Annotated in this window: 64 protein-coding genes, 2 pseudogenes and 1 riboswitch; of the genes and pseudogenes, 30 read left to right on the forward strand and 36 right to left on the reverse strand. The window is 65.3% G+C overall.

Annotation, left to right across the window (positions count from 1 at the left end; all coding sequences use genetic code 11):
* The 4 genes and pseudogenes from HV675_RS20675 to HV675_RS20690 form a co-directional block, all read left to right on the forward strand.
* Positions 1-1,274: pseudogene (locus tag HV675_RS20675) on the forward strand (hypothetical protein); the annotation flags it as partial.
* A complete protein-coding gene (locus tag HV675_RS20680; RefSeq protein WP_175112961.1) occupies positions 1,264-2,697 on the forward strand; it encodes a hypothetical protein in 1,434 nt (477 codons plus the stop codon). The pseudogene HV675_RS20675 and the gene HV675_RS20680, both read left to right, overlap by 11 nt.
* Positions 2,698-2,700: 3 nt before the next feature.
* Positions 2,701-3,018, forward strand: coding sequence for a PAAR domain-containing protein (locus HV675_RS20685; protein WP_175112962.1), 318 nt, complete (start codon positions 2,701-2,703; stop codon positions 3,016-3,018).
* Between the two features lie 287 nt (positions 3,019-3,305).
* Complete coding sequence (locus HV675_RS20690; RefSeq protein WP_175112963.1) at positions 3,306-3,635, forward strand: hypothetical protein; 330 nt, start codon at positions 3,306-3,308, stop codon at positions 3,633-3,635.
* Positions 3,636-3,881: 246 nt separating this feature from the next.
* On the opposite strand, the gene HV675_RS20695 is transcribed toward HV675_RS20690, so the two are convergent.
* From HV675_RS20695 to HV675_RS20705, 3 genes are all read right to left on the reverse strand, one after another.
* Positions 3,882-5,156, reverse strand: a complete 1,275-nt coding sequence (locus HV675_RS20695) for an ABC transporter substrate-binding protein (RefSeq protein ID WP_175112964.1) — start codon at positions 5,154-5,156, stop codon at positions 3,882-3,884.
* 165 nt (positions 5,157-5,321) lie between these two features.
* A complete protein-coding gene (locus HV675_RS20700) occupies positions 5,322-7,292 on the reverse strand; it encodes a beta-galactosidase (RefSeq protein WP_175112965.1) in 1,971 nt (656 codons plus the stop codon).
* Positions 7,293-7,303: 11 nt separating this feature from the next.
* Complete coding sequence (locus HV675_RS20705) at positions 7,304-8,467, reverse strand: ABC transporter ATP-binding protein (RefSeq protein ID WP_175112966.1); 1,164 nt, start codon at positions 8,465-8,467, stop codon at positions 7,304-7,306.
* Between the two features lie 213 nt (positions 8,468-8,680).
* On the opposite strand from HV675_RS20705, the gene HV675_RS20710 reads away from it, so the two are divergent.
* A complete protein-coding gene (locus HV675_RS20710; RefSeq protein WP_175112967.1) occupies positions 8,681-9,745 on the forward strand; it encodes a LacI family DNA-binding transcriptional regulator in 1,065 nt (354 codons plus the stop codon).
* A 211-nt stretch (positions 9,746-9,956) separates the two neighbouring features.
* The gene (locus tag HV675_RS20715) at positions 9,957-10,955 is read left to right on the forward strand and encodes an aldo/keto reductase (protein ID WP_175112968.1); all 999 of its coding nucleotides are present in this window, start codon (positions 9,957-9,959) and stop codon (positions 10,953-10,955) included.
* 183 nt (positions 10,956-11,138) lie between these two features.
* Here the strand turns inward: HV675_RS20715 and HV675_RS20720 are convergent, their stop codons facing one another.
* Positions 11,139-12,203 (reverse strand): hypothetical protein, encoded by a 1,065-nt coding sequence (locus HV675_RS20720; protein WP_175112969.1) that lies wholly within the window; start codon positions 12,201-12,203, stop codon positions 11,139-11,141.
* A gap of 199 nt (positions 12,204-12,402) precedes the next feature.
* Between HV675_RS20720 and HV675_RS20725 the strand changes: the two genes are divergently transcribed.
* Together HV675_RS20725 and HV675_RS20730 are read left to right on the forward strand one after the other, a co-directional pair.
* Positions 12,403-13,866 (forward strand): alpha/beta fold hydrolase, encoded by a 1,464-nt coding sequence (locus HV675_RS20725; RefSeq protein WP_175112970.1) that lies wholly within the window; start codon positions 12,403-12,405, stop codon positions 13,864-13,866.
* Between the two features lie 126 nt (positions 13,867-13,992).
* Positions 13,993-14,586, forward strand: coding sequence for a TetR/AcrR family transcriptional regulator (locus HV675_RS20730; protein WP_281364091.1), 594 nt, complete (start codon positions 13,993-13,995; stop codon positions 14,584-14,586).
* 176 nt (positions 14,587-14,762) lie between these two features.
* Here the strand turns inward: HV675_RS20730 and HV675_RS20735 are convergent, their stop codons facing one another.
* Positions 14,763-15,548 (reverse strand): ROK family protein, encoded by a 786-nt coding sequence (locus HV675_RS20735; protein WP_246270430.1) that lies wholly within the window; start codon positions 15,546-15,548, stop codon positions 14,763-14,765.
* A gap of 61 nt (positions 15,549-15,609) precedes the next feature.
* Here HV675_RS20735 and HV675_RS32550 point away from each other — a divergent pair, with 61 nt between their 5' ends.
* Positions 15,610-15,870 (forward strand): hypothetical protein, encoded by a 261-nt coding sequence (locus tag HV675_RS32550; RefSeq protein WP_246270424.1) that lies wholly within the window; start codon positions 15,610-15,612, stop codon positions 15,868-15,870.
* Here the strand turns inward: HV675_RS32550 and zwf are convergent.
* From zwf to HV675_RS20775, 7 genes are all read right to left on the reverse strand, one after another.
* Positions 15,867-17,495, reverse strand: a complete 1,629-nt coding sequence (zwf, locus tag HV675_RS20740) for a glucose-6-phosphate dehydrogenase (RefSeq protein WP_175112973.1) — start codon at positions 17,493-17,495, stop codon at positions 15,867-15,869. The genes HV675_RS32550 and zwf overlap by 4 nt on opposite strands.
* A 347-nt stretch (positions 17,496-17,842) precedes the next feature.
* A complete protein-coding gene (locus HV675_RS20745) occupies positions 17,843-20,578 on the reverse strand; it encodes an MGH1-like glycoside hydrolase domain-containing protein (RefSeq protein WP_175112974.1) in 2,736 nt (911 codons plus the stop codon).
* Positions 20,579-20,660: 82 nt separating this feature from the next.
* Positions 20,661-22,889, reverse strand: a complete 2,229-nt coding sequence (locus tag HV675_RS20750) for an amylo-alpha-1,6-glucosidase (RefSeq protein WP_246270426.1) — start codon at positions 22,887-22,889, stop codon at positions 20,661-20,663.
* A gap of 30 nt (positions 22,890-22,919) precedes the next feature.
* Complete coding sequence (locus tag HV675_RS20760) at positions 22,920-24,230, reverse strand: ATP-binding protein (RefSeq protein WP_246270432.1); 1,311 nt, start codon at positions 24,228-24,230, stop codon at positions 22,920-22,922.
* A gap of 131 nt (positions 24,231-24,361) precedes the next feature.
* Positions 24,362-25,075: a response regulator gene (locus tag HV675_RS20765; protein ID WP_175112975.1), complete on the reverse strand. Its 714-nt coding sequence runs from the start codon at positions 25,073-25,075 to the stop codon at positions 24,362-24,364.
* A 25-nt stretch (positions 25,076-25,100) separates the two neighbouring features.
* Positions 25,101-25,460 carry an EF-hand domain-containing protein gene (locus HV675_RS20770; protein WP_175112976.1) on the reverse strand — a complete coding sequence of 120 codons (360 nt, stop codon included), beginning with the start codon at positions 25,458-25,460 and terminating at the stop codon, positions 25,101-25,103.
* A 318-nt stretch (positions 25,461-25,778) separates the two neighbouring features.
* Entirely contained in the window at positions 25,779-26,549 is a 771-nt protein-coding gene (locus tag HV675_RS20775) for a DUF3313 family protein (protein WP_175112977.1), read from the reverse strand.
* 290 nt (positions 26,550-26,839) lie between these two features.
* Between HV675_RS20775 and HV675_RS20780 the strand changes: the two genes are divergently transcribed.
* The 3 genes from HV675_RS20780 (at position 26,840) to HV675_RS20790 (ending at position 32,754) form a co-directional block, all read left to right on the forward strand.
* Positions 26,840-28,363 (forward strand): efflux transporter outer membrane subunit, encoded by a 1,524-nt coding sequence (locus HV675_RS20780; RefSeq protein WP_175112978.1) that lies wholly within the window; start codon positions 26,840-26,842, stop codon positions 28,361-28,363.
* Between the two features lie 192 nt (positions 28,364-28,555).
* A complete protein-coding gene (locus tag HV675_RS20785) occupies positions 28,556-29,689 on the forward strand; it encodes an efflux RND transporter periplasmic adaptor subunit (protein ID WP_246270436.1) in 1,134 nt (377 codons plus the stop codon).
* 11 nt (positions 29,690-29,700) lie between these two features.
* On the forward strand, positions 29,701-32,754 hold the full coding sequence (locus HV675_RS20790) for an efflux RND transporter permease subunit (RefSeq protein WP_175112979.1): 3,054 nt from the start codon (positions 29,701-29,703) through the stop codon (positions 32,752-32,754).
* 89 nt (positions 32,755-32,843) lie between these two features.
* Here the strand turns inward: HV675_RS20790 and HV675_RS20795 are convergent, their stop codons facing one another.
* The 3 genes from HV675_RS20795 to rarD form a co-directional block, all read right to left on the reverse strand.
* On the reverse strand, positions 32,844-33,515 hold the full coding sequence (locus HV675_RS20795) for a class I SAM-dependent methyltransferase (protein ID WP_175112980.1): 672 nt from the start codon (positions 33,513-33,515) through the stop codon (positions 32,844-32,846).
* A 494-nt stretch (positions 33,516-34,009) separates the two neighbouring features.
* Positions 34,010-35,599, reverse strand: a complete 1,590-nt coding sequence (locus HV675_RS20800; RefSeq protein WP_175112981.1) for a tetratricopeptide repeat protein — start codon at positions 35,597-35,599, stop codon at positions 34,010-34,012.
* Between the two features lie 74 nt (positions 35,600-35,673).
* The gene (gene rarD / locus HV675_RS20805) at positions 35,674-36,549 is read right to left on the reverse strand and encodes an EamA family transporter RarD (protein WP_175112982.1); all 876 of its coding nucleotides are present in this window, start codon (positions 36,547-36,549) and stop codon (positions 35,674-35,676) included.
* Positions 36,550-36,801: 252 nt separating this feature from the next.
* On the opposite strand from rarD, the gene HV675_RS20810 reads away from it, so the two are divergent.
* Positions 36,802-37,590 carry a sulfite exporter TauE/SafE family protein gene (locus HV675_RS20810; protein ID WP_175112983.1) on the forward strand — a complete coding sequence of 263 codons (789 nt, stop codon included), beginning with the start codon at positions 36,802-36,804 and terminating at the stop codon, positions 37,588-37,590.
* 408 nt (positions 37,591-37,998) lie between these two features.
* Here the strand turns inward: HV675_RS20810 and HV675_RS20815 are convergent, their stop codons facing one another.
* Together HV675_RS20815 and HV675_RS20820 are read right to left on the reverse strand one after the other, a co-directional pair.
* Positions 37,999-38,250 carry a hypothetical protein gene (locus HV675_RS20815; RefSeq protein ID WP_175112984.1) on the reverse strand — a complete coding sequence of 84 codons (252 nt, stop codon included), beginning with the start codon at positions 38,248-38,250 and terminating at the stop codon, positions 37,999-38,001.
* Positions 38,251-38,563: 313 nt separating this feature from the next.
* Entirely contained in the window at positions 38,564-40,606 is a 2,043-nt protein-coding gene (locus HV675_RS20820; protein ID WP_246270438.1) for a D-(-)-3-hydroxybutyrate oligomer hydrolase, read from the reverse strand.
* Between HV675_RS20820 and HV675_RS32555 the strand changes: the two genes are divergently transcribed.
* Positions 40,524-41,042: a hypothetical protein gene (locus HV675_RS32555; RefSeq protein WP_246270445.1), complete on the forward strand. Its 519-nt coding sequence runs from the start codon at positions 40,524-40,526 to the stop codon at positions 41,040-41,042. The genes HV675_RS20820 and HV675_RS32555 overlap by 83 nt on opposite strands.
* Before the next feature lie 90 nt (positions 41,043-41,132).
* Here the strand turns inward: HV675_RS32555 and HV675_RS20825 are convergent, their stop codons facing one another.
* Positions 41,133-41,480 (reverse strand): BON domain-containing protein, encoded by a 348-nt coding sequence (locus tag HV675_RS20825; RefSeq protein ID WP_175112986.1) that lies wholly within the window; start codon positions 41,478-41,480, stop codon positions 41,133-41,135.
* 624 nt (positions 41,481-42,104) lie between these two features.
* Between HV675_RS20825 and HV675_RS20830 the strand changes: the two genes are divergently transcribed.
* The 3 genes from HV675_RS20830 to HV675_RS20840 all read left to right on the forward strand — a co-directional run bounded on the left by HV675_RS20830 (position 42,105) and on the right by HV675_RS20840 (position 46,140).
* Positions 42,105-43,961 carry a TAXI family TRAP transporter solute-binding subunit gene (locus HV675_RS20830; RefSeq protein WP_246270428.1) on the forward strand — a complete coding sequence of 619 codons (1,857 nt, stop codon included), beginning with the start codon at positions 42,105-42,107 and terminating at the stop codon, positions 43,959-43,961.
* A 246-nt stretch (positions 43,962-44,207) separates the two neighbouring features.
* Positions 44,208-44,861: a 2-hydroxychromene-2-carboxylate isomerase gene (locus HV675_RS20835; protein WP_175112987.1), complete on the forward strand. Its 654-nt coding sequence runs from the start codon at positions 44,208-44,210 to the stop codon at positions 44,859-44,861.
* Between the two features lie 274 nt (positions 44,862-45,135).
* Entirely contained in the window at positions 45,136-46,140 is a 1,005-nt protein-coding gene (locus tag HV675_RS20840; RefSeq protein WP_175112988.1) for a LysR substrate-binding domain-containing protein, read from the forward strand.
* A 179-nt stretch (positions 46,141-46,319) separates the two neighbouring features.
* Here HV675_RS20840 and xdhC read toward each other — a convergent pair whose 3' ends face one another.
* From xdhC to xdhA, 3 genes are all read right to left on the reverse strand, one after another.
* Positions 46,320-46,898: a xanthine dehydrogenase accessory protein XdhC gene (gene xdhC / locus HV675_RS20845; protein ID WP_377700566.1), complete on the reverse strand. Its 579-nt coding sequence runs from the start codon at positions 46,896-46,898 to the stop codon at positions 46,320-46,322.
* Positions 46,899-46,915: 17 nt separating this feature from the next.
* The gene (xdhB, locus tag HV675_RS20850; protein WP_175112989.1) at positions 46,916-49,312 is read right to left on the reverse strand and encodes a xanthine dehydrogenase molybdopterin binding subunit; all 2,397 of its coding nucleotides are present in this window, start codon (positions 49,310-49,312) and stop codon (positions 46,916-46,918) included.
* A 181-nt stretch (positions 49,313-49,493) separates the two neighbouring features.
* A complete protein-coding gene (gene xdhA, locus HV675_RS20855; protein ID WP_175112990.1) occupies positions 49,494-51,023 on the reverse strand; it encodes a xanthine dehydrogenase small subunit in 1,530 nt (509 codons plus the stop codon).
* A gap of 372 nt (positions 51,024-51,395) precedes the next feature.
* Here xdhA and HV675_RS20860 point away from each other — a divergent pair, with 372 nt between their 5' ends.
* The gene (locus HV675_RS20860; RefSeq protein ID WP_175112991.1) at positions 51,396-52,637 is read left to right on the forward strand and encodes an MFS transporter; all 1,242 of its coding nucleotides are present in this window, start codon (positions 51,396-51,398) and stop codon (positions 52,635-52,637) included.
* A 218-nt stretch (positions 52,638-52,855) separates the two neighbouring features.
* Here HV675_RS20860 and HV675_RS20865 read toward each other — a convergent pair whose 3' ends face one another.
* The 4 genes from HV675_RS20865 to aspT (HV675_RS20880) all read right to left on the reverse strand — a co-directional run bounded on the left by HV675_RS20865 (position 52,856) and on the right by aspT (HV675_RS20880) (position 59,870).
* Positions 52,856-54,085, reverse strand: coding sequence for a pyridoxal-phosphate-dependent aminotransferase family protein (locus tag HV675_RS20865; RefSeq protein ID WP_175112992.1), 1,230 nt, complete (start codon positions 54,083-54,085; stop codon positions 52,856-52,858).
* A gap of 283 nt (positions 54,086-54,368) precedes the next feature.
* Positions 54,369-56,045 carry a bifunctional aspartate transaminase/aspartate 4-decarboxylase gene (locus HV675_RS20870; protein WP_175112993.1) on the reverse strand — a complete coding sequence of 559 codons (1,677 nt, stop codon included), beginning with the start codon at positions 56,043-56,045 and terminating at the stop codon, positions 54,369-54,371.
* Between the two features lie 315 nt (positions 56,046-56,360).
* Complete coding sequence (gene aspT, locus HV675_RS20875) at positions 56,361-58,046, reverse strand: aspartate-alanine antiporter (RefSeq protein WP_175112994.1); 1,686 nt, start codon at positions 58,044-58,046, stop codon at positions 56,361-56,363.
* A 141-nt stretch (positions 58,047-58,187) separates the two neighbouring features.
* Positions 58,188-59,870 (reverse strand): aspartate-alanine antiporter, encoded by a 1,683-nt coding sequence (gene aspT, locus HV675_RS20880; RefSeq protein ID WP_175112995.1) that lies wholly within the window; start codon positions 59,868-59,870, stop codon positions 58,188-58,190.
* Positions 59,871-60,495: 625 nt separating this feature from the next.
* Here aspT (HV675_RS20880) and HV675_RS20885 point away from each other — a divergent pair.
* A complete protein-coding gene (locus tag HV675_RS20885; protein ID WP_175112996.1) occupies positions 60,496-61,464 on the forward strand; it encodes a LysR family transcriptional regulator in 969 nt (322 codons plus the stop codon).
* Positions 61,465-61,559: 95 nt separating this feature from the next.
* Positions 61,560-62,567 carry a 2-hydroxyacid dehydrogenase gene (locus HV675_RS20890; protein ID WP_175112997.1) on the forward strand — a complete coding sequence of 336 codons (1,008 nt, stop codon included), beginning with the start codon at positions 61,560-61,562 and terminating at the stop codon, positions 62,565-62,567.
* A 129-nt stretch (positions 62,568-62,696) separates the two neighbouring features.
* On the opposite strand, the pseudogene HV675_RS20895 reads toward HV675_RS20890, so the two are convergent.
* Positions 62,697-63,206 (reverse strand): annotated as a pseudogene (locus tag HV675_RS20895) (plasmid fertility inhibition factor family protein); the annotation flags it as partial.
* Between the two features lie 212 nt (positions 63,207-63,418).
* On the opposite strand from HV675_RS20895, the gene HV675_RS20900 reads away from it, so the two are divergent.
* From HV675_RS20900 to HV675_RS20910, 3 genes are all read left to right on the forward strand, one after another.
* Positions 63,419-64,228, forward strand: a complete 810-nt coding sequence (locus HV675_RS20900) for a crotonase/enoyl-CoA hydratase family protein (protein ID WP_377700562.1) — start codon at positions 63,419-63,421, stop codon at positions 64,226-64,228.
* Between the two features lie 195 nt (positions 64,229-64,423).
* Positions 64,424-65,590 (forward strand): MFS transporter, encoded by a 1,167-nt coding sequence (locus HV675_RS20905; protein WP_175112999.1) that lies wholly within the window; start codon positions 64,424-64,426, stop codon positions 65,588-65,590.
* Positions 65,591-65,663: 73 nt separating this feature from the next.
* On the forward strand, positions 65,664-66,821 hold the full coding sequence (locus HV675_RS20910; protein WP_175113000.1) for an MFS transporter: 1,158 nt from the start codon (positions 65,664-65,666) through the stop codon (positions 66,819-66,821).
* Between the two features lie 135 nt (positions 66,822-66,956).
* On the opposite strand, the gene hmgA is transcribed toward HV675_RS20910, so the two are convergent.
* Complete coding sequence (gene hmgA / locus HV675_RS20915) at positions 66,957-68,333, reverse strand: homogentisate 1,2-dioxygenase (RefSeq protein WP_175113001.1); 1,377 nt, start codon at positions 68,331-68,333, stop codon at positions 66,957-66,959.
* 203 nt (positions 68,334-68,536) lie between these two features.
* Between hmgA and HV675_RS20920 the strand changes: the two genes are divergently transcribed.
* Complete coding sequence (locus HV675_RS20920; protein ID WP_175113002.1) at positions 68,537-69,367, forward strand: EAL domain-containing protein; 831 nt, start codon at positions 68,537-68,539, stop codon at positions 69,365-69,367.
* A 255-nt stretch (positions 69,368-69,622) separates the two neighbouring features.
* On the opposite strand, the gene HV675_RS20925 is transcribed toward HV675_RS20920, so the two are convergent.
* The gene (locus tag HV675_RS20925) at positions 69,623-70,480 is read right to left on the reverse strand and encodes an IclR family transcriptional regulator (protein WP_175113018.1); all 858 of its coding nucleotides are present in this window, start codon (positions 70,478-70,480) and stop codon (positions 69,623-69,625) included.
* Between the two features lie 192 nt (positions 70,481-70,672).
* Here HV675_RS20925 and HV675_RS20930 point away from each other — a divergent pair, with 192 nt between their 5' ends.
* Positions 70,673-71,863 (forward strand): acyl-CoA dehydrogenase, encoded by a 1,191-nt coding sequence (locus HV675_RS20930; protein ID WP_175113003.1) that lies wholly within the window; start codon positions 70,673-70,675, stop codon positions 71,861-71,863.
* A 164-nt stretch (positions 71,864-72,027) separates the two neighbouring features.
* Positions 72,028-73,275: an autotransporter strand-loop-strand O-heptosyltransferase gene (locus HV675_RS20935; RefSeq protein WP_175113004.1), complete on the forward strand. Its 1,248-nt coding sequence runs from the start codon at positions 72,028-72,030 to the stop codon at positions 73,273-73,275.
* Positions 73,276-73,494: 219 nt separating this feature from the next.
* Here HV675_RS20935 and HV675_RS20940 read toward each other — a convergent pair whose 3' ends face one another.
* A complete protein-coding gene (locus tag HV675_RS20940; protein WP_175113019.1) occupies positions 73,495-74,136 on the reverse strand; it encodes a peroxiredoxin in 642 nt (213 codons plus the stop codon).
* A 430-nt stretch (positions 74,137-74,566) separates the two neighbouring features.
* Here HV675_RS20940 and HV675_RS20945 point away from each other — a divergent pair, with 430 nt between their 5' ends.
* The 3 genes from HV675_RS20945 (at position 74,567) to HV675_RS20955 (ending at position 76,213) form a co-directional block, all read left to right on the forward strand.
* On the forward strand, positions 74,567-74,869 hold the full coding sequence (locus tag HV675_RS20945) for an ElaB/YgaM/YqjD family protein (RefSeq protein ID WP_175113005.1): 303 nt from the start codon (positions 74,567-74,569) through the stop codon (positions 74,867-74,869).
* A 222-nt stretch (positions 74,870-75,091) separates the two neighbouring features.
* Entirely contained in the window at positions 75,092-75,484 is a 393-nt protein-coding gene (locus HV675_RS20950; protein ID WP_175113006.1) for a phage holin family protein, read from the forward strand.
* Between the two features lie 225 nt (positions 75,485-75,709).
* The gene (locus HV675_RS20955; protein WP_175113007.1) at positions 75,710-76,213 is read left to right on the forward strand and encodes a DUF3318 domain-containing protein; all 504 of its coding nucleotides are present in this window, start codon (positions 75,710-75,712) and stop codon (positions 76,211-76,213) included.
* Between the two features lie 5 nt (positions 76,214-76,218).
* Here the strand turns inward: HV675_RS20955 and HV675_RS20960 are convergent, their stop codons facing one another.
* The 7 genes from HV675_RS20960 to glyA all read right to left on the reverse strand — a co-directional run bounded on the left by HV675_RS20960 (position 76,219) and on the right by glyA (position 81,256).
* Positions 76,219-76,695 (reverse strand): type IV pilin protein, encoded by a 477-nt coding sequence (locus HV675_RS20960; protein WP_175113008.1) that lies wholly within the window; start codon positions 76,693-76,695, stop codon positions 76,219-76,221.
* A 104-nt stretch (positions 76,696-76,799) separates the two neighbouring features.
* Positions 76,800-77,237, reverse strand: coding sequence for a pilus assembly PilX family protein (locus HV675_RS20965; RefSeq protein ID WP_343056824.1), 438 nt, complete (start codon positions 77,235-77,237; stop codon positions 76,800-76,802).
* A gap of 191 nt (positions 77,238-77,428) precedes the next feature.
* Positions 77,429-78,250, reverse strand: a complete 822-nt coding sequence (locus HV675_RS20970; RefSeq protein ID WP_175113009.1) for a PilW family protein — start codon at positions 78,248-78,250, stop codon at positions 77,429-77,431.
* Positions 78,247-78,681, reverse strand: coding sequence for a PilV family protein (locus HV675_RS20975; protein ID WP_175113010.1), 435 nt, complete (start codon positions 78,679-78,681; stop codon positions 78,247-78,249). Before HV675_RS20975 ends, HV675_RS20970 begins: the two co-directional genes overlap by 4 nt.
* The gene (locus tag HV675_RS20980; RefSeq protein ID WP_175113011.1) at positions 78,678-79,238 is read right to left on the reverse strand and encodes a GspH/FimT family pseudopilin; all 561 of its coding nucleotides are present in this window, start codon (positions 79,236-79,238) and stop codon (positions 78,678-78,680) included. Before HV675_RS20980 ends, HV675_RS20975 begins: the two co-directional genes overlap by 4 nt.
* A 272-nt stretch (positions 79,239-79,510) precedes the next feature.
* Positions 79,511-80,002, reverse strand: a complete 492-nt coding sequence (gene nrdR / locus HV675_RS20985) for a transcriptional regulator NrdR (RefSeq protein WP_175113012.1) — start codon at positions 80,000-80,002, stop codon at positions 79,511-79,513.
* 6 nt (positions 80,003-80,008) lie between these two features.
* A complete protein-coding gene (glyA, locus tag HV675_RS20990) occupies positions 80,009-81,256 on the reverse strand; it encodes a serine hydroxymethyltransferase (RefSeq protein ID WP_175113013.1) in 1,248 nt (415 codons plus the stop codon).
* A 211-nt stretch (positions 81,257-81,467) separates the two neighbouring features.
* Positions 81,468-81,567, reverse strand: a riboswitch (ZMP/ZTP riboswitch).
* Between the two features lie 211 nt (positions 81,568-81,778).
* On the opposite strand from glyA, the gene HV675_RS32225 reads away from it, so the two are divergent.
* On the forward strand, positions 81,779-81,996 hold a 218-nt coding region (locus HV675_RS32225), incomplete at its 3' end, for a hypothetical protein (protein ID WP_425496141.1).

The raw sequence follows: 81,996 nt of genomic DNA on the forward strand, positions 1-81,996 counted from the left end.
CGCCCGCCTTCGCGCCGCAGATGTTTCCGTTTCATGTGGCGTGTGACGCGTGGCGGGGCAATAACAGTTTTGCGTGGGCGACGTCGCCAAAGGCGGAGGCCGCGCAAGGGAGGGCGCCGGCTGCGCCGGTGTCGCGCGCGTCGTTACCGGAGAAGACCCAGGGCAAGGGCGTGCCGGTTATCCCGGCGGATTCGCCCGATGCGCCCGATGCGGACCATCACCCGGAGCAGGAGCCGACGCTGCCGGCTTCGCATGACCTCAGTGTGCCCATCAGGCTTGAGAAGGGCGTGTATTGCAACTGGCGTATGCCGGGGTTTGTCAGCGAGTGTAGTGATGTGACGGAGACGGGTAGCTATATCGCGCTAGACGAACGCAAGCAGCCATGGCGTGATCGAGATGGAACGCAAATTCGAGGAGGCGGAACATTTCCAACCGCTTTTGAGCTGTCGTATGACGAACGCAGGCAGTGCCTGTACGCGACCGTCAGGGTGAAGATCGTACCCGTGGACCTGTTCAAAGCGAATACAACGGGGAATGCACTATCCGGACTGGACAGCGAGAAGCAGTCCATACCATACCATCACGACATTCATTGGCAATGTGTCTCCAACGGGGTTGGCCGGCCTTTTAGGGGTTATGTCGTCGAGTATCGCGACGGAACTGGACCGCGCTTCGACGCTGAAGAGAAGAGACGCCACGTCGAAGCCGTGTTGAACAGCCACGGCAGCAAGCTGATTCTCGACGGCTGCTCAAAGGCCGCATCGTGCGGGTGTCGCGTAGCGGTGTACTTCAGGGTTGAATTTCTGGTCAGCCTAAGGGGTGCGGAGGTCGGCGCGGGCAAGAAAATACATAAGACTCTTCATCTGTTCCCGCGGGTGCAGCGCGCTGATGCCGGATCGTGGGGCGAGATCAGCATGTTGCAGATCAAGGACGAAGTCTGGGTTGATGACATGCGGGACACCAATGTCACCGCTCATGAATGCGGCCATCTGTTCAACTTTCCGGACGAATACTGGGAGTACGGTGGCTGGGTGCACAAGACGTACCTCAGCGGTGAAGAGTTGAATTTCAGCGTTGGAGAAGCGAACAGGGGCAACGAAATCTGGCAGATACGTGCCCCGCGGAATGTCATGGGGGCTGCGTGCAATAACCCGATTCCAAAAGCTCGCGATGCTGCACCCAGCGCCTCGGTGCGCCCTTACTACCTCGAATACATCAGGCGGCATTTTTCAAAGCTGACACACAAGAACTGGAAGGTTGGGTATGGCGATTAGAAAACCCAACTTCGGCTTTGGAACATTGACTGGTCAACTCTACGCACTATTGCTTTTTTGTTTTGGAGTGTTTGTCATGCAGGAAGCGTCTGCCGAAGAAAACGGCTTTCCGGTAGGTGAGGGCTTTGCGACCAGCTCGTTACTTGTTCTCCCGTACGGCGGCAACGGCATAGGCGTGTGGTTGTCGGGAAGAATCTACGTCGGACTATCGGATACCGCCGATTCAGATTTCAGCGGTGTCGGTCTTATTGACGCACGACTGTCGCCGGAAGACCTTAAGCAGGCAAACGACATTCATCGTCAGCTTTGCAAGGCTGTCGTTGAGAAACCCGCGAGCGACCTTGGCGATGCGGGGTCTCAGTTCTCGTACTCGGTGACATGTATGCGCAACGGCAAACTCGAATCGCACCGAGGGCGTCTCAACGAACTGCCGCGTAACCTGGCATTTCTGCTTGATGATTACCGGCGCAAGAGCCTGAAAGACTATGCCAATCGTGGTCCTGCCATCGTCAAACTGGATGTGGCCGCTTTGGATGTGCAACGTGAAGCGGACAAGCTTGCCGTCTCTGTCAAGTTCATCAACAGCGGGCGTTATCCAATCATGATGGGCAGTCCAGATAGCTGGTCGAGCCAGTGGCAGGACAGGCTCAGGGTTGAAGGAAAAAATACGGACGATGCAACGCGTTGGAGCGTCGAACTCGCCGGGTTGCCTCTTGCCAACAAGGATGAGTTTCCGGATGAAAACATCGTCGTTGCGGCAGGGACCAGCGTTACTTTCCGATTCCTCGCGGTACCGGATATGAAAATCAAACGAGGAACCTATCGCATGAATGCCCTTGCAGTTACTGGGATAAGCGGTGACGGTGTGGTATCAACCATGGGACGAGTCAACTTCCATTCGGACCACTCCAAGCCGGCGACCGTAACGTTTGACCACGACTACCCCTCCACACCAGAAGAACGTGAAAACTTCGAAGCCCAAAAGCGCGAAGCAATGTCATCGCAGCCCTTCTACCCCGGTTCAACTTTCATCGAAGAAGGCTACTACCGCGCCGTATCCGACAGCGGACAGCGCAGCCGCTTCGTGAACAGGTTCTACAGGAACGACCCTGTGCCGGAAGTGAAGAACATGGTGGACGGCCACGGCCAGCCACTCCACGGCAAGCACCTGGGATGGACCTGGGAAGCCGAACCGCCGGCCGATGTTTACGCATTCGAGACGCAATGCAAGCCGGGCAAGGTATGCCCGCGCACCGGCCACTGGTTTGCGCGCATCGAGTGGGACATGACGACGTATCCGCCCGAGTATGACGACAGCCTGGGCGAGATCATCCACTGCAGGCAAGGCCAGCCCATGCCCGCGTCCAGAAAAGCTTCCGGACAGGTCCGTGACGACGTGCGCTGGGAATGGATAGGAGTTTGAACCATGCCGCGACGCGCATACATCATGCAGTTCGACAAAACGACGAGCGGCGGCCTCGTGCTCGATGGCGATCCCGACATGCAGGCGCTAGGCCGCAGCTTCAGCTACCTCTACGCACGCGTGTCGTGTCCGGCGTGCAATACGGAGGGTTTCATCGCTCCGGACGGCGAGCGTCCCGACGACCGCATGCTGGACAAACAGCCTGCCCTCGACGGCGACATCTGCTGCTGCAAGTGCGAGCCGAAACCGCGCGTGCTGGCCTCGCAGGACGACATGGTCGTCTGGACGTCAACATACGCCTCTCCCCTCGCATTCCTCTGACCATGTCCCGGTCATTCGACCGATACCCGCCGCCCCACCCGCCTGCGATGCTTACGCCCATGCGCGCATCCATAGCCCTATGCGAAGCCGCGCGCACACTACTACCGCATGTGGCCCCGCATTAAACACTTCGCATCGGCAATCGCCCAACAAAGCTCAAAACTGCGATTTGCGCATTGCACTCCTCGTTCCGATCGCCAATAGTAGAACGACATGCGCGCCAGCCATCCTGCCGGGCGCGCGATGTCTTTCCTGCCTTCTGACCTTCCTACGAAGAGGAGCCGATCGTGCACAAGTCCACCGCTACGCTGCAACTCGCCGCCGCACTTGCTCTCGCGAGCGCCGCCGGCTTCGCAAACGCGCAAGGGTTGTCCGTCTATGACGACGTCCACGCGCCGCAAAACAGCACGAAGCTGATGCCGAACGCGCCGCGCGGCAGCGAGTACCCGACGCACGGCAACCGCCAGGCGGGCGAACTCGATCTGAATCCGACCGACCCGCGCGCGCAACTGGTGAACGGCCTGCCGAACAACGCGGAAGCCGGCGGCTACGGCGCGCCGCTCGCCGGCTGGCACGGCGCCGGCACGCCGCCTCCTGCCGGACAGAAAATGGAATGAGCGTCGGCGCCGTGCGCATTGAAAACGCGCGCGAGCACGCGGCAGGCAAGCGTTGCCGAACACGCGGCTGATCGATGCATGCCATCGGACGAAATCCGGACGAAATCCGGACGAAAAAAAGCCCGCTTGCGCGGGCAACCTTCGCGGCGGAGAAACCGACAAAGCCTGACTAAAAACGGCGAAAGGACCGACCCATTGCCGGCGCGGCGCAGCGCGCAGCCGCGCGCGCCGCCGCATGTCATCGCGTCACTTCTTGTAGATCCGTTTGCGCGTCTCTTCGAGCTGCGCAAGAATCGAATCGAGCCTGGTCGGATCGGAAATGAACTGCTGCATTCCCTTCATCCCTTCGTCGGCCATTTCCTTCGTCATATCGCGATCGTAGAACTGCGCAATGCCGCCCTTCGTGTTCGCGAGAATCTGGAAGCCGATCTTCGAAATCGGATCTTCCGGTTCCGGCGATTTGCTGTTCGCCGACAGCGAACCGAGCCCCTTCGCGAGTTGCGCGCCGACCTCCGGCGTCTCGACAAACGCGAGGAACGCGTGCGCATCGGCCTTGTTCTTCGCGCGCGACGGAATATGCAGCGATTCGACCGGACCGTCTTCGGCGGTCGGCACGTTCGCATCGATAATCGGGAACTGGAAGTAGCCCATCTGCGGCTTCACGTTCGCCGGGAAACCGCCGGTAATGAACGTGCCCATCAGCATCATCGCGGCCTTGCCCTGGAACAGGAACGGCTGCGCGGCGTCGAGATCGTACGACAGCGAGTTGTCGATAAAGTCGTGATCGTCGATCAGCTGCTTCCACGTCGTGTAGACCTTTTTCACGCGCGGGTCGGTGTACGGAATCTCGCCGGCCATCAGCTTCTGGTGGAACGCATTGCCGTTCAGGCGCAAGTCGAGATAGTCGAACCAGCCGGCAAGCGTCCACGCGTCGCGGCCGCCGACCGCAAACGGCGTGATGCCCGCGGCCTTCAGCTTGCGGCAGGCGTCCATCAACTGGTCCCAGGTCTTCGGCTCGCCGGCAATGCCGGCCTTCTGGAACAGGTCTTTGCGATAGAACAGCCCCCACGAGTAATAGACGGTCGGCGCCGCGTACTGCTTGCCATCCACCGTCGACGCTTCCTTCGTGGATGCGTACGTGCTGTCCCAGTTGTTCTTCTTCCAGTCGCCGCTCAGGTCTTCGAACAATCCGCGCCGCGCGTAGTACGCCATCCGCTCGCCGTTGTGCCAGTTCACGATATCCGGTGCGACCGTCGTCAGCCAACCCGGCAACTGGACCTTGTACGCTTCCTCGTCGACGAACGACGCCTTCACGTCGACATTCGGATGCGCCTTCCTGAATTCGTCGAGCACCTGCTGCCAGACCGCGCGCTGGCTTGCGCCCTTGAACGCGATATTGATCGTCATCGTGTCCGCATGCGCGGCCGCCGGAAACGACAACGCGCCGGACGCCGCCGCAGCGGCAAACGCGAATGCCGCGGCGATGCGTGTGCCGCGTGTCTTGAGTGCTTTGAGGGTCATGCCTGTGTCTCCTTTGTCGGCCGGAGTTAGCGCTTTAGCGCTTGGTCCGGACCCATGCTATTGCGCGTTCTAGGTTCTTGGGCACTGCTATCGGTTTAAGCCATCTTCAACGCCGCCGCGAATGTGTTCATCACGCTCGCGTCCGTTATCGCGGCTTCGTGCCGGTTAGCGCGTCCGGTACGCGGCCACGCCTTGCGGTTCGATCTCGCGCGTACCGATCACGAAATCAGCCGCATCGACGCCGTCGATTCCATGTGCACGCTCGCCGTAGTTGAACATGTAAGTAAGCGCGCCGCGCCGGCTCACGCGCACGCTGTCGCCGAGCACGCGCGGCGTGAGCCCGGCCTCGGCCGCGATACGCGCGAACAGCTGTTCGGTGAGCCGCTCGTCGAACACGCTCGCAAAGTAATGCGCCGAGCCGCGACGCACGTAAGCCGGATGACCATCGGCAAAGCGCGCGCTGACCTCGAGCGACGGATCCTCGCCGACCTCGATCAGATCGCGCCAATGACGTCCGCGGCCTTCGGTCTGCGCATCGACGCGCACCGTTTCCGTCACATTCGGCCGCAGCGACTCGACGCGCCACACGCGCATCGGCAGCAACGCCGCGAGCGGCCCCGGCGGCAACTGCGCGGGTATCCGCAAGTCGCGCGTCTTCGAACCGCTGCGCGGACCGAACACGACATGCGCACCGCTCGCTTCGACGCGTGCGGCGAAGTCATCCGGCACCACCGGCAGCGGCGGCACGACAATCAGTGCATAGCCATCGAGCGGTGCGTTCGCCGGAATCACATCGACATCGAAGCCGAGCGCGCGCAGCGCCGAGTAATACTCGAACGCGAAGCGCGGGTAATGAAAGTCCGCGCCTTGCGGATGAATCTCGAACAGCCACTTCGCCTCGTAGTCGTAGACGAGCGCGACCTTGGTGCGCACCGCGGCGTCGGCATCGGCATTCGCCGCGGCGACCGCGCGAATCTCTTGCGCGACGCGCGCCGCTTCATGCGCGCCGATATCGAAGCGGTTATCGGGCGTGTTGAGCCCCGCATGCATCTGCTCCTGCGCGAACGGCGCCTGCCGCCATCTGAAGTACGACACGCAGCCGGCGCCATGCGCGAACGCTTCCCAGCTCCACAGCCGCACCATGCCGGGCAGCGGCGCCGGATTCCAGTCCGCCCAGTTCACCGGCCCCGGCTGCTGCTCCATCACCCAGAACGGCAGCTTCGACATGCCGCGATACACATCGTGATTGAACGACGCGAAATCCGGATGCCCCATGCGCAGCCATTTCGCCTTCAGGTCCGGCGCGAACCATTGCTGGTCGAGTGCGCCGAGCGGATAGCTGTCCCACGTGGCGACGTCGAGATCGGCGGCGACCTTGTAGTGATCGAATTCGTTGAAGAGCTGCATGAAGTTGTGCGCAACCGGCCGCCCCGGCGAACGCGCGCGGATAATCTCGACCTGCATCCGGTTGTAGCGCGCCACTTCATCCGACGCGAAGCGCCGGTAATCGAGCCGATGCGACGGATGCGCTTCGGTGACCGTCTCGACCGGCGCATCGATCTCGTCGAAGCTGCGATATTCCATGCTCCAGAACACGGTGCCCCAGGCGCGGTTCAGCGCATCGATCGTCTGGTAGCGCGCTTTCAGCCATTCGCGAAAACGCGCGAGCGCCGCCGGCGAATAGCTGACCACCGTGTTGTGACAGCCGTACTCGTTATCGGTCTGCCAGAACGCAACGGCCGGATGCTTGCCATAACGCTCAGCCACCGCCGTGCAAATCGTGCGCGACGCTTCGAAATACGATGGCGACGAAAAGTCGTAGTGACGGCGCGAGCCGAACGCACGCGGCCGCCCGTTGGCGCCGACCGGCAAAATGTCAGGATGACGATCGATCAGCCATTTCGGCGGCGTCGCAGTCGGCGTGCACATCACCACCTTCAGGCCCGCATTGCCAAGCACATCGATCGCCTGGTCGAGCCACGCCCAGTCATATTCGCCAGGCGCCGGTTCAATGCGGCTCCACGCGAATTCGCCGATCCGCACCTGCTCGATGCCGAGCGTTTTCATGCGGCGCGCGTCGTCTTCCCACATCGACTGCGGCCAGTGTTCCGGGTAGTAGCAAACGCCGAGGCGCATCGAAGAGTCCTTTATGCGTTGAGTGCGACGGGCGCGGCGCCGCGTGCGGGCACCGCAAAACCGTCTTCCGTGAACAGATGACAGGCGGCGGGATGGGCGCGAAATGTCACGCGCTCGCCGAGCGCGACCTGTGCGCCGCCCGGTACTTTCGCGATCAGCGTGTCGCCGCCCGGTTGATCGAGGTGCACATAGCTGTGCTCGCCGAGATGCTCGACGAGCGATACGCCGCGGGTGAGCGTCGAATCAGATGCGGCGCCGCTTGTCGCGGCATCGACCAGTTCGAGATGCTCGGGCCGCACGCCGAACGTAACCGGCTGCGCGCGCTGCAAGCCGCCGCCGTTCGCATCGACACGCATGCGCTCGCCGCTATGCGCAAGCGCGACCGTCACGCCTTGCGCATCGACGGACGCGACCGTCGCGGGCAGGAAGTTCATGCGCGGCGAGCCGATAAAGCCGGCGACAAAACGGCTCGCGGGCCGGTGATACAACTCGAGCGGTGCGCCGATTTGCGCGATGCTGCCGTGGCGTTCCGTGTCTTTGCCTGCGTGCAGCAGCACGATGCGATCGGCGAGCGTCATGGCCTCGGTCTGATCGTGCGTCACATAGACGACGCTCGCCTTCGCGAACTGCCGGTGCAGCTTCGCGATTTCAATGCGAGTCTGGCCGCGCAACGTCGCATCGAGATTCGACAGCGGCTCGTCGAACAGAAACACGCCCGGTTCGCGCACGATCGCGCGGCCGATCGCGACGCGCTGCCGCTGGCCGCCGGACAGCGCGCGCGGCCGGCGCTCGAGCAGCGCTTCGAGTTGCAGAATGCGCGCCGCTTCGCGCACCTTGCGGTCGATCTCGCTCTTCGCGACTTTCGCGAGCTTCAGACCGAACGCCATGTTCTCGTAGACGCTCATATGCGGAAAGAGCGCGTAGCTCTGAAACACCATCGCGACGCCGCGCTCGGCCGACGGCACGTCGTTGACGATGCGCCCGCCGATCGACAGGTCGCCGTCGGTCACGTCTTCGAGGCCCGCGATCATCCGCAGCAGCGTCGACTTGCCGCAACCGGACGGCCCGAGAAACACGCAGAACTCGTTTTCGCCGATCTCGAGATCGACGTTGCGAATCACCGGCGCGCCGTCGCCGTACGCTTTCTGTACGCCGCGCAACGAAATGCTCGCCATACGTCTCCACTCCATGTTTAAATCGCCGGAGCCGGAGATTAAGCGCTTAATCAGCAGGACCAAAAAACGATCGCCGTTGCGATCCGTTTTGCCCTTCTGACTATACGAAGCGTTGTCTCCGATCTCATTCTGTTTGTGCGGGAATGGTGCCGCGCGCCGCGTCGCAACGCAAATCCTGAGAAAACATCCCACATACTGACCACACCAGACACGATGTCCACTCTGAGCGAAGTCGCCGCACGCGCCGGCGTCACGTCGGCCACGGTCTCGAACGTGCTGCGCAACCGCGGACGGGTCGGCGATGAGACACGCCAGCGCGTGCTCGACGCGGTCGCCGCGCTCGGCTACCGGCCGCATCTGGCCGCGCGTGCGCTCGCCGAAGGGCGCGCGCCGACCATCGCGCTGATGGTGTCGAGCATCGCGAATCCGTTCTATCCGGAGTTTGCGCTCGCGGTCGAACGCGCGGCGCGCATCAGCGGCCGCTTCGTGATCATCTGCAATACGAACCAGGACCCGCTCGCGGGTCGCGCATATCTCGAACAGATTGCCGGCACGTTATCCGAAGGCGTGCTCGTGATGAACGCGAACCTCGATTTCGACGACTTGCATCAAACCGAAGCGCGCGGCACGCCGGTCGTGCTATGCATGTGGGAGCGGCCGCTCGATCCGCCGGGGCTGCCGTGCGTCGCGGTCGATTTCCGGCGCGCGGGCGAGCTCGCCGCGCGACATCTGCTCGAACTCGGGCACCGGCAGATTGTTGCGATTGTCGGCAGCAAGCGCGCGGGAATTCATGCGGCGCGTTATGAAGGCTTCGTCGACGCATTGCGCGCCGCCGGCGTGAAGCTGCCGCGCACCTGCGTGCGGCATGCGCCCGATACGATCGAAGGCGGCTATGCGGCCGCGCGTGAACTGCTCGAGTTGCATCCCGCGACCACCGCGATCTTCGCGAGCAACGACCTGCCCGCGCTCGGCTCGATTCACGCGGCATTCGATCTGAGGCGCGACGTGCCGGCAGATCTGTCGGTGATCGGCATTACCGATATTCAACTCGCGCGGCAGTCGCGCCCACCGCTCACCACGGTCCAGGTGCCGACGGTCGAGGCGGCGGAAATGGCGGTGTCGCTGTTGCGCGAGCTGATCGAGCGGCCGCCGCACACGCATCAGGCGGCGCGGCGCGGCGGCCGGGCCGCACATGAGCCACCGCGTGTGCGTGTGGCCTCGGAGCCGACGCTGATCGTGCGCGGCTCGACCTCCGCGCCGCGCCGGGTGCGCGGCTGAACGGCGCATACCCGCACGCCGCTTTGGCCCATACGCAGTCAACCTTTCAAGTGCTGCTGCCGACGCGAAGTCGTGTAACCGGCTATGCTTCGTATTTCCGCATTCCGGCCGCCGCGCCGGACACGCGGCGCCCCGCTGCATCCCGCATCACCCATTTCGTACGCATTCGTACGCTTTCCGTTCCTTACGTCTTCATTGCGGAGAACCGTCCATGCAATATTGCAAATTCGGCGGCACAGGCCTGAGTGTTTCGCGCCTGTGTCTCGGCACGATGACTTTCGGTATTCAAACCGACGAAACCGTGTCGCGCGCCATTCTCGACAAAGCCACCGACGCCGGCGTCACCTTTATCGACACCGCCGATGCGTATCCGCTCGGCGCGACGGTCGAGCAGACCGGCATCACCGAGGAAATCATCGGCCGCTGGCTCAAGGGCAAACGCAGCCGCTTTATCGTCGCGACCAAGGCGTTCAACAAGGTCGGGCCGTCGGAGTGGGACCAGGGTTCGTCGCGCAAGCACCTGCTCAATGCAATCGACAATTCGCTGCGACGCCTGAACACCGACTACGTCGATCTGTACCAGTTGCATCAGGACGATCACAGCACCCCGCTCGACGAAACGCTCGAGGCGCTCGATACGATCGTGCGCTCGGGCAAGGCGCGCTATGTCGGCGTGTCGAACTTTCTCGCGTACCGGCTGGCCCGCGCGCTCGGCCGCTCGGATGTGCTGCGCGTCGCGCGCTTCGTATCGATGCAGCCGCGCTACAACCTGCTGTTCCGTCAGATCGAGCGTGAACTGCTGCCGCTCGCCGCCGAGGAAAAGCTTGCGGTGATGCCGTACAACCCGCTTGCGGCCGGCTTGCTGACCGGCAAGCATCGTCACGATGCGAAGCCGACCGAAGGACGCTTCACATCCGCGACGGTCGGCCAGGCCGGCGCGATGTATCAGGAGCGCTACTGGCATGAGCGCGAGTTTCAGACAGTCGACAAGCTGCGCGGCATCGTCGAGCCGACCGGCGAATCGCTTTTGAAGACGTCGCTTGCATGGGTGCTCTCGAATCCGGTCGTGACATCCGTGATCATCGGCGCAAGCCGGCCGGAACAGCTCGACGAAACGCTCGCGGCGGTCGATCTCAAGCTCGACCCGGAGCTGAAGGCGCAACTCGACGATGCGACCGTCGAGTATCGCTGGGGCGACGCGGCGCGGTAATGATGCGCGGTGCGGCCGCGCGCACATCACGCGCCTGCGGAGGATCCGCACGATGCCTTGTGCCGCGGCGGCGGCCGGGGAAGAAGTCTCGGCCGATGCCGCGGCGGTAACGCGCGCGGCCCGAATAAAGCGCGAGTGGCAATCGGGACATCTCACGCTTGCGTTGCGCAGCGCAACGTCCCTTCAGGCCTCGATATTGGTCGGCTTGAACGAGATGGCGCCGGTGCCGCCGTCGGGCCGTTTGAATAGCGCCGCGCCATGGCCCCGCTCGTCGCGCCTCGCGATAGACAACGGCTGCGTAAAACCTAGCGTGACCGCAGCGGACTGAGGTCGCCCGCCTTGCGTGGCCCGCGCGGCGCGATTCGCCGCCTCGCTTTCCGTTTGCGCGGCGCTGGCGATGCGGCCTAGCAAGTCCAGCGCTTGCCGGGTGCCGTGCAACGTCGGATGGGCCAGTCCGGCGATCAGTCCGTTCAATGCGCCGCTCGCGTCATCAGGTGTCGCGCTCCCCGCCGTCGTCGCCTTCCCCGCCGTCCTGTCCACCGGGCCGACAAACACGTGACTGTCTATTGTGCCGCTGCCAGCCGCGTCGCTGTCGCTACCGTCGTGCGACGACACCGTCACGACGGAGGCCGGCGGCAACGAAAACGACATCAGCGCGCCCGACGCATCGCCCTGCATAACCGACTGAGTGGCGGACACCCGCTGATCCTCGAGAGAAACGGACAATGCGCCGGTAGTCGGATCGAATTCGATCGAAACTGAGCCCGAGCGCTCGTTGACCGACACCCCCGACGCGGACATCGCCTGGGAACCGTAACCGGCGGATACGGAGAACGCATCGGTGCTGGTTCCGGCGTAACTCGCGGTGAAGCTGATCGGCCCGCCCCCGGCCAGTTGCTGCTCGAAACCTGCGCTGGCTGCATCGGCTTGCTGCTGCGTAAAGCCGCTTTGCACCAGAAACTGATTGAGCGCCGCGCTCAACTGCTTGTCAGCGTTCGCCGACATCTCGCGTTGCCCGCTCGATGGGTCGATCGCCGTCGCGCTTTGCAGAGCCTGCCCGAACGCCACCTCGAGCTGGTTGACATGCATCGATGCCACCATCGCGTCGAGCCGCGGCAAGAGCGTCGCCGTGGCCTCGATCGCGTTGGATGAACTGGCGCCTGTTTGGCCCGTGCTAACCGACGCGGGCTGAGGAATCGGTGCGCCAGGCAACCCGGCGCTGTTACTGCTGCTGATCGAAATTGACATGGCAGTTCATCAGAAGGATAGCTGGTGGACACGGCGAGTCTCCAACGTGGCGGACCCGATACCTGTCCAGTGATATCGGCAAATCGCCGCGCGACTTGATACCGTTTAGAGCTTATATATACTCTATAATGCGATCGCCTACCGATGCCTTATATAGGCGATGCCGAACGCCCGCCCGACCTGATAGAGGACCCGACGCGTGATATTCATTCGATTTGCACGGCGTGCAGCGCTGATGCTGATGGCGATGTCGCTGCTATCCGGCAGTGCCGCCGCAGCCGATACATACGAGGTGTCGTACAAATATGCGACCGTCGACGGCATCAAGATTTTTTACCGCGAAGCCGGTGACCGCTCGAAGCCGACCTTACTGCTGCTGCACGGTTTTCCGTCTTCGTCGCACGAATTCAGGGACCTGATTCCGCTGGTTGCGGAAGACTTCCACGTCATCGCGCCGGACTATCCCGGCATGGGCTATAGCGAAGCACCGCCAGCCAGTCAATTCACGCCGACATTCGATCACGTCGCGGACGTGGTCGAGCAACTGCTCGCCAACCTCGGCGAGCGGCGTGTGATTGTCTATATGACTGACTTTGGCGGCCCGGTCGGCATGCGAATCGCGCTGCGCCGCCCGGAGTGGATCGCCGGGCTGGTGTTCCAGAACGCCGTCATTTCGCTATCGGGCATCGATCCCGCGCGAATCGCCCGCGACGAGAAGCTTGCCGGCGCGCCCAGCGCTGAAAAACGCGCGCTCGCGGAAAGCCATGTGTCGCTCGAAACCGCGCTGCTGCTCTATCGGCACGGCGCGCGCAATCCGGCGGCGTTGAATCCGGATGCGTGGACCGTCGATGCCGCGACCCTCGCGAACCCCGACAGCCGCCGCATCATGACCGATCTGCAACTCGACATTCCGTCGAATCTCGCGTCTTTTCCGGCCTGGCAGCGCTATTTGCGGACCGAGCAGCCGCCCACGCTCGTCGTGTGGGGCAAGAACGACCCGCTCTTCGTCGTCGCGGCGGCCGACGCCATCCGCAACGAGGTTCCTGGCGCCGTCGTGCGCTATTACGATACGGGCCATTTCGCCCTGGAAGAAGACCATGCGGACATCGCCGCGCGGATCAGACAGATGTTCGCTCCCGTTCACGTGCGCGGCGCCGTCGATGCGCTCGACGGCGACATATTGACGGTCCGCACACGCGACGGCCGGCGGCAAACCACCACGCTCAACGCGGACACGCGATATGCCGCGGTCAAACCGTTCGAATGGTCGCAGCTCAAGCCGGGGGCTTATGTGGGCGCTGCCGGCCTACCCGCGGACGGCGGTGTGCGGGCATTCGAAGTAATGGTGTACCGCGAGGAGCGACGCGGCACCGCGCAGGGCAGTCACAATTGGGACCTCGCGCCGGGCAGCAGCATCACGAACGCCACGGTCGCGTCAGTTGCCGCCGGACCCGCGGGCCACGACCTGCAGCTGACTTATGGCGAGCAGACGGTCGCGGTGACGGTGCCCGCGACTGCGCCGATCGTGACGTACGCGCCGGCGGAGCGCGCCGACCTGAAGCCAGGCGCGGCCGTATTTCTGGTGGCGATACCCGCAGCCCACGGAAGAACCGGCGCGCTGAGCATAGTGGTGGAGAAGAACGGCGTCAAACCGCCCCTGTAGGCACGCGTGATATGGCGAACAGCGACGCGTGGCGCAAATTGAAGCGTATTAACGTAAATTACAGTTAATCTATGCTCTAATTTCCTCAACACGATCCGACGCCGCATTCCTTTAACCACGATACCCATGCCACGAGTTTCCAGAGACCAGGCCGAAGCCAACCGCTTGCGGGTGACCAGGACGGCGGCGAAGTTGTATCGCGCAAGCGGCCTCGAACGAACCAGCGTCGCCGACATCATGGAAAGTGCCGATATGACAATCGGCGCGTTCCATCGGCAATTCGGCAGCAAGGAAGCGCTTGCGACCGAAGCCTGCCGCCATGCGTTTGCCGAAATCTGCCTGCACTGGCAGCAGCGTATCCATCGGGATGGCGCGACCCAGGCGTTTGCGCGCTTAACGGCGGATTACCTGTCAACGAGGCACCGGGACGGCAGCGGTGAAGGCTGCGCCGCAGCCGCGCTCGCCGGCGATATCGCCCACCAACCTGCGCATAGCCCGCTGCGAAAGGCTTTTATCGCCGGCGTTCAGCACTTTGCCGCCATAATGGGAGAGATACTGCCAGCCGCGTTGTCGCCAAAGAAGCGTCGCCGGCGCGCGTTGGCGGTGTATGCAACGCTGGTCGGCGCGGTGACTATCGCGCGCGCGACAAAGGGCGATGCGATTTCGGAAGAAGTCCTCGAGGCGGCCACGGATGCGGTGAAATTATTGCGCGACAACTGAGCAGACAAAGGGCGGCGGGCCGACAACGCGTCTGTGCTCGCGACCTCTCGTTGCGCACATCAACCGGTAGAGTGGCCCGCAAGCATATGGCGTGGCGAATGCGCTCGCCGGCTGCGGGCCGAATCCGGCATGGTGATGGCGCGTTCCGCGGCGAACCGTTTTCCCGCGCACTCGCCTCAACCGAACTTGCCGGTACGCTGGTTCGCCTCCGGCAACTGACGGGTTTCGCGCAGCGAGCGCGGATGCCACAGCTTCGCGCCGCCTTCGATGCCCGCGGCGTTCGATACGACCGCCACATTCCCGGGCAGCGCGAACGTCAGGTTCACCGCATTGCCGCCGCCGATCCACAGCCGGTCGTAATTCACGAGCCGCTGGAGAATGCCGATGATCTTCTCGACGCGCTTGTTCCAGCGTTTGTCGCCCACCGCCTCGCGGGCGTGCGCGCCGACGTACTCGTCATAGGTGCCGTGCTTGCTGACCGGATGATGGGCGAGCTCGAGATGCGGCATCAGTTCGCCATCGCGAAAGAGCGCGGTGCCCGCGCCCGTGCCGAGCGTCAGTACGAACTCGAGGCCGTGCCCCTGAATGGCCGCAAAGCCCTGCATCTCCGCATCGTTGATCATGCGCACCGGCACGTTGCCGACGCGTTTCGCGAGCATGTCGGCGAGCGGCACGCCATGCCAGCCTTCATCGCCGATATTCGGTGCGGTCAGCACGCAGTTGTCGCGCACCACGCCAGGAAAGCCGATCGACATCCGCGTCGGATGTTGTTGCGCGAGCAACGGTTTGACGAGCGTCGCAAGCGTATCGACCATCTGTTGCGGCGTGCACGGGTGCGGGGTCGCGACGCGCACGCGATCGCCGATCATCTTGCCGTGACCGTCGATAATCGCAGCCTTCAGGCCCGTGCCGCCGACGTCGATGGCGAGAATCCGTTCGCTCGACTCGCGGCCGGCCGCGATATGCGACGTAACCGCCGATGATTGGCGCGAGGCCTGCTTCGCCGTGACGGTCCGCTTTGCCGTGACCTTTTTTGCCGTCACTTTTTTTGCCGCGACCTTTTTCGCTGCGACCTTTTTCGCTCCGGCTTTTTTCGCCACGGTTTTTTTCGTCACAGCCGTCTTCACCGCAGTCTTCCGTGCGGCAACCTTTTTAGCCGCCGATTTCACCGCACCGCGCGCAGCGGCCTTTTTCGCAGCCGTCTTGCTGCTTGCCACCTTTGTTTTTCGTGTCGGCATAGTCTTCATCCCTTTTTGCAGTTGTTCTCGTTACCGAACGCGCTAGCTGCGCTTCGGCTCGTCGTCGAGCGGCCGCCATGCGTGCCCCGTGCGCGCAAGCAGCGCGTCGGCTTCGGCCGGCCCGCTGCCGCCGGCCGCATAGTCGTGCACCGGCAGCGCCCCGTCTTTCGGATGCAGCACCCCGTCCACCGCCGCCCAGCTCGCCTCGATGCTATCGGCGCGCTGAAACAGCGTCTCGTCGCCGCGCATGCAGTCGTACAGCAAAGTCTCGTACCCGACGTTCGCCTCTTCCTTGAAAAAATCCTTGTAGTCGAACGTCGAGCGCACGCGGCCCATTTTCATCGTCGGCCCCGGCACTTTCACGTTGAAATCGAAACGCGTGCCGTGCGCGGGATCGATGCGCAGCGTCAGCACGTTCGGCGTCAGCGAATCGACGGGGGTGTCGCGAAACATCAGGAACGGCACGCGCTTTAACTGCACCGCGATTTCGGTGCGGCGCGTCGCGAGCCGCTTGCCGGTGCGCAGATAGAACGGCACGCCCGCCCAGCGCCAGTTGTCCAGATGCACGCACGCCGCCGCATAGGTTTCCGTGGTGCTGTCGGGCGCGACATTCGGCTCGGTGCGATACGCGACACCCGCGGGCCCTTGCGCGTACTGCCCGAGGACGACGTCTTCCGCACGCAGCGGCTGGATCGCCGCGGACACCTCCGCCTTCTTGTCGCGCACGGTTTCCGCGTCGAACGAAGTCGGCGGCTCCATCGCGACCATCGCGAGCAGCTGGAACAGGTGATTGGGCAACATATCGCGAAACGCGCCGGTGTTGTCGTAGAACGCGCCGCGCCCTTCCACGCCGAGCGTTTCGGACGCGGTGATCTGCACGCTGTCGATATATTCGCGCCGCCACACCGGCTCGAACAGCGCATTCGCGAACCGCACCGCGAGAATGCTCTGCACGGTTTCCTTGCCGAGGAAGTGGTCGATCCGGTAAATCTGCTGTTCGTTCGCGTAGGTCAGGATATGCGCGTTCAGATCGCGCGCGGAGGCGAGATCGTTGCCGAACGGCTTCTCGATCACGACGCGCCGGAAGCCGCCCGCAGCGTTCTCGTCGAGCAGACCCGCCTTGCCGAGCTGTTCGACGACCGGCTTGAAGAATCGCTCGCCGACCGCGAGGTAGAAAATCGCGTTGCCGCATCCGGCCTTGTTGCTCGCGATCTGCTGCTTCACGCGCTCGAACGTGTCCGCACTCGCGAAGTCGCCGCCAATATAGTGCATCCGCTGCGCGAGCCAGTTCCACGACTTTTCGTCGGCCTTGCCCGCGCTCGAGCGCTCGGCCGCGAACTGCTGCAGCGATGTGTGCAGATCGTCGCGCCACGAGTCGGTGCCGCGCTCGCCGCGATTCACGCCGATCACCTGCAAGCCGTTATCGAGCAGGCCGTCGACGACGAGGTTGTACAGCGCGGGCACCAGCAACCGTTTGGTCAGATCGCCGCCCGCGCCAAAGATCACCAGTGAGCACGGCGGTGCGGCGCAGTCGCCCGCGGGTCCGCAAGGACCGTCGCCGCGCGCGGTCGCAGCCGGCGGCGCGACCAGCACTTTCGCGCCGGAGGCGGCCGATGAGGACGATGCGGCGGACGGATTCGCTTCGATGGTGGCATTCGTATCGGACGGCATGGCATTCCCTCGCAGATGAAGGCCAATCAACAACTGGCGTGACAGGATGACTCGCCGCGCGACCGGACAGTTCCATCGGATCGCATCGCGTGGCGTATTCATACAGCGTGCAGCGCTTCACATTACGGCTGCGCTTTCATCAGCGCACAGCGCTTTCGCAAGACTTCTGTAAAGCCCGCCGCGCAACGCATGGCAACGGATACCGCAGGAACTGCTTCCTTTCGCACGCGGCATGCCCGGCCTGGGCACACTCAGCCCGGCATTGCGCGGCGCCCGATGCAAGCGCGGCTTGCGCATGCATCGGACGCCACGGTGACAACAACCGCGCGCGGCGACGGCGCGCGTGACTATTTGGCCGCGACCGCCGGCTCCGCTTCGCTCGGCGCCGGCACGAGCCCGGCCGGCGCGGCTTCGCGCGGCTGCAGCAGCAGCGCAACGAGTCCGCTCCAGCCGGTCTGATGCGATGCGCCGACACCCCGGCCGGTATCGCCATGAAAGTACTCGTGAAACAGCACGAGGTCCTGCGAGCGCGGGTCCGCCTGCAACTGCGGATACGCGGCCATCACCGGCCGTTTGCCGTTGCCGTCCTTCAGGAACAGCTTCGTCAGGCGGCGCGCGAGTTCGTCGCCGATCTCGCGCAGCGACAGCCGGTTGCCCGAGCCGGTCGGATACTCGATGCGAAATTCGTCGCCGTAGTAGCGGTGAAATTCGTATAGCGATTCGATCAGCAAAAAGTTGACCGGCATCCAGATCGGTCCGCGCCAGTTCGAATTGCCGCCGAACACGCGCGAATCGGATTCAGCCGGCAGGTACTTCACGGAAAACTCCTTGCCGTCGTGCCGGTAGACGAACGGCGCGTCGCGATGCACCCGCGACAGCGCGCGCACGCCGTAATCAGACAGAAACTCCGCTTCGTCGAGCGCACGGCGCAACAGCGCTTTCATCCGGTGTCCGCGCAACAGCGACAGCAGCAGGCTGTTGCCCTTGCCCGGCTCGTTCCAGCGCGAGACGAGCCGCGCGAGATCGGGCCGATGCCGGAAGAACCACATCAGCCGCTCGTGCAGACCCGGCAGCGTGTCATGCAACCGCTCTTCGAGCACGTGCACCGCGAAGAGCGGGATCAGCCCGACAATCGAACGCACGCGCATCGGAATGTTGCTGCCGTCGGGCAGCCGCAGCTTGTCGTAGAAGAAACTGTCCTGTCCGTCCCACAAGCCCGTTTCGCAGCCGTCTTCGCAGCTCACCGCTTCGGCGATATACAGGAAGTGCTCGAAGAACTTCACGCCGATATCGACGAACACATGGTTCGCATACGCGAGCTCGAGCGCGATGCGCATCAGGTCGAGCGCATACGCGGCCATCCATGCGGTGCCGTCCGCCTGGTCGATATGGCCGCCGGTCGGCAGCGGCGACGAGCGGTCGAAGATGCCGACGTTGTCGAGCCCGAGAAAGCCGCCCTGAAAGATGTTGCGGCCGTCGGCGTCCTTGCGGTTGACCCACCACGAGAAATTCAGCAGCAGTTTGTGAAACACGAGTTCGAGGAAATCGCGGTCGCCCTTGCCGGTCATCGAGCGATCGATCTCGTACACGCGCCACGCGGCCCATGCATGCACCGGCGGATTCGCATCGCTGAAAGCCCATTCATACGCGGGCAACTGGCCGTTCGGATGCTGATAGCGGTCTTTCACGAGCAGCAGCAACTGGCGCTTCGCAAACGCGGGGTCGATCAGCGCGAACGCGGCCGCGTGAAACGCGAGATCCCACGACGCGTACCACGGGTACTCCCATTTGTCCGGCATCGACACGATGTCCGCATTGCACAGATGCCGCCAGTCCGCATTGCGCCCGCGCCGGCGGCCCGGCGGCGGCGCGGGCTGCGCCGGGTCGCCGTCCATCCAGCGCTGCACGTCGAACTGGTAGTACTGCTTCGACCACAGCATGCCGGCCAGCGCCTGGCGCTGCACGCGGCGCTCGTCCGCGTCGTCGATCTCGCGCTGCAGCACGCCGTAGAATTCGTCCGCTTCCGCGATGCGGCGCGCAAACAGCGCATCGACATCGAGCGGCACTTCATCGGGCGCCGACGCGACGCGCCAGCGCAGATAGACGACCGCCTCGCCATGCGGCTCCAGTTCGAGCGCGACATGCGCGCCCGCCTTCGAGCCCGAGTCGCGGCGCACCGCATCGCGCTGGCCCTGCACGAGGTAATCGTTGAAGCCGTCCTTGAACGGGCCGATCGCGTCGTTCGTGCCGTACAGGCGGCGCGGGTTGGTCTCGTTTTCGCAGAACAGCCACTCGACGCCGGTGCCGTACTCCATGCCCTTGCGCCACGCGGAAACGATGATTGACGGAAAACCCGGATGACGGCCGAACAGATACGTGCGGTCGCGCGTCCTTTCGAACATCAGCGAAGGCCGCTCGTCGAGGCCCTTCCACGACCATTTGTTGCGCGCCCAGATCTGCGGCAGCACATCGAGCGACGCGGCCTCGTCGCCGCGATTCTCGACGGTGACGCGCATCACGATATCGTCGGCGGTGTGCTTCGCGTATTCGACGGTGACATCGAAGTAGCGGGAATTATCGAAGACGCCGGTGTCGAGCACTTCGTACTCGGGCATGTCCGCGCCGCGGCGCGCGTTTTCTTCGACGAGGTCCGAATACGGATACGCGGCGTGCGGATATTTGTAGAGCATCCGCATGTACGAATGGGTCGGCGTGCCGTCCTGGTAGAAGTACAGCTCTTTCACGTCCTCGCCATGGTTGCCCTGCGAGTTCGTGAGGCCGAACAGGCGCTCCTTGATGATCGGGTCGCGCCGGTTCCACAGCGCAAGCGAGACACACCAGTTCAGCGTGTCGTCGCCGAACCCGGCGATGCCGTCTTCGCCCCAGCGATACGCGCGGCTGCGCGCGTGATCGTGCGGGAAGTAGTCCCATGCGGTGCCGCTCGAGCTGTAATCTTCGCGCACCGTGCCCCACTGACGTTCGCTCAGGTAGGGACCCCAGCGTTGCCAGTGCGCGCAGTCGGTGGAATGCAGGCGGCTACCCTCGACGGTCTCGGGCAGATTGCAGGCACGAAGGCAGGGCATGACAGCGTCCTCCTTTTGACAAGGCAGCAGGAGTCACATCGTAGCGCGCTTTGCGCGGCACTGCGCTATAAACGGGACTTCGCTAGTCGCGCGCGGCTAACAGCGCGTCGATGCGCAGCCGCTCGCCGAGCGACCACGCCTGAAACGGCGCGCCCGCCGGCGCGTGCGGCGCATCGCCGTCGGCGATTTCGCTGATGTGGTCGAGGCCCGCGCGCGCGAGATGCGCATCGAGCGGCGCGACGAAGCGTGCGACAGCCGCGGCGCGCGCCGCCGCATCGGGCCGCTCGACGCGCAGCCATGCTTCGACGAACGGGCCGAGCAGCCACGGCCACACCGTTCCCTGATGATAGGCGCCGTCGCGCTCGCGCGGGCCGCCCGCATAGCGGCCGCGATACGCGGGGTCCGACGGCGCGAGCGTGCGCAGGCCAAGCGGCGTCAACAGATGAATGCGAACCTGGTCGACCACTGCGCGCGCGGTCGCGCCGTCGATCACCGCAAACGGCAGACCGCCGGCCGCGAATATCTGGTTCGGCCGGATCGAGCGGTCGAAGGTGCCGCGCACGTGATCGACATCGACGACATCGAACAGCGCGCCGCTCGCCGGATCGACGAATCGTTCGACGAAAGTGCGCGCCGCAAACTGGGCCGGCTCGCGCCAGCGCGGGTTCCAGTTTGATGCGATGCGCAATGCGTTGATCCACAGTGCCTCTACTTCAACCGGCTTGCCGATGCGCGGCGTGACGACCCAGTCGCCGACCTTCGCGTCCATCCACGTCAGTTGCACGCCGGGCACTCCTGCGCGCAGCAGGCCGTCGGTGTCGGCGCCGATCGCAAAGCGCGTGCCGCGCGTATAGCCGTCGAGAATCTCGTCGACCGCCTGCTGCAGCCGCAGGCGCGTCGCGGCGCTCGCATGCTGCACGGCGAGATAGTCGTGCACCGCGATCACGAACCACAGCGACGCGTCGACCGAGTTGTACTCGGGGGTGTCGCCGTAATCGGGAAAGCGGTTCGGCAGCATGCCTTCGGAGAGCGTGGCCGACCATTCGAGCAGGATTGCCTGCGCGTCGTCGTAGCGGCCGCACGTGAGCAGCAGCCCGCGCATCGAGATAAAGGTGTCGCGGCCCCAGTCGGTGAACCACGGGAAACCGGCGACGATCGTGCGGCCCCGCTCGCGTGCAACCACATACGCATCGGCCGCGCGCTCGAGCGGCGACGCAAACGCCGCGCGGCGCGCGCGCTCCGCGTGCTCGAGTTGCTGCGCGCGCGCGAAGGCGTCGAAGGTCGCGTGGTCCCGCGCGCGCGGCACGCCATCGGCGCTGAATATCAACACCGCATCGCCGGCTGCGAGATCGAAAGAAAAGATGCCGGGCGCCGCGAGGTCTTCGGTGAATTCGAGCCCGCGTTCGCGCTCACGCGGATAGGCGAAATTGCGGTACCAGTCGGGCGCATGCTCGTACGCGCCATTCGATGCGGCGCGGATCGCCGGCAGGTCGCCGTAGGGACGCCAGCTCACGCACGCGCCGTCGACGTCCGCGGCGAAATTGAATGCGCCGTTTTCATGGTGCAGTGCGTGATAGTCGCGGCCCGACAGCAGCGGCCGCACGTGCAGCGTGAAGCGGCCGTTTGTCGTTGCGGTCGTGGCATTCGGGGCGCTTGTGGCGTTGGCAGCGCCGAAGGTGTTTGCCGTGTTTGCCGTGTTTGCCGTGTTTGCCGTGTTTGCCGTGTTTGCTGTGTTTGCTGTGTTTGCTGTGTTTGCTGTGTTTGCTGTGTTTGCTGTGTTTGCTGTGTTTGCTGTGTTTGCTGTGTTTGCTGTGTTTGCTGTGTTTGCTGTGTTGGAAGCGTTGGAAGCGTCGGCTGTGCCTGCCGCGCTGGCCACACCGGCCGCCCCGAACATGCCAGCCGCATCCGCCGCGCGTTGCAAACGCCAGCGCAGCACCGTCTCGCCCGTTTCCTTCGCAACGAACACTGCCGCGCTGATCTCGACGTTGCCGGCCACCTCGATGCGCCACGTGGGCCACGGCTCAGTCGTGAATTCGAGCAGGCGCGCGCCGATGTCCGGCGTGATCAGGTCGGGCGCATAGCGCTGCATCGTCAACGGATAGCGCTCGCCGTTCGCATCGAGCCACGCTTCGATGCCGTTGACGAGCACGACGCGCCCCGCGGGCGGCCGGGTCGCCGCGAGCAGCAGCGCGTGATAGCGGCGCGTGCGCGGCAAGCCGACCGTGCCCGACGCGAAACCGCCCAGGCCGTCCGCCTCGAGCCATTCGTCTTCGAGACGCGCGGCGTCGATCGGCCGTGCAATGCGTGTCATCGATATGCCCTCTCACCTCTCACTGCGCTCTCACTGCGGCAACACGACCCACACCTCGAGTCCGCCGCCGTCGCGCGGATGAAACTGCAGCGTGCCGCCATGCAGCCGCGCGATCCGTTCGACGATCGCAAGGCCGAGACCCGTGCCGCTCGTGCCGCCATGCGCATTCCTGCCGCGCTGAAACGGCGCCTTCAGCGCTTCGAGCTCGGCGGCCGACAGGCCGCTGCCGCGATCGCCGACCGCCACCACCACCGCGTGCGCGTCGCGCCACGTGCGTACCGCGAAGCCGCTGCCGCCATACTTCACCGCATTCTGCATCAGGTTCATCAGCAGGCGCATCATGCTGATCGGACGAAACGCGACCAGCGGCAAGTCGCCAAGCGACAGGTCGAAATCATGCCCGAGCCCCGCGAAATCCGCAGCGAGCTGGCTGACCAGCCCATTCAGATCGCCCGGTCGCGCGGCCTCGCGCTCGCCGCTGCCCGCGTAATCCATAAACTGCTGCAGGATCGTGTCGATCTGATCAAGATACGACTCGGCCGCATGCGTGAACGGCTCGTCGCGCGGCGCGCCGGCCATCGCCATCGCGAGGCGCAGCTTGGTGAGCGGCGTGCGGATGTCGTGCGAAATGCCGGCGAGCATCACCGCGCGCGTCGCTTCCGCCTGCTGCAACGCCTGCGTCATCTGATTGAACGCGGCGCTGACCTGCGCGATCTCGGTCGGACCGTCGAGCGGCAGCGGCGCCGGCGCCTCGCCCGCGGACAACCGGCGCGCCGCCTCGGCCAGATGCTGCAGCGGCCGGTTCAGGTGGCGCTGGATCAGAAAGCCGGTGAGCGCCGCCAGCACACCGAGGCTCAGCGCGAATAGCAGCGCGCCGATCAGCCGGCCGCCCTGCGCTTCTTCCGGCAGCACGAGCGCGATCCAGTACGGCGCATCGGCGATATGCACGCGCAGCCACATGCGCTGCGGCGCGCCGCGCGCGCGTTCCGCTTCCCAGCGCACGTCGCTGCCGGCAGGCAGATAGCGGCGCAGCGTCTCGAGAAAAATGCCGAGCTCGTGTGTGCGGTAGAACTGCAGCGGATCGGTCGGCGGCTGAGCGAGCGCATCGGGCGGTACGTCGGCGCGCGCGTCGAGCTGCGCGACGAGCGCCTCGCGCGATGCGCGCGGCGTCGTCGCGAGCACGCTGTCGAGCTTCGTGATGTATTCGCCGAACACCGCCGCCGCGCGTTCGACGCGCGGCCGCTGCACATAGTGCAGCAGCACCGAGAGCGAGCACACTTCGCTGACGGCGACCAGCGCGATCAGCAGCACGATATTGCGGGCGAGCAGCGAGCGCGGCATCAGACGCGCGAAGCCGCGCGGGCAGGCGCCCGATATCGCATCTTGCGTCGCATCTCGCGTCGCGTCTGGCGTTGCATGCGGCATGGCATGCGGCGCGGCATCGGCGGGCACCTCTCCCGGCACGTGCGCGGTCATGATTCGACGTCCGCGATCAGCATATAACCGACGCCCCACACCGTCTTGATGAAGCGCGGCCTGGACGGATCGTTTTCGATCACCTGGCGCAGCCGCAGCACCTGCACGTCGATGCTGCGATCGAGCGCATCGTGCTCGCGACCGCGGGCGCGCGCGATCAGGTTGTCGCGGCTCACCGCGCGGTTCGGCGACGAGCCGAGCGCGGTCAGCAGCAGCATCTGCGCGGAATGCAGTTCGACCGGCTCGCCGCCGCGCAACAGCAGCCCCTTGCCGACGTCGAACTGAAAGTCGCCGAAGCGCAGCGTTTGGGTGGTCACGGTCGGGTCGCCTGCCGCGATCTTCTGGCGGCGCAACAGCGCGTTGATGCGCGCGGTCAGCTCCTGCGGCAGGAACGGTTTGGCGAGATAGTCGTCCGCGCCGGTCTCGAGACCGGCCACGCGATCGAGCGGATCGCCCTTCGCGGTCAGCATCAGGATCGGCAGCGTTTCGCCCTCGGCGCGCAAACGCGCGCAGATATCGAGGCCGTTTTCGTCGCCGATCATCAGGTCGAGCACGAGCAGATCGTACGGCTCGCGCTCCAGATAACGCTTGAGCTTCGCGCTGTTCTCGACCACCCGCACCGAAAACCCTTGCGACGTCAAAAAACGCTGCAGCATATTGCGCAGCTCAGCTTCGTCGTCGAGCACGATGATGCGGGCTGACCGGTCCATACAAGGCTCCTTTTCCGGACAAGCGCTATTGTCTGCGCTGTGTCGCGACGAACTGCTCGATCTGCGGCAGCGTCACATAGCCGACTTTCTGCACGTCGATCTCGTCGAAATGCTGCGCGACGCGCGGCATGCCGGCCGCCGCCTGCTCCTTCGTCAGTTTGCCGTCGTGTGTCGTATTCGCGGCGGCAAAGCGTTCCTGCAGTTGCTGCAACGCGTGCTGCATGCGCGCGGAACCGCCCATGCCCGCTCCCTGCATCGATTGCATGTTTTGCATCGGCGTCGGCGCAGGTGCGTTTTGCGCCGGTGCGTTTTGCGTTGGCGCGCTCTGCGCGATCGCGCCCGTCGATGCGATACACAGCGCCAGCATGGCAAGCCACTTCTTCATTCCTTCCTCCGTTGAGTCGGGCACCGGCGTCGCTGGCGTGAGGCCGCGAACCGCTCGGTGACAGCGCGAATTCTTGTCGTTCGCCGCTGTGAAGGCAATGCGAAAACCATGTCATTTGATGTCGCCGGCGCACGCCACGCAACGGCAGCGCAAAGCCGAACGCACCCCAACCCCGCCCGCACGCGACGACAAGCAGAGACAAGCGGAGACAAGCAGCGACAAGCCACGACACCGGATGAAACATTTTCTCGCTGCCGTTACGTTGTGCGCGCATCGTCATTCCGCGGCGACCCACCGCCACGCACGCGCCACGGCCTGTTACTGCGCGCCGCGAATCGCTTCGAATGCCGCCTTCAGGTTCTGCGCTTTCACCGCCAGCGCCTTCGGGATTTCATCGAGCCGCACCGCGTTCTGCGTGTCTCCCGGCCGCGGCGGATTGTCGATCGCGAACAGCAGCGTCTCGTTGTCGCCGGACGCGCCGATCGCCTGCACGGTCATCGTCGTGAACGAAATCTTGCTGACGCCGGCGACCCGCTTCACGCCGTTGATCGCAATGCCGACCGGCGTCAGGTTGCGCAGCCGGAAGCCCTGCTTGTCGAGCCGCACATCGGTCAACGCGATCTGCAGGATCAGCGAATCGGCGCGCGGCGTATCGACCACCGTCATATCCTTCATCACCTCCTGCGTCAGGATCTGCGCGAACGTGTGGGTGACCTGCGCCATCTCATCCGGATCGATGCCTTTGTACGGCGAATCCGGTGCGAGAAATACCTCGATCGGCACGAGATACACGCTATGCAGCCGCGCGCGCTGCGCCGCGTAGTCCGGCGCCATGTAACCCCGGGTGCCGGGAAATTGCGCCACCGGCGTGAGTTGCACGCTGTCCGGTATCAGATACTCCGCGCGTGCCGCGCCGCACTGGAACGCAAGCGGCAGCAGCAGACCGCCGCAGATGAAAAGCCTCGCCGCGCGCCTTTTCAAACGCGCCGCCAGGATGGGCACGCGCCACATCATCTGTGCCGCACGACGCACGATCGGCACCATCGTCACCATCGTTACGTTGAACCGCATATTCGTCGGCATTGTCATGATTCGTTCCTGGGCGCGGCGGTTGAATCATCATAGGCGGTTTAGCGATGCCTTCTGCCCTGGTGAATTCCCCGTTGCCATGAGCACCATGCCCTCGCTTTCCACGCGGCGTCGCGCACAAAGCCCTGCGCCGCTTGTGCCGATCGCCGGCACATAGTCGAGCCATGCTAGGCTATGCGCCAATTCGGCATGCCGCCGGGCGTTTTGCATCCCGAAAAAAGTAGATTAGTCGCATTGAATATCGGCATCCGTGCGCTAACCGCACATAGCGCGCGAAATATGGTGGATGAATGACAAAGGACAAAAACCCGCTCTGCCTGGTATCACGTCGTCTATGCGTCGCGCCTCGAAGCGTCGCGGCACTCGCGTTGGCCGCGCTGCTCGCGGGCTGCATGGTCGGTCCCGATTACCATACGCCGGCGCCGCCGCCGACCGACACCTACACCACCGCTCCGCTGCCCGATCAGACCGCGTCGGCGCCCGGCGCGTCCGGCGTGCCGCAACGCTTTGCCCCCGGCGAGGACATCCCGGCCGCATGGTGGTCGCTGTTTCATTGCGAGCCGCTCGACGCGCTAATCCGCAAGGCGCTTGCGAACAGCCCGAATATCGCATCGGCGCGCGCCGCCTTGCGCGAGTCGCGCGAAAACCTGCGCGCGCAATTCGGCGGCTCGCTGCTGCCGCGCGTCGACGCGCAGCTGAACGCGACGCGCGAGAAATTCAACGGCATCACCTTCGGCGAGCCGCAATTCACCGAAGACCTGAACCTGTACAACTCGTCGGTCAGCGTGTCGTACGCGCTCGACCTGTGGGGCGGCGCGCGCCGCGGCGTCGAAGCCGCGCAATCGCAGGTCGACTATCAGCGCTACCAGTTGCAGGGCGCGTGGCTCGCGCTCACCGCCAACATCGTCACCGCGGCGGTCAAGGAAGCGTCGCTGCGCGCGCAGATCGAAGCGACCGAAGCCATCGCATCGGAAGAAGACGCTCAGCTCACGTTGCTGAAAAAGCAGTTCGAACTGGGCGGCGTCGGCAAAACCGATGTACTGACCCAGCAGACGCTGCTCGCGCAGACGCGCGCATCGCTGCCGCCGCTGCAGCAGCAACTGGATGCCGTGCGTCACCAGCTCGCGGTGCTGTCGGGCAGTCCGCCGAGCGACCCGACGCTGCCTGAATTCCGGCTCGCGATGTTTTCGCTGCCGCAGACGCTGCCGGTCAGCGTGCCGTCCGCGCTGGTGCGGCAGCGGCCCGATATTCTCGCGGCCGATGCGACGCTGCATCAGGCGAGCGCGCAGATCGGCGTCGCCACCGCGAACCTGTTTCCGCAGATCACGCTGTCGGCGAGCTTCGGCACGCAGTCGCTGACGCCCGCCGACCTGTTCCGCTCGGAAAGCGCCGTGTGGAGCATCGGCGCGGGCCTGCTGCAGCCGGTTTTTCACGGCGGCCAGTTGCTGTCGCAAAAGCGCGCGGCCGTCGCCGCGTATGAACAGGCCGATGCGCAATACCGGCAGACGGTGCTGCTCGGGTTCCAGAACGTCGCCGATTCTTTACGCGCGCTCGATCACGACGCGAGCGGGCTGCTCGCGCGAACCGACGCATGGCAATCGGCGAGCGATGCGCTGGAGATGGCGCGCGGCCAGTACAAGCTCGGCGGCGTCAGCTATCTGTCGCTGCTCATCACGCAGCGCCAGTACCAGCAGACCGTCGTCGATCTTGCGCAGGCGCAGGCGGCGCGCTACGCGGATACCGCGGCGCTCTTCCAGGCGCTCGGCGGCGGCTGGTGGAACGACCCGCTGCCCGAAACCGCCGCGGTGCAATGACGCACACGCGCCGCGTCGAAGCCGCTACCGCTTCCCGCTTTCATTACCGGATGACCCTGCAGCGCCGCCGCGCGACCCCAGCGGCCGGCGCTTCACGATGAGACGTGCAAGGACAAAACGATGAACACAAAAGGACCGATCGCGAATCAGCCTGCCGACGCAGGTGCAACGCCCGCGCGCCATAAGCGGCGCATGACGAGGCGCATGATCATCATGCTGATCTGCGTTGGGCTGCTGCTGGGCGGGATTGTCGGCTTCAACCTGTTCAAGGCGCATATGATCGCGAAGTTCATGGCGGGCAACGCGTTGCCGCCCGCCACGGTGACCGCGACCGCCGCGCACTATCAGACATGGCAGCCGCAGCTCGCGGCGGTCGGCAGCCTGCGCGCGGTACGCGGCGTCGACGTGACGACCGAGGTGCCCGGCCTCGTGCGCGAAATCGCATTCGCGTCCGGGCAGGACGTGAAGGCCGGCCAGGTGCTCGTGCGTCTGAACGACGATTCCGACGTCGCGCTGCTGCATTCGTTGCAGGCCGCGGCCGATCTCGCGCAAACGGTCTACAAGCGCGACAAGGCGCAATTCGATATCCAGGCCATCGCGAAGGCGCAGCTCGATGCGGACGCAGCCGACCTCAAGAGCAAGACCGCGCAGGTCGCGCAGCAGGCGGCGCTGGTCGAAAAGAAAACGATTCGCGCGCCGTTCGCCGGCCGCGTCGGCATCACGACGGTGAACCCCGGGCAGTATCTGAATCCGGGCGATGCAATCGTCACGCTGCAGGCGATCGACCCGATCTATGCGGACTTCTATCTGCCGCAACAGCAACTGGGCCAGCTCGCGGTCGGCCAGCAGATCGCGCTCGACACGAACGCATTCGGCGGCCGCACGTTCAACGGCAAGATCCGCTCGATCAACCCGCGTGTGGACAGCACAACGCGCAATGTGCAGATCGAAGCGACCGTCGATAACCGCGAACGCAAGCTGCTGCCCGGCATGTACGCGAATGTGAAGATCGATGCGGGCGGCGAACAGCGTTATCTGACGCTGCCGCAAACGGCGATTACGTATAACCCGTACGGCGCGACGGTGTTCGTCGTGAAGCCGGGTGACAAGCCGGACGCGCACGGCAAGACAATGCCCGTCGCGCAGCAGGTGTTCATCACGCCGGGACCGACGCGCGGCGACCAGGTGGCCATCCTGAAGGGCGTCGATGAAGGCATGCAGATCGTGACGAGCGGACAGCTGAAGCTGAAGAACGGCACGCCGATCGTGATCGACAACCGCGTGCAGCCGGCCGACAACCCGAACCCGCAGCCTCAGGAACAATAAGGGGCCGCCCGATGAACTTTACCGATATCTTTATCAAGCGGCCGGTGCTCGCGGCCGTCGTGAGCCTGCTGATTCTCGTGCTCGGCGCGCGCGCGCTGATCGCGCTGAAGGTGCGCGAGTATCCAAAGACCGAAAACGCGGTCGTGACCGTGATGACCGCGTACTACGGCGCGAGCGCCGATACGATCGCGGGCTTCATCACGCAGCCGCTCGAAGCGGCGATCGCGCAGGCGCAGGGCATCGACTATATGTCGTCGACCAGCACGACCGGCGTGTCGACCATCACCGTCACGCTGCGCCTGAACTACGACTCGAACCGCGCGCTGACCGAGATCAACACGCAGATCGCGTCGGTGCGCAACCAGCTGCCGCCGCAGGCGCAACAGCCGGTGCTGACCGTGCAGACCGGCGAGACGACCGACGCGATGTACATGGGCTTCTACAGCAATGTACTGCCGAGCAACAACGTGACGGACTACCTGTTGCGCGTGGTCAAGCCGAAGCTCGATTCGATCGAAGGCGTGCAGACCGCCGAAGTGCTCGGCGGGCGGCAGTTCGCGTTGCGCGCGTGGCTCGATTCGGCGCGCCTCGCCGCGCATAACGTGACCGCGCAGGATGTCTTCACCGCGCTCGGCAGCAACAACTATCTGGCCACACTCGGCACGACCAAAGGCCAGATGGTCAGCGTCGACCTGAACGCGGGCACCGACCTGCATACCGTCGACGACTTCAAGAAGCTCGTCGTCAAGCAGAAAGGCACCGCGATCGTGCGGCTCGAAGATGTCGCGAATGTCGTGCTCGGCGCGGACAGCTACGACTTCAACGTCGCGTTTTCCGGCAAACGCTCGGTGTTTATCGGCATCAAGGTGGCGCCGGACGCGAATATTCTCGACGTCGCGAAGCGTGTGCGCACCGCGTTTCCCGGCCTGCAATCGCAGTTCCCGACCGGCATGACCGGCGACATCGTCTACGACGCGACCGACTTCGTGAACACGTCGATCGAGGAAGTGATCAAGACACTCGTCGAAGCGCTGCTGATTGTGACCGTCGTGATCTTCCTGTTTATCGGCAGCCTGCGCGCGGTGATCATTCCGGTGGTCGCGATGCCGCTGTCGCTGATCGGCACGTTCTTCGTGATGCAGGCGCTCGGCTACTCGATCAACCTGTTGACGCTGCTCGCGCTGGTGCTCGCCATCGGCCTCGTGGTGGACGACGCGATTATCGTCGTCGAAAACGTCGACCGCCATATGAAGGAAGAAGGCCGGCCGCCGTTCGAAGCCGCGCTGATCGCCGCGCGCGAACTCGGCGGGCCGATTCTCGCGATGACCGTCGTGCTGATCGCCGTGTATGCGCCGATCGGCTTCCAGGGCGGCCTGACCGGCGCGCTCTTCACCGAGTTCGCGTTCACGCTGGCGGGCGCGGTGACGGTGTCCGGCATCATCGCGCTGAGCCTGTCGCCGATGATGTGCTCGCGCTTCTTCACCGCCGAACAGGAGTCGAACCGCTTCGTGCGTTTCGTCGACCGCCAGTTCGACCGCGTGCACCGCGGCTACGCGCGCATCCTGCATTCGACGCTCGACACATGGCCGGTGTTTATCGTGATGGGCGCGCTGCTGCTCGCCGGCACCGTGTATCTGTTTATGACGTCGCAATCGGAACTCGCGCCGCAGGAAGACCAGGGCATCGTGCTGTCGCAGATCCAGGGGCCGCCGAACGCAACGATCCAGCAGATGCAGACGTATGCGGACCAGGTGTTCGACATCTCGAAGCAGTTGCCCGAGTACTCGCAGATGTTCCAGCTGACCGGCGCGCCGACCTTGAATCAGGGCATCGGCGGCGTGCTCTTCAAGACCTGGGACAAGCGCAAGAAAGGCGCGACGCAATTGCAGCAGGAACTGCAGCAGAAGTGGAACGGCATCGCCGGCGCGCGCGTCGCCGCGTTCCAGTTTCCGCCGTTGCCGGGCGCGCAGGGGCTGCCGGTGCAGTTCGTGATCACCACCACCGAGCCGTTCGAAAACCTGAACGAAGTCGCGCAGACGGTGCTCGCGAAGGCCTACCAGAGCGGCATGTTCTTCTATGTCGACAGCGACCTGAAGCTCGACAAGCCCGAAGGCGTGCTGCTCGTCGACCGCGACAAGGTCGCCTCGCTCGGCATGACGCAAGCCGACGTCGGCGCGGCGCTCGGTGCGGCGCTGGGCGGCAATTACGTGAACTACTTCTCGATCGCGGGCCGCTCGTACAAGGTGATTCCGCAAGTGCTGCAAACGGACCGGCTCAATCCGTCGCAGGTGCTCGACTACTATCTGCGCACACCGGACGGCAGCGTGATTCCGGCCTCGACCGTCACGCATCTGAAGCAGCAGGTCGTGCCGGAGTCGATCAACCACTTCCAGCAGCTGAACTCGGCGACCATCTCCGGCGTGGTCGTGCCGGGCGTGTCGCAAGGCGAGGTGCTCGACTTCCTGCGCAAGGCGACCGCGCAAGCCGCGCCATCCGGCTATTCGGCCGACTACTCGGGACTGTCGCGGCAGTTCGTGCAGGAGTCCGGCGGCTTCGTCGTCACGCTGCTGTTCGCGACCATCATCGTGTTTCTCGCGCTCGCCGCGCAGTTCGAAAGCTTCCGCGATCCGATCGTCATTCTCGTGTCGGTGCCGATGGCGCTGTTCGGCGCGCTGATCTTTATCAACCTCGGGCTGTCGACGCTCAACATCTACACGCAGGTCGGGCTCGTCACGCTGATGGGGCTGGTCAGCAAGCACGGCATTCTGATCGTGCAGTTCGCGAACCAGTTGCAGCGCGCGGGGAAATCGAAACGCGAGGCGCTCGAGGAAGCGGCCGCGGTGCGCCTGCGGCCGATTTTGATGACCACTGCCGCGATGGTGTTCGGCGTGCTGCCGCTCGTGATCGCATCCGGTGCGGGCGCGGCCGGCCGCAACGCGATGGGCCTCGTGATCTGTACCGGGCTGTCGATCGGCACGCTGTTTACGCTGTTCGTGGTGCCGGCGATGTATATGTTCATCGGCGCGGATCACCATCGGGACCGTCAGGCACCCGGGGTGGCGTGATCGTTGTGTGATCGTTGTATGAGGGCCGCGTGCGGGTGTGCCTGCGAATCGCACGGGCGGGCTAACGGCGTGCCCGCCCTCACGCGGAATCAGTACGCCGCGGACGAATACGCGAGCCGCGGCGGCGGATACTCGACGCCCGTCTGCGGCGCATTGCGGAAATGCAGCAGATGCCAATAGCGGAACGCGTTGACGCGCTCCAGGCGGATCAGCTGGAAGTCGGCGAAGTTCAGCACGCGCTCGAGCGGAAAATCCGACTTGAAGCCGATCACCGATTCGAGTCCCGCGAGCAGCCGCTCGAACGCGCCGACCAGCCGGTTTTGCGAAGCAAAGTGATTGACGACGATCACCTCGCCGCGCACCTTGCATACGCGCGAGATTTCTCTTAAGAACGCGGCCGGATCGGGCACGACCGACGCGACATACATCGCGACGACAAAATCGAAGCGGTTGTCTTCGAACTGAAGCTTCGTCGCATCCATGTTCATGATGCGAATGTCGGTCTTGAGATCGTCCGACGCCACGCGGCGCCGCGCGCGCTCGAGCATCTTTTCCGAAATGTCGATGCCGGTGATGTGCAGATCCTGCCGGTAAAGCGGCAGCGAAAGCCCGGTGCCGAGTCCGACTTCGAGCACCTGCGCGCCGTGTTCGGCCCGGTCGTTGATGCGCCCGGCACTCTTCTCCCGGCCATGCTGGAAGGCACGGCCGAACAGGTGATCGTAGAAACCCGCGGCGAAATCGTAGATCTGTTCAACTTTCATCACGTCCTCGTTGGATTGAACCTGCTTGCGTTTCACGAGACTTCCCAGCCGCGGCATCCCTCCCGGATCGTTTCTGTCGTGTTGTGGTCCCGGCCGGGTGACAGGCGGTCCGTTCGGGCGCGAGGATTCGAATCCGGATTTTGCGACCGATCAAGACGACCCTGATACAACGGCCGGGCCTGTGAACTATTCCAGAATGGGGGCACCAGTAAGTGACACGACAAGATTGCGGTGCGGCTGAACACGACGTCGCTTCGCTTGCGATCCGAACGCCGGTGCGCCCGAACAGCGGGTCAGCCGTCGCGACGTAAGCGAAAGCGAATCAGACGCAACGTGTAAGGACGCGCGGTTCACCGGGCGGCCCGCGGCATCACGCACGGCGAGCGCGCCGCGATGTGCGACGCGCTCCGGTTGGAGCCTTGCGAAGAAAAGAAGAATCGAGGACGCTGCGCAGCCTGCGCGCAAGGCGCAGGCTCAACACGCCGACGCGCGGTTCAGGCGCCCGGCAATACGCCGAGCGTGTCGATCTGCGCACGCAGCGCGGCGACGACAGGCGACCAGTCGCCCCGTGTGGTTTGCCGGAACAGCCGCGCGTTCGGATACCACGGGCTGTCGCTGCGATCGAGCTGCCATCTCCAGTCCGCCATATACGGCAAGGCAATCCAGACGGGCTTGCCGAGCGCGCCCGCCAGATGCGCGACAGCGGTATCGACGCTGATCACGAGGTCGACGCGTGCGAGCAGTGCCGCGGTATCGGCAAATGTCGCGAGGCGCGCGGACACATCGCGAAGTTGTCCGCGCTGTTCAAGCTGGGCGAGGTACGCGCGATCGCTGTCGCGCAGGTCCTTCTGCAGCGAAAAGAAGTCGGCGCGCGCATCGAACAGCGGCGCCAGTTGCTCGAGCGATATCGACCGGTTCGGGCCGTTCGGCACCATCATGCTGCCCGACCACGCGATGCCGATACGCGGCCGATCGCTCGCACGGGCAAACAGATCGTCCCATTGAGCCGCCCGCGCGTCGGGCGCGTGCACATAAGCACCGGACGGTGCGAGGTCGGACTCGCGAAACAGCTTCAGCGCAAGCGGCAGGCTCAGCGCGGGAATGTGATAGTCGAACGGCGGCACGGGCGCCGACTCGCCGATCACGTCGAGGGTATCGGCCGCGCCGCGCGCATGCGCGAAGAGCGGCAGCAACGCATCCTGGACGCGCAGCACCACGCGCGCGCCCGCTGCGCTCAACCGGTCGACGAAGCGCACGAACTGCAGCGTGTCGCCGAAGCCCTGCTCATGATGCACAAACACCGTCTTGCCTTCGATCGGCTGCGCGCCGGTCCATAACGTATCGGCCGGAAAGCCGTGACTCATCGTGCCGTCGCGCCAGCGCCATTCGTATTCGCGCCAGCCATGTTCGAATTCGCCGAGCAGCAGATTCGTCTGCGCCCGATTGGTGCGTGCGCCCGCATCGTTCGGGTCGATCGACAGCGCCTTTTTGAACTGCTGCAACGCGTCGTCGAAACGCCGCACATCGCGCAACGCGACGCCGAGATTCACATACGCGCGCACGAAGCGCGGCTTGAGCGCGATCGCCTGCCGGTACGCGGCGAGTTCGTCGTCGTAGCGATCCATCTTGCCGAGCAGCGTGCCGCGGTTGTAATGCGCTTCGGCCGATTGCGGCTGCGCCCGGCACAGCCGCTCGAGCATCTCGAGCGCGCGCTGCGGTTCGCCCAGCTGGATCAGCGACATCGCGGCGCCGTTCAGCGACGCCGCGTGGTTCGGCTGCTGCGCGAGGCAACGCTCGAACAGCGCGACCGCGTCTTCGTGACGTTGCGCAAGCTGACACACCTGCGCGGCGAATTCCAGTTCGTTCACCGGCAGCGGCATGTGCGCGGCGGCGTGAATCAGGTGCTCGGCCGCGCGTGCATGATCGCCCTGTTTCGCCGCGATATAGCCGAGGCCCGCATGCGCTTCACCATGGTCCGGCGTGCTCGCCAGCACGCCGTGCAGAAGCCGTGCGGCCTCGTCGAGTTGCCCGGCGGCAAAGTGCTTTTGCGCCTCGGTGAGCGCGTATTCGATATCTTGACTCATGCAGAACCATCGTATGGCGGCCGAACGGCCGTGGCGGGACCGCCAGTTTAATCATGAAATGCACCGGCTTTGTGCTATTGACGCACGAGCCGCACGCGCGCGAGGCCTTCGAGCGAATACACGGCAAGCGCGGCCCAGATCGCGCCATAGCCGACCAGCTGCACGCCGCTGAACGGCTCCCGGTAAATCAGCACGCCGATCAGCAATTGCAATGAAGGCGTCACATATTGCAGCAGGCCGAGCATCGACAGCGGAATGCGGCGCGCGCCGGCTGCGAACAGCAGCAACGGAACCGCGGTAATCGGCCCGGCCAGCGCGAGCAGCACCCGGGTTGCGGGCGGCGCGGCGCTAAAACCGCTGTCGCCGTGCCACGACAGCGCGGCCAGATACAGCGCGGCGAGCGGCAGCAGCAGGATCGTTTCGAGCGTGAGTCCTTCGAGTGCACCGAGCGTCGCGGTCTTGCGCAGCAGTCCGTAGCCGCCGAAGGTCAGCGCCAGCGCGATGCTGACCCACGGCGGCCGGCCGTTTTGCCAGGTGAGCCACAGCACGCCGGCCGCGGCGATCGCCACCGCGAGCCATTGCACCGGGCGCAGCCGCTCGCCGAGGAATGCGAGGCCGAACAGCACGCTGATCAGCGGCGTGACGAAGTAGCCGAGGCTCGCTTCGACAATATGGCCCGCGTTGACCGCCCAGATATAAATTCCCCAATTCGCGGACAATAGCGCCGCGCTCGCCGCAAAGCGCGCGAGCAGACGCCGGTCGCGCAGCACCGGCCCGAGCCAGCGCCACTGCAGGCGCGCGGTGAGCACGATAAACAGGAACAGCATCGACCAGATCATGCGGTGCGCGAGAATCTCGAGCGGCGCGATCTGATGCAGCGATTTGAAGTAAACCGGGAAGAGCCCCCAGATCGTGAAGGCCAGAAACGCGTAGACGACGCCGTAGTTCATTATGGTGAGCGGGACCGGAAACTTCGCGTGGCCATGCGGCAGGCAGCGGCAGGTCGCGTAAGCATGCAACAAGATGAGGGGAAATATATTGTAAGCTTCAGGTCACACAATCCATAACGCAAGATCGCCGCTTTTGCGGCAAGCAGGGCTTTTCGGTGCACCCACCCGTCAATTTCCACAAAAAAATGGCTGATCCGGTGCAATCAGCCAATCTTAAGGGCGGTCCGCCGTCCGACCCAACGTCCTTCCCCGATGTCTTTTCCTCATATTGAACCGCTGTATTCCTTCTCAGGTCTGTTCGTCGGTTTCCTGGTCGGTTTGACCGGCGTCGGCGGCGGCTCGCTGATGACGCCGATTCTCGTGCTGCTGTTCGGCATTCACCCGGCCACCGCGGTCGGCACCGATCTGCTGTATGCGTCGGTGACGAAAGCGACCGGCACGCTGGTGCATGGCGTGAAGGGTTCGGTCGACTGGCTCGTCACGCTGCGTCTGGCGGCGGGCAGCGTGCCGGCCGCGACGATCACGCTGATCCTGCTGCATCGCTACGGCATGGATTCGCCGCGCGGCAGTGCGCTGATTCAGTTCGTGCTCGGCGCGGCACTGCTGATCACCGCGATTGCGCTGGTATTCCGGCCGCAACTGGCGGCGTTCGCCGCGCGCAACCGGCCGGCGCCCGCGCACGGCAACACGCTCGCGCTCACGATCCTGACCGGCGCCGTGCTCGGCGCGCTCGTCACGCTGACCTCGGTCGGTGCGGGTGCGATCGGTGTGACGGTGCTGCTGCTGTTGTACCCGGCGCTGCCGGTTTCGCGCATCGTCGGTTCCGATATCGCGCATGCGGTGCCGCTCACGTTGCTCGCGGGCGCGGGCCACTGGCTGCTCGGGTCGATCGACTGGTCGCTGCTGCTGTCGCTGCTGGTGGGATCGCTGCCCGGCATCGTCGCGGGCAGTCTGCTGTCGGCGAAAGCACCGGAGAAGGTGTTGCGCCATGTGCTCGCCGCGACGCTGACCGTCGTCGGCGTGAGACTGGTGATGGCCTGAACGGGACGTGAGGGTGTGGTTGTGGCGCGCGGCGTGCGGGATGAGCGGCGCGACGCCATCCACCGGGCGACAAAGGCCGTGAAATCGCCGCGCGCTGCGGGATGAACGTCGGGATGTTGCCTGCCGGCCGTCAAGCGTCGTCAATTCGCCGGGCTATGCGGCATGAAGCCGCAACCGTTGTACGCCAGACGACGAACGAACGCCATAAGCCTGGACGCCGCGAACGCATGACAATGCGCGACGCGAACCGTGTGGTGCGATACGGTATGAACGCCGCGATCACTGCACGCAACGCGACGAAGGCCGTCAGCTGTTGTTAGCCGTTAGCCACGACGACACTGCGGCATGCCCACGCGCGAAACACGCCGCACAGTGTGCCGCAGCCCGCCATCGAACGAACGCTGACTTCTACTTGAAGAAGCGGCAGTTCAGATCCGTTTCGAATTCGCGAACCCACCGGCCGGCGCTGTCCTCGTGATACGACTGCGCCCAGCCGCCGCGGCGTACTGTCACGAGCCTCGCCTGCGCGTTGTCGTGCGAATCGATCGTTGCGGTCACATCGAAATGCGCGGGCGCGAAGCCATGCCGCGCGCACACCAGTTCGAAAGCTGCCCGTTCGCCGATCGGCAAGTCGGTGTATCTCAAGAGTATCGTGTCCATCGTGCTCGACTCCGATTCCGATACCTCACACTACGACACCACGTAGGTAAATTATGTGTCATGGCGCACGAGCCACCTATATATCCGAAGCGGCCCTGCCGTGCGCAATGCGCGGCAGCGCACGAAGCATCGCGTGCGAGCGCGTGAATCGATGCGCAATGAATCGACGCCTGGGATCGATGCCTGGGATCGACGCCTGGGATCGACGCCTGAAATCGGCGCCTGCAGTCAACGCTTCGAATCTGCGCTTCGGATCAATGCTTCGAATCAACGCCCGGAATCAACGCTTCGGATCGACGTCCGCGATCGGCATCTAGCGCGGCACGCTGACGATGCCCGCGCCCACCTTGATCGCATTCGACGCCGGACTGCCTGCGATCGGCGGCAGGTTCGACGTGCTCAGCGCCGGCCCGGCGCCCGGCGTACCGCCGCGCGGCAGCGTGCGGATCACCTGTGACGGCGGCAGCGCCGCGCCGCTTTTCAGATGACTCCACATCAGGTTCAGCGCCTGCAGGTTGTAGTAATGCAGCGGCACGAAGCGGTTATCGAAGCCCGCGGTGCTGAGGAACGCATCGAAATGCTGCGCGTTCGTCACTTCGTAGAAAGACAGCTGGCTCTTCGGCCCTTCGGCGAGGCTGTTCATCGCGAGGTACGCGCGCGACGCGTGATTGACCGGCACCAGCGCATCGCTGCGGCCCTGCACGATGATCGCCGGCTTGCCGTGCAGATTTGCGTTCACGCGGATCGCATTGACGTTCGTCTGCATCCGCACGTCGCCGTTCGCCCACAGCGCGCGCAGGCAGAGCGCGCCGGTGAAGCTCGCATCGGCGGTCGCGAGCCGGTGATCGACGCCCGACGGCGTGATGTTGAACACGAGGTTGATGCCGTTGGTCGGCGGCACGCCGTTGCCGAGACCGAAGACGGTCGGCATCGGCGAGAGCGCCGGCGTCACGCCCGCGGCGCCTTGCGCGTTCGTCGTGCCGAAGCTGAAACCGCACAGGTTGTCGGCGACATTCGACTTCGTGTACGCGTTCGCGTAGGTGACGGCCACCGCCGGCACCGCCTGCGAGTCCCACATCGGCGCCTGCAGCAGATCGGAATCCGTTTCGTAACCGGCCGCGTGCAGACGGTTCAACGCATCGGTCGATTGCGTCGCGAGATCGCCGCCGCTCACGAGGTTGTTACCGGCGAGCGCGGCGCAGCGCGCCACGCGAATTGACTGGGTGGTGGTGGACGGCAGCGAGGACAGATACGGCGCGCCGGCCGCCGCGGACGCTGCCGCCGCACACGGTTGCAGCAGGTTCGCGTAGGTCATGTAGTCGGCAAGCGGCGCGCCCGCGGACGCAATGCGCACACCGCCTTCGAGCACCTGCGCATTCGGCGCCATGTTCAGGTTGATCTGCGGCTCGCCGACCACCACCGCGGTGATCCAGCCTTGCGTGTCCTGTTCCGCGGCCGCAAGCGATGCACCGCCGCCGTTGCTGACCGACGCCGCGATCGTCGTGATGCCGCCCGGCTGATACCGCACGCCGTGACGCGAGCTGTCGACGAGCGGGGCGAACTGCTGGTTGAGCGCCCAGTACGCGAACTGGATCGCTTCGAGCGTGTCCTTGCCCCAGTCCTGTTCCGGGTTCTGCTGCGAGTGCGCGTGCTTGTACGCATAGCGGTTCTGAAACGCCTGATTGAAGCTCGCGAGCGTCGACGGCGCCAGGTTCGCGCTGAAGAGGCTCTTCACGCCGGCGGCGCCTGCATTCGCGAGCCGGCCGTCGATCAGCGTGACCAGGTTGGTGATCAGTTCATGCGCGCCGTTGCCGCCGCCCTTGTCGGTATAGGCGACCGCGCAGCCGCGCTTCAAACCCCATTCGCCGGCTGCGGAAATCGCGCCATACACGCCGCGCGAACCCGACGAGGTCGCGGTGACGATACATGGATTCGCCGGATCGAAACTCGCTGGCACCTGCACGAGCAGCGTCACGTTCTGGCGGCCGCTGCCGTCGTCCGCGTACGCGAGGTATTCGGTGCCGGGAATCTTGCCTTCGCCGAGCGTGTCGTTGCCGTTCAGGTCGATATTCGGCCCCCAGAAGCGGCCGTACCCGCCGTTCGCGGTGATGTCGACGAGGGCGCGGTAGTTCGACCAGATCGCGAGGCGCCGCAGCTCGGCAGCGCTCGGCGCGGCCGGGTTCGCGAAGCCCGGCGCATTGCCGGCGAGGCCGGTCTTGCCGAGGCCGGCGGTGAGCAGATCGTCGGTATTGCCGTCATAGGCGACGGTGGTCATGCTGTTCGACACGATGAAATTCGGCATCGTGTTGACCGGCGGGCTGCTGTCGCCGCCGTGCCCGCAGCCGGATGCGAGCATGCTCGCGCAGCATGCGGCGAGGGTAAAACGCAAGGACGGGATGGACGGCATGGTTGTCTCCCTCGCGAGCTGGCGCTTTGGCGCTTTGGCACTTTGGCACTTTGGCACTTTGGCACTTTGGCACTTCGGCACTTCGGCACTTCGGCACTTCGGCGCTTTGGCACTTCGGCGCTTTGGCACTTCGGCGCTTTGGCACTTCGGCGCTTCGGCGCTTCGGCGCTTCGGCACTTCGGCGCACGCGCCCCGCGCCGCGCAACTCCGGCCTGGCGCTCGAGCCCCTATCGGGCGTCGTACGGCGAACCGACGGGCGTTCGCGCTTCAGCACCTGACCGGGTCCCACGCCGAACACTGCATCGCACACCGCATCATCGCCAGCCAACCGCCGCGCATAAAACAGAACGGGCTTCGGAGGCAATCCGAAGCCCGTTCATCATAGCGGCTTAATCGAACCCCGCGTGGCCATCCGGCGGCCCCGCCTGGTCCCGCGCAACATGCCCATCACATGTTGCGCGTCATCGCGCGGCAGTTACTGCTGCTGCACGTTCAGCTTGTTCGACACCGACGCCACGCCGGCCACGCCCTTCGCCGTCGTGCCGGCGAGGTCGATCTGGCCCTGGTCGGGCACCGAGCCGGTCAGCGTCACAGCGCCGCCCTTCGCGCGCACATTGATGCTCGACACGTCGAGACCCTTCGCCTTCGCGAGTGCAGCACGCACTTTGTGACCCAACTGGCGGTTCGCCTTCTTGTCAGCCTTCGCGCTGGCTGCCGGAGCCGTTTGGGCGTCCGCAGCCGCATCGCTTGCCTGCGCGTACACATTGCACGCGACCATCACTGCCACCACGCCACCCAGCGCCTTCAAAACTGCCGATTTCATGTTTTCTCCTTTTTCACTTCGGATTGGACCCGGTCGGGCCTGACCGCATCGCGGCTTCGTTACGACTTCGTTCAAACGAGCCGACGCGTGTGTGCGGCAGCGCGCAACCGCCCAGCCAGCAAGGACGGGAAGACGCGCGCCGGCACGGCGTCGGCCGATTGACGGGCGCACGCTGCAAGGCGAGAGACGAGAGGCGGGAAAACGGGAACGGCCGCGATTGATCCGATTGCTTGCACCGCGCATGAAACGCGACTGCATGACAGTAGCCGGCCGGCCCGGCGCCGCGCGGCTGCGCAGACGCCCGGTTCTTGTGACCGGATCGTGCTTGCGCGTGCGCTGTTGCGCGGCAGCGCCGCCAATTTAATTCAGGCTGACAAAATTCGCAAAGCTTTTAACGCCGGTACGCGGATGTTCCGCTCAAATGTTGCGCGGCCGACGAAAAACCGCTTGCATGCGCACGCACTTCGTACTCACGATTTGTTACGGGTTTATGGCCCGCGCGCCGGCTGCCGCACGCGCATTCTCATGTACCATCGGCGCGAGTACGGGCACCCTGCCGCCGCCATACCACCGCCATCAGTACTCCGTTTCGACAGCACGCCGACCCAGCCGTCACGCACTCCAATGACAGACTCCACCGGCCCCGACAGCGATCCGAAGCCTGCAGCCAAGGGCAACCCCGACGCCCATCCCGAGGCCGGGCGCGGCGCCGCCCTGCACGCCGATGCCCAGGCCGACGCGCGGGCCGACAGCAAGGCCGGCACCAAGGCCGATTCCAGGGCCGATGCCCAGGCCGACCTCCAGCCCGGCGCGAAGCGCCCTCGCCTCGTTGCGCGCTTCGTCGCGATCTCGTGGCGGGATCTCGCGGTCACGTTCGGCCCGATCCTGCTGATCAGCGCGGTCGCGATCTGGGCCGCGGTGCGGCTGATCCAGCCCGCGCCGCCCGCCACGCTGACGCTCAGCGCGGGCCCGCACGGCAGCACGTTCTGGAATGCCGCGCAGCGCTACAAGGAAATCCTCGCGCGCAACCGCGTAACGCTCAATGTGCTGGAATCGGAAGGTTCGGCCGACAATCTGCGGCGCCTCACGGACCCGAAATTCAACGTCGATGTCGCATTCGTGCAGGACGGCATCGCGCAAGGCAAGACCGACGGCCTGATGTCGCTCGGCAGCGTCGCGTATGTGCCGGTTGCGATTTTCTACCACGGCATGACGGTCGATTATCTGTCGCAATTCAAGGGTCAGCGCATCGCGATCGGCGCCGAAGGCAGCGGCACGCGCGAACTCGCGCTGGCGCTGCTCGCGGCAAACGGCATCACGCCGGGCGGCCCGACGAAGCTGTTGCCGCTGTCCGGCGACGAGGCGGCGAAAGCGCTCGTCGACGGCAAGATCGATGCGGCGTTTCTGACCGGCGATTCCGCGCAGCCGCCGGTGATGGTGAAGCTGTTCCGCACGCCGAATATCCAGTTCTACGACTTCACGCAGGCACAGGCGTACGAGGGGCGCTTTCCGTACCTGACGCGCATCGCGTTGCCGATGGGCGCGCTCGATCTCGGCAAGAACATACCGGCGCAGACGTTGCAGATGGTCGCGCCGACCGCCGAACTGGTCGCGCGCACGTCGCTGCACCCGGCGCTCTCCGACCTGCTGATCGAGGCCGCGCGCGAAGTGCACGGCAAGGCGAGCGTGCTGCAGCGCGCGGGCGACTTCCCGGCGCCGCTCGCGCACGACTTCCCGATCAGCGACGACGCAGCGCGCTATTACAAGTCGGGCAAGAGCTTCCTGTACCGCGCGCTGCCGTTCTGGATCGCGAGCCTCGCGGACCGGCTGCTGGTCGTGCTGGTGCCGATCATCGTCGTGCTGATTCCAGGCTTGCGGCTCGTGCCGTCGCTGTACGCGTGGCGCGTGCGCTCGCGCATCTACCGCTGGTACGGCGCGCTGATCTCGATCGAGCGCGGCGCGCTGTCCGAAACGTCGCAGGCCGAGCGCGAGGCGCTGATCGAGCGGCTCGATGCGATCGAGGAAGCGGTCAACGGGCTCAAGATGCCGCTCGCCTATGCGGACCAGTTTTATGTGCTGCGCGAGCATATCGGTTTCGTGCGCGAGCGGCTGATGCATCCGCGGGACGCGCATGGCGACCCACACGGCGACGCGCAGGCGGATGGGCGCGGTGGGCCGGCGGCTGCGCCTGCCGGTGGCGCAGGTGACGGGGAGGTGGCGGGCGGCGCGCAGGCCGCTCGATCGGAGAACACCGCCAGCGCGGGCGAAGCGGGCGAAGCGGGCGAAGCGGCCGAAGCGGTCGATTCGGGCGAAACCGCGCAGCCGGCCGCCACCAGCACCGGTGCGACGGCCGCCGGAGGGGAGAAAATCGCCGGCGCGGCTGAAACTGCTGATCCGGCTGAAACCCCGCGGCCGGCTACCGCCAGCCCCGCGACCGCCGAAGCGTCGACCGCCGGCACCGGGCGCAACGACCCCGCGTAGCGACAGCACGCTGCGCCGTCCCGAGCAGCGCCTTTGGCATCACGGCGGCGGCGCCGCAAAGGTCCGCGCAGCTTCAGCACATTTGCCACGCATTGAACCGCCGATGTCCCGCTGCGGCACGTCCGGTGCTGCGCACCGGTCCGGCTTTGCGTAAGATCGAGGGCAACCGGCACGGCGCCCGTCAGAAACGCCCGACTGCACGTTCGGCAGCGGCGCCTTGCCACACTGGAAATCCCGGGAGACATCATGACCGATGGCATCGACGCCACGCAGCCACTGTGGTTTTACGACTTTGTCTCGCCGTTTTCGTACCTGCTGCTCGAACAGCATGACAAATGGCCGGGCCTGCCGTTCGTGATGACGCCCGTCCTGCTGAACGAGCTGTACGGCCACTGGCGGCAGCGCCTCGCATACGACGTTCCGGCCAAGCGCATTTTCACCTATCGCTATGCGCTCTTTCGCGCGGAGCAACTCGGCATTCCGTTCAAGATGCCGCCGCTGCATCCGTTCGATTCGATCAAGCCGATGCGCCTCGCGGCGGCGCTCCACGCGGACGTCAATACGGTGCGCGAAATCTTCCGCTTTATCTGGCGCGAAGGCCGCGACCCGTCGACACCCGAGAACTTCGCGCTGCTGTGCGAGCGCCTCGGCATCGCGGACGGACCGGAACTCGTCGAACGTGAAGAAGCGAAAGCGCAACTGCAGCGCAACACCGCCGACGCGATCGCGCTCGGCGTATTCGGTGTGCCGACGTTCTGGCTGAACAAACAGCTGTTCTGGGGCGAAGACGCATTGCCGATGGTGCTGTATTGCGCGCGCACGCCGAACTGGCTGGAGTCGAAAGAGGTGAAGCGGATCACGTCGCTGCCGTCGGCGTTCCCGAAGTCGAAGACGGTGTGACCGCACGCGGGCGCCGCAACAGGCCGCTTCCGCGCGGTGCGCATATCGCCCCGCAGGCGTGCCCGCAGCGCGCGAGCGGCATCCGGCTCCCGCCCGGGCGGCATGTAATGCCCGCCATACCGGGCCCGCTATGCCCGGCGCGCCCGGTATGGCCTAAGGTTAGGCAAGCGCACCGACATGCCGCACCCTGCTTCGCCGCGCACCGCGCCGTGCGGTTTTCGCCGCTTCGCCCAACCTGACCGACGACACCGACGACACCGACGACACACCCATCGTGGACGATCCCGCCGCTTCCCTCGATATCTGGCTCGTGCGCGTGCTGCGCACGCTGCTCGTCGAGCGCAGCGTCACGCAGACGGCGCTGCGTCTGAACCAGACGCAGCCTGCGATCAGCACCGCGCTGCGCAAGCTGCGCGAAACGCTGAACGATCCGATTCTCGTGCGCGGCAAGTCGGGGATGGTGCCGACCGAGTATGGCGAGTCGCTGCTCGCCACCGTGCAGCAGGTGTTGCGCGACGTCGATTTCGTCGCGACGCCGCATGGCGACTTCGATCCGGCGCGCTCGCGCCGGATCTTCCGCATCGCGGCGCCCGACTATCTGAACGATTTCTTTATGCCGACCGTGATCGCGCAATTCCGCGACGCGGCGCCGCACGCGCGGCTCGAGATCGAGTCGCTCGGCCCGCTGCTCGATCATGCGACGGCGCTCGATACCGGCGAGCTCGATCTGGTGATCGGCAACTGGCCGAAGCCGGACGAACGCTTCGAGCGCAGCGACCTTTTTTCGGACACGGTCGTCTGCATGATGCGCGCGGACCATCCGCTCGCGCAGACGCCGCTCACACGCGACGCGTATCTGGCGGCGCCGCACCTTGCGCCGACGCCGTACAGCGGTGGGCGCGGCGGCGCAATCGATGCGGGCTTCGCGCGTGCGGGCGCGCAGCGCCGGGTCGTCGCGATGCTGCCGTACTTCGGGCTGGTGCCGCATGTGCTGCTGCACTCGGACCTGATCTTCACGACGACGCGGCGTTTCGCGATGCATTACGCGGCACTCCTGCCGCTCGCGGTCGTCGAGGTGCCGATTCCGTTTCCGCGTATCCGCTGCTATCAGATGTGGCATCCGCGGACCGACCGTCCAAGCGACCTCGGCTGGCTGCGCGGCGTGATGGCGCAGGTATCGGCGGGGCTGATTGCGCCGAGGCCGCGGCGCGCGCGGCAGGACGCCGGGGCGGCCGCGCCGGCCGATGCGGATGAAGCGCGGGCGCGGGCGAGAATTTGAGCGCGGGGTAGAACATTGCCTGGCTTGCGAGGCGACCGCGTTACACGGCCGCGATGTGTAGCCGCTTCATGCAGGCGCTTTATGCGGGTGCTATATGCGAGTGCTATATGCAGGCGCATCGCACAGCCGTTATACAGCCGTGTCAAACAGCCGCGTTACGCAGTCGTTACACAGCCGCGTTACACAACCGCATGATCAACCAACCGCGACGCGCCATAGCACGCAGCATGCTGCGCGCCACGCACTTGCAGCAGCTCCGCGCATACCGCCAGCGCAATCGCATGCGGCGCCTTGTCGACGATGCCGTCGATACCGATCGGGCAGGTCATCGCGGCGAGCCGCGCCGGGTCGACGCCGCGCTCGATCAGCCGGCGCTCGAATTTCACGCGCTTTGTCTTCGAGCCGATCATCCCGAAGTAGGTGAAATCGCGCCGCCGCATGATGCGCGTCGTCAGTGCGAAGTCGAGCGCGTGGTTGTGCGTCATCACGAGAAAGTACGCACCCGCCGGCGCGCTGTCGACGAGCGCATCCGGTGTGTCGGTCGCTTCGATCTGCACGTTCGCCGGCACCTCGTCCGGGAACAGCTCGTCGCGCTCGTCCACCCAGTGCACGACGCACGGCAGGCTGCCGAGCAACGCGATGAGCGCGTGTCCGACGTGGCCCGCGCCGAACAGCACGATATGCATCGGCATCGTCCGCACATTCGTGCGATGGCCGCGCAAGCCACTGCTGTTCCGACCGGTCTGCGACGCCGGCATCGAGAAACACGAGTTCATCATGAGCGGCTCCGTGGCGCGTCTGCCGCGCGTTGAGTGCGCATCGCGCGCACCGCGCCGACCGCGCTGAGAATCGCTTCGCTGGTCGCCGGCGCGTTCAGCGGCGGATTCACTGTGTAGTCCGCGACGCTCGCCACCGCATCGCGGATCGCGAAAAACACCGAGAGCGGCAACAACAGCGGCGGCTCGCCAACCGCCTTCGAGCGGTGAATGCTGTCCTCCGCATTGCGGTTTTTGAACAGGTTCACGCGGAAGTCCGGCGGCATATCGTTGACGGTCGGAATCTTGTAGGTGGACGGCGCATGCGTCATCAGCTTGCCCGTCTGGTTCCACCACAGCTCTTCGGTGGTGAGCCAGCCCATGCCCTGGATAAACGCGCCTTCGACCTGGCCGATGTCGAGCGCCGGATTCAGCGATGCGCCGACATCGTGCAACGCATCCGCGCGCAATACGCGCATCTCTCCGGTCAGCGTGTCGATCACCACCTCGGAGACGGCTGCGCCATACGAGTAGTAAAAGAACGGGCGGCCTTGCAGCTTCGCCTGATCCCAATAGAGCTTCGGCGTCGCGTAGAAACCGTCTGACCACAACTGCACGCGCGCGAGATACGCGTTCGCGATCACTTCGTCGAACGGCACCACCACATCGGCGACCCTCACGCTGTCGTTCGCAAAGCGCACCGCGGCGGCCTCCACCTGAGCGGCGCCGTAGCGCCCGGCCGCAAACGCGGCGAGCCGCTCGCGCAACTGGCGCGCGGCATCCTGCGCGGCCTTGCCGTTCAGATCCGAACCGGTCGATGCGGCCGTCGCCGACGTATTCGCGACCTTGCTCGTATCGGTCGCCGTCACGCGCACCCGGCCAAAGCGGATACCGAGCTCATGCGCGACGACCTGCGCGACCTTCGTATTGAGCCCCTGCCCCATCTCCGTGCCGCCGTGATTCACGAGCACCGAGCCGTCGGTGTAGATATGCACGAGCGCGCCGGCCTGGTTGAAGTGCGTGACATTGAACGCGATGCCGAACTTCACCGGTGTCAGCGCGATGCCTTTTTTCAGCACGCCGTTGTGCGCGTTGAATTCACGAATCGCCGCACGGCGCGCGCGGTAATCGCTGCTCGCTTCGAGCTCGCCGATCAGCTCGTGCAACACGTTGTCTTCGACAATCTGGCCGTACGGCGTCTGGTTGCGCTCCGTCTTGCCGTACAGATTGCGGCGCCGCACGTCGAGCGGATCGAGTCCGAGCGAGCGCGCGACATTGTCGACGATATATTCGATCGCGAACGCGCCCTGCGGTCCGCCGAAGCCGCGAAACGCGGTGTTCGACTGCGTGTTGGTCTTGCCGCAGAAGCCCGCGATCGAGACGTCCGGCAGCCAGTACGCGTTATCGAAGTGGCACACTGCGCGCGTCATCACCGGGCCCGACAGATCGGCGGAAAAACCGCAGCGCGACGTCATGTCGACCGACACGCCTTCGATCGTACCGTCGTCGTCGTAGCCGACTTCATACGCGTAGTGGAAATCGTGCCGCTTGCCGGTGATCATCATGTCGTCGTCGCGGTCCGGGCGCAGCTTTACCGGGCACAGCAGCTTCCATGCGGCCAGCGCCGCGCAGCACGCGAACAGCCCCGATTGCGATTCCTTGCCGCCGAAGCCGCCGCCCATGCGCCGGCATTCGACCAGCACGTTGTGCGACGCGACGTTCAGCACATGCGCGACCAGATGCTGCATCTCGGTCGGATGCTGCGTCGAGCACCAGACATGCATGCCGTCGTCGTCCTTCGGCACCGCGTACGCGATCTGCCCTTCCAGATAGAACTGCTCCTGGCCGCCGAGCAACATCTCGCCGGCCTCGCGATGCGCGGCGCGCGCGATCTTCGTGCCGGCTTCGCCGCGCGCGAGCTTCAGCGGCGGGATCACGCTCTGGTTTGCCGCGCGCGCCTGCTGCGCGGTCAGCACCGCGGGCAGTTCCTCGTAGACGATCTCCGCGCGACGTGCCGCGCGCCGCGCGGTGTCATGCGAGGTCGCGACGACGATAAACATCGGCTGGCCGACATACTGGACGACGCCATCGGCCAGCACCGGGTCGTCGCCTTTGACGATCGGCGCGCAGTCGTTGTGGCCGGGAATGTCCCCGGCGGTGAATACCGCGACGACGCCCGGCGTCGCGCGCACCTTGTCGAACGACATCGACACGATTTTCGCGTGCGGCTTCTGCGACAGGCCCAGCGCCGCGTGAAGCGTACCGGCGACCACCGGGATATCGTCGGTATAGGTCGCGCGGCCGGCCACGTGCAGATGCGCGGACTCGTGCGGGCGCGACACATGCACCTGGGTGAAATCGGCTAGGTCGGCGAGTTCCTGCGCGTCTTTCAGGAACGGTTCGGCTTGCTGGTTCATGCGGATACATCTCCGTTGCTGACTCGGCGCGCGCGACGTGCGCTCGAGCGTTCGTATTCAGTTCGTCTGCGTGGGATGCCGCGACGTGGTTCTGTTTGGCGGTTCTGCGCGGCGCTTCCATGCAGTGCTTCCGTGCCGCGCTTCTGTGCCGCGCTTCCGCGCGGCGGCTTTCCACCGCCGGTCATTCAAAAGCCGCTGCCGCCTCGACCGCGCGCACATCGAGCGCCGCCTTCGGCAACGGATCGTGTGGCCGCGTTTCGAGCCAGAAGCGATACATCGTGTTCTTCGCCGCCTCGAGCCGGTATGCATCCGTCGCGCGCATATCGGAGAGCGGTGCATAGTCTTTCGCGAGCGCGAGCATCGCCGCCTGCGCGGTCGCTTCGTGCCAGTCCGCGTCCTTGAGCACGCTTTCCGCGTGCGTCGCGCGCTTCGGCGTCGCCGCCATCCCGCCGAATGCGATGCGCGGCTCGCGGATCACATCGCCATCCGCGACAAACGAGAATGCCGCGCACACCGCCGAGATATCGGAATCGAAGCGCTTCGAAATCTTGTAGGTGCGAAAGCGCAGGTCCTTTCGCGCGCCGGCGCGGGTCGGCACCTTCAGCGCGGCGACGAACTCATGCTCCGCCATATCCTTCTTCTGGTACGCGAGGTACAGGTCTTCGAGCGGCAGCTCGCGCTCGGTATCACCGCCGCGCACCACGACGCGCGCGCCCAGCGCGATCAGGCCCGGCATCGAGTCGCCGATCGGCGAGCCGTTCGCGACATTGCCGCCGAGCGTGCCCGCATTGCGGATCGGCAGCGACGCGAAGCGCTGCCACATCTCGGTGAGCTCCGGGTAGTGCTTCGCGAGCGCCGCATACGCGGCTTCCACGGTGACGCCCGCGCCGATGCGCAACCAGCCGTCAGCCGTCTCGATGTTCCGCAGCTCGGCAATCTGCCCGACATAGACGACGTCGCCCAGCTCACGCATCTGCTTCGTGACCCACAAGCCGATGTCGGTGCTGCCCGCGAGAATGCGCGTGGCCGGCCTGTCCTGCTTGATCCGCGCGAGCGCGTCGACGGTGCGCGGCGCGGCGAAATGCTGGCCGGCGTGGTCGTATGCGAAGGTCGCGTCGCGCTCGAGCGACAGCAGCGCGCGCGACAGCGCCGCGGTATCGACGGGCGCGGCCGGCGCGGGCAGCTGGAACATGCGCTGCGCTGCGTCGACGATCGGCCGGTAGCCGGTGCAGCGGCACAGATTGCCGGTCAGCGCGTTGCTCACCTCGTCGCGCGTCGGCACCGTGCGATTCGCGCCGCCGCACTGCTCGCCGTATTCATGGCCGTGCTTCTTGTACAGCGCCCACATCGACATCACGAAGCCCGGCGTGCAGAACCCGCATTGCGAGCCGTGGCATTCGACCAGCGCCTGCTGCACCGGATGCAGCGAGCCGTCCGGCTGGCGCAGGTCCTCGACGGTAAACAGCGCGCGGCCGTCGAGCGTCGGCAGAAACTGGATGCACGCGTTGACCGCCTTGAAGCTGACGCCGCCCAGTTCGTCGCGCTCGCCGATCACGACCGTGCATGCGCCGCAGTCGCCTTCCGCGCAGCCTTCCTTGGTGCCGGTGCAGCGCGCGTCTTCGCGCAGGTATTGCAGGACGGTGCGGGTAACCGGCGCGTCGCTGATTTCGCGGATCGCATGGCGGTGATAGAAGCGGATCGGCTGGCTCATGACTCGTGTCTCGTAACGATTTGTTCTGCACCCGCGCAGGCGGCGCGGATAAGGCGGCGGGGGAATGGTTTGAACGCTATCACCGGCCAACGCGCGAACCCATAGCGCGATCGGCATGCAGCACATATGGCCAGAAAGATATTGAGATAGATAAACGGCCCGTCGGCGCTTATATCGCACGGTCTGTTTCAACCCGCTTCGCCTTTGAATACGCCGCTTCGGCCAAATGCGTGCGACGCCGGGTGGTGACGCCGCGTCGCCGACGCCTGATCTGACACGCTGATACCGGGTATTTTTTAAGCACGTGCTGCAGAAGTACGGCTTCCGTGGGAAAATCACGGTCTTTCGCCGGTTTCAATTCTCGTTTTCCCCATGTCCGCCGATTCTCCCGCCGATTCCCCCTCATCGGGCGCGCCGCGCTCGCCGCGCAATGAATTTGCGACCACGTTGCAGATCATTCCGGTCGTTTTCTTCACGTTCGTCTGCTACCTGACCATCGGCATTCCGCTTGCGGTGCTGCCGGGCTACGTGCACAACGATCTCGGTTTCAGCGCGGTAGTCGCGGGCCTCGCGATCAGCGTGCAGTACCTCGCCACGCTTGCGTCGCGCGCGCTCGCCGGCCGTTCGGCCGATACGCTCGGACCGAAGAAGACGGTGTCGAACGGGCTGATCGCGTGCGGCGCAAGCGGCATCGGCCTGCTGCTCGCCGCGCTCACCGGGCACTGGCCCGCGCTGAGCCTCACGCTGCTGGTGATGAGCCGGCTCGTGCTCGGCTTCGGCGAAAGCCTGTGCGGCACGGGCGCGATCTTGTGGGGCATCGGCCGCGTGGGCACCGCGAACAACGCGCGCGTGATCTCCTGGAACGGTATCGCCACGTACGGCGCGCTCGCCATCGGCGCGCCGTTCGGTGTAGTGATTGCACGCGACATCGGCTTCGCGGCACTCGGCGTCGCGGTCATCGCGCTGGCGGCGACGGGCTTCGCGCTCGCGCGCCTCGTGCCCACCGTGCCGCTCGTGCACGGCGAGCGGATGTCGTACCGCAGCGTGTTCGCGCGGGTGCTGCCGCACGGCCTCGGGCTCGCGCTCGGTTCCGCGGGCTTCGGCTCGATCGCCACCTTCATTACGTTGTTCTATGCGGCGCGGCATTGGCCGAACGCGGCGCTGTCGCTGACGCTGTTCGGCACGATGTTTATCGGCGCGCGTCTGCTGTTCGCGAATACGATCAAGACGTACGGCGGGTTTCGCGTCGCGATCGCATCGTTTTCACTCGAATGCGTCGGTCTGCTGCTGCTGTGGCTCGCGCCGGTGCCGCACGTCGCGCTGGCGGGCGCCGCGCTGACCGGCTTCGGCTTCGCGCTGGTGTTCCCGGCGCTCGGCGTCGAAGCCGTCGGACTCGTGCCGCCGGCGAGCCGCGGCGCGGCGTTGTCCGCGTATTCGGTGTTTCTGGATTTGTCGCTTGGCATTACCGGACCGCTCGCCGGGTATATTGCCGGCGAGTTCGGATATGGCTCGGTGTATCTGTTCGCGGCCATCTCGGCCGCGGCGGCGATTGCGCTGACCACCGTTCTTTACCAGCGGCAGGCGCGCGTGAGCGGACCGTCGGCGGTGGTTTGACGAGGTAGCGCGGCCGCCGCATCGGGCGGACGACGCGCGCCGGCCGTCATCGGGCCGCGCACCCGGCAAACGCGGTCTTGCCGCATTGCGCGACACCGCATTACGCGGCTCAGCATCACACGGCGCAGCGCCGCACGACACGGCATCGCACGGCGCCGCATCCCACACCACCGAATCTCACGCAATCGACGCGCTTCGAATAGCGCGTCGATACAGACTCAATGCGTGCGCGCGTCCGCTTTCGCGCCGCTCGACAACGACTTCTCCAGCGCCGCGACACCCGCCGGCAAATCCACGCCGACACCCAGATCGACCATCGTCCGCCCGAACGCGTGCACGGTGCGGAACAGGTTGTGCGCGCGGCACTGCTCACCCATCTGACCGATCCGCACGATCGGCAGACCGAACGATCCGGAGATCTCCACCTGGTGATGGCGCGAGATATGGCCGCAAATATCAGCGGGGCTCAACGCGCCCGGCGCCTCGATGCCGATCACCGAATTGAGCCGGCATTCATGCGGCGTATAGAGTTGCAAGCCCATCGCGGTAATCGCTTCCTGCAGCGCGTGCGAGCATTTCAGATGGCGCGCGAAGCGCTTCTCCAGTGTTTCCGCGCAGACAAGCCGCAGCGCCTCATGCAGCGCGAGCACGCCGGACACCGGCGCGGTGTAGTGATACCCGGCGTTGTGCCAGAAGTTTTCGGCGAGCGATGCATCGAGGCACCAGTGCGCATTCGGGTGCTTGCGCGACTTCACGCGCTCCCACGCGGCATCGGAAAACGCGACCAGCGACACGCCCGGGATCGACGACAAGCCCTTCTGCCCGCCGGTGATCACCGCGTCGATGCCCCATGCATCCATCTCGAGCGGCATCGTGCTCAACGTGCACACCGCATCGACGATAACCAGCGCACCCGCCTCTTTCGCAAGCGCGGCAATCTGCTGCAGATGATGATTCCACACGGTGTTCGACGTTTCGCCCTGCACGATCGTGACGACTTCAGGACGCTCGCGGCGAATCGCCGCGGCGACTTCCTCGAGGCTCGCGACCGCGCGGTCCGACACCTCGAGCAGCGACACCTGCGCGCCGACGCGGCGGCCCATCTCGGCCATCCGCTCGCTGAAAAAACCATTCTTGATGCTGAGCATGCGCGTGCCGGACCACGCGAGATTCGAGATTGCCATTTCCATCGCGGCCGAACCCGGCCCGGCCACGCCGAGCACCCATTTCGAATTCGTCTGGAACACGTAGCGGGCCATCGTCTTCACTTGCCCGACCACCTTCGCCATCGTGCCGCCGAGGTGGTTGATCACAATCGCGTTCGCCTTCGCGACCGCGGCGGGAATCGGCACGGGGCCGGCGCCCATCATCAGCAGCGGTTCTTCGGGCAGGATCGCATCGAGTGATTCGACCTCGGGACAGGGAACGGTGAACGGTGTAGTGGACATGGTCGGTTGGCAAACGGATGATGGTCGGCGAACAAAACAAACGCGAGGCATGCGCGAAGCAAACGCGAGACAACACGCAAGGCAAACGCGAAGCAAAACGCGAGGCGGCTCATGCAGGCGCCCAATGCAGGCGGTAAAAACAGACCCGCCGGCAGGTCGCCGGCGGGTCGCTTTTTACCGCGTGGTCCGATCATTCACCGATCCGCGCGAATGTGCAAGTTTTTTGACAGCGCACGGACTTCGCAATCACGCGTTTTCAACGTGACCATGGCAAGAACCGCGATCACTTCACCTTGCTCTTGTCGAGGTGCTTGCCGGTCGCCGCATTGAAACGCTCGACATACTCCTCGATCAGCTTGCGCACCGCGCGGCCGATCAGCCGGTAGTCCGACTCGTTCAGGTTCGCAAGCGACACCCGCCCGGACGGGTGCGGCGTGCCGAAGCCGCGCCCCGGCAGCAGCACGACGCGGGCTTCGCGCGCGAGACGGAACAGCAGTTCGGACGGCTGCGTGTTCTTCTTGATCCACTCGACAAACTCGCGCCCGTGCGCGCGTTCGCCCAGAAACTCCATATCGAGGATCGTGTAGTAGTCGACCTGATTCGGATCGTCGTCGTCGAACGAGATGCCGATCTCTTCATACAGCGCGCGCTTGCGGCTGCGAATCAGGCGCTTGAGCGCGCACTTGTAGGCATCGGGCGTATCCATCAGCGAGAACAGCGAAAACAGCACCATCTGCACCTGCTGCGGCGTCGACAGGCCCGCGGTGTGATTCAGCGCGACGGTGCGGCTGTCGGCCACCAGCCGGTCGATAAACTTGAGCTTGTCCGGCTCGGTCGTGATCGACTCGTAGCGGCCGTGCAGTTCCTTTTTCACGTCCTTCGGCAGCTCGGCGATCAGCCGGTCGAGCACGTTGTCGCGATGCGTCGCGATCGCGCCGAGACGCCAGCCGGTCGCACCGAAGTACTTCGAATACGAATACACCAGAATGGTGTTCTTCGGCGCGAGCGCGAAGAGCGACACGAAATTGTCGGCGAACGTGCCGTACACATCGTCGGTGAGCAGGATCAGATCCGGCCGCTCCTTCACGATATCGGCGATCTGCTCGAGGCTCTCGTCGCTGATTCTCACCGACGGCGGGTTGCTCGGATTGACGAGGAAAAACGCCTTCACCTTCGGATCGCGCAGCTTGTCGAGTTCGGCCTTCGAGTACTGCCAGTTATTTTCGACAGCCGCGTTCAGATTGATCACGTTCAGCTGATAGTCGTTCAGACGCGGAATCTCGATGTACGGCGTGAAGATCGGCATGCCGAGCGCGATCGTGTCGCCGGCCCGGATCAACCGGTTCTCGCGCATCGTATTGAAGATGTAGGTCATCGCCGCGGTGCCGCCTTCGACCGCGAAGACATCGAACTCGCCGACGAACGGGTGCTTGCCGATCATCTCGCGCCGCAAGTATTGCCCGACGATAATCTCCGAGAGCTTGAGCATCCGGTCCGGCACCGGGTAGTTCGACGCGAGAATGCCCTCGCACATCTCGTAGAGGAAGTCGCCGGCCGACAGCCCCAGCTGATCGCGCACGTACGACACCGCGCCGCGCAGAAAGTCGATGCCGGGCACACCCCGGTTCTCGCGCAGAAACAGTTCGAAGCGCTCGGTCAGGCCGTCGCGTTTCGGAAAGCCGCCGACGCCCTCCGGCATATGCGCGAACGAGCGCTCCGCTTCGCGCATCGCAAAGAGACCCAGTTGCCAGAAGCCATGGCGCGGAATGGTCGCGAGAAAGTTCGGGTTGCCGCGGCCCGCATTGAGCATCGCGCTATTCGCAGGACGTTCGACCGCGCCGCCGCCCGCCGCCTTGATCAGTTCGTCCTTGAACTCGAACGGGCTCAGTGCGGCGAGCTTCGCCTGTTCGCTGCTGCTCGCGCCGTCTGCCGCGCTGCTTGACGATTTGCCCTTTGTCATGATGCGTCCTCCAGTGAATGAGAGAAATGTAGGGGGGCGCCGCCAGGTGGCCCCCATGCGCCGTCTCGTCGCGCGCGCCGATGCATGGCGGCGATCTCCGTACCGCGGGAACCGGCTGGCGCATGACAACCGGTGCGATGCGCGTGACCTCGCTTGCGTTGAACCGGACTTAAAACGAGCCTTGAAAACAGGCCTTGGAACGGACCTTGAAGCAGGCCTTGAAGCGAACCTTGAAGCAAGCTGTAAAGCAGGCTGTAAAGCAGGCCGTGAAGCAGGCTGTAAAGCAGCCCATCAAGCGGCCCCTGAAGCAAACCCTCAAGCCAGGCCCACGACAAGCGGGCCGAGCAGCGTCAGCAACACATTGGCGATCGCATAGGTAATCGCGAACGGCACGGTCGGCACCGCGCTTTCCGCCTTGTCGAGCACGCCGCCGAAGGCCGGATTCGCACTGCGCGAACCCGACAGCGCGCCGGCCAGAATCGCCGCGTTGTTGTAGCGCAGCACGTAGCGGCCGAACAGCATGGTCAGCAGCAACGGCACGAGGGTGACGATGACGCCGGCAAGAAAAATGGTCATCCCGCTCTGCTTGATCGTGACGACCGCCTGCAAACCGGAGTTGAGTCCGACCACCGCGACGAATGCCGCAAGCCCGAAATCTTTCAGCAATTGCGACGCGGCGGACGGCATCACGCCGTACATCGGATGCTTGCCGCGCATCCAGCCGAACAGCAGCCCCGCGAGCAGGCAGCCGCCGCCCGAGCCGAGCGTGAGCGGCACACCGCCGACGTTCACGACGACGAGACCGATCAGCAGCCCCAGCACGAGGCCGACGCCCATATAGATGAAGTCGGTCTTGATCGAATACGGCAGCTCGTAACCGGCGGCCTGAACTGCGCGCTTCGTATCTTTCGCGGTGCCGTAGAACGTCAGCACGTCGCCGTGCTCGAGTTGGGTCTGCGGCAGCACCGGCACCGGCTGGCCGACCCGCGACACCGCTTCGAGAAACACGCCGTGCCGCATTTCGCGATCGACGGTTGCGCGCACATGCGCGATCGTCGTGTGGTTCATCCCCTTGCGCGTGAAGACCGCCTCGCGCGTCTGCATGACCAGCACAACGTCGCTCGTATCCGCGACCTCCGGGCCGATCAGCGGCGCGATGCCGACCATGCCCTCACGGCGCCCGACCGCCAGCACCACGTCGCCTTTCGCGAGTACGACGTCGGCCGCCGGTTCGACCGCTATGCCGCCGCGGTGAATGCGCTCGATCGTCACCATGTCCTTCTGGCTGATTTCGAGCGCCGCAACCGTGCGCCCCGCCGCCTGCTCGACACGAAACGCGCGGCCGACCAGCGCCGGCAGCGCGGCGAGTTCACCCGCCCCGCGCGTGGGCGTGCCGCCGGCGAGGTCCGCTTCGGCATCGAGCGCCGCTTCGCGCAGGCCGCGTCCCATGAACTTCGGCAGCAGATTCACGCATACGAGGATCGCGCCGAGCGAACCAAACACATAAGTCACCGCATACGCGATCGCGACATCCGATTGCAGCGTCTTCGTTTCGTCAGCGGACAAGCCCAGACGCGCGATCGCATCGCCCGCGGTGCCGATGATCGCCGACTGCGTGAGCGCGCCGCCCGCGAGCCCCGCGGCCAGCCCCTTGTTCAGATGGAACAGCTTCGCGCAAATGAGCACCGTGACGAGTGCGCTCACCGCGAGAAACACGGCCATCGCAATCTCGCGCAGCGTCTTGCGGTTCAGCGAATTGAAAAAGCCCGGCCCGGAGTCATAGCCCACCGCATAGATAAAGACCGCGAACATCACGGCCTTGACGCCGTTGTCGATCGTCACACCCAGCTGGCTGATCACGACCGCGGCCAGCAGCGAGCCGCCGACGCCGCCCAGCTGGAACTTGCCGAAGTTGATCTGACCGATGAAATAGCCGACGGCCAGCGACAAAAATAGCGCGATTTCAGGGGACTTCTGGAAGATGTGGTGCAGCCAGTCCATCGAGATCTCTCTGTGCTGTGCTCAGTTAAACGCGGGGCATCGGCAAGCCCATTCGATGCATGCTTGACCGATCGTCAGGATCACGACACTCTACGTACGCCGCTCACTGTCCGCAATATTCAAGATGTCAATTTTGGTTGGTTATCCGAACTTACCCACGAGACCCACGACCACCGGCCCCATCAACGGCAACAGGATGTTCGACAGCGCATAGGTGATTGTGTAGCCGATTACCGGCGTCGAGTTGCCGGTCACGCCGACCAGCGCGCTGATCGCCGGCGTGCTGCATTGCTGGCCGGCAATCGCGCCGAGCAGCATCGGCGTATCGAGCTTGAGCAGCGCGCGGCCGATCCACAACGACAGCAGACCCGGCACAAGCACCATCAGAATGCCGACGATCGGCAGTGCGAGACCGTACTCGCGCACCAGCTTGATCGCGTCCGGCCCGGCCGACAGCCCGACCGCGGCGATAAACGTGGCGAGCCCGAAGTCCTTCAGAATCTGCGCGGCCGCGGACGGCAGCGAGCCGACCAGCGGATGACGCGAACGCACCCAGCCGAACAGCAGCCCCGACAGCAAACAGCCGCCGCCCGTGCCGAGCGCGAGCGACACACCGCCGATCGTGCCGGACAGATGCCCGAGCGCCATGCCGATCAGCACGCCGAGACCGAGATAGACGAAGTCGGTTTTCTGCGTCGGCACGAGTTCGTAGCCGAGGCGCTTCACGCCGCGCGCGACGTCGTCTTTCGAGCCGACGATGGTCAGCACGTCGCCGCGGTTGAGCATCGTGCCCGGCAGTGCGGGAATGCGCGCATCGAGCCGGTTGACGGCGGCGATATAGACGCCGCGTCCCTCGGTGCGCGACGCCTGCTCGCGCACCTGCGCGATCGTGAGGCCGTGCAGATCGCGGCGCGTCAGCACGACGTCGACGCGCTCGCCCATCACGACGTCGAAGCCGCCGCCCGCCACCTCCTCGCCGATATGCGGCGCTGCGGCGACGAGCGCCGCGCGCCGTCCGACGACGAGCGCGAGATCCCCTGCTTCGAGCGTCGCGTGCGGATCGGCGGCCATCAGCACGCCGCCGCGCTCGATCTGCTCGAACGTCAGGTTGTTGCCGTACTGCTGTTCGAATGCGCTGATCGTCGCGCCGGCCGCCGGCCCGACGCGAAACGCACGGCCCACGAGCGCGGGCGCCGCAAGCCGTTGACCTTCGTCGAGCGCGTCGCCGCCGCCCAGCTCGCGCCACACGCGCTCGGCCTCCGCGCGCAGATTGATGCGCAGCAGCAGCGGCGCGACCTGACTGCAGAACAGCACGATCGTGATAAGACCAAACAGATAGCTGACGCTGTAAGCCGTCACGATGTTCGCCTGCAGCCGCAGCGTTTCGGCATCGTTGAGGCCGAGCCGCGTGATCGCTTCGGACGCGGTGCCGATCACCGCCGACTCGGTCGCCGCGCCGGCGAGGAGCCCCGCCGCGGTGCCCGCATCGAGATGCATCAGCGACACCGCGAGCATCACGAGCACCAGCACCGACACGATCTCGACCACCGACAGCAGCCCATAGCGCCAGCCGCGCCCGATGTTCGCAAAGAACTGCGGACCGCCGGTGAAGCCGAGCGCAAAGATGAACAGCGCGAACGCGATGTTCTTCAGATCGGGCGAGATGCGCGCGCCGGTCTGGCCGAGCACCAGCGCGACGATCAGCGTGCCGCACACGCCGCCCAGCTGAATCGGCCCGAGACGAAACGAGCCGATGAAGTAGCCCAGCGCGAGGCTGACAAATAATGCAATTTCCGGCTGAGATTTCAGCAATTCGGCGATCATTTCAGCTTCCGTGAATCAATGGGCGTTTTAACAAATTTCCTACAAAACTCTTTGAAATTAATAATAGTCAGATGGCTTGCCTTTAAAGAACGGGCGTGAGAATTCCGCCGATTTTTCATGAATTCAATCGGTTTGGCGTAGCGCACGCAAGATGGCCGCAAGCGTCGGATGCGCGCGGCGGGCAGCACGCGCATCGGGCGGCACATGAGGGAAACGGCGTTCAGCCGCTATCAGGCAGGGTGACAGACATCGCTTCCTCGCAGGGTTGTCGAACAACACGTCGGAACCGCGAATCAGGCGGGCGGCCTTTTTCTGTCCATCGAATTTATGCGGAATCGATTAGCGGCGTCAATCGCGAATACCGCCGCGCCAATTCCGATTCGAACGGCGCGCATTCCGCGCGCGCAATACGTTGCCTTGTGGACTTTTTACCAGCTTGAAATGGTCGTGCCGTTTTTATAAATATTGTAATCAGGCAAGGCTGTCAATATTATTTTTGAAGCGCAGTCGCGATAGCGTCATAGCTGAGGCCGTCTCGCATTCGTTTGCGTCCGCGCCGGCATCGCGTGACGATGTCCGGCATGCCGCCTGTATCGCATCCGTGCCGTATCCGGAGGGCGCCGTCATGAACCAAATCTACGCGATGCGGGTCTTCGTCAGAGTAGCCGAGACACAAAGCTTCCGGCGCGCCGCGCAGCAACTGAACGTATCGAATGCACTCGTCACCCGCTCGATCGCGACCCTCGAAGCGCATCTGCATGCGCGCCTCATCAATCGAACCACGCGCAATCTTTCGCTGACCGAAGCGGGCGCGCACTATCTCGAAGGGTGTCGCGGCCTGCTCGAGGAGCTCGATCATCTGGACAGCGCGGTCGCGTGCACCGAGCGCGAACCGGGCGGCCTGTTGCGCATCGTCGCGGCCGGCGCGCTCGCGCCGCAGACGCTCGCACCGCTCGTCGACGGCTTTCGCCGCCGCCATCCGAAGATCGGCGTGCGTCTCGCGCTGGCCGAACAGCTGGCGCGGCTGCCCGACAGCGGCTACGACGTCGGCATCGTCACCGCATTCGCGACCGCGAACCCGGAGCTCGACCTGACCGAGACGCCGCTTGCGACGCAAACGCTGTTCGCGTGCGCGGCCAGCGCGTATCTCGCTGAACGCGGCACACCGCATCGCCCCGATGAACTCGCAAAGCATGCGTGCGTCGCGCTGCTATCCGAGCGGCGCGGCACGACGTGGCGCTTCGTGCAGCCGGACGGCAGCGCGCAGGCGGTGACCGTCGAACCGGTCTATACGGTCAACAGCGCGGCGCTCGTGCGCCTCGCGGTGCTGGCGGGCATGGGCGTCGCGGTGCTGCCCGCGCCGCTCGTCGCCGGCGACCTCGACGCGGGCGCGCTCACGCGCGTGCTGCCTGACTGCACGATCGACGATGCGCACCGGCAAATCTCGCTGGTCTACCCGCGCCGCCGGCACCTGAACGCGCGCACGCGCGCGTTCGTCGATTTTGCGCTGGAGCAGATGGGCAGCGGCGCGCCTGCCGCAGCGGCGCCGCATGGTGCGATACTGGCTGACCTGCACGTCGTTCCGCGTGCCTGATCGCCGGCCGCGGGCCGCTTGCGCAGCGCCGCCCCCGTGAGCTGCGCAAGCCGGCCGGCCGCACGCGCAACGACGCGCCCCTTCCGGGAGCCGCGATGCGCATGATCCTGTTCAGCAGCCGCCAGTACGACCGCGACACATTCGCCGAAGCCAACGCGTCGTTTCACTATGAACTGCACTTCCAGGAGTCTTACCTCGATAGCGAGACCGCGATCCTCGCACACGGCTACGAGGTCGTCTGCCCGTTCGTCAACGACATGGTCGACGCAGCCGTGCTCGAACAGCTGCACGCCGGCGGCACGCGGCTGATCGCGCTGCGCTCGGCGGGCTTCAATCACGTCGACCTCGCCGCGGCCGAGCGCCTCGGCATGCCGGTGCTGCACGTGCCCGCCTACTCGCCGCACGCGGTCGCCGAGCATGCGGTCGGGCTGATTCTCGCGCTGAACCGGCGCCTGCCGCGCGCGGTCGCGCGCACCCGCGAGGGCGACTTCTCGCTCACCGGCCTGCTCGGTTTCGACCTGCACGGCAAGACGGTCGGCGTGGTCGGCACCGGCGTGATCGGCCGCACCTTCGGGCGCATCATGGCGGGCTTCGGCACGCAGCTGGTCGCCTACGATCCGGGGCCGCCCGCCGACGACCTGCTCGCGCTCGGCGCGCAATACGTGCCGCTCGATACGCTGCTCGCGAGCGCGGACATTGTGAGCCTGCACTGTCCGCTCGTGCCGGCCACCCATCACATGATCGATACAGCCGCGCTTGCGAAAATGAAGCGCGGCGCGATGCTGATCAATACCGGCCGCGGCGGCCTCGTCGAAAGCAACGCGCTAGTCGGCGCATTGAAGAGCGGGCAGCTCGGCCATCTCGGGCTCGACGTCTACGAAGAGGAAGCCGGCCTCTTTTTCGAGGACCATTCGGATACGCCGCTGCAGGACGATGTGCTCGCGCGGCTGCTGATGTTTCCGAATGTGATCGTCACCGCGCACCAGGCGTTCTTTACGCGCGAGGCGATGAACGAGATCGCGCAGACGACGCTCGGCAATGTGAAGGCGTGGAGCGACGGCGTGCCGCGCAACGTCGTCGCGCATATGCCGGCGCGCGGGTGAGCTTTATAGACCTTTGCGCGGCGCGCCGGGCGTGTGTGCGCCGGCGCCGCGTTTGACTGGCACGTCCTGGTCGCCGCGGTCGTCACTGCGGTCGTCGTTGTGATCGTCGTCGTCCGCGTGGCTGTCGGCGCCGGGCGCCGCGACGATACACGGCCGCAGCGCGGTGCGCGCGTCGTCGGGCGCGCCGCAATACTGGCGCAGCAATGCGGCCTCGCGCTCATGCACTTCGACTGGAAACCACCGCGCGCCCGCCGACGCGAGATAGCGCGCGCGATGCTGGCCGTTGCGGAATGTGACCACGCCTTCATGCTCGAGACCGAGCCAGCCGATCAGGCCGGCCGCGCGCCGCGACGTGACGGTGACGTACGGCATGTCCGGCACGCGCGCGTTCTGCGGATCGAGAAATTCGCGAATGCCGCGCATCTTGCCCGAATGCCATTCCTGCACCGGGCGCAATACATAGTCGGTATCGTCGCGATCCGCGCAGAGCAGCAGCTTGCGCGCATCGACAAGGACCACTTCATGGCGCGTGCCGTCGGTCGAAAAAACCCGCTTCAGGCGGACGTGGTCATACCATTCATGATCGTGCAGTTGAACGATCCAGACGGGTTCACACGCGGGCAGTGCTGAATTCGACATCGACACTTTCAATTGAATACGAACGTTGGGACACTCCCAACATGCCGGCATGCTTCACGCGACGAACGAGCCAAACCGGCACATAAAAGGAAGTTACGCTACGAGTCGATTGTGAAAAGCGCGTGTCAGCGACGCAAGCGGTTTCGGCGCGCGTCTGTGGTTTTTCGAGCACACACGCGCACGTCATGCGCTTCGTCTGTCAGGAGACGATGATGACCCTCGAAACATTCGGCGAACATGTCCGCATCGAGGCAATTGATGCGGTCGCAACCATCGTGCTCGACCGGCCCGCGTGCCGCAATGCGGTCGACCGGCCGACGGCGCACGCGCTGTCCGAAGCGTTCGCACGTTTCGAAACCCACGAAAGCTGGCGCGCGGCGGTGCTGTTCGGCGCAGGCGGCACGTTCTGCTCGGGCGCGGACCTGAGCGCGCTCGACGACGACACGCGCCGCAATGAATTGCATGCCGACGGCAGCGGTCCGGGTCCGATGGGCCCGACACGCATGTCAATCACGAAACCGGTCATCGCGGCCATCTCGGGGTACGCGGTCGCAGGCGGTCTCGAGCTCGCGGCCATGTGCGACTTGCGGGTGGTCGAACGCTCGGCGGTGCTCGGCGTGTTTTGCCGGCGCGTCGGCATTCCATTGATTGACGGCGGCACGATCCGCTTGCCGCGGCTGATCGGCCTGTCGCGCGCGCTCGATCTGATTCTCACCGGCCGCGCGGTCGGCGCCGACGAAGCACTCGCGTTCGGGCTTGCGAACCGGATTGTCGAAGACGGCGCCGCGCGCACGGCAGCCGAACGGCTTGCCGCACAACTGGCCGCGCTGCCACAGGCCGCGCTGCTTGCCGACCGGCGTTCGGCGTACGAGAACAGCATGCGCGACGATTTCGCCGACGCGTTGCGCCGCGAAGGCGCGGGCGGCTATCCGGCCGTATTGAACGAGGGCCTCGCGCTGGCTGCACGCTTCGCGGGCGGCGCCGGACGGCACGGCGGCACGCTCGATCCATCGGATGGCTGAACGAACGCCGGCATCGGACCGGCAAACGCGTGACGCATTCGTCCGGCAAACACGCGCAACAAAAACAACACACGTTGCATCGCCGGTCGCGCGGGTTTCGGCTTAGGTACAATCCCCTGGTGATTTTCCCCTGCCTGCACGATGCGCTTCGCCCCGAACGCGCGCACGCACGGCGGCGCCTGCCGATCTTCCATCATGCCTCTGCCCCTGCTTGCTCTCGCCGTCGCCGCATTCGGCATCGGCACGACTGAATTCGTGATCATGGGCTTGTTGCCCGATGTCGCGCGCGATCTCGCCGTGTCGATTCCGGCAGCCGGCATGCTGGTCTCCGCGTATGCGCTCGGCGTCACGATCGGCGCGCCGATCGTCGCGATCGCGGTGGCGAATATGCCGCGCAAGAAAGCGTTGATGAGCCTGATCGGCGTGTTCATCGTCGGCAATCTGTTGTGCGCGATCGCACCGAACTATGCGGTGCTGATGCTCGCGCGCATCGTCACCGCGTTCTGTCACGGCGCGTTCTTCGGCATCGGCTCGGTGGTCGCGGCCGGACTCGTCGCGCCGAACCGCCGCGCGCAGGCCATCGCGCTGATGTTCACCGGCCTGACGCTCGCCAACGTGCTCGGCGTGCCGCTGGGCACCGCGCTCGGCCAGGCGGTCGGCTGGCGCGCGACGTTCTGGGCGGTGACCGTCATCGGCGTGCTGGCCGCGGCCGCGCTGGCGGCCTGCCTGCCGTCGCGCATCGAGATGCAGAAGGCGAGCCTGCTGCACGAATTCAAAGTGCTGAAGAATCCGCAAGTGCTGATGGTGCTCGGCACGAGCGTGCTCGCGTCGGCCAGCCTCTTTTCGACGTTCACCTACATCACGCCGATTCTCGAAGACGTCACCGGCTTTACGCCGCACGCGGTCACGCTGGTGCTGCTGCTGTTCGGGCTCGGGCTGACGGTCGGCAGCACGCTCGGCGGCAAGCTCGCGGACTGGCGTCCGGTGCAGGCGCTGCTCGGCTTCCTGCTGGCCATCGTTGCGATCCTCGTCGTGTTCGCCGCGGCGATGCATGCGCCGATTCCCGCGCTCGTCACGGTGTTCGCATGGGGCGTGCTCGCGTTTGCGATCGTGCCGCCGCTGCAAATGCTGATTGTCGATCGCGCGAGCCATGCGCCGAATCTCGCGTCGACGCTCAACCAGGGGGCATTCAATCTCGGCAATGCAACCGGCGCATGGCTCGGCGGCATGGCGATCGGCGCCGGCGCGCCGCTCACCGCGCTGCCGTGGGTCGGCGTCGCCACGGCGGCCGGCGCGGTGGCGCTGACGGTGTGGTCGGTCTCGCTCGAGCGGCGCGCGCAGCGCATGGCGGTGCCGGGTTGATGCCGGCTTGCCTTCGCATGCGCAGAGGCGCGCACACGCGCCTGCATCGTGGCCCGCGGTAGCATCGAGCCCGATGAAAGTGATCTTCTCGCGCGACTTCGTCGCGCTCATTCTGAGCGTCGCCGTGGTCGGACTCGGCACCGGCGCGACCCTGCCGCTCACCGCGCTCGCGCTCACCGACGCGGGCTACGGCACCGATGTCGTCGGCCTCCTGACCGCCGCGCAAGCGGGCGGCGGCCTGCTCGTCGTCCCGCTGACGAGCCGTATCGCCGCGCGCTTTAGCGGCCGCGAAGTGATCGCCGGCGCGGTGCTCGCGGTCGCGCTCGCCACCGCGCTGATGCAGGTCACCACCAGTCTGCTGCTGTGGGCCGCGCTGCGCGTGGTATGCGGCGTCGCGCTGATGCTGCTTTTCACGGTCGGCGAAGCATGGGTGAATCAGCTCGCCGACGACGCATCGCGCGCCCGCGTGATCGCGATCTACGCGACCCACTTCACGCTGTTCCAGATGGCCGGCCCGGTGCTCGTGAGCCGCATCGCTCCGTTTGCCGGATGGCGCTTTCTCTTGTGCGGCGCGATTTTTCTGCTCGCGCTGCCGATGCTCGCGGCAATCCGCGCGACGCCGCGCATCGCCGGCGAAGATGAACCGCACGGCAACTGGCGGCATGTGTTGCCCCAGATGCCCGCGCTCGTCGTCGGCACCGGCTTTTTCGCGCTGTTCGATACGCTCGCGCTGTCGTTGATGCCGCTCTTCGCGATCGCGCATGGCTTCACGGCGAGCGTCGCGGTGCTGTTCGCGTCGGCGATGCTGCTCGGCGACACCACCCTGCAGTTTCCGATCGGCTGGCTCGCGGACCGGCTCGGCCGCCAGCGCGTGCATATCGGCGCGGCCGTGGTCGTCGTGGCGCTGCTCGCGCTGCTGCGCTGGGCGGTCGCGGTGCCGTGGTTGTGCTGGCCGTTGCTGTATGTGCTGGGCGGCGCGGCCGGCGCGATCTATACGCTGTCGCTGGTCGCCTGCGGCGAGCGTTTTCGCGGCGCGGCGCTGGTGTCCGCGAGCTCGCTGATCGGCGCGTCGTGGAGCATCGCGAGCTTCGGCGGCCCGCTCGTCGCCGGCGCGCTGATGACGCGCGTCGGACACGATGCGTTGATCGGCGTGCTGCTCGCGAGCGCGCTCGCGTTCCTGGTCGCGGCGGTATGGGAGAGGCGGCGCGGCGCGTTGAACGCGTTGCGGTAGGTGGCTGCGGGTGCACGGTGTGCGGTGTGCACGTGTCGTCGCGTGTGCCGCTGCGTGTATGGTCAACTCATGCGCTGTGCGGCGCCGCCACCATCGCTACCGCCGCCGGCGCCACCCATCGACGCTCACCGCCACTCACCGACGTTGCGCATCGAAGTGCTTCTTCAAGCCCTGCCAGCAGTCAGCATAATTCGCCTGCAACTGAGCACTCTCGAGCGCAAAGCGCGTCGGCCGGATCAACGTGCGGCTTTCGAACATGAACGCCATTGTGTCCGTCACCTTGTGCGGCTGCGACGTATCGCTATGCGATGCCTTCTCGAACGTTTCAGCATCCGGCCCGTGCCCGCACATACAGTTGTGCAGGCTCGCGCCGCCCGGCACGAAGCCTTCGGCCTTCGCGTCGTAGGCGCCGTGCACGAGACCCATGAATTCGCTCGCGACATTGCGGTGAAACCACGGCGGACGGAACGTATCTTCGGCCGCGAGCCAGCGCGGCGGAAAGATCACGAAGTCGAGGGTATCGACGCCTGGTGTATCGCCCGGCGCATGCAGCACCAGAAAGATCGACGGATCCGGATGGTCGAAGCTGATCGAGCCGATCGTATTGAAGCGGCGCAGATCGTATTTGTACGGCGCGTAATTGCCGTGCCACGCGACGACGTCGAGCGGCGAATGATCGATATCCGCGCGCCACAGCTGGCCGTTCATCTTCGCGATCAGTTCGAACGCGCCTTCGCGGTCTTCGTACGCGGCGTGCGGCGTGAGGAAATCGCGCGGATTCGCGAGTCCGTTCGAGCCGATCGGCCCGAGGTCCGGCAGCCGCAGCAGCGCGCCGAAGTTCTCGCAGATATACCCGCGCGCACCGCCATCCGGCAGCGCGACGGTAAAGCGCACGCCGCGCGGAATCACCGCGATCTCGAACGGCGCGACTTCGAGCTTGCCGAGTTCGGTCGCAATCGCAAGACATCCGTGCTGCGGGACGATCAGCAATTCGCCGTCCGCGCTGAAGAAGTAGCGGTTTTCCATCGACCGGTTCGCCGCATACAGATGAATCGCGCAGCCGCTCATCGCTTCAGCGGCGCCGTTGCCCGCCATCGTCACCCAGCCGTCGATGAAATCGGTCGGCGCCGTCGGCATCGGCAGCGGGTCCCAGCGTAACGGGTTCGGCGGCGTCGGCGGCACGCCGGCGAAGTTCGCGACGAGATGCTCCGTCGCCGGCAGCGGCGTAAACGGCCGATGCATCAGCGCCGGGCGAATCCGATACAGCCACGAGCGCCGGTTGCAGGCGCGCGGCGCGGTGAACGCCGTGCCGGACAATTGCTCGGTATAAAGCCCGTAAGGTGCGCGCTGCGGCGCATTGCGGCCTTGCGGCAGCGCGCCCGGCAGCGCTTCGGTCGCGAACTCGTTGCCGAAGCCGGACTGGTATGCGCCGCCACTGTCGCCGTCGACGCCCGCGCCGCCGGTCTTGCCCGTGCTCCCCGCGCTGCCTGCGCGCCGCATCGAAGTATTCATGCAGCTGTCTCCGTTATCCGAGCGATCATTATGAATCGCAAAACCGGTTACGTTTAGTGAAACTCGCGTAAACCCGCACGCATGGGCGCCGTCAGAAATCGATATCAGCAATTGGTTAGTCGCGATCTGGCGCTCGCTGCTACCATCGAAGAATGCGGCGCTTGCCGCCCTTAGAGCGCGACTGATCGCCCCATACGCCACACATGATTCCGTTCACCATCCCTCAACTCGTTGACCGCGCATCGACCCTTCCGTTTCTACGTGAGCATTTGCGCATGGGCAGCGGTGCTCATCGCGACAGCGCGGTCGCGCATTACGCCGACCTCGAGATCGGCAGCGCGTACGAGCCGATTTTCGACATCAGCGTGCACGGGCTCGCGCAATCGCTATCGTCCGAGCCGCAAAGCGCGGACCGCTTCGGCGATGAGCTCGGCTTTCAGGCGGTCACGCAGCAACTGACCGGCGCAAGCGTCGATTCCTTCGACCCGTTCGAGCACGTGACCGACGACCAGGAACTGGTCGCGCTCGACCGCATGTCGCGCGCGATGCATACGATCAACTTCTTCGGCGCGCAGCGGCACGGCCTGCTGTTTTTGCGGGTGCACGAGCGTCTGCTGAAGAGCGTGCGCTACGACCATGGCCGGCACTTCTCGGCAGTGCTGATCTCGTTCGGGCTCAATCCGTCGCGCATCGTGATCGAACTGCCGGCCGCCGCGGTCGCGCATCGCACGTTTCTCGGCTATCTGACCAAGAGCTATCAGCACTACGGCTTCAAGGTCGCGGGGAATCTGCCCAACGCGGGGCAGATCCTGTCGGTATCGGATATGGCCCGCCTCGACTTCGTCAAGATGGACGCGGGCGCGGCCTTGCGCGATGCGATGGTCAAACCGCTGGTCGGCTATGCGAACCGCCTTCGCATTCCGTTGATCTTCAATCGTGTCGCAACCGAGGCGCAGTTTGAAATGCTGCAGCAGTACGACGTGCGGTTCGTGCAGGGGCCGCTCTTTGTCGTGAATGAGAAAGGGGCGGCTTGAGGAAAAGCGGGCGCGGGTCGGCGTGATTGAACACGCGTGCGCAACCCTTTGACGCAACAGGTGGGACAACCATTCGCTGCGGCGCCGATGTGCCGATGTGCCGATGTGCCGATGTGCCGATGTGCCGATGTGCCGATGTGCCGATGTGCCGATGTGCCGATGTGCCAGTCATTGAACTCCGCTACGAAATCCGTGAAACGGCTGTATCGCTGAAACCGCACCCAACGCGGACTCACCCGACAACGCGTAGTCCGTTCAACCGCGCTCGCCGATCCGCACCGCCGCCCGCTGCGCCGGATCGCCCAACCGCTGCGCGAGCGCCTTCAGCCGTGGCGCGACGCGCTCGCGAAACACGTCCTCCCCCATCGACGATGCCGGCCCGCTGCAGCTGAGCACCAGCCAGCGGCCATCGCGCGGGTCGCGAAACGGCACGGCCACCGCGTTGACGTCGTCGTGCCACGCGCGAAACGAATAACAGCAGCCGGCGTCCGCAAACGCATCGATTTCGCTGCGCGCTCCGTCCACCTGCGCCGCGCCCGCGTCGCCCGCCGCCTGCGCGAGCTCCGCCAGCAGCGCATCGCGCACCTCGGCCGGCTGCACCGCGAGATACGCGCGGCCCATCGAGCTCGTCAACATCGACAGTTTCGAGCCGGAAGCGAGCCCGAGCGTCAACGCCGTCTCGCTGCGGATGGTTTCCAGATAAGTCATGTCGAGCCCGTCACGGCAGCCGAGCGACACCGCCGCGCCGACCTCGCGCGCGAATGCGCGCAGATGCGGCCGCGCCAGCTCGAGCGTGTCGGTGCCCGAGAGCAGCGCAAAACCGAGCGACAGCACACCCGCATCGAGCGCATATTTGCCGAGTGCCTCATCGAAGCGCAGGTAGCCGAGCACGGTCAGCGTGTACGCGAGGCGGTTGACGGTCGCCTTCGGCAAGCCGGTCCGCTCGACGAAGTCGCGGTTGCCAAGCAGCGTCTCGCCGGGCCTGAACGCGCGCAGCAGGTCGAGCCCGCGTGCGAGCGCGACGACGAATTTGCGCTCGTCGATGGCCGGCGAGGCCGTCGCGGACGGCGGCGCGTCAGGTGCGCGAATAGGAACAGGTGCGGTGCGCGGCATCGGGTGATACACTCAAATGTCATTTGCAAAACATTGTTTCGCACAGCGGAACTCAAGTCAAGTCACGCGTATTTTTCATCGGCTGTCGAATGCCGGCCGCGCCGCAGCAAGCGTCAGCCATCATCGGGCGCTTGCGCTGCGGCGGCAAGCGCCGGCCATCCAGCCATCGGGCATTCAGGAAGGAGAGACGTCATGGCCGCGCATGCGAAATTTCACTGGGACGACCCGCTGCTGTTCAACCAGCAGCTCACCGACGAAGAACGGATGGTGCGCGACGCCGCCGCGGCCTATGCGCAGGGCAAGCTTGCGCCGCGCGTGCTCGACGCGTTTCGCCACGAGAAGACCGACGTCGCGATCTTCCGCGAAATGGGCGAGCTCGGTATGCTCGGCCCCACCATCCCCGAGCAGTACGGCGGCCCGGGCCTGAACTATGTGAGCTACGGGCTGATCGCGCGCGAAGTCGAGCGGATCGATTCCGGCTACCGGTCGATGATGTCCGTGCAGTCGTCGCTCGTGATGGTGCCGATCTTCGAATTCGGCACCGACGCGCAGAAAGACCAATACCTGCCGAAGCTCGCGAACGGCGAGTGGATCGGCTGCTTCGGCCTCACCGAGCCGAATCACGGCTCGGACCCGGCCAACATGGCGACGCGCGCGAGGAAAGTCGACGGCGGCTACTCGCTGTCCGGCTCGAAAATGTGGATCACGAACTCGCCGATCGCCGACGTGTTCCTCGTCTGGGCGCAGCTCGAAGAGAACGGCGAGGACGAGATCCGCGGGTTTATTCTCGAGAAAGGCTGGAAGGGACTCAGCGCGCCGGCAATCCACGGCAAGATCGGCCTGCGCGCGTCGATCACCGGCGAGATCGTGCTCGACGACGTGTTCGTGCCCGAAGAGAACCTGCTGCCTGGCGTGAAGGGCCTGCGCGGGCCGTTCACGTGTCTGAATTCGGCGCGCTACGGCATCGCGTGGGGCGCGCTCGGCGCGGCCGAGGCATGCTGGCACACCGCGCGCCAGTACGTGCTCGATCGCAAGCAGTTCGGCCGGCCGCTCGCCGCGAATCAACTGGTCCAGAAGAAGCTCGCCGATATGCAGACCGAAATCACGCTCGGCCTGCAAGGCGTGCTGCGCCTCGGGCGCATGAAGGACGACGGCACCGCCGCCGTCGAGATCACCTCGATCATGAAGCGCAACTCGTGCGGCAAGGCACTCGACATCGCCCGCCTCGCGCGCGACATGCTCGGCGGCAACGGCATCTCCGATGAGTTCGGCGTCGCGCGGCACCTGGTGAATCTCGAAGTGGTCAACACGTACGAAGGCACGCACGATATCCACGCGCTGATTCTCGGGCGCGCGCAGACCGGCATTCAGGCGTTCTTCTGAGCTTGTCGTTAGCAAACGTAGACTTCGCGGGCGCTTTTTAAGACTTGTCCAATTCGGGCGGACTGGTCACGCACTTAAGGTGTCGGCTGCTTTTTTCAGCTTTCGCCGATTCCGATCTTCGACGCGGTGTCAACAGACAGATTCGGCGCTGTCTCGGAGACACCATGAGCCATTCCGTCCGCCCAGGCACACAGCGCGGCCTCACCGAATCACCCTTCGCGCAGCCCGGCGCGCCGGCGCTCAGCGGGCCCGAAGGCGTGCGCTTCGATTTCAACTACGGGTGCCGCGTGCAGGTGCCCGTGAGCGGCTGGCGCGTGCGGATGATCGACGTCGATACGAACAACGTCGTGTTCGACGAAACGGTCGAAGCCGGCGAAACCGTGGCGAGCCGGCGCAAGTACTTCGTCCGCATGAGCCTGCAGGTGCTCGATGGCGCGCGTCTCGTGTTCGAGCACACCTTCGATGCAACCGGCCAGCCAGTGCTGATCCGCCTCGCCTCGGACGCGCTCGGCGACTCGATCGCGTGGATGCCGGTCGTCGACGCGTTTCGCGAGCAGCATCGCTGCGATTTGCATGTCGCGTTGCCGGATCATCTGCAGCCGCTGTTTCGCCCGGGCTACCCGGCGCTCACGCTGCGCAGCGGACGCGCGATCGATTCCGCCGCGGCCGCAGCCGCGTCCCGGGCCGCTCCGGACACGCCGTTCTATGCGACCTATCACATCGGCCTCTTTTCCCCTTACGGCGAACGGGATCACCAGCCGACCGACCCGCGCGTCAGCAGCATGCAGGACGCGATCGCATACATGCTCGGCGTGCCGCCCGGCGAACGCCGCCCGCGCATCGTCATCGCGGACACCGCGCGGCGCATCGCCGCACCGTACGTGTGCATCGCGACGCAGGCGACCGCCCAATGCAAGTACTGGAACAATCCGCGCGGCTGGCCGACGCTGATCGCGCATCTGAAGCAGCGCGGCTTTCGCGTGCTATGCATCGACCGCGATCGCGAATACGGGCAGCCCGGCGCGCTGAACCGGATGCCGGCCGGCGCCGAGGACTTCACCGGCGAGCGGCCGCTGCAGGAGCGCGCGAGCCTGCTCGCGCATGCGCAGTGCTTCATCGGCCTCGGCAGCGGCCTGTCGTGGCTCGCGTGGGCGGTCGGCACGCCGGTCGTGATGATCAGCGGCTTTTCGCATCCGAAGACGGAGTTCCACACGCCATGGCGTGTGATCAACTTCCACGCGTGCAATAGCTGCTTCAACGACACCGCGCACGAGTTCGATCCCGACGATTTCGACTGGTGTCCGCGCCGCGCGGCAAGCGGCGCGCAGCGATTCCAGTGCACGTCGGCGATCAGTCCGGAGTTCGTGATGCGGACGGTGGACCAGTTGATCGAAGCGCGGCGTGCGGCTTAGCCTGGCTTCATATGCAGCCTCCCTCTTTCGATCGAGATGGCCGGGCTGCGCACGTCGATGAAAAAAGCCGGGCCGCGGATTCGATTCATCCGCGGCCCGGCCTGGGTTTTGAAGCTTTTGCTGCGATTGTGGCGCTGCGATTGCCTGCTTTCGCCGCTCACGCCGCTTATGCGGCGTTCGCTGCATGCGCGCCTGGCTGCGGGCGCGACCGCCGGCGGCTTACTTGAGGTTCGGCTGCGGCGTCATCCGCAGGTACGGGCGCAGCGCCTTGTAGCCCTTCGGAAACTTCTGCTTGATCACGTCCTCGTCCTTCAGCGACGGCACGATCACGACGTCGTCACCGTGCTTCCAGTTACCCGGCGTCGCGACCTGATAGTTGTCGGTGAGCTGCAGCGAATCGATCACGCGCAGCACCTCGTCGAAATTGCGGCCGGTGCTCGCCGGGTAGGTGATGATCAGACGCACCTTCTTCTTCGGATCGATGATGAAGAGCGAGCGCACCGTCAGCGTTTCGTTCGCATTCGGGTGGATCATGTCGTACAGTTCCGACACCTTGCGGTCGCCGTCGGCGAGAATCGGAAAGCCGACGCTTGCAGCCTGGGTTTCGTTGATGTCCTTGATCCACTCGTTGTGCGACTTCGCGGTATCGACGGACAGCGCGATCGTCTTCACATTGCGCTTCTCGAACTCGCTCGCGAGCTTCGCGGTCAGCCCCAGTTCCGTCGTGCAGACCGGCGTGAAGTCCGCCGGATGCGAGAACAGCACGCCCCAGCTATCGCCCAGCCACTCATGGAATTTGATCCGCCCGAGGCTCGAATCCTGTTCGAAATCGGGTGCGATATCTCCAAGACGTAGACTCATCATGCAGCTCCTTTTGAATGTTCGAAAAGTCCGCCCGGCCGAGCCGGCAGCGTGGGAAAAAATTAGAGCATAACGGACGCGCCCCTGTCCGGCTAACGAACCGAGCGTCATACACATATGAGATTTTTGTAATTTTGGTCACGATGAGTGAAACTTAGCGGGCCAGATCGGCTTCCCGTGCTATTAATGTGGGGGAGCGTCGTCCGAGGGCGGCGCCCGCCGCGGGGAGCCGATGATCATCCAGTGCCGGGTCTTTTCCACAGCATTGTTTCGATGGCCGGCCATTCCGTTGCATGACGGGTTGCGCGAAAGGCCAGCCGGGAATGGATTCTGCACGTTGCGATGATCCGCCCTGTTCACCTGCCGCGCTCGCCAGCGGCGGTTTCTTTGGTTACGATTCCACGCGTAGCGTGCACGAAGGGAGCAATCAATGTCGGAAGTCAACAAGGAGAGATTGATGTCGGATATCAAGACAGTTCTCGCAGATGCTGAAGATCTGCTGAAGCAGGCCGCGAGCGCAACCGGCGAACGCGCTTCCGAACTCCGCGAATCCGCGCTCTCGCGCCTGAAGCAGGCGAAGGAAAAGGCAGCGGATGTGCAGGTGGTGGTGGTCGAGAAAGGCAAGAAGGCGGCACGCGCGACCGACGACTATGTGCACGAGCACCCGTGGACGTCGATCGGCATCGCGGCCGGCGTCGGTGTGCTGGTGGGCCTGCTGATCAATCGGAGGTAAGGCAGGCAGCCGTTCGCGGGAAATGCCGCACAGCCCAGCGCGGCAGACAGGTTGCAAACAAGGCGGCCGGCCCGGCGGGACGTCATCTGACGCCCGGCTGGATACGTTTTCAGACAGGGTCCGGCCGGCGCTTACGGGCGCCGGCCGGGTCGATCCAGTGCGCTGCCGGTGCGGCTTCCGGTGATGTTCCGATGCACTTTCACGGGGTAACGCGTTCACGCCATGACCACCGATACCCAATCGCAGCGCGCGGACCGTAGCCCGCTGCGCCGTATCTTCGGCTCCGTCTTTTCGATTCTGCAAACGCGGCTCGAACTGATCGGCATCGAGCTGGCAGAAGAAAAAGATCGCCTGCTCGCCGTACTCTTTCTCGGGCTCGCGGCGATGATGCTCGCGATGATGGCGCTGATCGCGCTGACTGCGTTGATCGCGATCGCGTTCTGGGATACCTACCGCTGGCAGTCGCTGGCGGGCATCACGATCGTCTATGCGATTGCCGCGCTGGTATGCGGGCTGCGTGCGCGCAGCAACTTGCACAACGCACCGGCGGTGTTCGAAGCGACGCTCAACGAATTCGAAAAGGACCGCGAGATTTTTCGCAAGCATTCGGGGTGACGGTCTGAGCGCGTGCCGCTGATGCGTGGTGGTTTCACCTGTCGGTGGTGCGTGGCGAGTACACGACTGCGTGTGGAGTGCATGTCCGGTGCGTGGCTGATTGGGCGTGGTATTGGCAAGATTGGCCGTGGCCCATGCTTCCTCCGCTTTCACCGCGTTCACCGACCACCTCGATATCTTCGTCGCGGGCTTCTTCAACCACCTTTGACGCTGCACTGACACGCCATGAGCCACGTCCATCCAGATGCCACATTCCGCCGCCAGCACAGCGCGACGAAGAACTTGAGCACGCCCCAGCTGCGAGCGCTGCGCAAGGAACTGCTGATCGTGCGCGCGGACGTCGAGCGCATGGAGCTTGCGCAGGCAACCACCGACTTGCGCCAGGCGGTCATTCATTTCAGCTGGCTCAAATTCGTGCTGCCGGGCTTCGCCAGCATGCGCTGGGGTGCGCGCGGCGCGACCAGCAAAGGCATCGGCACACTGCTGAAGCAATATCCGCTGATCAGTTCGCTCGTCTCGCTGCTGCTTGCGCGGCCGCTGCGCACCAGCGTGGTCGCGACCGCCAAGCCGGTGCTGAAGTGGGGCAGCCTCGCGCTCGGTGTGTGGGAGGCTTACCGGATATGGCAACAGGTCCGGCGCGAGACCGGCGGCCACGCGGGTAAAAGCGCTGCCAGCCGCGCTGGCGCCGACACCGGTGCTCGACCATCCGGCACGGATGCGGGCGGTTGATCGGGTCAACGCGCACTCCAGCAGTGTGTAGTCTCGGCGGCGGCGAGGGCCCCCATGCCGCTTGCGAGATTGTCGGCCGTATCTGACGCCTCGCCGCTCGTTGTGCGGTTCGTGCGCAAACCGGTCGCATCGAGCACGAAGGTGCCGCATGGGTCGTCGCGCATCGGGCCCGCGTCCGCGGGCCGTGCTTCCAGCGTGTAGCCGCCGTTTGCATCGTCGGCGGACCGCATCTGCAGCCGGTAGACAGGCGTGCCTGATTGAGGCGCCTGATCGAAGCCCGCCGGCAAGGTCGTTGCGCTCGCGCCGCGCGACGCGGATTCGAGATATTGCGCCGCGCGATAGAGCGCCGCCGCGGCGTCCATTCGATGTCCTCGCACGACCTGCGCCCGGTATGACGGCACCGCAAACGCGGCGAGCGCTGCGATGATCGCGAGCGCGATCACCAGTTCCAGCAATGTGAAGGCGTCGGTGTGAGGCTTCATTCGTTTGATCCGCGGAAGAAGATTGGGTGGGGGAACGAGCTGGGGCTTTCGGGCTTTCGGGCTCCCGGGCATTGCGTCGGTCGGTATCACGGCCGGACGCCTCGTCAGAACGGACGCGCAGCAATACGCCGCCAATGGCGCTCGACGATGCCGTTGTCCACCACCAGCTGAAGCTGCAGCCACGATTGCGTATCCTGCGTGCTCCCGTAGCCGCGCGCGGTGATAAGCCATGCCCGCGCGGCGGGACGCATCGCAAGGCGCCACGCTTCGATCGCGCATTGCGGCGGTCCGAACGAACCCGGCCATTGCGCAACCGGAGCGAACGCCAGTGCGCCGAACGCTACGGCCTCTTTCCATGCGACCGGTTCGCCGTCCGCAGCCGGTTCAGCCACCGGCACGCCGCTCGCGACAACCCGTTGCGCGCACAACGTCAATGCCGAATCGGCTGCATGGAACGCGACCAGTTGATCATGCAGGTTAGCCGCACCGCGGGCGGCCGCAAGCGATGTTTCGAACCACGCGGCCGCGGTAGCAAGCATCATCGCCGACAACATCAGCACGATGGGCAGCGCAGCGCCGCGGTTGCGCGCACGGCGCGGGACGCCGGGTGCACGTGGCGCACGTGCTGCACGTGGTGCGCGCGCCGCGTAGCCGTCGCGCGGAGTACGCCCGCCGCGACGCACGGTCAGACGTCTCGCCTTCGAAGAGCGCACCGGCCTCGGTCCACAACGCATCATGTTTCACCTCCACTGTTATTGCGGATCGCGACGCGCCGCCAGAACGCCTCGCGCGCACGTTTGTCCGCGCCGACCGACGACACGCCATCGCAATCGGTATAGCGAGTCGCCTGCGTACTGCGTGAATCTCGCGCGCCGCGCACGAGCACACAAACATCGACCGCGACAATGCCGCTCCATTGCGCCGGTGCAATTGCATAGGCATCACGCGCCGCAGCCTCGCCCGCCAGCCAGTAGCGCAGCCGCAACTGCTCGACGCCCTCGACGAGCGGCTGCGCCGACCCCACCTTGCCGCTACCTTCGCAGTACAACTCCGGCTCGCCGGTCGACGCGCTGGCCTTCGCATAAAAGCGGTTGACGACCGGCACGCCCGGTAAGGCGGCGAGCGTTCGTGCAAGCCCCTGCCCCAGACAATCGGTCGGTTGCGCGGTGGCCGACGGCCATGTCGACACGCCGTCAGCGACATAGCGGATTGCAACGCCATCCGAGCGGCCCGCCAGCGACTCGCACGCGAGGCGATCATCGGCTCCGACCGGACGTGCGGCCGAACATCCGAAGAGTGCGGCGCCAGCGGACGACCGGTCCTCCGCGGATGCGTCCGCAGGCATAAACCCCGCCATCTGCAACTGCAACGCGACGAGCGTGAGCGCAGTCATCCCGGCCGCCTGCATCTGCGCGGCGTCAGTGGCACGCACGAGCGCGGTCCGCTGAGACTGATAGAGCGACACCGCGCCAGCCGTGACGACAAGCCCGAGCGCCATCGCAATCGTCAGTTCGAGCAGCGTGTGGCCGCACGGACGAAGTACGCTGCGCATCATTCGGCAAAGGCGAGCACGACGCAGCCAGTACCGGCAGGCACGGTGATATCGCCGCACGGCGCCGGCGCATCGATCACTTCACCCGAACGCGGTGCGGGAGCGAGCGCCTGCCACGTGACACGCGCAACGGATGTCTGAGCGCCGGCACCGCTCACCGACGCCTCACCTTGCGGCAGCAATGAAGCCGTCCGCGAACGCCACTGCGAGAGCGCGGGGCTGCCGGGCGACGCGCCATGCATCGCTTCGACGAGCGCATCGGCAAGCAGCGCGGCATCCTCTCGCATCGCCGTCGCGCGCGCGTCGCGGATCATCCACATTTGTGAGGCAATCAGACCGAGCGCGGTAACGGCGGTCAGCACGACAGCCAGCATCACTTCGATCAGCGACTCGCCGCGTGCAACGTATGGGTAACGCAACGCTGGGCTCTTCATGCGGACGCTCCACAAGGGCCTTCAACGATGCGCGCACGCCCGCCCGCCGCGATACGGATGCAGCGGCGCCATGAGTTGCCTTGCGTCGCCTTCGACGCAAATCGCGGTGCGACATCGAAATTGCGGAAGCTGCCGATCGCCTGACCCGCAGGCGGTGTAAAAGCGAGATTCGTCGACGCGCCGGCGATGCTGACCGCGGCGAACTCCGGTTGCACGCGCAGTGCGAAAAACGACCCGGCCCGTTCGATCATCACGGCCCAACCGCATGACCAGTCCGCAATGCCGGACCGGCAAGCCTGACCCGCGGCGAGGCAACGCCGGGCCGCATCGATGCGGCACACCGTGACGCGCACGCCGCGCCGGATCGCTTCGCTGCGCGCATAGGCGAGGGTCGACAACAACGCGTGAGCGCGCGCGTCGACCTGGTCGCGCACCTGCCATGCGACGAACGACGGTGTCGCCAACACCGCGAGTACCGCGAGAAGCGCTACGACCACCAGTGTTTCGATCAGTGTGAAGCCCGATCGCGCCCACATTGTCCAGCCATCGTTATTCATCGTCAGCCTCCGTCTTTAACCGTGGAAGACGATGAATCTACCGATACTCGAGAGTGCTAACAATCTGCCGAATGGCCAGGTGGCGCGCGAACGCGATTACACGCAACATCGCATCTGCGTCGGGCGCTTGACGGCTACGAGTCGTTCAAAGACCCGCAAAGTTGAGAAGGGGAGAAAGTATGCAGCTGCAAATTGAGCCGATCACCAGGTTGGCGACCGGGCGCGCGTGCGTCCAGCGAACGAGCCGGCGAGCCGAATGGCTCGCCGCGCAGTCAGCGCTTGCGCCGCGGCTTGGGCGGTCCGGCCGGCGGGGCCATGCGGCGGAATTCTTCGATCACGTCCTCGAACTCGGACACGTCTTCGAAGCGCCGGTAGACGGATGCGAAACGGACGTAGGCAATGGTGTCGAGCGCGCGCAATTCGTTCATCACGAGTTCGCCGAGACGGTCGCTGCGCACCTCGCGCTCGCCGCTACCGAGCAGCTGATACTCGATGCGCGCCACCGCGGCGTCGATCGCATCGGCGGCGACCGGCCGCTTGCGCAACGCGAGCTTCATGCTGGCGACAATCTTGCGCCGGTCGAATTCGACACGGCTGCCGTCCTTCTTGACGACCGACGGCAGCGCGAGTTCGACGCGCTCATAGGTGGTGAAGCGCTTGTCGCAAGCCGGACAACGACGGCGGCGCCGGATCGCGGCGCCGTCTTCGGACACCCGCGAGTCGACCACCTGCGTGTCGTCGTGCCGGCAGAACGGGCAGCGCATGATCGACTAGCGATAGACCGGGAAACGCTTCGTCAACTCGGCGACCTGCGCACGCACACGATCGATGGCGGCCGTGTCTTCCGGATTGTCGAGCACATCGGCGATCAGGTTGCCGACCTGCTCGGCTTCCTTGACACCGAAACCGCGCGTCGTCATGGCGGGCGAACCGAGGCGGATGCCGCTGGTGACGAACGGCTTTTCCGGGTCATTCGGAATTGCGTTCTTGTTGACGGTGATGTGTGCGGCGCCGAGCGCGGCTTCCGCCGCCTTGCCGGTGATGTGCTTCGCGCGCAGGTCGACCAGCATCACGTGGCTCTCGGTGCGCCCCGACACGATGCGCAGGCCTCGCTTGACCAGCGTTTCGGCGAGCACACGAGCGTTTTCGATCACACGCTGCTGGTACTCCTTGAACTCCGGCGACAGCGCTTCCTTGAACGCGACGGCCTTCGCCGCGATCACGTGCATCAGCGGACCGCCCTGGATGCCCGGGAAAATGGCCGAGTTGATCTGCTTTTCGTATTCGGCCTTCATCAGGATCACGCCGCCGCGCGGACCGCGCAGGCTCTTGTGCGTGGTGGTGGTGACGAAGTCCGCGTGCGGCACCGGGTTCGGGTACACACCGGCGGCGATGAGGCCCGCGTAGTGCGCCATGTCGACCATCAGATACGCGCCGACCGCCTTTGCGATCTTCGCGAGACGTTCGAAGTCGATACGCAGCGCGAAAGCCGATGCGCCGGCAACGATCAGCTTCGGCTTGTGTTCCTGCGCAAGCTTCTCAGCTGCTTCGTAATCGATGTCTTCGGCGGCGTCCAGGCCGTAGCTGACGACGTTGAACCATTTGCCCGACATATTGACCGGCGAGCCGTGCGTCAAATGGCCGCCGTGCGCGAGGCTCATGCCCATGATCGTGTCGCCGGGCTTGAGCATGGCGAAGAAGACGCCCTGGTTCGCCTGCGAACCCGAGTTCGGCTGCACGTTCGCCGCTTCGGCGCCGAACAGCTGCTTGACCCGGTCGATCGCCAGCTGCTCGACGATATCGACGTACTCGCAACCGCCGTAATAGCGCTTGCCCGGGTAGCCTTCTGCGTACTTGTTGGTGAGCTGCGAGCCTTGCGCGGCCATCACGGCCGGGCTCGTGTAGTTCTCCGACGCGATCAGCTCGATGTGCTCTTCCTGGCGGCGGTTTTCCTGCTCGATCGCCTGCCAGACTTCCGGGTCGACGTTCGCAATGGTGCTTTGGGCTTTATCAAACATGCGCGTTCCGTTGAGAATGTTCGGTTGACCGTGATGCCGCGCGTCGTTCAACGCCCGATCTTGCACGCAAATGCACGCGAAACGCGTGCGCAAAGCGCGCAAGCAGGTGAGCGGTGCGGCAGGAAGCTGGACACCTGGACATGCGGACTGTGGAGGGGCCGCACACGCGAGGCAGGACAGCGACCGGCAGCGCAAACAATGGCGCACGGATCACAGCTGCCCAGGCGAACGGCAAAACGGAGCCCCGCGCTTCACGGTGGGTTGTTCCACCTTGAACCCGTCGGGTTCTATCGCCAGTCACGCAGGGGTGAGCGCGTTAGTTTATTGGAAGCGCCCCGAATAGGCAACCGAGGTGCCGGCGCCCATTACGACGCAAAAAAGCCTGACGAAATCGCTACTTGCGCGCCTCGCATGGCATGCCGCGCGGCCCCGCTGCCGGCCGGCCGCGAAGCTTCCGCCGCGCCGGCAGTTCATGCAAACTCGCCGACGTACCGGTCGCGGGACCTGCCGGCACGTCCACCGTTGCATCTGCCGTCGGATGCACCGCCGGATCACCCCGCGAAAGTGCCGCCGCATCGCTCACCCGCGTGGCCGCCGGACCTGCCGCCCAGATGGCCGCCGGATCTTCCGCCGGTGCGTCCGCCGGACCCGCCAGTGCGCTGGCCGCCTGATCTGCCGTCCGACTGGCCGCCCGATCTGCCCGCGGACCTGCCGCCGCTTGTGCCGCCGCTGCCGCCACT

The sequence above is a fragment of the Paraburkholderia solisilvae genome (genome assembly GCF_902859875.1).
Classification (GTDB): domain Bacteria; phylum Pseudomonadota; class Gammaproteobacteria; order Burkholderiales; family Burkholderiaceae; genus Paraburkholderia; species Paraburkholderia solisilvae.

Coding starts and splice junctions, on each gene's coding strand:
- HV675_RS20935 (WP_175113004.1), top strand. CDS start 72,028: ATGAGCCATTCCGTCCGCCCAGGCACACAGCGCGGCCTCACCGAATCA.
- HV675_RS20825 (WP_175112986.1), bottom strand. CDS start 41,480: ATGAAATCGGCAGTTTTGAAGGCGCTGGGTGGCGTGGTGGCAGTGATG.
- HV675_RS20795 (WP_175112980.1), bottom strand. CDS start 33,515: ATGAAAGTTGAACAGATCTACGATTTCGCCGCGGGTTTCTACGATCAC.
- HV675_RS20770 (WP_175112976.1), bottom strand. CDS start 25,460: ATGAAGAAGTGGCTTGCCATGCTGGCGCTGTGTATCGCATCGACGGGC.
- HV675_RS20925 (WP_175113018.1), bottom strand. CDS start 70,480: ATGCCGCGCACCGCACCTGTTCCTATTCGCGCACCTGACGCGCCGCCG.
- HV675_RS20970 (WP_175113009.1), bottom strand. CDS start 78,250: ATGATGCGCAGCGTACTTCGTCCGTGCGGCCACACGCTGCTCGAACTG.
- HV675_RS20715 (WP_175112968.1), top strand. CDS start 9,957: ATGCAATATTGCAAATTCGGCGGCACAGGCCTGAGTGTTTCGCGCCTG.
- HV675_RS20680 (WP_175112961.1), top strand. CDS start 1,264: ATGGCGATTAGAAAACCCAACTTCGGCTTTGGAACATTGACTGGTCAA.
- HV675_RS20700 (WP_175112965.1), bottom strand. CDS start 7,292: ATGCGCCTCGGCGTTTGCTACTACCCGGAACACTGGCCGCAGTCGATG.
- HV675_RS20800 (WP_175112981.1), bottom strand. CDS start 35,599: ATGAGTCAAGATATCGAATACGCGCTCACCGAGGCGCAAAAGCACTTT.
- HV675_RS20955 (WP_175113007.1), top strand. CDS start 75,710: ATGAGCCACGTCCATCCAGATGCCACATTCCGCCGCCAGCACAGCGCG.
- HV675_RS20750 (WP_246270426.1), bottom strand. CDS start 22,889: ATGACACGCATTGCACGGCCGATCGACGCCGCGCGTCTCGAAGACGAA.
- zwf (WP_175112973.1), bottom strand. CDS start 17,495: ATGCCGTCCGATACGAATGCCACCATCGAAGCGAATCCGTCCGCCGCA.
- HV675_RS20905 (WP_175112999.1), top strand. CDS start 64,424: ATGCCTCTGCCCCTGCTTGCTCTCGCCGTCGCCGCATTCGGCATCGGC.
- HV675_RS20780 (WP_175112978.1), top strand. CDS start 26,840: ATGACAAAGGACAAAAACCCGCTCTGCCTGGTATCACGTCGTCTATGC.
- HV675_RS20940 (WP_175113019.1), bottom strand. CDS start 74,136: ATGAGTCTACGTCTTGGAGATATCGCACCCGATTTCGAACAGGATTCG.
- HV675_RS20810 (WP_175112983.1), top strand. CDS start 36,802: ATGTCTTTTCCTCATATTGAACCGCTGTATTCCTTCTCAGGTCTGTTC.
- HV675_RS20930 (WP_175113003.1), top strand. CDS start 70,673: ATGGCCGCGCATGCGAAATTTCACTGGGACGACCCGCTGCTGTTCAAC.
- HV675_RS20975 (WP_175113010.1), bottom strand. CDS start 78,681: ATGAAGAGCCCAGCGTTGCGTTACCCATACGTTGCACGCGGCGAGTCG.
- aspT (WP_175112995.1), bottom strand. CDS start 59,870: ATGATCGCCGAATTGCTGAAATCTCAGCCGGAAATTGCATTATTTGTC.
- HV675_RS20705 (WP_175112966.1), bottom strand. CDS start 8,467: ATGGCGAGCATTTCGTTGCGCGGCGTACAGAAAGCGTACGGCGACGGC.
- HV675_RS20865 (WP_175112992.1), bottom strand. CDS start 54,085: ATGTCCACTACACCGTTCACCGTTCCCTGTCCCGAGGTCGAATCACTC.
- xdhA (WP_175112990.1), bottom strand. CDS start 51,023: ATGAGCCAGCCGATCCGCTTCTATCACCGCCATGCGATCCGCGAAATC.
- HV675_RS20860 (WP_175112991.1), top strand. CDS start 51,396: ATGTCCGCCGATTCTCCCGCCGATTCCCCCTCATCGGGCGCGCCGCGC.
- nrdR (WP_175113012.1), bottom strand. CDS start 80,002: ATGCGCTGCCCGTTCTGCCGGCACGACGACACGCAGGTGGTCGACTCG.
- HV675_RS20730 (WP_281364091.1), top strand. CDS start 13,993: ATGCCACGAGTTTCCAGAGACCAGGCCGAAGCCAACCGCTTGCGGGTG.
- HV675_RS20960 (WP_175113008.1), bottom strand. CDS start 76,695: ATGAAGCCTCACACCGACGCCTTCACATTGCTGGAACTGGTGATCGCG.
- HV675_RS32555 (WP_246270445.1), top strand. CDS start 40,524: ATGCTGTTCGACACGATGAAATTCGGCATCGTGTTGACCGGCGGGCTG.
- HV675_RS20785 (WP_246270436.1), top strand. CDS start 28,556: ATGACGAGGCGCATGATCATCATGCTGATCTGCGTTGGGCTGCTGCTG.
- HV675_RS20815 (WP_175112984.1), bottom strand. CDS start 38,250: ATGGACACGATACTCTTGAGATACACCGACTTGCCGATCGGCGAACGG.
- HV675_RS20950 (WP_175113006.1), top strand. CDS start 75,092: ATGACCACCGATACCCAATCGCAGCGCGCGGACCGTAGCCCGCTGCGC.
- hmgA (WP_175113001.1), bottom strand. CDS start 68,333: ATGAATACTTCGATGCGGCGCGCAGGCAGCGCGGGGAGCACGGGCAAG.
- glyA (WP_175113013.1), bottom strand. CDS start 81,256: ATGTTTGATAAAGCCCAAAGCACCATTGCGAACGTCGACCCGGAAGTC.
- HV675_RS20685 (WP_175112962.1), top strand. CDS start 2,701: ATGCCGCGACGCGCATACATCATGCAGTTCGACAAAACGACGAGCGGC.
- HV675_RS20830 (WP_246270428.1), top strand. CDS start 42,105: ATGACAGACTCCACCGGCCCCGACAGCGATCCGAAGCCTGCAGCCAAG.
- HV675_RS20790 (WP_175112979.1), top strand. CDS start 29,701: ATGAACTTTACCGATATCTTTATCAAGCGGCCGGTGCTCGCGGCCGTC.
- HV675_RS20745 (WP_175112974.1), bottom strand. CDS start 20,578: ATGCCCTGCCTTCGTGCCTGCAATCTGCCCGAGACCGTCGAGGGTAGC.
- HV675_RS20965 (WP_343056824.1), bottom strand. CDS start 77,237: ATGATGCTTGCTACCGCGGCCGCGTGGTTCGAAACATCGCTTGCGGCC.
- HV675_RS20695 (WP_175112964.1), bottom strand. CDS start 5,156: ATGACCCTCAAAGCACTCAAGACACGCGGCACACGCATCGCCGCGGCA.
- HV675_RS20765 (WP_175112975.1), bottom strand. CDS start 25,075: ATGGACCGGTCAGCCCGCATCATCGTGCTCGACGACGAAGCTGAGCTG.
- xdhC (WP_377700566.1), bottom strand. CDS start 46,898: ATGCCGGCGTCGCAGACCGGTCGGAACAGCAGTGGCTTGCGCGGCCAT.
- HV675_RS20920 (WP_175113002.1), top strand. CDS start 68,537: ATGATTCCGTTCACCATCCCTCAACTCGTTGACCGCGCATCGACCCTT.
- xdhB (WP_175112989.1), bottom strand. CDS start 49,312: ATGAACCAGCAAGCCGAACCGTTCCTGAAAGACGCGCAGGAACTCGCC.
- HV675_RS20900 (WP_377700562.1), top strand. CDS start 63,419: ATGACCCTCGAAACATTCGGCGAACATGTCCGCATCGAGGCAATTGAT.
- HV675_RS20945 (WP_175113005.1), top strand. CDS start 74,567: ATGTCGGAAGTCAACAAGGAGAGATTGATGTCGGATATCAAGACAGTT.
- HV675_RS20980 (WP_175113011.1), bottom strand. CDS start 79,238: ATGAATAACGATGGCTGGACAATGTGGGCGCGATCGGGCTTCACACTG.
- HV675_RS20760 (WP_246270432.1), bottom strand. CDS start 24,230: ATGCCGCGCTCGCTGCTCGCCCGCAATATCGTGCTGCTGATCGCGCTG.
- HV675_RS20710 (WP_175112967.1), top strand. CDS start 8,681: ATGTCCACTCTGAGCGAAGTCGCCGCACGCGCCGGCGTCACGTCGGCC.
- HV675_RS20835 (WP_175112987.1), top strand. CDS start 44,208: ATGACCGATGGCATCGACGCCACGCAGCCACTGTGGTTTTACGACTTT.
- HV675_RS20720 (WP_175112969.1), bottom strand. CDS start 12,203: ATGTCAATTTCGATCAGCAGCAGTAACAGCGCCGGGTTGCCTGGCGCA.
- HV675_RS20870 (WP_175112993.1), bottom strand. CDS start 56,045: ATGACAAAGGGCAAATCGTCAAGCAGCGCGGCAGACGGCGCGAGCAGC.
- rarD (WP_175112982.1), bottom strand. CDS start 36,549: ATGAACTACGGCGTCGTCTACGCGTTTCTGGCCTTCACGATCTGGGGG.
- HV675_RS20890 (WP_175112997.1), top strand. CDS start 61,560: ATGCGCATGATCCTGTTCAGCAGCCGCCAGTACGACCGCGACACATTC.
- HV675_RS20910 (WP_175113000.1), top strand. CDS start 65,664: ATGAAAGTGATCTTCTCGCGCGACTTCGTCGCGCTCATTCTGAGCGTC.
- HV675_RS20820 (WP_246270438.1), bottom strand. CDS start 40,606: ATGCTCGCATCCGGCTGCGGGCACGGCGGCGACAGCAGCCCGCCGGTC.
- HV675_RS20885 (WP_175112996.1), top strand. CDS start 60,496: ATGAACCAAATCTACGCGATGCGGGTCTTCGTCAGAGTAGCCGAGACA.
- aspT (WP_175112994.1), bottom strand. CDS start 58,046: ATGGACTGGCTGCACCACATCTTCCAGAAGTCCCCTGAAATCGCGCTA.
- HV675_RS20775 (WP_175112977.1), bottom strand. CDS start 26,549: ATGACAATGCCGACGAATATGCGGTTCAACGTAACGATGGTGACGATG.